Raw genomic sequence first — 111,768 nt, 5'->3', positions numbered from 1 at the left:
CCTGGCCCGGACGAATGCCCGCTTCATGTCGCGCTCCAGCATAGGTGACCAGACTTTAGAGGACGACGTTCTCTTGTTAAGGAAACGCCGTTCTGTTAGCGTCGGCATCCTACGGAGGGGAGAAACGTGTGACAGAGCTACGAATGCGGGTGAACGGCGTCACCCGGACCCTCGACATCGAGCCGTGGGTCAGCCTGCTCGACGCGCTGCGCGACCACCTCGGGCTGACCGGCCCGAAGAAGGGCTGCGACCAGGGTGCGTGCGGCGCGTGCACGGTGCTCGCGGACGGGGTGCGGATCAACGCCTGCCTGGCCCTGGCCGTGCAGTACGCGGACAAAGAGATCACCACGATCGAGGGGATCGCGAAGGGCGAGGACGGCACGCACCCGATGCAGGAGGCGTTCGTGCGCCATGACGGGTTCCAGTGCGGTTACTGCACCTCGGGCCAGATCTGCTCGGCCGTCGCCATGCTGACCGAGCACGCCGCCGGCATGCCCAGTGCCGTCACCCCCACGACAGAGCGCATCGAGCTGACCGAAGACGAGATCAGGGAGCGCATGAGCGGGAACCTGTGCCGGTGCGGCGCCTACAACGGCATCCTCGACGCCATCAAGGACGTCGCCGCGCAGGAGGCGCCATGAAGCCGTTCACCTACGTGAAGCCGCTCGACATCGACGAGGCACTGCAAGCGGCCGGCCCCGCCGTCAAGTTCCTGGGCGGAGGGACGAATCTGGTCGACCTCATGCGCGAGGGCATCGAACATCCCGAAACGCTGGTCGACCTCACCGGCCTGCCGCTCGACGAGGTGGACGAGCTGCCCGGCGGCGGCCTGCGGATCGGCGCGCTGGTACGCAACAGCGCGCTCGCCGCCGACCGCCGCGTCCGCGCCCGCTACCCGGTCCTGTCGCAGGCCGTGCTCGCCGGCGCCTCCCCCCAGCTGCGCAACATGGCCACCGTCGGCGGCAACCTGCTGCAACGTACCCGCTGCAACTACTTCTACGACCAGGCGCACGCCTGCAACAAGCGCGAGCCGGGCAGCGGCTGCGACGCGCTCGGCGGGTTCAACCGCGGGCACGCGGTCCTGGGCGTGAGCGAGAGCTGCATCGCCACGCATCCGTCCGACATGTGCGTGGCACTGGCCGCCCTGGACGCCACGGTCGAGGTGCGGAGCGTGCGCGGCACGCGGCGGATCCCCCTGGCCGACTTCCACCTGCTGCCGGGCGACACGCCGCAGGTCGAGAACGCGCTGGCCGAAGACGAGCTGATCACGGCGGTCGAGCTGCCGCCCGCGCCGGTCGCGGCCAACTCCCGTTACCGCAAGGTGCGGGATCGGGCGTCGTACGCGTTCGCCCTGGTCTCGGTGGCGGCGGCGCTGGAGGTGCGGGACGGGACCGTGACGGCGGCCCGCCTGGCGCTGGGCGGCGTCGCGACCAAGCCGTGGCGGGCCTTCGAGGCGGAACGGGTCCTGGTCGGCGGCCCGGCGACCGAGGAGGCGTTCGGCCGCGCGGCCGACGCCGAGCTGGCGCCCGCGACGGTCCAGCCGGGCAACGCGTTCAAGGTGGACCTGGCCAGGGCCACGATCGTGGCGACGCTGAGGGAGCTGGCATGAAGATCAAGACGCTGAGGGGCCCGGCATGAGCATCGAGACGTTGAGGGAGCCGGCATGAGCATCAAGTACGTCGGCCGCCCCGTCGACCGGCTCGACGGCCGGGACAAGACCACCGGCCGGGCCCGTTTCGCGGCGGAGCACGACTATCCGGACCTCGCCCACGCCGCCCTCGTGCACTCCACGATCGCCCGCGGCCGCATCACCGCCGTCGACGCGGACGCGGCCCGCGCGGCGAAGGGCGTGATCGAGGTCCTCACCCACGAGAACGCCCCCGCGATGAAGCCCCCGCCCTCCCGGAGCCTGCTGAACCTCAGCACGATGGTCATCGGGACGTCGGTCAACTACCTGGCCACGGACGAGGTGCACTGGAACGGCCAGCCCGTGGCGGTCGTGGTGGCCGAGTCGCCCGAGACCGCGCGGCACGCGGCGGGCCTGGTGCGGATCACGTACGAGGAGCTGCCCGCCGTGGTGGACTTCGCTGCCGAGGAGCCGAACGCCACCCCGCAGAAGGGCAACGCGCTGATGCCTGCGGCGGCGGACAAGGGGGACGCGGAGGCGGCGCTGACGGCCGCGGCGGTCTCGGTGGACCTGCGCTTCACCACGCCGCCGCACAACCACAACGCGATCGAGCCGCACGCGACGACCGCCGTGTGGGACGGCGACCGCCTGACCCTGCACGAGAGCACGCAGAGCATCACGTGGCTGCGCAGCCATCTCGCGCAGCGGTTCGGCGTTCCCGAGCGGAACATCCACGTGCTGTCCCCTTACGTGGGCGGCGGGTTCGGCGGCAAGGGCTCGGTGTGGGCGGGCACGCTGCTCGCCGTGCTGGCCGCCCGGGCCACCAAGCGCCCGGTACGGCTGGCGCTCACCCGGGCGGGCGTCTACCACACGGTCGGCGGCCGGACCCCGAGCACCCAGCGGGTCGCGCTGGGCGCGGACTCCGGCGGGAAGCTGACCGCGCTGATCCACACCAGCGTCGCCAGGACGGGCCGGGTCGGCGGCGGCGGCGAGCAGATCACCTCGGCCTCCCGGCACCTGTACGACTCCCCGAACATCCGCCTGCGCCAGAGCCTCGTCCAGCTCGACCTGATCTCCAACACGTTCATGCGGGCCCCGGGCGAGTCCATCGGCACCTATGCCCTGGAATCGGCCATGGACGAGCTGGCCTGCGAGCTGGGCATGGATCCGATCGAGCTGCGGATGCTCAACGAGCCGGCGCGTAACCCGATGGACGGCAAACGGTTCGCGCACCGGATGTTGCGCGAGGCGTACGAGGTCGGGGCGGAGCGGTTCGGGTGGCGTGAGCGCGATCCGCGGCCCGGCTCGATGCGCGACGGGCGGTGGCTGGTCGGCATGGGGGTGGCGTCGGCGTACCACCCGGCGTTCCAGCTCCCGGCGAGCGTCACCGTACGGCTGGGCGCGGACGGCGGGGTCGTGGTGCGGTGCGGCCTGCACGAGATCGGCGTGGGCGCGGCGACCGTGCAGGCGCAGATCGCGGCGGACGAGCTGGGGGTGCCGCTGGAGTCGGTACGCGTCGAGGTCGGCGACTCCGAGCTCCCCGCGGGCCCGATGGCGGGCGGTTCCGGGCAGACGGCGAGCGCGGCGGCCAGCGTGCTGGAGGCCTGCCGCAAGCTGCGGCGTTCCGCGCTCGACCTGGCGCGCAAGTCGCCGGACTCCCCGCTGCGCGGCGTGCGCGATCCGCAGGCCCGCGACGGCGGGCTCTACCAGGGGTCCAGGGGCGAGACGTACGCGGCGATCCTGACCCGGGCGGGCCGCGACCACCTGGAGGCCGCGGCCGGGGGCGGCATGCTGAGGTTCATGGCGAAGACCGTGCGCGACCGCAGCCGGTGGGTGAAGGCCGCGTCCGGGGCGCACTTCTGCGAGGTGCGGGTGGATCGCGACACGGGCGAGGTACGGGTCTCGCGCTGGACGGGCGTGTTCGACGTCGGCACCGTGATCAATGAGAAGACGGTGGCCAGCCAGCTGCGCGGGGGCATCGTGATGGGCATCGGCCTGGCGCTGTCGGAGGAGACGCTGGTCGATCCACGCAGCGGGCGGATCGTCAACGCGAGCCTGGCCGACTACCACGTGCCCGTGCACGCCGACGTCCCGCGCATCGACGTGCACTGCCTGGACGAGCCGGACCCGACGATGCCGCTCGGGCTGATCGGGGTGGGCGAGGTCGGCATCACGGGCGTGGGCGCGGCCGTGGCCAACGCCGTGCGCCACGCCACGGGCAAGCGGGTCACGGATCTGCCGATCACGCTCGATAAGCTGCTGCCTCTCTGAAGCAGTCCGAGGAGGCGACCATGTCACGTCCGCCCGTCCCGCCGTTCACCGAGGAGACCGCGCGCGTCAAAGTGCAGGCCGCCGAGGACGCCTGGAACACCTGCGACCCCGACCGCGTCGCGCTCGCGTACACGGAGGACTCGGTGTGGCGCAACCGCGACGAGTTCGTGACCGGCCGCGACGCGATCAGGGACTTCCTGCGCCGCAAATGGGAACGGGAGCTGGACTACTCCCTGCGCAAGGAGCTGTGGGGCGTGCTGGGCGACCGCATCGCGGTCCGGTTCCAGTACGAGTGCCGCGACGCCTCCGGGCAGTGGTGGCGCAGCTACGGCAACGAGCAGTGGGAGTTCGACGAGTCGGGGCTGATGCGGCGCAGGGAGGCGAGCATCAACGACGTGCGCATCGAGGAGAGCGAGCGCCGCATCTTCGGGCCGCGCGGCGACGACGAGCAAGGCGTGGACGTGCTGCCGCTCAGATGAGGTAGCGCAGCCACAGGTACGGCACCGACAGCGCGACGGTCACGAGCGTGACGACCAGCCCGTACTTGGTGAACTGCCAGAAGCTGATCGGGGTGCCGTTACGGGCGGCGATGCCGATGACGACGACGTTGGCCGCCGCCCCGACGGCCGTGGCGTTCCCGCCCAGGTCGGCCCCGATGGCCAGCGCCCACCACAGCACCTGGGCGGGGCCGTTGCCCCCGTTGGCCTGGACGAGGTCGGCCACGATGGGACTCATGGTGGCGACGTACGGGATGTTGTCCACGACGGCGGACAGCCCGGCCGAGACCCACAGCAGCAGCATCGTGGTCAGGCCGAGCCGGCCGCCGGTGGCCTCGGAGGCGGCCTTAGAGATCTGGCCGATCACCCCGGTCTCCACCAGAGCCCCCACCATGACGAACAGCCCCGCGAAGAACACCAGCGTCGGCCACTCGACCTCGCGGATGGCCTCCTCGGTCGTCACCCTGGTGGCCGCCACCAGCACCCCCGCGCCCAGCAGCGCCACGACCGACGGCGCGTAGTGCAGCACGGGATGCAGCACGAACGCGGCCAGCACCAGGGCCAGCACGGCGAGCGACTGCCACAGGAGCTTGCGGTCGGCGATGGCCTCCCGCTCGTTCAGCGACATGATCTCCGCGACCCGCTCGGGGTCGTAGCTGAACGACGCCCTGAACAACCACCGGCACAGCCCGACGAACACCACCACCAGCACGACGATCAGCGGCGCCATGTGCGCGAGGAAGTCGTTGAACGTCAGGCCGCCGCGGCTGCCGATGATGATGTTCGGCGGGTCGCCGACCAGCGTGGACGCGCCGCCGATGTTGGACGCCATGGCCTCGGCGATCAGGTACGGCGCCACCGGCAGCGCCAGCCGCTCGCACACCAGGAACGTCACGGGGGCGATCAGCAGCACGGTGGTGACGTTGTCCAGCAGCGCGGAGGCCGAGGCGGTGATCACGATCAGCAGCGCCATGAGCCGGAACGGCTGCCCACGGGCCCGCTTGGCCGACCAGATCGCCAAATATTCGAATATCCCGGTCTGTTTCAGGACACCGACGATGACCATCATGCCGAGCAGCAGGAAGATCACGTTCCAGTCGATCCCGGTGTGCTCGTCGAAGAACGCCGCGCTCCCGTCGGTGGCGTGGATCAGCAGCATGACCCCCGCCCCGCCGAGCGCCGCCGCGACCCGGTGCACCTTCTCGGTGGCGATCAGCGTGTACGCGAAGAGGAAGGCGGCCACCGCCACCCAGGCGGTGGCGGTCATGGCGACTCGATGAGCATGATGGGCGAACTCCGGGAACGACGGCACGATCGCCGACCAGACTTCCCGGCACACCACCAAGAACATATCAAAATGCGTCAAAGCCGCACTATGTTGCCGCGCTATGCGACTGCGCCGTAGGCGGGCTTGCCGGCCCACTCGTACGTGACGTACACGACGCCGGCGTCGGTGGCGGTCGATCCGGTGAGCTTCAGCCCGGCCGGAGCGGTCCCCTCGGCGAAGAGCCGCTTGCCCTCGCCGAGGATGACGGGGAAGACCAGCAGGCGGTACTCGTCGATCAGCTCGGCCCGCTGCAGCGTGCGGAGGAGATCGCTGCTGCCCTGGACGAGGATCTCGCCGTCGGTGCTCTTCTTGAGCTCGGCCACCGTCTCGGCCGCCTCACCCACCAGGACCCGCGTGTTACGCCATTCGGCGGTCATCGGCGTCCTCGTGGTGACGTACTTCGGCATGCCGTTGATCTTGGCGCCGCCCTCCTCGTCGGGCACGTCCGGCCAGTACGACGAAAGGATGTCGTACGACCGGCGGCCCAGGAGCATGCCGTCCGCCCGCTCGAGCTGCTCGCCCATGATGCGGCCGAACCCCTCGTCCACGTACGGCGGCAGCCAGCCGCCGTGGGGGAAGTCGTTGGAGTCGTCCTCGCCGGGTCCGCCGGGGCCCTGCATGATGCCGTCAAGGGACAGGAAGGTCGAAACCACCAGCTTGCTCGCCATTGTCGCCACTCCATCTCGCCGTGAGGGCCTTGCGGGCCCTGCCGTCCTTCTGTGGCTTCAGCCTGGCGGACAGCGTTTAAGGATTCCTTACGGCTTCCCTAAGGCCTACGCGGCGTCGCGGTGGTGGCCGTGGTACGGCGGGGCGAGATCGGCGCCGCGCGGCCCCGACAGCGTGGCGCGCAGGTCCGCCATCTGGATGGTCCGGCTGATGTCGGTGGGGGTGAGCAGGCCGATCAGCCGCCCGGCCGGGTCGAGCACGACCGCGCGCCCGTCGGCGCTCCCCTCCATCCTGGCCAGCAGGTCGGTCAGCGGCTCGTCGGGCCGGGCCCGCGGCACCTCCTCCGGCGGGCAGGCGATGTCGGCGAGCCGGGTCGTGCCCCGGTGCTCCGGCTCGACCCGGCGGATCCGGTTGAGCGTCACCAGGCCGGCGAAGGTCCCGTCCGCGGCGACCAGCGGATACGTGGACAGCCGGTGCCGCATCACGACCCGGTCGATGAGGCCGGACACGGTCTCGTCCGGCGAGGCGACCACGGGGTGCCCCGACATCGCCTCCTCGACGCGGACCCCGTGCAGCGCGGTGCCGAGCCGGGTCTGCTGCTCCTCGGCGCTGGCGGCGTTCACCAGGAAGAGGCCGATCAGCGCCAGCCACAGCCCGTCGAAGCTGCGCCCGGTGACCACCTGCAGGAAGCCGATCGCGATGAGCACATATCCGAACCAGCGCCCGGCCCGGGCCGCGGCGATCGCCGCCCGCGCCCGGTCGTGCCACCGCGCCCACAGGATCGCCCGCAGCACCCGCCCGCCGTCCAGCGGGGCGGCCGGGACCAGGTTGAAGATGGCGAGGAGCACGTTAACCCCGGCCAGGTAGGCGAACATGCCGCCCAGCAGCGCCGCCCCGGAGACCAGAAAGGCGATCGCCCCGAACACCACGCCGGCCAGCAGGCTCGTCGCGGGCCCCACCACGGCGATCTTCAGATCCGCGCCCGGCGACCGGGGCTCGCCGCGCAGCTCCGCGACCCCGCCCAGCAGCCAGAGCGTGATCCGCGACACCTCGACGCCCTCGTGCCGGGCCATGAGCGCGTGCGCCAGCTCGTGCGCGAGCAGCGAGGCCATGAACAGCACCGCCGCCGCCAGCCCGGCCAGCACGTACGCGGCGCGCGGGTAGCCGGGGAAGACCGCGGGGAACCGTCCGAAGCCCAGCCCGAACACCAGGATCGCGACGATCACCAGCACGCTGATGTTGAGCCCCACCCGCACGCCCCCGATGCGGCCCAGAGGGATGGATGAACGCATCTCGCCTCCCCTGCGGCTTGATTTGTTCGCTCAAGTGCAACCTGCCCGCAAAAGCGCAGCCCAAGCGCTGTTCAGGAAGTGCCGAGCAGCCCCGCCAGCTCGGCGAACGCGGTGGCCGCGGGGAGCGGGTCGGCCGGGAGGGCCAGCAGGATGGTTCGCTCGGAGGCCGGTTCGAGAGGGACCGCGTGGACGCCCGGGTGGTGGGCGGGCAGCGACAGCTCGGGGACGACGGTCACGCCGAGCCCTTCGGCGACCATGGCGAGGATGCTGCCGGTGTCGCGGACGCGGTAGTGGCAGCGCAGGCTCGTCCCCGCCGCCCGAGCCAGGGCCGTGATCAGCGGCTCGCACCCGCCCGTCGACATGATGAACGGGTGCCTGGCCAGCTCGGCGACCGGCACGGAAGCACGTTCGGCCAGCGCGTGACCGCTGGGCAGGACGGCCAGCATCCGGTCGGTGGCCAGCGGGCGTGTGACCAGCCCCGCCACATCGGTGGCCATGTCGGCGGGCACGGCGCCGGCCGTGAGGGTGCCGACGTCGGCGGCGCCGGTCCTGAGCCAGTCGAGCACCTCCCCGTCCGACCCCTCGATCACGGTGAGCCGCACGCGCGGGTGGGACTCACCGTAAAGCCGCAGGATCCGCGGCAGCAGGCGCGCGTTGGCGCTGGGGATGACGCCCACGCGCAGGCTGCCGGTGTCCGCCCCGCGCGCCGCGGCCACCTCCTGCTCCAGCGCTTCGAGCTGGGTGAGGATGAGCGTGGCGCGGCGGCGGACGGCCCGCCCGGCGCTGGTCAGGCGCACCCCGTGGCTCCCCCTGACGAGCAGGGAGAGGCCGAGCTCGCTCTCCAGGCCGCGCAGGGCGTGGCTGACCGCGGACTGCGTGGTGTTCAGCTCCTCGGCCGCGCGGGTCATGTTGCCGGTACGCGCGACCGCCAGCAGGATCCTGAGCTGCGTGAACGTCATAGCGCCGCGCGCAGCAACCCCACGACCAGCGGGTGCGGCCGTCCGGGCAGCGATCTCGTCTGCGGCACGAAGAGCGTGGCCAGATAGAACGGGTGGCCGGACAGCTCCAGCACCCGGGCCTCGCCGCTGTCGTCCACGCCCGTCACGCGCAGGCCGCCCTCGTGCAGGGCGCTCTGATGGGCCGGGTTGAGGCCGAAATTGCAGTAGTACTGCTCCTTCACCTCGCTCTCGCCGTACAGGGCCGCCACCGTGGAGCCCGGCGTGAGCGTGACCGGCATGGTCCGGCCCGCGAGGGAGCAGGTCAGCTCGGAAATGAACAGGTTGGACGCGTACGGGTCGTACTCGGCGTGCTGCGCGTCCTCGAACCCGAGCACGTGGCGGGCGTACTCGATCACCATGTGCTGGCTGCCGCCGCACGTCCCCAGGGTGGGCACGCCGTGCTCGCGACCGTGCCGGAGCGCGGCCAGCGCGCCGAGCAGGCTGCGGTACGGGCTCCCAGGGGCGCACCACAGCACGTCGGCGGCCCGCACGACGGACAGGTCGGATTCGAGCGGCTCGGTGGCCAGCCAGCGGACCTCGACCGTGATTCCCAGGTGATCGGCGGCGTGGCCCAGCGCGTCGTCGGTGGCCACGTGCGGGACGAACGTCTTGTCGCGGTCCCCGACGACCGCGACCTTCAGCGAGGACTTCATGCGCCCACTATGCGGGGGCCAAGGCATGAACACCAATACTGAGCTGCGCAAACGTCATGAGTGAACGCTCATGTCAGCCGGAGGCGCGGTCAGGAGCGGCAGCATGACCTCCACGCGCGTCCCGGCCCCGGGCTCGCCGCCGACCACGCAGATCCCGCCCAGCTCCGCCGCCCGCTCGCGCATCGACCCGAGCCCCACGCCCGCGCGATGCTCCTCGGGCAGCCCCTTGCCGTCGTCGGCGATCAGCACCCGCAGCACCGACCGCTCCCGCTGCAGGACGATCCGGCAGTTGGACGCCTGGGCGTGCCGCCGGACGTTGGTGAGCGCCTCCTGGATGATCCGGTAGACCGCCACCTCGACGGCCGCGGGCAGCTCCGACAGCTCGCCCTGCACCTCGACCTCCGTCGGCGGCGCCGACTGCCCGGCCAGGTCGCCGATCGCGCGGGCCAGGCCGAGGTCGTCGAGGGCGGGCGGGCGCAGGCCGTACACGAGCTCGCGGATGTCCCCCGTGACCGCGCCCATGCCCGTGTGCAGCTCGCGCAGCAGCTCGTCGGCGGCCTCCGGGGACTTCTTGAGGCTGAGCCTGGCCATGTTGATGGTCATCGCCATGGCCGAGAGCGTCTGGCCGAGCCCGTCGTGCAGGTCTCGGCGCAGGCGGCGGCGCTCCTCCTCCCTGGTCGTCAGGATGCGTTCCCTGGAACGTTGCAGGTCCGCCGCCATCCGCACCGCGTGGGCCACGTCCGCGGCGTACGGGGTGAGCGTGGCCAGCACCCGCTCGTTGTGCGCGGCGGGGAAGCGGCGCGGGCCCGGCGGTCCGACGAGCAGGCGACCGACCCGCTCCCCGTGCCAGATCAGCGGCACCTCGCGGGGAATCGGGCCCACCCGGCCGTTCTCCACGTAGCGGGGCTCGCCGTCGGCCACCTCCACGGCCACGCCCTCGACCGCCAGGCCGTCGCGCAGCACGCTCACCACCGAGGTCAGCGCCTTGGCCGGGTCGCCGCGCCGGACCGCCTGGGTCAGGCGCTCGGCCAGCACGCCGGGGTCGCCGACGGCGCCGTACAGGAGCCGGTCCACGGCCTGCTGCAGCGCCCGCCGCAGCGGCTGGAAGAAGGCGCCCGCGAACAGCGCGGCGGCGATCCCGGCCACCTGGCCGTACCCGGAGACGAGCAGGCCGGACAGCGCGCCCGCGCCGAAGTAGACGGCGCTGACCACGGCCACCACGCCGGCGGCCACGAACGCCCGGCTGATCACCGTGTCGATGCCGTAGAGCCGGTACCGCATCACCGAGAACGCCATCGCGACCGGGATGATCGCCGCCCAGCCGAACGCGATCCACGTGAGCGCGGGCACGAACGCGGCCACGACCAGGAACACGATGTAGCCGGCGAACGCCAGCAGCGGCCAGCCGATCTGCCGCCTGGTGACGGAGTCCGCGTGCCGCAACCGCACCGTCAGCGACAGCGCCGACAGCGCCATGGCGACGTAGATGCCCGTCCAGGCGATCGTCGAGACCGTCGGCGCGTACGGGGCCAGCGCGGGGATCTGCAGCGGGTTCGGGATGACCTGGGGGTACGGGTACGCCTCGACGGGCCCCGGCACGCGGAACACGGCGCGCAGGAAGTCGGCCGTGATGGAGGCCGCGCCCAGCGCCAGGGCCAGGCGCCAGCGCGGCGAGGGCAGCCGGCCGTCGGGCGAGTACAGCGGCAGCACCATCGTGAGCGTCACGCCGCACACCGCCCAGCCGAGGTGGCCCGGCAACCGCAGGTAGCCCGCGAGGACGAGGTCGCCGCCGGCGGCGGCGTGGAACATCATCGCCTGCGCGAAGTCGCTGACGGCGGCGGCCAGGCCGCCCGCGCACATCAGCCACGCCAAGTTGAGGCGGGGCCGGTGGAAGATGAGGAACGCGCCGACCGCGGGGAACGTCAGCGCTGCGGCCGTCTGCGGGGACACCGTCCGTTCGGGCGTCCACGCCTCGGGCAGTCCGGCCCAGATCAGCAGCGCGACCACGGTGAGCGCCGGCGACACCACCGCCATGGTCACGGAGGCGACTCTCACCCCCCGTCCCGGCTTCTCGTCATCGGCGACCTCGGCGAATCCCCCAGCCATCCCGCGCTCCGCCTCTCCGATCCCCGGCACGCCTCCCGTAGAAGAGGATTATGACCCCTTAATCGGGATGAATCCGTACGGCGTTTCCGGGACGTTATCCGCGGGGCCCTGCCCTGGCCCGCGATTGCCGCTGAGCCAGGGCAGGGAGCATCGGTGCTACCCGACGGTAACCGTGGCCTTGGCGGCGACCGTCGTGCCCGCCACCTGACCGTTCACCGTGAACGTGCCCGGCTGGGCGTACTTGTCAGGGCTGATCGCCTCCCAGGTGACCTCGACGGAGCCGTCCTTCGACCCGTCGTTGTACGTCGCCACGACGGTCCTGGGCAGCGAGGGAGCGACCCCGGCCCGGGTGGCGACGGCCTCCTCGGCGATCGAGGTGATCGTCACCGCCGAGGTCGTGCGGACGTACACGGTGGCCTGGGCGGGCTGGCGCACGCCCTCGGCCAGGCCGACGACCGTGAAGCTGGTGCCGCCGGTCTTGACCTGGTCGGGCGTCACCTGCTGCCAGGTCACGGCGGCCGAGCTGCGGGTGCCGTCCGCGTAGAGGGTCTCCACGGTGGCGGGCAGCTTCGGCAGCGTGCCGGCCAGGGTGGGGACGTGCACGGGGCGCACGGAGTCCGGCGGGACCTCGTACGCCTTGACCTCCAGCAGGCCGACCGACGCCCCGCCGGCCTCGAGCTGGACGCGCAGCTTCGAGGTCGTCACGGTGTCGAACGCGACCGTGTTGTAGGCGTCCGCCGCCTTCGGGTAGGAGGCGGCGCCGGTGACGTCCTCGAACGAGTCGCCGTCCCAGTACTGGATCTTCCACGAGGCGGGGACGCGCACGCCGCCGCCGTCGTCGAAGAAGTACACGTCGCTCTTGTCGACCCGCACCGCCGACGGCCATTCGAGCTGCACCCACTGCGTGCCCTGCTGCGGCCAGGTGCCCCAGCGCGGGTTGGCGCCGTCGTTGGAGCGCGGCGGGTCGATGCCGTCGTTGATCGCGGTGACCTTCTCCCACGGCGAGGTGTAGGAGGCCGTGGGCGTGGCCTTGGGCGCCACGTTCACCTGCGCGGCCTGGGGCGTCGCGGTCACGGTCACGGTCGTGGAGCTGCTCTTCTCGCCGTCCGTGGCCGTGAGCTTCAGCCGGTACGCGCCCGCCTCGGAGAACGAGACCACCGTGTCGGTGCCCGTCGGGTTGGTGAAGAACGCTTCGCCGGGCCCGTCGACCTTGGCCCACTGGGTCGTGAGCCTGCCCGACGGCAACGCGTCGTCCTTGACCACCGCGTCGAACCTGGCCTGGCCCGGGCGGCTGAACGTGGGATCGGGCACGACCACCACGGACGGCGCCTTGTTCGCGACCGGGCCGGCGCCGGCGCCCGTCAGGTACGCCTGCACCTCCTTCAGCCCCGTCGCGTAACCGGGCTGGTGCGTGACCAGCACCCGCAGCTTCTGCGTCGTGACCGCCGGGAAGCGGACCACGTTGAGGTTCGCCCGCGGGTGGGCCGGCTTCCTGGCCTGGCCCGGCACGTCCTTCCAGGTGTCGCCGTCCTGGTACTGCACCGTGTAGAAGGCGGGCTCGCGGTAGCCGCCCGCCTTGCGGTCGTTGGAGAAGTACAGCTTGACCTGGTCGACCTTCTGGGCCGAGCCGAGGTCCGCCGCCAGCCAGTCCTGAGCGTCGCCGGAGCCCTTGCTGCCCCAGTACGGCTCGTTGATCGTGAAGCCGTCCACCGCGCCGACCGGGTCGCCGTGGGAGGCGGTGGCGGACTTGACCAGGTTCGGGCGGGTGGAGCGCAGGTCCACGCCGGCCTTCTGGAACAGGTCCTCGACGCGGTCGCCCGTCAGCTCGACCTGGGCGGGGGCCTTCATGGAGGCGGCCTTCTCGGCGTACACGACCTGACCGCCCTCGACCTTGCCCGTGGCCGGGTCCCAGACGGCGTGCGCCAGCCCCGACAGGGTGACCTTGCGCTTGCCGTCGATCAGGATCGAGTACCCCTCGGGCACCCCGGCATAGTGCTTGGTGCCGTCGCCCGGCTTGTCCCAGACGATGGTCAGGTCACGACCCCGGTAGTTGATGCCGTTGACGCTGAAGTGGTCCCAGCCGATGTCCACCGGCCAGAGCTCGACCTTGCCGTCCGAACGCGGGCGCAGGCCCATGACGTCCTCGATGACGGTCCAGTTGCTGCTGCCCAGGATCGTGTGGTGGATCCAGGAGCGGTAGCCGATGGACTTGGTGCTCTGGTTCCAGTCGGCCCAGAACTCGTTGGCGTCGGGGTAGCGGGTGTCGCCGCCGACGTACTGCGACCAGGCGTTCCAGTACAGGAGCTGCTTGTACTGGTCGGCGGTGATGTACGGCGAGGCGTACTGCCGCAGCGCCTTGGAGAACAGCGCGAAGTTCCGGGTGGAGTTGATCTGCGAGAAGTTGTTGGAGCCGGGGTTACCGGCTGCCGCGGCCTCCGCCTTGTCCTTCTGGTTCGCGGTGTACGCCGGGAAGATCGGATATTCCGCCGGGTCCGTCCACAGGCGCAGCGCCTCCCGGTACTTCGGGTCGTCCGTCGGCACGAGCCCGGTGGCGTACGGGATGTAGTTGTTGGACTCCTTCCACGGGATCAGGTTGCCCGTCTGGAGGTCGCGGTGCTTGAACAGCTTGTTCTGCTCGTCCCAGAGCAGCGCGAGGATGCCGTTCTTGACCTTGTCGGCCACCCCGCGCATCTCGGCCGCCTTGGCCGCGTCGCCGGTCAGCTCGTACGCCTGCGCCGCCGCCATCGCGTTGGCGTACACGTACGCGCCTTCGAGCCGCTCGTTCGCCCGCCCGTAGTAGTGGAACGACACCGCGTCGGCGTCGTTGCCGGTCATGTACTCCCGGTCGTACTCGATGACCCCGTTCTTGTTGGAGTCATAGGCGTTGAGCTGCCCGTACACGTCCTTCTCGGCGTAGCGGGCCAGGTTGCGCAGGATCGACGGCTGGCCGCCGTGGATCTGGTAGCTCTCCAGGGCCGAGGCCGAGATGTACTGCGTGTAGCTGTTCGACCAGTTCTCGGGGTCGCCCGGGTTGTCGGTGTACTTGGAGTTGCGCGAGACCTCGCCCGCCGACACCCACGGCCCGTACGAGTAGATCGGGTCCCGCAGGTACTTCAGGTCCTGCACGAACATCGGCACGGTCAGCACGATCGCGTTGTTGTAGCCCAGCGCCCCCTCGACCGACGTGGGGAACTGGAAGTCGTTCCCGGGGATGTCGGCGTCGAGGAAGTTGAAGCGCATGAGCCACCAGCGGTAGTACACGAACTTCTTGATGTTCTCGTCGGGCACGTCGATGTAGGGCAGGTTCTCGGCCCACCAGGCGTTGTAGTCCTGGAGCTGGTGCCGCAGCGCCTTCTCGGGCGAGCGGCCCTTGTAGCCGTCGTACTCGGCCCGCGACCCGGGCAGTTCGTCGGTGACGAAGCCCATCTGCACCTTGGTCCGCACGGTCTTGCCCGGCTCGACCGTCAGCGAGCCCTTGAGCGTGCCGTCGGAGACCTTCAGCCCGTCACCGCTGAGCCGGGGGAAGATCGTGGTCAGCTTGTTCTTGGCCCAGACGGTCCCGGTCAGCTCGCGGTCGCCGTCGGGCGTCCTGGTGTACGGCGAGGTCACGGTGATCGGCACGGAGCGCGCCGCGGACCCGGTGTTGGTGATCTCCAGCGTCGTCACGGCCACGTTCTCGTGGGTGATGAACTTCTTCACCCCGACCGACAGGCCGTCACCCGTGTACTGCCCGGTCCAGTGGCTGGGCATCTGCAGGCGCTTGGAGACGTCCTCGGCGAGCTGGGTGCCCAGCGAGACCTCGTACGCGCCGCGGTTGTCGATGCTCTCCCAATACGCCACGAACCCACCGAAGCCGATGACCGAGGGATCGTGCTCCTTCATGAACAGCGCCCGCCCGCGCGTCATCAACCACGGGCCCGCCGGATCGTCGCCGGGGCGGGCCAGCACGCGGTCGATCCAGTACGAGTCGCCGCCCTTCTCCTTCTTGTAGATCTCCTCCATCATCTTGCGGGGGTGGTACGCCACGGGTTCGGCGGGCACCGGGTCTGCGCCCGTGAACACCGGCATCCCCAGGTCGTCCTGGGCGGCGTACGAAGGTGACGCGGCAAGCGAAGCTGTGAGCGTTAACACAGCTAAGCACACCAACGGTTTACGCACTTGCCTCTCCTAGATCGGTAGCCAGACACGCATGGTCGCGGGGCCGCGGTTGCCCCACCGGTGGTAGGGCACGAGCCGGAGCCTGACGTCGGCGCCACCCGCCTGCCCGTCGGAGGCGGGCGCGTACGGCCAGCCGTTACCGGCGCCGGCGCCCAGCGACGCCTCCACCTCCAGCTCCACCACGCCGTCCGCCTCGTGGTGCTCCACGGGCGGCTGGACCCGCGCGGTCAGGTCGCCCAGCGCCGGCTCGTCGGCCACCGACTCGGCGCAGTAGACCAGCGGCCCCCGCTCCACCGCCGCGCTCCCCCGCAGCGCGTCGATCCGCCGATCGGGCATCGTCCACCTGGGCGCCATCGGCAGCTCCAGCCGGATCTCGTCACCGGCCCGCCAGGGCCCCTCGACGTAGGCGTAACCGGGATCCACCGGGCGCACCGCCGGGCTCTCCGCCAGCGGCGCCTCCGGCGAGGAGGCCGGGACGTGGGCGAGCGTGGCGTCCGTGGCCCAGGCGGGGACGCGCAGCCCGATCCGGCCCTCGCCGCCCTCCAGCACCCGCACGCTCACCGAGCCGGTCCACGGGTAGCCGGTCTCCACGCGTACCGCCAGGCCGTCGTGCCGGATCTCCGACGGCGTGTGGTGGTGGATCTGGATCCCGTCCGCGGTGGTCGTGGCCACGTACGCGGCCAGCGAGGCCATCGTGCGGGCGATGTTGTTCGGGCAGCAGGACACGTCGAACCAGGGCGAGCGCAGCCCGCCCTCCGCGGCGTGGTTGACCCCCTCCAGCGGCACCGCCGGCACCCGCACCTGCAGCGGGTTGGCGTAGAAGAACGACTTGCCGTCCAGCGCCACCCCCGTGGCGAGCATGTTGTACAGGGTGCGCTCGGCGAGGTCGGCGTAGCGGGCGTCGCCCGTGGCCAGCAGCAGCCGGTGCGCCAGCATGACGGAGGCGATGCTCGCGCAGGTCTCGTTGTAGGCCCGGTCCGGCGGCAGCTCGTAGTCCTCGCCGTACGACTCGTCGGCATGCCTCGAGCCCATGCCGCCGGTCAGGTGGGTACGCCGGGCCACCGTGCGCTCCCACTGGGACTCGATCGCCTTCAGCAGCTCCTGGTCGCCGGTCTCGACCGCCACGTCCACCACGCCGGAGGCGAGGTAGAGCGCGCGCACCGCGTGCCCGCGGAACACCTGGGCCTGCCTGACCGGGATGTCGTCCTGGTAGTAGATGCGGCCGAAGGGGATGTCGGCGAGCGCGGGCAGGCCGCGGCGCTCGACGAAGCGGCGGGCCATCTCCAGATAGCGCTCGGTGCCGGTCACGCGGTAGAGCTCGACGAGGGCCATCTCGATCACCGGGTGGCCGCAGGTCTGGGTGCCCTCCATGAAGCGGCGGCACACGTGGTCCGCGGCCTTGATCACGACCTGGGTGAGCTGGTCCTCGCCGTGCATGCGCAGGCGGGCGACCCCGGCCTGGATCAGGTGCCCGTAGCAGTAGAGCTCGTGGCCCCACTCGAAGTCGGTGTAGCGGCTGCCGGACCAGCGGGTGTTGAGGTAGCCGTCGCCCTCCTGGGCCTGGGCCACGGTCTCGGCCAGCTCGGGCAGCGCCGGGTGGTCGGCCCAGGCCATGGCCTCCAGCAGCTTGTAGATCTCGGAGTCGCTGAACTCCCGCCCCCGGCGGGGCCGCTCGCCCCGGAAGTTGCCGATCCAGCCTTCTCGCTCTTCCCATTCCTGGCAGTGGGCGATCGTGACCTCGCGGTTGAGCGCGGCCCGGTCGCCCCAGAAGCCGGGGAGCAGCCGTACCGCGTCGAGGCCGAGGGGGGACAGGGCGCCCGATGAGGGCAGGACAGGGTTAGCCACGCAGAGCTCCTGACATGAATCCGCGCACGTAGTGGCGCTGCAGCACGATGAAGAGGATGAGACAGGGGAAGGCCATGACCATGACGCCGGACTGGAGCATGCCGTAGTCGATGGCGCCGAACGTCTGCTGCGTCATGCTGACCACGGCCACCGGCAGGGTGAACGACGCGCCGTCGTTGAGCAGGATGAGCGGGGCGAAGAAGTCGTTCCACGACGCCAGGAAGGCGAACAGGCCCACCGTGATCAGCGCGGGCCGCACGGCGTGCAGCAGGATCCTGGCGAACGCCCTGAACGTGCCGCAGCCGTCCACCAGCGCGGCCTCCTCCAGCTCGCGCGGCAGCGCCTCGAACGCGTTGCGCATCATGAACAGCGCGAACGGCAACTGGAACATGACGAACACCAGCGAGAGCCCGACCAGGGAGTTCTGCAGGCCGAGGTAGCCGAGCAGCACGTAGAGCGGGATCAGGATCGTCGCGTACGGCACCATGAGGATCGCCAGCGTGGCCAGGAACAGCAGGTTCTTGCCGGGGAAGTCGAAGCGGGCGAAGCCGTAGCCGCCGAGCGCGGAGACGACCAGCGTGCCCGCCACCGTCATCACCGAGACGAGCACGCTGTTGGTCGCGTACGTGCCGAGCCCCTCGCCGAAGCGGGCCATCTCCAGGTAGTTGCCCGGCTCCTCGAACGAGGCGTAGCCGCTCCACACCAGGGGGAACAGGAACAGCACCGCCAGGGCGGACAGCGTGAGGTAACGGCTCATCGCAGCCTCCGCATCATCAGCGTGTTGAGCCCGACGAGGGCGACCAGCAGGACGACCGAGAGCGCCGCCGCGCCGCCGAGGTCGAAGCGGAAGAACGCGTCGCGGTAGACGACCATGACCATCGAGACCGTGCTGTTGTCGGGGCCGCCGTTGGTGAAGACGAAGAACTGGTCGAAGGCCAGCAGCGAGCCGGTGACGCTGAGGATCAGCATCAGCGCCAGCGTCGGGCGCAGCAGCGGGAGCGTGATCTTGGTGAAGATCTGCCAGCGGTTCGCGCCGTCGCTCCTCGCGGCCTCGTACACCTCGGTCGGGATGGCCTGCAGGCCGGTCAGCAGGATGAGCATGTTGAACCCGGCGAAGCGCCACAGCACCAGGGTGATCGTGGAGAACAGCGCCATGTTCGGCGTGCCGATCCACTTGACCGGCTCGCTGGTGATGTGCAGCGTCTGGAGCAGGGGGTCGATGGGGCCGAAGTCGTTGTTCAGCATCCCGTAGAAGAGCAGACCGGCGGCGGCGAACCCCACGGCGCCGGGCAGGAAGAACGCGGTCCTGAAGAAGCCGATGCCCGGCTTGCGGTCCTGCACCAGCATGGCGAGACCGAGCGCCACGGCCGACAGCAGGACGGTCGTGATGGCCGTGTACTTGAGCGTGAAGAGGATCGCGTCGATGAAGAGCGGGTTGTCGCCGATCTTGAGGTAGTTGTCGGGGGCGTTGAACGTGGCCTGACCGAGCAGGGGCCAGCGGTTCAGTGACATCCAGACGACCAGCACGAGGGGCGCGATGAAGAGCACGCCCACGATGACGGCCGTCGGAGCCGTGTACAGCCAGCCCTGTACCTTCCTGCTCCGCCACCGGGCGGAAGGCGCGGAGTGCGCCGCCCGCCGCCCGGTTCGGTTCATCGTCAGAGTCATTGTTGAAGTGACTTCGTGATCTCGGCGTTGAGCTGCGGGAGCTTCGAGGCGTCACCGAACACGGCCTCGCGCGCGTAGCGCAGCCACGGACCCTGCGGGTCGTTGAAGGTCTGGCCGAAGCGCAGCGCGTACGGCGTCTGGCCCTTGGCCACCAGCGAGTTGATCAGCACCACGCGCGGGTCCTCCGCGGAGTACTTGTTGCTGGCCAGGTCGGTGCGCGCGAGCACGTCCTTGTTCTTGGCCATGACCTCGACCTGGGCGTCGTCGGAGACCGTCCAGGACAGGAAGTCCCAGGCCGCGTCCGGGTTCTTGGACGTGGCGGAGATGCCGACGGAGTCGCCGCCCACGAACGTGGACTCGCCGCCGTCGGGGCCGGCGATCGGGGTGACGCCGATCTTCATGTCCTTGGGCATGAGACCGAGCGTGGTGGAGGGCATCGGCATGACGCCGATCTCGCCCTTGGGGAAGAAACCGGTCCAGGTCGGGCCCTGCTCCTCCTTGGCGGTCGGCCCGGTGACCTTCTTGTCGTACAGGTCGCGCCAGATCTTGAACACGTCGGTCATCGCGGCCTGGTCGTTGAGCGACTGGGTGCCCTCGGCGTTCATGACCTGGCCGCCGCCGGCCCAGACGGAGGGCCAGAACGTGAAGACGTAGCAGCCGCCGCAGTTGCCGCCGAAGAAGGTGCCGTGGACCTTGCCGTCCTTGCCGAGCTTCTCCTGGATCGTGGTCGCCTGCTGGGCGAACTCCTTCAGCGACTTCGGCCCCTGCTCCGGGTCGAGCCCGGCCTTCTGGTAGAGGTCCTTGTTCCAGAACCAGACCGACAGGTCGAGCGTGTGCGGGAGCGTGTACATCTTCCCGTCGAGCGTTCCGAGCTTCATGTGAGAGGGGGCCAGGCCGTCCTTGAACGGCAGCTTCGCGACCCTGTCCGTGATGTCCATGAACAGACCCTGAGAGGTGTAGTTCGGGACGAAGATGACGTCGGCCGCGAACACGTCGGGGAGCTGCTTGGCACCGGCCGCCGCGGCGATGCGCGGCTGGTAGTTGTCGGTCGGGATGACGGTGAGCTTGACCTGAATGTTCTTGTGACTGCTGTTGTAGGCCTTGACCAGCCGCTCGCTCTGCGTCTGGGTGGCCGCACGGGTCCACATGGTGATCGTCACGGGACTCTCCGCCGACGGCGTGCTGCCCCCACCACCACCGCCGCCGCTGCCGCAGGCCGCCGCTGTGAGCGCTAACACACCGAGGAGGGAGATCCCGGCCAGCCTTCGTCTCATGTTGTGCTCCTGGACTTAAAGGTTTTCGGAAACGTAGAAGAAACAAGAGTCCATGTCAATGGGTGCTAGGGTTCTATGCAGTTCACAGGTGACGAAAAGGGTTTCGAAACATGGCGAGTAAGCGGGCGACCATCTCCGATGTGGCCTCGCTGGCGGGGGTCTCGATCGCCACGGCGTCCAAAGCACTCAACGGGCGCCAGGACGTGCGGGCCGCGACGCGCGAGCGGGTGCTCGCCGCCGCGGCGGAGCTCTCCTTCCAGCCGAACGCCCTGGCCAGGGGGCTGATCTCAGGACAGACGCGCACGGTCGGCCTGCTGACCTCCGACAGCGTCGGCCGGTTCGGCATTCCGGTGCTCCTCGGGGCGGAGGACGCGTTCGGGGCCGGCGAGATGGCCGTGCTGCTCTGCGACGCGCGCGGCGACGCGATCAGGGAGCAGCACCACGTGCGGGCGCTGCTGTCGCGCCGGGTGGACGGGCTGATCGTGGTGGGCGAGAGCACGAGCCCGCGGCCGTCGGTGAGCAAGGACCTGCCGGTGCCGGTCGTGTACGCCTACGGCCCTTCGGACGACCCGTCGGACGTGTCCTTCGTGCCGGACGACGTCGGCGCGGCCGCCATGGCCGTCAACCACCTGCTGGCGATGGGCCGGCGCAGGATCGCGCACATCACGGGGCCCACGCACTACAAGGCGTCACGCGACCGCGAGGAGGGCCTGCGCCAGGCGCTCGCGCAGGCGGGGCTGCCGCAGGCGGGGCAGACGCTGTCGGGCCCGTGGTCGCAGCGGTGGGGGCGGCACGCGGCCGAGATGCTGCTGATGGCCGAGCCGGAGGTCGACGCGGTGTTCTGCGGCAGCGACCAGATCGCGGCCGGCTTCGTGGAGACGGCCAGGGAGCGCGGGCGGCGGGTGCCGGAGGACATCGCGGTGGTCGGCTACGACAACTGGGAGGTGCTGTCCACGGAGACCCGGCCCGCCCTGACCACCGTGGACATGAACCTGGAGCAGCTGGGGCGCACCGCGGCCCAGCACCTGTTCGCCGCCATCGACGGGAAGGCGACGCCCGGGGTGCACAAGATGCCCTGCCAGCTCGTGATCCGCGACTCCACCTCCCCGCCGGGCGTCTCCTGAGGCGGGCCCGTCAGGGGCAGCGGACGATCATGCCCGCGTACGACAGGTTCCCTCCGAACCCGAACAGCAGCATCGGCGCCCCGCGCCGGACCTCACCCCGCTCCAGCAGCTTCGACAGCGCCAGCGGCACGCTCGCGGCCGAGGTGTTGCCCGACTCGACCACGTCGCGCGCCACGATCGCGTTGACCGCGCCGAGCTTGGCCGCGACGGGCTCGATGATGCGCAGGTTCGCCTGGTGGAAGACCACCGCCGCCAGGTCCTCCGGCCGTACGCCGCCGCGCTCGCACGCCTTCCTGGCGATGTCGGGGAGCTGGGTGGTGGCCCAGCGGTAGACGGTCTGGCCGTCCTGGGAGAAGCGGGTCGGGGTGCCCTCGATGCGTACGGCGGTGCCCAGCTCCGGCGCGGAGCCCCACACCACGGGACCGATCTCGGCCTCCGGGGCCGCGCTGATCACGGCCGCCCCCGCGCCGTCGCCGGTCAGCACGCACGTGGTCCGGTCGGTCCAGTCGGTGACCGCCGTCATCTTGTCCGCCCCGACGACCAGGGCGTTCGTGGCCGCGCCGGCGCGGATGGCGTGGTCGGCGACGGCAAGGGCGTGGGTGAAGCCGGAGCACGACACGCCGACGTCCATCAGCCCCGCGCTGGGCACGCCGAGCCGGGCGGCGACACGGGAGGCGATGTTCGGGGCGCGCTCGGTCTGGGTGCAGGTGGCGATCAGGAGGAGGTCGATGTCGGCGGCGTCCAGGCCGCTCGCCGTCAGGGCCTTCGCGGCGGCATGCTGGGCCAGGTCGGTCACGGTCTCGTCGGGTTCGGCCACGTGCCGTGTACGGATGCCGACGCGCTTGGTTATCCACTCGTCGTTGGTGTCCACCATGGCCGCCAGCTCATCATTTGTCAGGATTTTTGCTGGTTGATAGTGGCCTGTGGCGACAAGTCGTGATCCCGTCATGAGGCCGGACTATAGCAAGCGAACGTTCGGACGCTAAACTGCCCGCATGAGTCCCCGCAGATCCGTCGCCGAGGCCCTTGGCACGCGTGCGGCCATCCTGGAGCGTTCGGTCGCCATCGCATCCGCGGAGGGGCTCGAAGGGCTGACCATCGGCCGCCTCGCCGGCGAGCTGGGCATGAGCAAGTCAGGAGTGCTCGGGCACTTCGGTTCCAAGGAGGCGCTGCAGCTCGCCGTCCTCGACCGGGCCGGGGAGATCTTCCGCGCCGAGGTCTGGGAGCACGCCCGGCCCGCCACACCCGGGCTGACCCGCCTGCGGGTGCTGTGCGAGGCGTGGATCTCGTACTTGGAGCGCGGGGTCTTCCCCGGCGGGTGCTTCTTCGTGGCCGCGGCCCACGAGTTCGACGGCCGGCCGGGGCCGGTGCGGGACGCGGTGGAGGCCAGGTTCGACGCCTGGCGCGGGCGGCTGCGCAAGGAGGCCGGGCGCGCGGCGGACGCGGGCGAGCTGCCCGCGGGGACGGATCCGGATCAGCTCGCGTTCGAGCTGCTCGGCGCGGTCATGGCCCTGAACCACGCCCTCCAGCTCCACCACGACCCGGCCGCCCCCTCCCGAGCCCGCCACGCCATCCAGACCCGCCTCACCACCTGACCTCTGGCGCGCTCGGCTCCCACCGGTCCCAGGGCATGCGAAAGCTCGGGCGCGGCGGATGCGGCGCCCGAGCCCGGGTTCCAGGCGTCAGCCGCCGGTCGACAGTTGTTCGAAGAGGGCCAGGGCCGCCTCCCGGACCTCTTCCGGGGAGACCCCGTCCAGCGTCTTCCTGGCATCGGTGATGTCACGAGTGGTGGCGAGCGTGATGGCCACGGACGACGCTGCGGCGTGGTCGATCGATCCCGTCGGGGCGGCGTCTGCCAGTTCCTGGGCGCTCGCGGCGAGGTCGAGGTTGTCTCTCAACGGATCTCCTCGGATGAAGACGGCTCGGCCCATTGCATCATTTGGCATCATGCCGCATCCACCATTCGGTGAATTCACGACACCGGCCATCGGGCACAAACCTGATCACCCATAGATTACTGTACGTTTTGTCGGGATATGTCGTGACCCCCTGGATAACACTGACGTCGTCGGCAACGTTCACCGGATGCCACTCGAACTCGGTCTCACCAGGCTTGTCCTGCCGCCCGAGCCACTGCGAGACGATCTCGTCCCGCCCCTGCCACGGAGAGCTGTACGGCTCGGTGTAGTAGACGGCGTCCTCGGTGAACAACGCGGCGATGTCGTCGGGATCGTTGGAGTTCCAGGCACGTACGTACCCCCCGATCCATGGGCCCGGCTCGACCATTGTTACCCCCTCAGCGGGTCATATCGCCCGCCTACCCGCCTGACCAGACGTTAAGCCCCGATCATGGGCACTACGCCTGGTCACGGTCTCATCTCGTTTAGGTATAGGGGTACTCAGGCGCTCTTCCGCGTACTCCGTCAGGGTTGGAGCCGGGGGGAGTTCATGGCGGCTCCGGGCTGTGCCGCGGAGGAGGGGACGGCACGTGCCGCGGGTCGGGACACGGCGGTCTGCCAGCCGCCCGCCCCGCCCGCGGCACGCGCCGAGGCCGGCGCTACACGGAGTGAGCGGGACCGGTGCTGCCGCGCGGCGTGAGCACGGCCGCCTGGTCCTCGTACGGGGGCACGGTCTCACCTGCGATCAGCGCGAGCAGCCGCTGGGCGGCGTGCGCCCCGTACGCGGGGATGTCGCGGGTGAGCGCGGTCAGCGGCGGCCGGACGACCTGGGACAGCGGCGAGTCGTCCCAGGCCACGATGGACAGGTCGCGCGGCACCTCGACCCGCATCTCCTGGGCCACGGACATGCCCGCCACGGCCATGATGTCGTTGTCGTAGATGATCGCCGTGGGCCGGTTGGGCGAGCTGAGCAGCCGCCTGGTGGCCCTGGCGCCCTCCTCGCCGGTGTAGTCGGTGTGCACGGTCACGTGCTCGGCCACGCCCTCGCACGCCTGCTCGAACGCCTGGTCGCGGACGGTCGTGTGGACCAGCTCCGGCAGCCCCGCCACCCGCGCGACCCGGCGGTGGCCCAGCGCCACCAGGTAGCCGACGGTCTCGCGCACGGCCTCGCCGTCGTCCGACCAGACCGCCGACAGCGAGCCCGACTCGGTGGGATGTCCGATGACGACGACCGGCATCCCCAGCCGCTCCAGCTCGACCACTCTGGAGTCCGAGTAGTGCAGGTCGACCAGGAACACGCCGTCGATGCGGCTCTCGCCCCACCAGCGCCGGTAGACCTCGCTCTCCTGCTCATGGCTCGTGACGACCTGGAGCAGCAGCGCGTACGAGCGGTCTGCGAGCACGCCCTCGATGCCGCTGATCAGCTCCATGAAGAACGGCTCCACGCCCAGGATGCGGGCGGGACGGCAGAGCGCGAGGCCCACGCAGTTGGCCCTGGCGCCGTTGAGCGCTCGCGCCGCGCTGTTGGGCCGCCAGCCGATCTCCTCGGCGATGGCGACGATCCTGGCCCGCGTCGCGTCCGATACGCCCGGTTGCCCGTTGAGCGCGTAGGAGACCGCCACTTTGGACACTCCCGCCCGGCCGGCGATGTCGGCGATCGTGGGTCGCTTCACGGACTCCCTCTCTGAACCGGATAACCCTCATACTCTAGGCCACCCCATTCGGTAAGGGAATTAACCGCTTAAGCCACGTGCCAGGGTTTGGCGTCCTCGGTCTCCTTGGCGGCCCCGGCCACGCGCAGCGCGTACGTCGGCGGCTCCGCCCCCGGCACCGGCCCCAGGTACGTGTGCCCGGTCAGATGACACCAGGCAGGCAGGTCGACGGGCGCGGCGGGATCGGTGGCGATGAGGTGGATCACCGCTCCGGGACCGGCCTGGCGCACGTGACCGCGCAGTTCGATGAGCAGTTGCACGCAGAGCTTGCCGCTGCCGTCCACCACGAGATCAGGCATGAGTACAAGGAAACCACCGCCCGGACCCCGGACCGTCACGAACCCCGCAGGTGGCCCACGAGCTTCTCGACCTCCCGCGCATAGTGCTCGGCGAACTCCGGCGACTCCGGATCCCGCCCCCACACCGCCTGGACGAGTTGCGGGAACGCGATGCCGGCCGCCGCCATCGAGAACAGCGCCACCAGCACCGCCGCCGGGTCGAGGTCCGCGGGGAACTCCCCGTCCCGCTGGCGCTCGCGCAGGAGCTCCAGATCCCGGCGTACGTCCTCGACGAAGGAAGGGTCGGGCGCCCCGTCGTCGGTGAGACTCCGCCAGAGCATCAGCCGGCCGTAGTCGCGGCGGGCTGCGTTGGCCCGCACGTATTCGGCGGCGAGCGTGCCGAGCGAGGCCGACCGGTCGGCGAACCCGCTCTCCTCGGCCTGCCAGCGTGCGGTCAGGGCCTGGTAGAGGCCCTCCTTACCGCCGAAATAGTACGAGATCAGCTGCTTGTTCACCCCGGCCCTGGTGGCGATCTCGCTGACACGCGCCCCCGCGAACCCCTTCGCCGCGAACTCCTCCAGCGCCGCCTGCAGGATGCGGGCCTTCGTGCGCTCGGGGTCGCGCTGCTTCTCTTCGGGCGCTCGTCTCATGGTCCGCACTCTATCATCCATCCGGATGGTTGACAGAATCATCCGCATGGATGATAGTCGAGCCATGACACGGAACATCGCGATCATCGGTGGCGGCATCGGCGGGCTATGCCTGGCCCAGGGGCTGCGCAAGGCAGGGCTCGACGTGACCGTCTACGAGCGGGACAGGACCCCGGCCGACCGGCTGCAGGGCTACCGCGTGCACATCGACCCGAACGGCGCCCGCGCCCTGCACGACTGCCTGCCCGCGCATCTGTGGCAGGCGTTCCTCGACACGACCGGGCGGCACGGCGGGCAGGACTTCGGCTTCGTCACCGAGCGGCTGAGTCGGCTCGCGCTGATCGAGGCGCCCACGGCGGCAGACCCGGCCGACGACCACCACTCGGCCAGCCGCATCACGCTCAGGCAGGTGCTGCTGTCGGGGCTCGACGACGTCGTACGGTTCGGGAAGACGTACGAGAGGTACGAGCGGCTCCCCGACGGGCGGGTCGAGCTGTTCTTCGCGGACGGCACGAGCGCGACCGCGGAGATCGTGGTCGCCGCCGACGGCGGGAACTCGCGGGTGCGTAAGCAGTACCTGCCACACGCCGAGCGGGTGGACACGGGGATCACGACGGTGGCGGGCAAGTTCCCGATCACCGCCGAGACCAGGAAGCTCGTGGCGCCGCGGCTGCTCGACGGGCCGAACAGCGTCATCCCGCCCAGCGGCATGGGGTTCTTCACCGCGCCGCACGACCTGGGCGACGGGGTGGCGTACGGCGAGTTCGGGGTGACGGAGCAGGAGGGCGCGCTGATGGACAACTCCAGCAGCTACATCCTGTGGGCGTTCGGCGCGCCCGGCGCCGCCTTCCCCACCGACATTTCCGAAATGTCGGGCGGGCAGCTCCAGGCCACCGTGGCCCGGAAGATCGAATCCTGGCACCCCGACCTGCGCACAGTGGTCGGCCAGTCCGACCCCGACACGATCACGCTGCTGCCGATCCGTACCTCGATCCCCATCGACCCCTGGCCCGCCACGAACATCACCCTGCTCGGCGACGCCATCCACAGCATGACGCCGATGCGCGGCATCGGCGCGAACACCGCGCTGCGCGACGCGCGCCTGCTCTGCGCCGCCCTCACCAGCGGGGGCGACCCTGTTGACGCCATCGCGGGCTACGAGGCCCGGATGCGCGAGTACGGCTTCGCCGCCGTCCGCGACTCGATGCGCGCGGCCGAGCAGTTCGTCGGCGGCAGCAGGGTGAGCCGGGCGGGGTTCAAGGTCTTCCTCCGGGTGGTCCAGCGCTTCCCCGCGCTGAAGGCCAAGGTGTTCTCCTGACCCGGCCTGTTGCGCGGGAGGGGCCGGGCGAAGAGTGTGGAGGCATGCCAGGCGTCGACACGATGGACGGCCTCCTGCTGGCGGTCGCGGAGTTCGATCCGGACGCGTACGAGCTGCCCGTCGAGGCGGCGGCGCTCGACCGGGCCAGACGGTCGCTCGACGCGTGCGGGCTGCTGCTCCTCGGCGAGGTGCACGGGGTCAGGGAGAACCCGCTCGTCATCCTCGGCCTCATGCGGCTGCTCGGCCTGACCAGCCTCGCCCTGGAATGGCCCGAGGAGCTGAAGCCGCAGCTCGACCGCTACCTCACCGACGGGACCGGGCTGGACCACCCGCTCTGGTGGCTCGGCAGCGGCGCCATCACCGCCGGCCACCTCGCGGTGCTGCGAGCCGTGCCGGGGCTACGGGTCACGTTGTTCGACGGGTGGACGAACACGGGCGACTGGTCGCAGCGCGACGCCTTGATGGCGCAACGGGTGCTGGCGGCCCACGCCGAACCCGCGCTGGTCGTGGCCGGCAACCTCCACACCCTGACCTCCCCGACCGACCTGGGCCTGCCGATGGGGGCGTGCCTGGCCAGCGCGCGGCCGTCGCTGGAGAGCGTACGGATCGACTACGGGACGGGCAGCTTCTACAACTTCGAGCCCCGGCACATCCGCAAGCACCCGGCCAAGGCGGGGCTGGGGGTCGGGGAGGACGGGCTGGTGGTGGGACTCCCCGAGTTCACCGAAGCCACCGTCCCCCACCTCCCAGCCGACCTCCTCGACTCCCACCTCACCCCCTGACCCCCGTCCCGCCCCGAAGCCCAGACCACCGAGCGCGAGGCGCGGGGGCCCGAAGTGCGGGGGCGGGGCGCGGGCGCGGGGCGCGATAGCCGGGCCACCCGACCCCCTCCCCAAGGACCCCGGCCGAAGTGCGGAAGGGGATGGGGCTGCGGTGGGAGGGTGTGGGGTGCGTACGCTGGAGTCCGGGCGGGGAGGGTGGATGCGGGTCGGGATTCTGGGGCCGCTTCAGGTGGCGGGGTGCGCGGTCGGCGGTGCCCGGGTGCGGGCGCTGTTGGTGCGGCTGGCGCTCGACCCCGGACGCGTCGTGACCACGGACAGGCTGATCGACGACCTGTGGCCGGGTGAGGCGCCGGCGCATCCGATGGCGGCGCTGCAGTCGCTGGTGTCCAGGGCGCGCAGGGAGGCGCCGGGCGTGATCTCGTCCCATCCCGCCGGATATGCGTTGGATGTGCCGCCGGGTGAGGTGGACGCGTGGGCGTTTGAGCGGCTCGTACGGGCCGGTGACGTGCACCGGGCACTGGCGTTGTGGCGGGGTCCGGCGCTGGCCGACGCGGCCGATCTGCCCTTCGCCACGGCCCCGGCTGCCCGCCTGGAGGAGCTGCGCCTGACCGCCCTGGCCACGAGGATCGCCGCCGACCTGAGCACGACGACCACCACCGATCCGGCCGCTGCCCCGACCGCCGACCACCCCGAACGGGGGGCTGGGCTGGTGGCGGAGTTGGAGGGGTTGGTTGCCGCGCATCCCTTACGGGAGCCGTTCCACGCCCTGCTCATGCGCGCCCTCACCACCCAGGGCCGGCGGGCCGAAGCGCTCGCGCTCTTCGAGCGGATCAAGGCGGCCCTGGCCGAGGAGCTGGGCGTGGACCCGGGGCCCGAGCTGCGGGAAGCCCATCTGGAGGCGCTGCGGGACGCCGAGCCGAAGAGCAACCTGCCCGCCCGCCTCACGAGTTTCGTGGGCCGCTCCGAGGACATGTCCCGGCTGAAGGGCCGGCTCGGCAGGGCCAGGCTGGTCACGCTCGTGGGGCCGGGCGGCGCGGGGAAGACGCGGCTGGCCGTGGAGGTGGCCGCGGGCCTGCACGTGCCGGACGGCGTGTGGCTGGTCGAGCTCGCCACCGCCACCGGCGTACGGGCCGCCCTGGAGGGCGCGCTCAGGACGACCGACCCGGTCAGGGCCCTGCGCGGCACCGCGCCGCTGATCGTGCTGGACAACTGCGAGCACGTGATCGAGGAGGCCGCCACGACGGCCCGTACGCTGCTGTCCGAGGTGGCGGGCCTGCGGATCCTCGCCACCAGCAGGGAGCCGCTCGACATCCCCGGCGAGACCCTGCACCACGTGCTGCCGCTGCCCGAGGGGAAGGCGGCCGAGCTGTTCGCGGAACGGGCCGCCGCCGCCCGGCCCGACCTGCGGGTAGCACCAGAAGAGGCAGCGCGGATCTGCCGCGAGCTGGACGGCATCCCGCTGGCCATCGAGCTGGCCGCCGCGCGCCTGCGTACGATGCCGCTGTCCGTCCTGGTGCGGCAGCTCGGCGACCGGCTGGCCTTCCGCGGCGGCCGTACGTCGGAGCCGCGCCACCGCACCATGCGCGCGGTCATCGACTGGAGCTGGAACCTGCTCTCCGACCGCGAGCGCGAGCTGCTCAGGGGCCTGACGGTGTTCTCGGGCGGCGCCACGTACGAGGCGATCTCCCAGGTCTGCGGCGGCGACCTCGACCTGCTCTCCTCGCTGGTGGACAAGTCGCTCATCGCGGTCTCCGGCGACCGCTACACGATGCTGGAGACCATCAGGCAGTACGCCGCCGCCGACCTCCCCGAGCTGCGCCAGGCCCACGCCCGCTACTACACCGAGCTGGCCGAGACCGCCGACCCTCACTTGCGGACCGGCGAACAGCTCAAGTGGCTGGCCGTGCTGGACGCCGAGCAGGGCAACCTGGACGCGGCGCTGCGCCACTCCGACGACCCGCTCCGGGTGATCCTGCCGCGGCTCTGGTCGTGGATCATCCGCGGCCGGCATCGCGAGATCAACGAGCAGGCCGCGTCGGTGCTGCGAAGAGTGGGCGACACGCCGCCGCCGGGGCGGGAGCTGGCGCACGGGATCTGCCGGGTGCTGGCGGGGTTCGCGCCGACCGAGGCGGTGCTGGAGTCCGACCATCCCGCCGCCCTGAACTCGTGGGCGCTGGCCGGGGTCGGGACGCCCGCCGACGTGGTGAGCCTCACCGAGCGGCAGTCGGGGCGGCTGCGCGACCATCCCGACCTGTGGACGAGGTCGGCGGCGCTGCTGGCCACCGGCATCGTGCGGTTCGAGTACGGGGCGGTGGCCGGGGCCGAGGACCTGCTGGTGCCGGCGGTCGACGGGTTCAGGGCCGTCGGGGACCGGTGGGGGCAGTGGGCCGGGCTCTTCTGGTTGTCGCTGGTCGCGGAGAACCACGGGGACTTCGCCACGGCGGTAACCCTGGCCGAGGAGCCGGAGCGGCTGGCCGCCGAGCTGTCCGGGCTCGACACGCCGCTCGGGCCGATGACGTTCCTGATCCGGGTCGGCCAGCTCAAAGGGCGGGCGGGCGATCATGCCGGAGCGGCCCGCGCGCTCGGACAGGCGTGGGAGTCGGCCGTGCGGTCCGACGACCAGGCGATCGTGGCCAGGGTCATGCACGCCAGGGCCGAGCTGGCCAGGCGCACCGGCCGCCCGGAGGAGGCCGCCCGGCTGCTGGAGGCGGCGCTGGCGCTCGACGTCGAGGTGTCAGCCCAGCTCAGGGCGTACATGAACGTCGAGCTCGCCCGGGTCCGCGAGCCTCGCGAGCCGCTGCGCCGGGCCCTGGAGCTGATGGCCACGTGCTCCGACAGGACCGCGCGGGCGACCGTGCTGGAAGGGGTGGCCGAGCACCTGGAGCCGGAGGCGGCCGCCGAGCTGCTCGGCGCCGCGCGGGCATTGAGAGGGATCGGCGAGTCCGCCGATCCTCACGTCAACGAGCTGGCCGCCAAGTGCCGGGCCGCGCTGGGCGAGCACGGCTACCGCGAGGCGTCGGCGAGGGGCGCGTCGATCCCGAACCCGGAGAGGTACGCGCTGAGGCCGCTCTCGTCCCCGTGATAGCCGATGTAGCCGTCGGGGCGGACGAGGATGACGCCCTCCTGGCCGTCGAGCCGTGGGAGCACCGTGAACGGGTACGCCGTCTCCGTGTCGGCCAGCAGCAGGAAGCCGGTGCCGCGCTGCTCGGCGAAGAGCGCCCCGAGCCGTTCGCCGCCGCGCCCGCCCACGGACAGCGGGCTGCCGAGGTAGGCCAGGCCGAGCTGGTTGGTGTCGTCGCCGCGCTTGTTGTCCTGCTCCCGGTACAGGCGGGTGCTGAGGCCCAGCACGTGCGCGGCCACCGCCATCCGCTCGTCCTCGTACGTGTCCAGCAGCGCCTCGGCGCCGATGGCCAGCTTCCAGCCCAGGTTGTAGGCGTCCTGCACGCCGGTGTTGAGTCCCTGGCCGCCCGCCGGAGTGTGCACGTGGGCCGCGTCGCCTGCCAGGAACACCCGGCCGACCCGGAACCGGTCGGCCATGCGGATGTTGACGCGGTACTCGGACCGCCACAGGATCTCCTCGATCCGCACGTGCGGCGCGTGCTCGGCGACGAGCGCGATCAGGTCGTCGTCACCGGTGTACGGGGCGACGAGCTGGAAGACGTCGGTGTTCGGCAGCGGGCAGAGCGTGAAGTGGACCTTCTGCTCGGCCGGCGAGCCCCACACGTGCCAGTGCTCGCGGTCCAGGTCACTGGTCTTGACGTCGGCCAGCAGCATGCGCTCGCTCTCGAACGTGTCGCCGACGAAGCCGACGCCCAGCTGCTTGCGTACGACGCTGCGACCGCCGTCCGCGCCCACCAGGTACGCGCAGCGGACCTGCTCGCCGCTGCCCAGGGTGACGGTCACGCCGTCCTCGTCCTGCTCGAAGCCGGTCACCTCGACCCCGAACTCGACCTCGTGCCCCAGCTCGGCCAGCCGGTCGCGCAGGATCTGCTCGGTCCGCCACTGCGGCTGCATGATCAGGTTGGGGTACGGCACGTCGGCGGACGGCTCCCGGATCTCGTCCATCCGGCCCTCCCAGACCACCTGGTCGCCCTGGTAGCTGCGCAGGCTCGGGTACTCGCGGCCGGTGGCGAGGATCTCGTCGACCACGCCGAGGTCGTCGAAGACCTCCAGCGTGCGCGGCTGCAGGCCCTTGCCGCGCACGCCCGCGGGCGGCTGCGGCGACTTCTCGACGATGCGGAGGTCGACGCCTCTGCGGGCCAGCTCGATGGCCAGGGTCAGTCCGGTCGGCCCGGAGCCGACGATCAGCACGTGTGTCATGCCCAGGACGATGCCTGGGGGCACTGCCAGATCTCTGTCAGCCGCTGCCATGCCCTTTTCCGGGCCCTTTCACGGACGGAGCTTGTGGAACAGCGCCACGCGGTCGCGGTGGTATTCGAGGTCGTCCTCGTCGTGCCGCACCCCCGCGCGCACCGCTTTGCGGAAGTAGGCGTACTCCCTGCGGAGCTTGTGCCTGATGAGCTGGGCCAGCGCCTCCTCGTCCAGCTCTCCGGCGGTGCCCCCGGCCTCGTGGTACGCCGCCACGAACGCCCGGCTCGGCCCCAGCTCGTCGTCCCCCCATTCGAGCGCGGCGGCGGCCAGCTCCACCTCCGGGGCGCCGACGAAGGTCTCGTCCCAGTCGAGCACCGCCACGATCCCGCCGTCCCTGGCGAGGGTGTTGCCGGTGTAGTAGTCGCCGTGGAGGGGGTGGCGCAGCGGGTGGCGGGCGTGGAACTCCGCCAGCCAGCGGTCGAGGGCGGGGTCGTCCAGTTCGAGGGCGTCCTGGGGCGGGTCGCCGTACAGGCCGGACTCCTGGAAGGCGGGCACCGGACGCGGCGGCGGGCGGAACGTGGCCAGCGACTCGTGCAGCCTGGCCAGCAGGCGGGCGCCCGCCGCGCGCTGGGCGGGCACGTCGGAGTCCGGCCACTCGCCCTCGACGTACGGCCAGCAGGAGATCGGGCGGCCCGCCACCATGACGACCGTCGCTCCGTCGCGGGCCGGCACGGGTGCGACGGCCTCGGGGAGCGTGCCGGCGGCGTGGCGGGCGATCGCGTGACACCACTCGCACTCGGCGGCTGTGCGCCCCACCGGTCCGACGCGGATAACATGGCCGTCAAGCCGGTACGCGGCGGATTCCTCGCCACCGTGCAATCGTTCATCATTCCCCGTGACGTCCCACGTCAGGGCCACGATTGCACGGATTTCAGGAGTAAGCGGGGTATCGGCATAGATCACTCCGTAAAGCCTATGCTTCCGGATCCGTCCTCGATGCGCAAAGGTTAGGGTCACCTACCTCGCACTTGTAAGGAGACCCGTGGCCAGTCCCGGCAGGCTCGACACCAGAGGCAGCGACTTCGCCCGACTAGCCCGTCAGATCACGGACGCCGGTCTTCTTGACCGGCGTCCCTTTTATTACGCGATCCGGATGACCATCATGGCCGCCGTCTACCTCGGCGGCTGGGCGCTGTTCGTCTGGCTCGGCGACTCGTGGCTGCAGCTTCTCGTGGCCGTCGCGCTGGCGGTCGTCTTCGCGCAGCTCGGGTTCCTGGCCCACGATCTCGGGCACCGGCAGGTCTTCAGGACGCGACGGCCCAGCGACGTCGCGGGCCTGATCATCGGCAACCTCGCCATCGGGCTCGGCTGGGGCTGGTGGACCACCAAGCACAACCGCCACCACGCCAACCCCAACCACGAGGACCACGACCCCGACGTCTCCCCCGCCGTGATCGTCTGGTCGGAGGAGCAGGTCGCCAGGAGCATCGGCCTACCGCGATTTGTCGCGAAATATCAGGCTTACTGGTTCTTCCCGCTGCTGACGCTCGAGGCCTGGCACCTTCACATCGCCAGCGTCAAGGCCCTGTTCCAGCCCGAGGCCAAGCGGCGCGGGTCGGAGCTGACGATGCTCCTCACGCACTTCGTGCTCTACTTCGGCCTGGTCTTCACCATCCTGCCGGTCGGCAAGGCACTGCTGTTCCTGATCGTGCACCAGGGAGTGTTCGGGATCTACCTGGGGTGCACGTTCGCGCCCAACCACAAGGGCATGCCAATCCTGACCGCGGAGGACAAGCTGGACTTCCTCCGCAAGCAGGTGCTGACCTCGCGGAACGTACGGGGCGGCCTGTTCGCGGACGTGGCGCTCGGCCAGCTCAACTACCAGATCGAGCATCATCTCTTCCCCAACATGCCGGCCCCCAACCTGCGCAGGGCGCAGCCGATCGTCGAGCGGTACTGCGCGGAGATCGGCGTCGACTACCTCCAGACCGGCCTGATCGAGTCGTACGGGCAGGCACTACGCCACCTGCACGAGGTCGGCGCCGCGCTCAGGCGCCCCCTTCCGACTCCAGGCGCCTGAGCAGCGAGTCGCGGCGGCCCTCGAGCTGAGCGATCAGCTCCTCCTGCTCGTCCGCCTGGCTGATCAACGCCGAGATCTCCACCTGGTCGGTCGCGCCCATGTCGCGACTCTGGTTGCGGAGGTCCTGGTTCTCGGCCCTCAGCCGGGCCAGGTCCTCTTCGACCTGCCGCAGGTCGTCCTTTGTGCTCATTTACGTGCTCTACCCAGATGCGCCCCGGCGATTACCCCCCAGAATGGGAGCATGCGCAAGCCGTCGACCAGCATGATCGTGTCACTCGTGGTGATCGCGGGTCTGCTGGTCGGCATGGCCATCACCTACGTGACCAGGGGCCAGACGCAGACCAACGTCCTCGACGTGGTGCTGCCGATCATCGCCTGCTGCGGCCTGCTGCTGCGGGAGCGCTATCCCGTCGGGGCGCTGCTCCTGGTGATGGTCTGCGTCGCCGCCTACTACCGGTACGCGGGGCTCGACGGGCCCGTCGTCATCCTGCCGTTCGTCAACCTCTACACGGCGGCCGAGAAGGGCCACCTCACCGCGGCCATCGCCATCGGGGCGGCGTCGCTGCTGGGCATGGGGCTCGGCGAGACCAGCGGCGTCCGGCACGTCGAGAACAGCCTGTTCCTCATGATCGCCGGCTGGGAGGTGGCGGCGGTCGCGTTCGGCAGCGTCACCCGCAGCCGCCGCCTCTACCTGCAGGCTGTCGAGCAGCGCGCGCTCGAAGCCGAGCACAGCAAGGAGGAGGAGGCCAGGCGGCGGGCGAGCGAGGAGCGGCTGCGGATCGCGCGCGAGCTGCACGACGTGCTCGGGCACAACGTCTCCATGATCAACGTGCAGGCCGCGGCGGCGCTGCACGGGCTCAGGAAGCGGCCGGAAGACGCCGAGACGGCACTGCGGACGATCAAGGACACCAGCAAGGAGACGCTGCGCGAGCTGCGGACCACGCTGGGCGTGCTGCGCCAGGTGGACGAGGACGCGCCGACCGCCCCCGCCGACAGCCTGTCCCGGGTGGACGCGCTGGTCGCGGCGTCGGGGCTGGAGGTGCGCACGGATCTGTCGGGGCCGCTCGACGCCGTGCCGACCGAGGTGGACCTGGCCGCCGCCCGCATCGTGAGGGAGGCGCTGACTAACGTCTCCCGCCATTCCGGTGCGAAGCAGGCCACCCTCACTATCAACAACACGTCCGGAAATATCATGATCCGTGTGGAGGATGACGGGCCGGGCGCCACGTACGACGGGGGCAGCGGCTTCGGCCTGCAGGGCATGCGCGAGCGCGCCACCGCGCTCGGCGGCACCCTGGAGGCGGGCCCGCGTCCCGAGGGCGGCTTCAGCGTCGTCGCCCGGCTGCCGCTCGGGAATGGGGCTCGATGATCCGCGTACTGCTCGCCGACGACCAGACCCTGGTACGGGCCGGGTTCCGGTCCATACTCAGCGACGAGGACGACTTCGAGGTCGTCGCCGAGGCCGCCAACGGCGCGGCGGCCGTGGCCGGAGCCCGCGAGCACCACCCCGACGTGGTGCTCATGGACATCCGCATGCCGGAGCTCGACGGCCTGGAGGCCACCCGGCAGATCTCCGGCGACCCCCGGCTCGAGAACGTCAAGGTGATCATCCTGACCACGTTCGACCTGGACGACTACGTGTACGGCGCGCTGCGCGCCGGCGCGAGCGGCTTCCTGGTCAAGGACACCGAGCCGGCCGAGCTGATCCACGCCGTCAGGGTCGTGGCCAGGGGCGACGCGTTGATCGCGCCGTCGATCACGCGGCGGCTGATCGCCGAGTTCGCCGGCCGGGTCAAGCGCCCCGAGCCCGGCCCCGAGCTGAACGCGCTCACCGAACGCGAGCGCGAGGTCATGGCGCTGGTCGCCTGCGGCCTGTCGAACGACGAGATCGCGGCTCGGCTCGTGCTCAGCCCCGCCACGGCGAAGACGCACGTCAGCCGCATCATGACCAAGCTGTCGGTCCGCGACCGGGCCCAGCTCGTGATCATCGCGTACGAGGCCGGCGTGATCATCCCGGGCTGGGCTACTCCCTGAGTCGTAGCCCGGGAGCCCTCGTGCGACCCGGGATGTACGCCGGGTTGCCGCCCGGGCATGACGCGGCGGGCGAAGCCGTACCGGGACGCTCTGGGGCATGGACACCGTGGACCTGGCCCGCCTGCAGTTCGCGCTCACGGCGGGCGCGCACTTCCTGTTCGTGGCGCTGACGCTCGGCCTGGCGACGCTGGTCGCCGTCATCCAGACCCGGGCCACCTTCAGCGGCGATCCCGTGCATCTGCGGATGACGCGGTTCTGGGGCCAGCTCTACATCATCAACTACGCGATGGGCATCGTCACGGGGCTGGTCATGGAGTTCCAGCTCGGGCTGTCGTGGAGCGGGCTCACGGAGTACGCGGGCAACGTCTTCGGGTCGGCGCTGGCCATCGAGACGCTGGTGGCGTTCTTCGTCGAGTCCACGTTCCTGGGCCTGTGGATCTTCGGCTGGGACAAGCTGAACCGGTGGGCCCACCTGGCGGTGATCTGGGTCGTGACGCTGACCGCGTACGCGTCGGCGTTCTGGATCATGGTCGCGAACGGCTTCCTGCAGCACCCGGTCGGCCACGTGCTGGACGGCGGCGTGCTGCGACTGGCGGACCTCGGGGCCATGGTGGGCAATCCGGCCGCGCTGATCGCGTTCGGGCACGTGATGGGCGGGGCGATGATCACCGGCGGGTTCTTCATGGCCGGGGTGAGCGCGTACCACCTGCGTAAGCGCACCGCCGAGCAGGACTTCTTCCGCAAGTCGCTGCGCATCGGGATCGGTGTGGCGCTGCCCGCGCTGTTCTTCACCGTGACCTTCGGCGGGATCTCGTTCCAGACCCTGCAGCCGACCAAATCGGCGGCGTGGACGGGCGATCCGGACCGGCTGGCCGAGGCGCAGGCCCAGATGGTGGCGGCGCACGGCCCCGGCGACTACCTGCCGCCCGTCGGTCCCGTGCAGGCGGCGGGCATCACGATGATGCTGCTCTGGCTGGTGATGACCGTGGTCGCGGCGCTGAGCTTCGTGCTGATGCTCATCCGGCCCGTCGTACGCGGATTCAGGCCGTGGCACTGGCTGCTGACCCTGATGATCCCGGTCCCGTTCGTGACCATGCTGGCCGGCTGGATCTTCCGGGAGCTGGGACGCCAGCCGTGGGCCGTGTTCGGGCTGCTGAGGACGGCCGACGCGATGTCACCGGTGACCGCGGCCCAGATGCGCTTCTCGATCATCGCCTTCGCCACGGTGTTCGCGGTGCTGATCGCGATCAACTACTGGCTGCTGGCCAGGCACGCCCGCCGCGGGCCCGGCTCGGAGTCGCTGGGCGCCCCCGCCACCCCCGCACTGAGCTTCTGAGGAGCCGTCATGGAGATCTTCGTCTTGGCCTTCTTCGCGCTCGGCTACCTCGTGCTGGCCGGGGCCGACATCGGGGTCGGCATGGTGCTGCCGTATCTGGGCCGGACGGCGGCCGAGCGCCGCGAGGTGATCGCCGCCATCGCGCCGTTCTTCCTGGGTAACGAGGTGTGGCTGGTCGCCACGGCGGGCGTGCTGGCCGGGCTGTTCCCCGAGCTGGAGGGCGAGCTGCTGAGCGGCAACTACACGGTCGTCGTGGCACTGGTCCTGTCGTGGGTCGTGCGTGACATGGGGCTGTGGTTGCGGGGGCGGATGCCGGGGCCGCGGTGGCAGACGTTCTGGGACGGCGCGATCGTGGCCGGGAGCTGGGGGCTGGCGCTGAGCTGGGGGGCGCTGCTGAGCCACGTACTGGTCGGCATGGCGTCCGCCCTCATGGTGGCCGTGCTGTTCGCCACGCACGGGCTGGCGTTCGCGGCCCTGCGGCTGCGCGGGACGCTGCGGGAGCGGGCGGCCTTGCTGTCGGGCGGGGCGGGCGAGGCCCGCACCTACCTGCTGACGGCCGCCGCGCTGACGGCGGTGGGGATTTTGGCCGGGCTCCGGCTGCCGCTGGAGCCCGGCACCTCCGGCCCCGTGCTGGTGCCGGTGATCCTGACACTCATCCCGCTGCTGGTGGCCGCCCAGGGCTGGGTGTGGTGGACGTTCAGGCATCGGGTCACGGGGCCGTCCTATCTGTGACGGCGGGTCAGAAGACGGGAACCCCGTCCCTGGTCAGTTTCCAGTTCTGGACGGCGAACCCGCTCGGGTCGATGGTGCCCTTCGCGGTGGCGTACTCGATCAGCGCCTGCCGGATCTCCACCTGCGCGTTGTAGAGCACCGGCGCGCCGGTGACGTGCGGGAAGCCGCCGCCGCCCGACTGCCGGTAGTTGTTGATCGCGACCACGAACTCCTTGCCGGCCGGGACCGGCGCGCCGTCGTAGGACAGGTTGGCGATCCGCTGGCCCACCGGCTTCGAGATGTCGATGTCGTACGACACCCCGGAGAGCTGGTCGTAGTTGTAGTCGGGGGTGTTGCCGGCGTTCGTCAGCTTGGTCACGTCCACCGGGTCGCCGGGAGCGAGCTGGTTGAAGTACTTGGCGGAGTACTCCAGGTAGTCCTTGATCTGCGCGCCGGTCAGCTTCACCGCCAGCAGCGTGTTGTCGTAGACGTACAGGCCGGCCACGTCCCTGACGCGGATGTCGCCGGCGGGGAAGACGGCGCTGCGGCTGAACGGCGCCGCGATCGACAGCACCGGCAGCGTGTTGTCCGGCAGCGCCTGCTTGACCGTCTCCACCTGCACCTGCTGGATGTAGTCCAGGATCGGCGTGTCCTTGTACGGCGACTCCGCGGCCGACAGCGCCTGCGACGACTTGGCCACGACCTTGTTCACGTAACCCACGGTCGTGTCGTGCTGCGGCTTGAGCAGCTGGACGATCTTCGGGTCCTCCTGGACCGTGTTGGTATTGATCGTGGCGGCGGACTTGCCGGTGACCACCCACCTGCCGTGCTGCTTGGTGAGCTGGAAGTCCAGCCTCGACAGGCGCTGGCCCCACCTGCCCGGCTCGGTCAGCAGCACCTGCTGCCCGGTGACCTTGTTCGTGACGAACCGCTGCGGCACGTCGTTGTGGGCGTGCCCGAACAGCACCGCGTCGATGCCCGGCACCTGCTCGGCCACCATCGCGGAGGCGTTCTCGACCGGCAGGTCGCCGCCGTAGGACGACAGGCCGCTGTCGCCCGCGTGCGCGGTCACCACGACCACGTCCGCGCCCAGCCCGCGGATGACCGGCACCCACTTCTTCGCCGACTCGACCAGGTCGGTGAAGCGGAGCTTGCCCTCGACGTTCGCCTTGTCCCAGATGGCCACACCGGGGTTGGTCAGCCCGAGCACGCCGACCTTGACCGGCTTGTCGCCGTTGACCTTCATGGTCTTGATCACGAACGGCTTGTACGCGGGCAGCCCCGTCCGGGCGTAGACCGCGTTCGCGCCGAGCACCGGTGCCCGCATCTGCTTGATCCAGGTGGCCAGCAGCGGCAGACCGTAGTTGAACTCGTGGTTGCCCAGCGTCACGGCGTCGTACCCGATGGCGTTCATGGCCTTGGCCATCGGGTGGATCTGGCCGGTCTGGGTGATCGGCTCGACCTTGGCGTAGTAGTACGCCAGCGGGGTGCCCTGGATGGTGTCACCCGAGTCGAACAGCAGCGTGCGGCCCGCCCCGCGCTCGGCCCTGATCTGGTTGACCAGCGAGGAGACCTTGGCCAGGCCGACGCTGTTGCCCGCGCTGTCGGCGTACGCGGCGTCCTTGAAGTAGTCCCAGTTGAGGACGTTGCTGTGGAGGTCGGACGTGCCCATGACGGTGACGGTGACCGAGGCGGCGCCGGCTTGCGCGGGGGGTGCCACCAGGACCAGCGCGCACAACGCGGCGGCCCCGGTGAGGGCGAGATTCTTGGTCTGCATGAGGCTGGAGCGTAACCAGGACGGTCAATCGGCGGATACGCGGGTGATGAACTCTCGGACAAGGGTCGTCACTTCGGCCGGTTTCTCGTGCAGGACGACGTGGCCGCTGTCCAGCTCGGCGTACTCGCTGCCGGGCAGGGCGGCGTGCAGCGCGCGGGCGTGCTCGACCGGGATCAGGTAGTCCCGGGTGTTGCCGACGACCAGCGTGGGCGCGGTGACCTTCGGCAGCAGGTCCCTGATGTCGAGGCGCAGGTCCAGCTCGATCTGGCGGCGGACGCCGTGCGGCGGCTCTCCGGCCATGAGGGCCTCCGCGCCGACCGCGCTCACGTACTCCGGGCCGAACCCCACCAGCGGCCCGAACGCGGCGAAGCTCTCCGGGTCCGTCTCCGCCAGCCTGGCCCACGTGCGCAGGCCCAGGCTCAGCCGGGAGTCCTCCGCGTGCGTCCAGCCGGCGATCAGCACCAGCCGCCTGACCAGCTCCGGGTGCTCGGCGGCGACCGCCACGGCCACGGCCGCGCCCAGCGAGAAGCCGACGAGGTCGGACGGACCCTCGAACGTCGCCGCGACCTGCCCGGCGAGCAGGTCGAGCGTGAGGTCGCCGCCCGGGTCGGCGGTCTGGCCGCTGCCCGCGTAGTCAGGGGTGATGACCGTGCGCAGGCCGGTGAACTCCGGCACGAGGTGGGCGTAGTTGCTGACGGCGTCGCCGCCGGTGCCGTGCACCATGACGAGGCCGGGCCCGGTGCCCGCCCTCCGGTAGTGGACGGGGCCCGAGCTGTGGGTGACCGTGGGCATGCGAGGCTCCTAGAGGTTTCCGCCGCCGGTGGCGTCGATGGTGCTGCCGGTGATGAAGCTCGCCTCCGGCGAGGCGACGAAGGCCACCGCGTTCGCGATCTCGTCCACGTGGCCGATCCGGTTGAGGGCGTGCCTGCTCGCCGCGTACGCCTGCGCCTGCGGGTCGCCGCGCAACCAGCCCGCGTTGGTGTCGGTGTCGATGATGCCGGGGGCGACGTTGTTGACCGTGATGCCGCGCGGGCCCAGCTCCTTGGCCAGGGCCAGCGTGAACACCTGCACCGCGCCCTTCGTCATCGCGTACGCGATCCCCTCCGGGAAGGCGATGCGGGCCACGCCCGAGGTGATGTTGACGATCCGCCCGCCGTCGGGGATCAACGGCAGCAGCTGCTGGGTGAGGAAGAACAGCCCCTTGACGTTGACGTCGAACAACCGGTCGTACGCCTCGGGGGTCTCCTCGCCGATGGGCCGGGACATCCCGATTCCGGCGTTGTTGACCAGCACGTCGAGGACGTCCGTCTCGTCCTTCAGCCGCTCCGTCAGCGCCTGGCTCCCCTCGCCCAGATCGGCCTTCACGGCGAACGCGCTGCCGCCGTCCTTCTCGATCAGGCCGACGACCTCCTCGGCCGCCGCCTCGTCCCTGGCGTAGTTGACGGCCACGCGGAAGCCGTCCCCGGCCAGGCGCAGCGCGATGGCGCGGCCGATGCCCCTGCCGGCTCCCGTCACGAGCGCGGTCTTCATCTCGGCACCCCACCTTTCTTTAGCGATCGATACAGAAACCATAACATAGCGATCGCTATAGAATGGGGGCATGGCCAGACAGCGGGCGTTCGACAGGGAGGCAGCGCTGGAGACCGCGCTGCTCGCGTTCTGGCGGCACGGCTACGAGGCGACCTCGATCGCCGAGCTGACCGCCGCCATGGGGATCCGCCCACCCAGCCTGTACGCGGCCTTCGGCGACAAGCGACGGCTGTTCGAGGAGGCGGTGCGGCGCTACCAGGAGACGTACGGCGCCTTCACGACCCGGGCCCTCGCCGAGGAACCGACCGGCCGCCAGGCCATCGAGCGCGTGCTGCGCGAGGCCGCCGACGAATATTCGAGCCGCTCGCATCCGACGGGGTGCCTGATCATCACGGCGGCGGTGAACTGCGGTCCGGAGTCCGCCGAGGTGGAGGAGCTGCTACGCGGCTTCAGGGAAGGCAGCAAGGCGGCGCTCAAGGCACGCATCGACGACGACCTGGCGGCCGGTCGCCTTCCCGCCGGTACGGACACGGCGGGACTGGCGACCTTCTACGCCGCCGTCATCCAGGGCATGTCCACCCAGTCCCGCGACGGCGCCACCCGGGCCGACCTCCTCCACATCGCCACCCTCGCCATGTCCGCCTGGCCCATTGCATTCGAGTGACTACAGAACGTAGGGGACGTTGCTAGGTTGAGGGGTCATGATTACTTGGAATTTCCACGTCGCCCTGAATCGGGCGCCTGCCGGTGGAGAGCTGGATGCTCTGTTCGAGGCTGGTCTGGATGATTGCACGGTATCCGGAGACAAGGACGGCAGCGTCTACATGATGTGCGACCGCGAGTCGAACAGCATGCTGGACGCGATCGCCTCCGTGATCGCCCAGATCAAGACGGTCCCCGGTCTCTGGCCTATCGCCGTCGGGGAGGACGACGGTGTGACGCTGGGAGACGCCGCCCGTCGGCACGGCGGGCGCACGCAGGCCAGCCTGCGCCAGCTTGCCGCGGGGCAGCGGGGCCCCGGCGGTTTCCCCGCTCCCCTCATCGAGGCCGACAACATCCGCCTCTACTCGTGGGCCGAGATCTCCGAGTGGCTGCGCACGCGGATGGGGGATGACATCCCGCCGGAAAACCCGGATGTCGCTCTGGCGGATGCGCTCGTGAGGCTCAACTGCCGGGCCCGAGCCGCGCATCGGGAAGACGGGCTTCGCCACCTGTTCGAAGCCATCGCCTGACCCCGCGCCGCACCCGTCGGCCTCAAACCTCGCCCCTCAGACCTCGCCCCTCGACCTCACAGCCTCACAGCCTCACCGGCGAGCGCGAAGCCTCACTCCTCGACCTTCAATCGCAGGCGCCCGCCGCCTCCGCGGCGGGCGCCTGGCCGGAGGTGTCAGCGCTCGGCCTCGGTGTGCTTGCGGTCCAGGTCGGGGAACGGGGACGGCTCCTCGACGCCCTGGGTGAGCTGGCGCGGGCCGTCGGGGCTCTCGGCATCCTGGGCGTTCGCGACCGCCTCGGCCGCCGCCTCCGCGGCCTTGGCCACCTCCTCGTCGAACTCCGCCGTCTGCGGCGCCTCCTCCCGCGTCGCCGCCGACCGGGGCAGGGCCTCCGTGAACGCCTTCGAGACCCCCTGCAGCGCCGAGGTGACCTCGCTCGGGATCACCCAGAACGTGTTGTTGTCGCCCTGTGCGAGCTGCGGCAGCACCTGGAGGTACTGGTAGGCCAGCAGCTTCGGGTCGGGGTCGTTGCGGTGCACGGCCTGGAAGACCTGGTCGATGGCGCGCGACTGACCTTCGGCCTCCAGGATGGCGGCGGTGCGCTGGCCCTCGGCACGCAGGATGCGGCTCTGCTTGTCACCCTCCGCCGTGAGGATCTGGGACTGCCGCTGGCCCTCGGCGTTGAGGATCGCGGCGCGCTTGTCGCGTTCGGCCCGCATCTGCTTCTCCATCGCGTCCTTGATGGTCTTGGGCGGGTCGATGGCCTTGATCTCGACGCGGTTGACGCGGATGCCCCACTTGCCGGTGGCCTCGTCGAGCACGCCACGGAGCTGGCTGTTGATGGTGTCGCGCGAGGTGAGGGTCTTCTCCAGGTCCATGGAGCCGACGACGTTACGCAGCGTGGTGACGGTGAGCTGCTCGACGGCCTGGATGTAGTTGGCGATCTCGTACGCCGCCGCCCGCGGGTCGGTGACCTGGAAGTAGAGGACGGTGTCGATCTCGACGACCAGGTTGTCCTCGGTGATGACGGGCTGCGGCCGGAAGGAGACGACCTGTTCGCGCAGGTCGATCATGGTGTAGACGCGGTCGACGTAAGGGATGACGAAGTTGAGACCCGGCTTGAGCGTGCGGTGGTAGCGGCCGAGGCGCTCGACGTTGCGGGCCCGCGCCTGCGGGACGATCCGCACCGCCTTGAGCACGGTGAACACCGCGAAGAGTATGACGAGCAGTCCGACCAGCAACAGCGGATCCATGAGTCACTCCCGGGGATATACGAGGGCTGTCGCCCCTTCGATCTCGATGATGTCGACGGTCGCCCCCGTGGGGATCACCAGCGTCTCGTCGTAGGCGCGCGCCGACCACTCCTCGCCCCCGATGCGCACACGACCGTCGCGGCCCGTCACCTCCGAGACCACGTAGGCGGGCTTGCCGACGAGTGCTTCCACGCCGAACCGCTGCAGCGGAGGCTGCTTGATGTGGCGCATCGCGATCGGTCTGAGCACCATCAGACCGGCCGCCGATGACAGGGCGAAGCAGAGCAACTGCAGGGGGACGGGCAGCCCGATGGCGGCGGTGACGGCGGTGAGCAGAGCCGCCGCACCCAGCAGCCCGAGCGAGGCCGTGAGGGTGAATATTTCGGCCACGCCGAGGACTACCGCGAGGATTACCCAGATGATCCATTCATCCATGTCCGGCCCTCCTGATGGGACAACGGGCCTGAGTTCGCGACTGGTTCCCCCCTCTCTACCGTAATCCCGGAATCATCCCGGTGGCACCCGTGCGCCCGCGGGAGCGGCTTCGACCAGGGCGCTTCCCTCGCGCCACTTCTCCCACGGGAGTTGCCAGAAACCCCATCCGTTGTCCCAGCCGAGCTCCCGGTCGGTGCCGACGATCGTGACCGGGTCGCCGCGCAGGGAGGTTTCGTAGAACCAGGCCGCCTGGTCGGGCCTGGCGTTGATGCAGCCGTGGCTGACGTTGGCCCGGCCCTGCGCCCACACGTTGTCCTTCGCGTGCACGTATTCGCCGCTGTTGGAGATGCGCACGGCGTGGTCGATCAGCATGTCGTAGAAGCCGGGGTCGCCCTTGACACGCCCCGGGGAGACCATGCGGACCGGGTTGCCCTTGTCCATGGTCAGGTGGATGCCGCTGGTCGTGGTGTATTCGGGGGTGGTGGCCATGCCCGCGCTGATGGCCATCCGCTGCGCGATCGCACCGTCGCGGCGGACGACCATCTGGTGGGTCCGGGTGTCGATCGTGCTGGTCTGCCTGCGCCCGACGGTGAAGGCGAAGGTGGAGTCGGTGGTGCCGTAGAGGCCGCTGCCCGCGCGTACGCCGGCCAGATGCGCGGTGACCGTGACCTGCTGGTGGGGCGGCCAGAACCGGCGGGTGCGGTAGACCACCTGGGTGTCGCTGATCCACCGCCACGCGCCCTCGACCGGCGTCTCCGCCTGGACCTCCAGCGCCCGCTCGACGGCCGCCTTGTCCTCCACCGGAGTGTCGAAGTCGATGACGACCGGCATGCCGGCGCCGACCGTCTCGCCCGGCAGCGGCGCCGTCGCGGCCACCTGGAACGACCTGACCGCGGCCCGGGTGTGGAAGCGGCCGACGGCGACCGTGGCCGGACCGCCGGCGCCGGTCGCCGTGACCGTCACCGAGTATTCGGCCGCGGGCTTGAGCGTCCAGGCGGAGCGCCACATCGTGTGGGAGCCGTCGAGCCGGCCGGGCACCTGCTCCCCGCCCTCCGAGACCAGCACCCGGCTGAGCGTGCCGCCGCGGGCCCTGACCACCAGGCCGCGGTCGGTGCGGGCCCGCGTGGAGTCGAACGCGGGCGAGACCCGCACGACCGGGGGCGCGGACGGGGCCGTGGCCGGCGCCGAGGAGCAGCCGCAGACCAGGAGGAGGAAGGCGACACAAGTCAGCACGGCCCGCCGCATGTCACTCCTGCTGTCCGAGGGAAGGGGGTGACATCAGGGTAGCGGCGAGTCAGCGGTCAAGCACGTTGAGTCACCTATCCGATAATTCCGGAAACCTCCCCCAATGTCACGGCGCCGGCGGTGGCCCGGATCGTCACCGTGTCCCCGTCCTCCAGGAACGAGCGCGTCTCGCCGTTCGCGAGCTTGAGCGGGTCGCTCCCGTTCCAGGTCAGCTCGATGAACGAGCCGCGCTCGCCGCGCGAGGGCCCCGAGATTGTGCCGCTGGCGAACAGGTCTCCGGTCCGCAGGGAGGCCCCGTTCACCGTCATGTGCGCGAGCATCTGGTCGGGCGTCCAGTACATGCTCGCGTACGGGGGCCGCGACACGACCTCCCCGTTGAGCAGGACCTCAAGGGAGATGTCCAGCCCCCAGTCCGCCCGCCTGCGCAGGTAGTCGGCCGGCTCCGGGTCCTGGGCACGGCCGGGGACGCGGGGCAGCGCCTCCAGCGGCGTGATCCACGGCGAGATCGACGTGGCGAACGACTTGGCCAGGAACGGCCCGAGCGGCACGTACTCCCACGACTGGATGTCACGCGCGCTCCAGTCGTTGACCAGCGTCACCCCGAACACGTGGTCCTCGAAGGCCCCGGCGGGCGAGCCGAGCTCGGTGGGCACGCCCACCACGAACCCCAGCTCCGCCTCGATGTCCAGCTTCGCGCACGGCCCGAACGCCCCGCGTCCGAGCTGCCCGTGCGGGCGCCTGACCGGCGTGCCCGAAACCACGACCGTCCCGGCCCTGCCGTGGTAGCCGACGGGCAGGTGCCGCCAGTTGGGCTGCAGCGGCTCGGTGCCGGGCCGGAAGATCTGGCCGATGTTGCTCGCGTGGTCGATCGAGCAGTAGAAGTCGACGTAGTCGGCCACCTCGAACGGCATGTGCAGCCGCACCTGCTCCAGCGGGACCAGGTGCCGCTCGGTCACGGCGAGGTCGCCGGTGAGCTTGTTGCGGATCAGCGTCCTGGTGTCGTGCCAGGCCGTCCGCCCGCGGGCCATGAACGGGTTGAGCGAGGGCGCGTCGAAGACCTCGTCGTGCAGGGCGGGCGCCAGGTCGAGCACCTTGTCGCCGTACCGGACGCCCACGCGGGGCGCCTGGCCCGGACGCGAGAACACGCCGTAGGGCAGGTTGTCCACTCCCCAGCTCACGAAATTTCCCTCCGTCACGCGATCAGTCCCAGGGTGCGCAGATCCTCGACGGGGATGCTCGTGCTGCACGAGCCGTAGCTCACCAGCAGCTGCCGCGCCCGTTTCGCGGTCTCACTCGGTACGGACTGCGCGAGCCGTACGAGATGCCCGACGTCGGTGGCCCGCAGCACGGGCACCGGGTCGCGCCCGTCCACGGCCTCGCAGACCGCGAGCACCAGGTTCAGGAAGCCGTGCCGGTCGACGCCCAGCGTGGGGTCGAAGTGGCGTACGGCGTGGTGCAGCCCAGCCGTGGCCTTGAACGGGATGTCGTGCTCGACGCAGAACCCGATGAACGCCGCGAGATGCTCAGCCGGCGGGAACGTGTCGGCCGTCAGCCCGCCGCAGCGCACCTTCAGCCCGACCCCGTCGGGCACCTCGACGCTCACCTTCCCCGCCGCCACCTCCACGAAGAGCCGCACGCCCGCCGGCAGCCGGAGCCGGCCGGCCAGCGCCTCGATCGTCAGGCCCGGCGGCAGCCGGGTCTCGACGAAGTCCACGGGCAGGTCGTCGAAGGGGGGCACCTCCTCCTGGTCGAGGATCAGCCCGATCCGCCGCGGCCGGTACTCCATGTCGCGCAGCCGGTGCAGCCGGCTGGCCGGGCACAGGAACCGGTGCGTGAGCACGGAGCTGCCGTGCTCCTGGTCGCGCCGGTTGCGGGCCAGCGCCTCGTCCATGTGCAGGGACGTCGGCGGGAACAGGCCCGCGTCGTCCACGAGTTCGGTGTAGACGCTCATCGTGACCAGGTCCACGCGTAGCCGGTGTCCTCGCAGGACAGCGCGCCCTGCCCGAGGTCGAGCGGGCGGAACGTGTCCACCATGACGGCCTTCTCGCTCGTCGTCGTGATGCCGCGGGAGACCGCGTCGATCACCGCCTCGACCGCACCGGGCTGCGGCCCGTGCGTGAACCCGGCGGGATGCAGCGAGATCGAGCCGATGTCGATGCCCGAGCCCTTGCGCGCGGAGTAGTCGCCGCCCACGTAGAACATGAACTCGTCGGAGTCCACATTGTGGTGGTTGTACGGGATCGGCACGGACTCCGGGTGGAAGTCGAGCGGCCGCGGGCAGAACGAGCACACCACGAACCCCGGCCCCTCGAACGTCTGGTGGACGGGCGGCGGCGCGTGCGTCTTCTTCACGATCGGCTCGAAGTCATTGATGTTGAACGCGTACGGGTAGAGGTAGCCGTCCCAGCCCACCACGTCGAACGGGTGGTTGCGGTAGACCAGCCGGCTCAGCCCGCCCCGCGTGCGCACCAGCACCGGCACCTCCTCCCCCTCGACCGTGAACGGCTCGGCGGGGCTGCGCAGGTCGCGCTCACAGTAGGGGGCGTGCTCCAGGAACTGGCCGTACTGCGACAGGTAGCGCTTGGGCGGCCTGATGTGCCCGGCCGCCTCGATGGCCAGCACGCTGACCTGGCCGTCCGGCACCCAGCGGTGGATCGTTCCGGTCGGGATGACGATGTAGTCGCCCTCACCGGCCTCGATCACGCCGTACGTGGACTCGAAGCGGACCCGGCCGCCCTGCACGTAGACGCACTCGTCACCCATCGAGTCGCGGTAGAGCTCGCTCGGCCGGTCGCTGACGGCGTACGACAATCGGACGTCGCCGTTGCCCGCCAGCAGCATGCGTCCCGTGACCAGGTCGCCCGCGCTGGACAGCTCCTGCGTGCGGAAATGGCGCGGTGAGAGCGGCAGGTTGGGCTCCAGCCGGGTCTCCACCGTCGGCGTGACCGCCTCCGCCTTGACGATCGCGGTCGGCAGGTAGCGGTGGTAGAGCAGCGAGGAGTCGGACGAGAAGCCTTCCTCACCCATCAGCTCCTCGGCGTAGAGACCACCGTCCGGCCGTCTGAACTGCACGTGCCGCTTGCGCGGCACCTCCCCAACGACGCGGTAGTACGGCATCCGCTGCCTCCATGGTGTCCGTTTATCGGACGGATATGTCCTTTATATGTAACAACCGTCCGCCATCGGCCTGGAGATGTCAACCCAGCGCGGCGGCCAGCTCGGCGGCGGCGGCGGCCACCCGAGGGCCCGTGGACTCCTCGAGCGGCCCGAACGTCACCACCCCCACCGACGCCTCCAACCAGGGCAGCCCGGTGACAGGCGCGGCGACGCCCCGCGCACCTTCCTGCAACTGCCCCTCCGTCGCGAAGTAGTCGTCACGCCCCTCGCGCAGCGCCAGGATCGCCTGCCCCGCCGCGCCTTTCGTCAGCGGATGGCGCGAGCCCTCGCGGTAGGCCACGTGCATGTCGGTCCAGGACGGCTCCACCACCGCCACGGCCAGCCCGTCGTCGCCCTCGGCCACGGTCAGGTGCGCGGTCGCGCCCACGGCCTCGGCCAGCCGCCGCAGCGTCGGCACCGCCGCGGCCCGCAGCAGCGGCTGCACGGCCTGCGCCAGCACCAGCACCCCGAACCCGAGGTGCACCCGCCCCTCGGCGTCCCGCCGCACGAACCCCTCGTTCATCAGCGTCGTCAGCAGCCGGTACACCACGGGACGGCTCAGCGACAGCTCGGCGCTCAGCTCGGTCGGCGTCCGGCCGCCCCTCCCGTCGGCGAGCAGTCTCAGCAGGCGAAGCCCGCGTTCCAGGGTCTGAGCGGATTCAGCGGCCATGCGACCGATTATCCAGTGACTGTTCGCGCTGGTGAGGGTACTTACCCGGGGGAAGAGGTCGGGGGGGTGGTTATGCGGCAGTGGTGGGTGTTCCTGCTCGCGGGCTTCGCCGTGTGCGCGTTGTCCGCCGCCGTGCCCACGCTCACCATGACGCCGATGTCCCGGCAGCTCCCCCTCGACCCCGTGCACGGGAGCCTGGTCGAGGACACCTTCTACGTCACCGAGGGCATCGAGGTGCACCAGCAGCTCCTGCCCGCCGCGAAGGGCGTCACGTTCCGCCCCGGCTACCTCGCGGTCGGGATCAGGGTCGACCAGAGCGGCCGGCTGTACGGCAAGCCGCAGCGCCCCGGCACGTACCTCGCCGCCGTCCGGATGTGCGAGGGGCAGTCGTGCCAGGACCAGCGGCTCACCTTCGTCGTGCTCGGCAACGTGCCGTGGGAGCCGCGCGAGCTGACCTTCCCCGGCCGGGCCGGCACCCCGCTGAACGGGGAGATCGGCATCAACGGCGGCCCGTCCGGCGTGCTGCCGACGTTCACCGTGACCGACCGCGCCACGCTGCCCCGCGACGTGATCATCGGGCCCGACGGCCACGTGAGCGGCGTGCCCGCGGCCGCGGGCATCTCCGAGGTGCCGGTGCGGATCTGCGTGGCGGGAAACTGCGCGGGCGTCGTGGTACGGCTGATCATCGCCTGAGCCTGCCCTCCGGCGCACGCGTGGTAGGGCTCGCCTCACCGGAACTCGGCGGCCAGCGGGCATGCCCCCACCCCGCCCGAAAGCGGACACTTCAGGCGTAGTCATTCACCTTTGGAGGCCACGCCATGACCACCGTCCTCGACAACCCCCGCAGAACCGACCCGCCGCCCGTCGTCCACACCGCCGCCATGCTCTGGCTGGTCGCCGTCGCTTTCGGGGCGCTGGAGACCGTGCTGGTGGTCTCCGAGCAGCTGTACACGGGCGCCTCCACGGTCGCCGAACTGCTGCCGCAGGTCGGGATCCGGCTGGCGGTGTTCGCGGGGGCCGCCTTCCTGGCACTGCGGCTCAAGGCCGGGGCGAACTGGGCGCGCTGGACCCTCGGCGTGACACTCGGCGTCTTCGGCACGCTCTCTCTCGTGATCGGCCCCGTCCAGTGGCTGCTGGCCGGCGGCTCGATCGCCGAGGCCGTCGCCGGGACGGACGCGATGGGGCTGATCTTCGCGGGCAGCCGGATCCTGCACGTGGTGGCCGTGCTGGGGGCGGTGACGCTGATGTTCCAGCCCAGGGCCAACGCCTACTTCAGGTCAGCTTGAGATCGGCTCCCGCTCCGGGGCGCGTAGGTTGCGCACCCCGGGAGCCAGCAGGGCGGCAAGGGTGGACAGCACGATGATGACGGCACAGGCGAGCAGCGTCTCCTCCGTGCCGAACAGGTCGGCCGCCTGCCCCGCCACCAGCAGCCCGATCGGCCCGAACATCATCGACCCGAGCATGTCGTACGAGCTCACCCGCGACAGCGACTCGGACGGGACCTCGCGCTGCATCGTGGTCTGCCACAGGACGCCGAACACGTCGAAGCACACGCCCAGCACGAACGCCCCGGCCACGATCGCCCAGAGCGGCGCGTCCAACCCCAGCAGCACGTACGGCAGCGCGGGCGGCAGGCAGAGCAGCACGGCCACCAGGATCGGCCGGCGTGGCCGCAGCCGCATCGCGACCAGCACGCCGACGATCGTCCCGACCGCCTCGCCCGCCAGGAACGCCGACCAGGCCGCGGGCCCGCCCAGCGTCTCCTTCGCGATCAGCGGGCCGAGCACCCCGTGACCGGCCTGGATGGCCATGACCATCAGTGAGAACTGCGCGACCACCACCCAGATCCACTGCCGCGAGCTGAACTCCCGCCAGCCGTCCCGCAGGTCGGCCAGCACCGAGTGCCGCTCCCGCCGGTTCGCGACCGGCTCCATCCGCAGCAGCGCCAGCAGCGCGCCCGCCACCGCGAACATCGCGCCGCTCACCACCAGCGCCCAGCCGCCACCGAACAGCACCACCGTGCCGCCGCCCAGCACCGCGCCCGCCACCCGCGAGGCGTTCTGGCCCAGGCCGAGCAGGGCGTTGCCGGCCTGCAGCCGGTCGGGCGGCACGACCTCGGGGATGATCCCGGTCAGCGCCGGGAACATGATCGCAATGCCCACCCCGGTCACCGCCGCCGCCGCGGACAGCGCGGGCAGCGGGGTCCAGCCGGCGAGCAGCATCGCGCCCAGCGCGAAGAACCCCATCGCCATCAGGGACTCACCGGCCATCATCACCCACTTGCGCGGCAGCCGGTCCGCGAGCACCCCGCCGAACAGGATGAACACGATCATGGGCACCGACTCGGCGGTGAGCACGACGGACAGGGTCGCGGCGGTGGCGCCGGGCAGGCCGAGCACGCCGAACGCCAGGGCCACCGGGGCGAACGCGCTGCCCAGGACCGACAGGGTCCGCGCCGACAGCAGCAGCGCGAAACGGCGATCCCGGAGCAACCCGAGATCGCTGAGATAACTGTGCACCGGCACGCCCCCCTGAAAACAGTCAAACCCCACCATTCTGCCGAGTTCTCTCGCCGATGTCGCCTGAATATTGGGTCCCGCTGACAAGACCGGAAGCGGAATATGTGCGTGTTTGGCAAGAATCCAGCCTCGATCTCCCGTAATTTGCTAGGACCCTGCTGTCGGCGAGGGGACTCCATTGGGGCGGCTGGTCTATCGCGGTAGATGGACGCTGCTGGCGCTCAGCCTGGTGGCGGCCCTGCTCGTCGCGCCGCTGGCGCTGTCCGGGCAGGCGGTGGGCGGCGGCTTCGAGGACCCGCGCGCCGACTCGGCGACCGCCGCGCGCTGGAGCGCGGAGTGGTACGCCGGCCAGAGCCCCGACGTGGTCGTCCTCTACCGGCACCCGGCGGTCAAGGTGCGCGACCCGCGCTACAAGAAGGCGGTGCACGACTCGCTGCGCGGGCTGCCGGCCGAGTACGTGCGCGGGATGGCCACGTACTGGACGACCGGGTCGAAGGCGATGGTGTCCGGGGACGGGCACTCGACGTACGCGATCGTCACGCTGAAGGGCGCCAAGCGGGCGAGCTACGCGGCGGTCGCGGCGCGGCTCAGGGCCGTCAAGAACCTGCGCGTCGCGGTCGGCGGGCCGGTGCCGGTGCAGGCCGAGCTCGACGGCGAGGCCGCCGCCGACCTGGCCCGCGCGGCGGCGGTCGCGGCGCCGGTGCTGCTGGTGCTGCTCGTGGTGGTGTTCGGGAGCCTGGTGGCGGCCCTGTTGCCGCTGGTCGTGGGGCTGCTCGCGGTGCTCGGCGCGCTGGCGCTGCTGCCCGGGGTGTCCGTCTACTCCTTCTATGCCGTCGTGCTCCTCGGGCTCGGGCTGGCGGCGGCGTACTCGCTGCTCCTGCTCAGGGCGTTCAGGGAGGAGATCGGGGGCGGGGCGTCGAACGAGCAGGCCGTGGCGGGCACGGTGGCCACGGCCGGGCGGACCGTGGGCGTGGCCGGGGTGAGCGTGGCCGCGTCGCTGCTGGGGCTGACGCTGTTCCCGCAGCCGTTCCTGGGCTCGCTCGGGCTGGCGGCGGCGGCCGTGGCGCTGGTCGCCTCGGTGGTCGCGGTGCTCGTGGCGCCCGCCCTGCTGGGGGTGCTCGGGCGGCGCGTGGACGCGCTGCGCGTCAGGCCCGTGTCCGTACGGCGGGACGGCGGGCTGTGGGACGGCGTGGCGCGCCGGCCGGTCGTGTACCTGATGGCGGTGACGATCGTGCTGGTCGCGCTGGCGGGACCGCTGCTGCGCGTCGAGTTCGGGAACGCGGACCACCGGGCGCTGCCCGCCGCCTCCGAGGGCCGCCGGGTGACAGAGACGATCGACCGCGACTTCGCCAGGAACGCCCTGTCGCCGATCGACGTGCACGTCGTGGTGGAGCCGCTGGACGGCACCGCCGTCACCGCGCTCGACGTCCGCCCCATCACGGAGCGGCTGGAACGGCTGCCGCACGTCACCGGGGTCGAGACGGCGGGCCTCTCGCGGCCGAACCGCGCCGTGCGGCTGGCCGTCCGCCACGACCTCGATCCCCTGTCGGCGCAGGCCGGGGACCTGGTCGCCGCGATCAGATCCGCGGCCGCGGGGCCGGACGTCCGGCAGGTCGTGGTCGGCGGGCCCGTCGCGGCGCGGCTGGACCTCCTGGCCGGGCTCTCCGGCACGATGCCGTGGCTGGCGGTGGTGGTGTGCTCGGTGATGGCGGCGGTGCTGTCGCTCGCCTTCGGGTCGCTGGTGCTGCCCGTTCCGGCGGTGATCGCGAGCCTGCTGTCGGCCGCTGCGTCGTTCGGGGTGATCGGGTGGGTGTTCCGGAGCGGCTTCCTGGGTTTCGCCGGCCCCCTGGACGTCTCCGTCGCGCTGCTGATCGGGGTCGTGGCGTTCGGGCTGTCGGTCGTCCACCAGGTGTTCCTGGTCTCGGAGGCGCGTACGGGGGACTCCGGGGTGGCGGAGCCACGGGAGGTGATCATCGGTGCGGCGCTGCTGACGGTGGCGGCCGGCGGGGCGTTCGCGACGGCCGGGATCGCGGTGGTGCGGCTGCTCGGGGTGGGTCTGTGCGTGGCGGTGGCGGTGGACGCCGTGCTGGTGCGGCTGCTGCTGGTGCCCGCCGCCCTGCGGCTGCTGGGCCCGGCGAACTGGTGGCCGCTGCGCGCCCGATCCCCCGCCGCGTCCCCGAGCGTTCACGAGGTCGAGCCGCCCCGCGAGAGGCCCTCACTCCCGCCCGCTCCCCAGGGCGATCGGCGCCCGTTGACGGGCGGGCGGCCCGCGATCACCGTCAAGGGACGGCCGGCCGTCTTCGGCGCGGACACCGATCCGGTGCCGGTGCCCGCCGAGCCTCCGCAGCCGGGATGGGTGAAGGTGGCGGCGGGGCGCACCCGGGCGGTACGCGCCGACCCCGGCGGCGCGGGCTGGACGTGGGTCGAGGTGGACGACTGAGTTCTCGTAACAAGCGCGGCTACTTCGCGTCGAATAGTGCGTGAAGAAGCCATAGATCTCATTGAACGTTATTGATCGTCCGGATAGTGTGCGATATGCCCACGATCATCCCCTGGAAGTAAAGGTGCCATGCGAAAGCGGCTGCGGCAGATCTTCGTCATCGGATTAGCCCTCTCGCTCCTGGGTGTCGGCGTCCCGGCGTGGTCGGAGGACGACCCCCGAGGCTGCAACGACCTGATGTCGGCCGACACCCCGGCGTACGTCGTCTGCCGATGGCTGGCCACCCCCGAGGAGGCCGCGGACATCGCGAAGTTCTGGCTGGACAACGACGGCGAGCACATGCAGGAAGCCGGTCCCTCGAACTCGATCCTGGTGGACTGCACCGAGGAGGGCAACTCCTGCCCGACCGACTCCGAGGGCGACGGCGAGATGCACGACGTCGACTCCCCGGACGTCTCCGGCGCCGAGGACGGCGGCACGCCTGAGTGCCAGAACGGCGACCAGTGCGGCTACGTCGACCCCACCGGCATCAGCGCCGCCGAGAAGGAGTCCGCGCAGGAGACCCCGGCCGGCAAGGCCGCGCAGGCCGCCGTCCAGACGACCATGCGCCTGTGGATCGAGACCGAGCTGGCCGACGACTACAAGGCCGGCAAGCTGGCCGAGGGCGTCAAGAAGATCGCCGCGCTGGTCGCCACGCAACCCGGGGTGATCGGCATCCGGTTCACCTCGCAGCTCGGCTACAACAAGACGTTCGCGACGGCGGACGAGCTGGACAAGTTCGTGAATGAGGCCACGGTCGCGCTGCGTACCGCGGTGCCGGGCAAGAAGCTGTCGGCGCACACGGTGGTGCCGCTGTTCGGCTGCGGCGCGAACGACGCCTGCAAGACCGAGATGACCAAGAAGTACCCGCTGCTCGACCCCGACCGCATCGGCGCCTGGCTCTCCAAGGGCCTGATCGACCAGCTCTCCCTGGACGACGGCCACCTGGGCACCGAGTACGCCACCTGGAAGATCGACGCCACCGAGGCCCAGCGCAACCAGTGGATCCAGGTCCGCGCCCGCGCCTGGGACGCCTACGCGCAGATCGCCAGCGAGGACGCCTCCTTCGCCACCGCCGGCACCTCCAACCTCAACGAGGAGCAGGCCACCAAGGCGATCACCGAGCGCATCGCCTCCCCGCTCCAGGACGACGCCGCCGAGACGGTCACCCTGTGGACCCGCTGGCAGAACGACCAGGGCCAGGTCAGCCGGGTGTACGGCGAGAAGTGGGCCGCCAACGTCACCTGGGACCAGCTCAAGAAGCTCGACGCGGTCCGCCCCCGCCTGGCGACCATCTACGACCCGGCCAACCCCGAGGTCGACGTGGCCACCGACCTGAAGAACCTGTCGGAGGTCTTCGGCCAGGTCTACCTGCACGCCGCCTGAGACATACCGAAGACGTACGAGACCGGCCAGGAGCGCGATGCGCGCCCTGGCCGGCCGCGTTCACAGGAGCGTCCCGCCCGTCACCTCGAACTTGGCGAGGGCCTCGTCGACCCTGGCCAGCGTGTCGGCGTGGAGGGTGAGGTCGGCCGCCGCCAGGTTCTCCTCGATGTGGGCGGGAGTGCGGCTGCCGGGGATGGTCACCACGTGCTCGTCCTGGTGCAGCAGCCAGGCCAGGGCGAGCTGGGCGGGCGTGATGCCGAGCTGCGCCGCCAGGGCCCTGATCGGGGCGTAGCGGTCGTTGTTGCCCGCCAGGTTCTCCGCCGAGAAGCGGGGCGCGTTGTGCCGGAAGTCGCCCTCGGCGAGCGCCTCCACGGTGCCCGTCAGGAAGCCGGTGCCGAGCGGGCTCCACGCCACGATCCCCACGCCGAGCTCCCGCGCGGCGGCCGGCAGGCCGGGATCGAGGGGGCGCCACATCGACCACTCGTTCTGCACGGCCGTCACGGGGTGGACCGCGTGCGCGGCCCTGAGCTGGGCGGCCGTCACGTTGGACAGGCCGATGTGCTTGACCAGCCCGTCCCGCACCAGCTCGGCCAGCGCGCCGGTCATGTCCTCGATCGGCACGCCGGGGTCGGGATAGTGCGAGTAGTAGAGGTCGATCACGTCCGTGTCGAGGTTGCGCAGGCTGCGCTCCGCGTAGCGCCGGATCAGGCGGGGGTCGGCGTTCACCCGTAGCTCGTTGAACGCGTAACCGACCGGGTGCGACCTGCCCGGCTCACCCTCGGGGATCGCGAGCCCGAACTTGGTCGCGACCACCACCTCGTCCCTGCGGCCCTTGATCGCCCGGCCCACGAGGCGCTCGTTGTGGCCGTCCACGCCGTACGCGTCGCTGGTGTCCACGTGGGTCGCGCCCCCGTCGAGCGCGGCCTTGAGCGCCACCTCGGCGCGGGCGTCGTCGACGTCCCCGTAGACGCCCGGCGACAGGACCATGGCGCCGAAGCCGATGGCGGGAACCCGCAAGCTGCCAAGAGTACGTGTCTTCATGGCCTCGATCCTGCTGCGCGCGCCTCTGCCGCGTCCAAGACCCCTTGGTATAACCATTGGTTATGGACGTGCACCTGCGTGAGCTGCGCTACTTCATGGCCGTGGCCGAGGAGCTGAACGTGACGCGGGCCTCGGAGCGGCTCTTCGTGTCCCAACCGGCGCTGTCCAAGCAGCTCAGGGTGCTGGAGCGGCAGCTCGGCTTCCGCCTGTTCGACCGGGTGCACAGCGGCGTGGTGCTCACCAGGCAGGGCGAGGCGCTCCTGCCGATCGTCCGCGACCTGCTCGAACGGTGGACGAGCGGGGTCGAGTCCGCGCGGGCCGCGGCGCCCGCCGGGACGCTGGTGATCGGGATGCAGACGGCCGTGGGCAGAGGGCTGCAGCAGGAGGCGCTGCGGGGGTTCCGTACGGCGATGCCGGGATGGGAGGTGTCGCTCAGGCTGGTGGGCTGGGACGACCCCAGCGGCGGGCTGGCCGACGGGTCCTCCGACGTGGCGTTCATCTGGCTGCCGGTGCCGCCGGGGCTGCGGACGTACGTGCTGGCCACCGAGGGCAGAGGGGTGGCCATGCCGGACGGCCATCCGCTCGCGGAGCTGGCGGAGATCCCGTTCGAGGCGCTGCGCGACGAGCCGTTCATCGCCCTGCCGCCGGAGGCCGGGCCGCTGCGGGACTTCTGGCTCGCGCGGGACGCCCGCGACGACGAGCCGGTCGTCGGGTTCACCGCGAACACGCCGGAGGAGGTGTTCGAGGCCGTGACCAGCGGGTTCGGGGTGGTGCTGGTCGCCGAGGGGAACGCCGCGCTCTACAACCGGCCCGGGATGGCTTACCGCCCGGTGACCGGGCTGGCTCCCGGGCAGCTCGCCATCGCCTGGCGAGAAGGGGATGTGAGCCCACAAGTCATGGCATTCGTCGACGCGCTACGACGGGTCGCCACTAAGGTCTGACGCGACATCCATTCACGTGGAAGGGTGACCCCCATGAGCGATTACGCCATCACCTTCGACCTCATCGACGCCGACAAGGACGGCCGCATCTCCGCCGTCGAGCTCGTGAAGCTGATGGAGGTGCTCGGCCAGCCGGTGACCCTGGAGGCCGCCCAGGAAGGCGTGCTGAAGCTCGACAAGGACGGCGACGGCCTGATCGACCTGGAGGAGTTCGCCGCTTTCCTCCAGAAGTGACAAAAACAAGCTCTTGCTACACATTCTCCTGTTGCCTGGGTCACAATGGCGACGGGAGGGACGATGGTCATCACGAGTGAAATCCCCGTGCAGGCGCTCAGGGCGGGCATCGGCAGGGTCTCGGCAGAGGTGATCGAGGAGATCCAGACCCGGATCCCCGAGTACGCCAGGCCATCGGACGAGCTCTACATCAAGGTCGTCAGGATGGCGGCCGAGCAGGCCATAGAGGGCTTCCTCGACCGCGTCGAGAACCCCGGCGCCCCCTGGGACCCCGAGCCGTTCCGCATGATCGGCAGGGGCGAGGCGGCCGAGGGCCGCAACCTCGAGCCGCTGCAGACCGCGATGCGGCTCGGCGCCCGGGTCTGCTGGCGGCGGCTGACCGAGCTCGCCGAGCCGCTGCGGCTGTCCCCGCAGACCCTGTACGACCTGGGCGAGGCCATCTTCGTCTACCTCGACCAGCTCGCCGACGCGGCGGCCGAGGGCTTCGAGAAGGCCAGGGCGCACGCCGCGGGCGAGACAGAACGCCGCCGCGGCCGCCTGCTCGACCTGCTGCTCAGCCGCCCGCCCGCCAGCGCGGAGGCCATCGCCGAGCTGGCCAAGGCCGCCGGGTGGCGGCAGCCCAGGACGGTCGCCTGCGTGGCGTTCGACGACCGGCACGGCGCCTACCGCGCCCCCGCGCTGCCGCCCGACGTGCTCACCGGGCTGGACAGGCCCGTGCCCTGCCTGCTCGCGCCCGACCCCACCGGTCCCGGCCAGGCTCAGCTGCTCGACCAGGCGTTGCGCGGACGCCAGGCCGCGATCGGCCCCGCCGTGCCCCTCTCGGCCGCCGCGACCTCGCTGCGCTGGGCCGGAGAGGCCCTGGAGCTGTCGCGGCGCGGCATCCTGCCCCGGGGGCCGCTGCGGTGCGCGGACCACATGGCGACGCTGGTGGTGTTCAAGGACGAGGAGCTGGTCGGCACGCTGGCGGAAGCGCGGCTGGCACCCCTGGCCGACCTGCGGCCCGCCCAGCAGGACCGGCTCGCGGAGACGCTGCTGGCCTGGCTGCGGCACGGCCGGGGCGCGGGCGAGGTGGCCGCCACGCTGCACGTGCACCCGCAGACCGTGCGCTACCGGCTGCGGCAGCTCGAGGAGCTGTTCGGCGACCAGCTCGCCGATCCGGACATCCGCTTCGAGCTGGAGATCGCGCTGCGGGCCAGGCAGGCCGTCCAGGCGAGCACCCGTACCTGAACCTCCTGCGGATACGGCGGTCTGAGCGCGCGCGTGGCGGGTAGCGGCCAGCCATGCGACTGACGTACACCTCCGACGTCTGGTGGAAGAACGCCGTCGTCTACTGCCTCGACGTGGAGACGTTCAAGGACGGGAACGACGACGGCGTGGGCGACTTCCGCGGGCTGACGCAGCAGGTCGACTACCTCGCAGGGCTCGGCGTGACGTGTCTCTGGCTCATGCCGTTCTTCCCCACCCCCAACCGGGACGACGGATACGACATCACCGACTTCTACCGGATCGACCCGCGGCTGGGCACGCTGGGCGACTTCGTGGAGTTCATGCGCACCGCCACCGACAGGGGGCTGCGGGTGATCGCGGACCTCGTCGTCAACCACACCTCCGACCGGCACCCCTGGTTCGTGGAGGCCCGGTCGAGCCGGGACTCCCCCATGCGCGACTGGTACGTCTGGTCCGACTCCCCGGAGCCCGACGACCCCTCGCAGATCGTCTTCCCCGACAAGGAGAACAGCGTCTGGCAGTACGACGAGGGGTCCGGACAGTACTACCTGCACAGCTTCTACCGGCACCAGCCGGATCTGAACGTCGGCAACCCCGAGGTCAGGGACGAGATCGCGCGCATCCTCGGCTTCTGGATGGAGCTCGGGCTGTCCGGGTTCAGGGTCGACGCGGTGCCGTTCCTCATCGAGAACGTCGATCCGAAGCTGGCGAACCCCCACGAGTTCCTGGCGGACCTGCGGGCGTTCATGACGCGGCGCAAGGGCGGGTCGATCCTGCTGGGCGAGGTCAACGTCCCGTACAAGGACCTGACCCGGTTCTTCGGAGAGGGCCTGGGCGACCAGCTCACCATGTGCTTCGACTTCATCGGCATGCAGAACGCCTGGCTGTCGCTGGCGCGCAACGACGCCACGCCCCTCGCCGACGCCCTGCGCGAGCGCCCCGAGCCGCCGAAGGACTGCCAGTGGGCCGTGTTCCTGCGCAACCACGACGAGCTCACTTTGGACAAGCTCACGGACGAGGAGCGGCAGGACGTCTTCGAGGCGTTCGGCCCGCGCGAGGACATGCAGATCTTCGGCCGCGGCCTGCGCCGCCGGCTGCCGACGATGCTCGGCGGGGACCTGCGGCGCATGAAGATGGCCTACAGCCTGCTGTTCTCGCTGCCGGGCACGCCGGTGATCTTCTACGGCGAGGAGATCGGCATGGGCGAGAACCTCGACGCGGAGGGCCGCATGGCGGTCCGCGTCCCGATGCAGTGGTCCGCGGACGGCGGCTTCACCCAGGCCGAGCCGGTACGCGAGATCCCGGAGGGCTCCTTCGCCCCCGACCGCGTCAACGTGGCCGACCAGAAGCGGGACGTGGACTCGCTGCTGCGCTGGTTCCAGCTGCTCATCGAGCGCTACCGGGAGTGCCCCGAGCTGGCGTGGGGCGACTGCACCGTGCTGGAGACCGGCGACCGGGCGGTCCTCGCCCACCGCTGCGACGCCGACGGGGCCACGGTGGTGGTCGCGCACAACCTCTGCGACACGGTCAGGGACGCGGAGCTGATCCTGGAGGGACTTGAGGGCCACCAGCTCACGGACCTCCTGGTGGACGGCACGCTGGAGGTCTCGGCCGAGGGCTCCGTACGGCTCCCGATGGACCCGTACGGCTCCCGCTGGCTCCGCGCCTCCCCTCGGGAGCTCCCGCCGGAGGACGCCTCGGTCAAGGCCCGCTGACCCGGGGACGGGTCAGTGCGAGAGGGGGGCGTCCGTGGTGTCCACCAGCTCGCAGTCCGCGATGGGGCCCTCACCGACGCGGGCCCAGACGCCCGCCACCACGCCGCCCCCGACCTCCCCGACGCTGAACTCCAGCACCCCCGTCTGCCCGGGCCCGATGACCTTCGGGTCGATGAAGAAACCCGGCTCCATGTCCTCGGTCGGCTCCCAGCCCTTCGGCGCCGGGAACACCGACAGCGGCGCCTCGTCGTTGCTGAGGAAGTGGCTGCTGCGCGGCTGCGGGCTGCACTTCTTGCCATGGGGGATGTAGTCCACCACCACGTTCGCCCCCATGGCCCGCAGGTCCTCCTGGAGCCTCTTCGGATCCTTGGCCTCGTTGATGGTGATGCGGATGAGGCCGTCGGGCCCCTTGGTCACGGCGTACGCCGGAGCGCCGCCGAGCAGCAGCGGAACCGCCACCGCGGCGGCGGCCGCCAGCCCCGCGACGGGGGCCAGGAGGGCGGGGCGCGGGAGTCGCCTGCGGGCGGGCCTGCGGTCGATCTCGGTCATCACGAACTCCTTGAGCAGTCGGTGACGGCCCTCGGGAAGATCGCGTTCGGTCGGCCGGCTCATCGGATCTCCTCCTTGTCGGGGCCGGGTTCACCTACTACCTGTCGGGTCGCCGGCGGCGGTTCCCCGGCGGCCGCGAGTTTCTTCCTGGCCCGCGACAGCCGGGAGCGCACGGTGCCGACGGGGATGCCGAGTGCCTCGGCCGCCTGGGCGTAGTCGAGCCCGGCCCAGACGCACAGCGCGAACACGTCCTGCTCCTGGCGGCGCAGCCGCCCGTACGCCTGCCGCACCGCCGCCAGCCGCCCGGCGTCGTCGATGCGGCCCACGACCTCGTCGGCGAAGTCGGGCACCTGCTCGCCCCTGGGCAGCCTGGCCAGCGCGTCGTCGTGCCTGCGGGCGGCCCGGCGCACGTTGCGGGCCACGTTGGTGGCGATGCCGAGCAGCCAGGGGCGCAGCGAGCCGCCCTCGGGGTCGATCCGGCCCCGTAACCGCCAGGCTTCGAGGAACGTCAGCGCCATCACGTCCTCGGCCGTGGACCAGTTGGCGGTCAGGCGGAAGGCGTGGTTGTAGACGGATTTCGCGCAGTCGTCGAAGAGCTCGCCGAACGCCGCCTGGTCCCCGTCGCGTATGCGGGCACGCATCGACATATCCACATCTGTCTACTGTCCGCGCGACGCGCCGGGTTCCCGCGGGATCAGCTCTGGCCGTTGTCGAAGTACGCGGCCAGCTCCGCGTCAAGCGGCGGCACGTCGTACGGCATGCCGCCGTTGCGCAGCGACATCGTGGCCATGTAGCCCGCCGCCACGCTCATCCTGGCCGCCACCGGCGAGGTGTCCGTCGCGCCGCCGTCCCGGATAAACCGGCAGAACTCCGCCACGATCTGCGCGTCCGCTCCCCCGTGCGATCCCTCCGCCGGAGGCACCTTGTACGCGATGTCGCAGTCGTCCCGGTAGGCCGTGGGGCCTCGGTTCCAGACCTTGACCGTGTCCCCGGGCTCGTCGCCGAAGTTCTCCAGGCGGCCCTCCGTGCCGATGACCGTGTAGTTGCGCACGTAGTCGGGCGTGAAGTGGCACTGCTGGTAGGCGGCGATGACGCCGTTGTCGAGCCTCATGTTCATCACCGAGACGTCCTCGACGTCCACGACGTGGTGCAGGCCGGTGCGCGAGGTCGGCGGCCACTCGTACTCCTCCAGCCACCCGTCGGGTCGCGGCGTGCCGGGCTCGCGGCGCGGCAGGTCGCCGTAGACCATGAGGTCGCCGAACGCGTTCACCCTGGTCGTGTAGCCGCCGGCGAGCCAGTGGATGACGTCCAGGTCGTGGGCCGCCTTCTGCAGCAGCAGGCCCGTGGTGCGGGTGCGGTCGGCGTGCCAGTCCTTGAAGTAGTAGTCGCCGCCGTAGGAGACGAAGTGGCGCACCCAGACGGTCTTCGGCTCGCCGATGTCGCCCTTGCGGATGATGTCGCGCATGAGCCGGACCACGCCCATGTGCCGCATGTTGTGGCCCACGTACAGGCGGGTGCCGGTGTCTCGGGCGGCGCGCAGGACGTTGTCGCAGCCCTCGACGGTGATCGCCATCGGCTTCTCCAGGTAGACGGCCTTGCCGGCCTGGAGGCAGTCGATGGCGATGCGCTCGTGGGTGTCGTCGGGGGTGTTGACGATGATCGCGTCGAGGTCGGGCCGGTCGAGCAGCTCGCGGTAGTCCCCGGTCAGGAACTCCGCCTCGAACCGCCCCGCCTGGGTCTTGAGCACCGCCGGGTCGGAGTCGCACAGCGCGGTCACGACAGCACCCTTGCCCGGCCGGTGCGCGTGCAGGGAGAGGCTCGTCCGCAGCCCGAGGCCGATGACTCCGATACGCAGGTCTTCCACTGATGTCCCTTCCCGAATCAGCCGCAGCAGACGCCAGGCTAGTACTCATTTGTGCAGATAAACAGCTTGAATCATGCAGCTCTGAGCAATACGTAGGGTCGGCGAGTCCGCGCGCCACGCCTTTGCTGGGGCGTGAAGCGGAGCTGTGGGGGCACTTAAGAAAGCCTCGATGGACATCCCGGGAGGGGAGAGGGCACAGTGCGTTAGGTTCGGACTGGGGGGAATGGAGCCATGAAAGCGCTGGTCAAAGAGAAGGCCGAGGCCGGCCTCTGGCTTGTGGACGTGCCCGAGCCCGAGGTGGGTCCCGGCGAGGTGAAGATCCGGGTCCTGCGGACCGGCATCTGCGGCACCGACCTGCATATCCGGAAATTTGATGACTGGGCGCGGCATACTCTGAAGCTCCCGCTGATCGTCGGGCACGAGTTCTCCGGCCACGTGGTCGAGGTGGCGCCGGGCGTCGAGGACGTCGCCGTCGGCGACCTCGTCAGCGGCGAGGGCCACCTCGTGTGCGGCAAGTGCCGCAACTGCATGGCGGGCCGCAGGCACCTGTGCCGCAACACGGTGGGCCTCGGCGTCAACAGGGACGGCGCCTTCGCCGAATACGTCACGCTGCCCGCCTCCAACGTCTGGGTGCACCGGGTCCCCGTCCACCCCGACGTGGCGGCCATCTTCGACCCGTTCGGGAACGCCGTACACACCGCACTGTCCTTCCCCCTGGTCGGCGAGGACGTGCTGATCACCGGGGCGGGCCCCATCGGGCTGATGGCCGCGGCCGTGGCCACGCACGTCGGCGCGCGCAACGTGATGATCACCGACGTCAGCGACGAGCGGCTCGCCCTGGCCGGCAAGCTCGGCGTCTCCCTCGCCCTGAACGTCTCCAGGACCTCGATCACCGAGGGCATGCGCCAGCTCCACATGCGCGAGGGCTTCGACGTGGGGCTGGAGATGTCCGGCAACCCGCAGGCCATGCGCGACATGATCGCGAACATGACCCACGGGGGGAAGATCGCCATGCTCGGGCTGCCCGCCGAGGAGTTCGCCGTCGACTGGGCGACCGTCGTGACCTCCATGATCACGATCAAGGGGGTGTACGGGCGGGAGATGTTCGAGACCTGGTACAACATGTCGGTCCTGCTGGAGAAGGGCCTCGACCTCACCCCCGTCATCACCGACCGGTTCCCGTACCAAGACTTCGACGCCGCCTTCGACACGGCCGCCAGTGGCCGGACGGGCAAGGTCATTCTCGATTGGAGCGCCTGAATGTTCACGAACGTGCGCGAGCAGCTGCGTACGACGCTCGACGAGATCACCGAGGCCGGGCTGCTCAAGCCCGAGCGCGTGATCGGCTCCCCGCAGAGCTCGTCGGTGAGCGTCGCCGGGCGCGAGGTCCTGAACTTCTGCGCCAACAACTACCTCGGCCTGGCCGACAACCCCACCGTGATCGAGGCGGCCAAGGAGGCGCTGGACCGGTGGGGGTTCGGCATGGCGTCCGTACGGTTCATCTGCGGCACCCAGGAGGTGCACAAGGAGCTCGAAGCTCGCCTGTCGGACTTCCTCGGCATGGAGGACACCGTCCTCTACAGCTCGTGCTTCGACGCGAACGGCGGCGTGTTCGAGACCCTGCTGGACGCCCAGGACGCGGTGATCTCCGACGCGCTCAACCACGCCAGCATCATCGACGGCATCAGGCTCTCCAAGGCCCAGCGCTTCCGCTACGCCAACCGCGACATGGCCGAGCTGGAGGCCCGGCTCAAGGAGGCGTCGGAGGCGCGGCGGCGGCTGATCGTGACCGACGGCGTGTTCTCCATGGACGGATATCTCGCGCCGTTGCGGGAGATCTGCGACCTGGCCGAGCGGTACGACGCCATGGTGATGGTCGACGACTCCCACGCCGTCGGCTTCGTCGGGCCGACCGGCCGCGGCACGCCGGAGCTGCACGGCGTCACCGACCGGATCGACATCATCACCGGCACCCTGGGCAAGGCGCTCGGCGGCGCCAGCGGCGGCTACGTCTCGGCCCGCAAGGAGATCTGCGAGCTGCTGCGCCAGCGCTCGCGCCCGTACCTGTTCTCCAACTCGCTCGCCCCCGTCATCGCCTCGGCGTCGCTGCGCATCCTCGACCTGCTGGAGACCTCGAACGAGGCCCGCGAGCAGCTCCGCTCCAACACGGCGCGCTTCCGGGGGGAGATGGCCGAGGCCGGGTTCGACATCCTGCCCGGCGACCACCCGATCGTGCCCGTGATGATCGGCGATGCCTCCGAGGCCGCGGCGATGGCCGAACGCCTGCTCGACCTCGGCATCTACGTCATCGGCTTCTCGTACCCGGTCGTGCCGCACGGCCAGGCCAGGATCCGCGTCCAGCTCTCCGCCGCCCACTCCGCTGAGGACGTCGACCGCGCGGTCCAGGCGTTCATCCAGGCCCGCGGCTGACACCCCGCCCGCCGATCACAGCCGACCGCCGGGGCCCTGAGCGCCGCAGAGCCCCGGCCATCCCGCCCTGGCCCGGCCGTCCTGACCCGGTCGTGCGTGGTCATGACCGGCGGGTGAGTATTCTCGCTGCGACGGATCCCAGCGATCGGGCGCGCCTCACGGAGTGAGGCCAAGGAGCACGGGTGATAGACACGCGGCGGTTGCGCACGCTGCGGGCGGTGGCCGACCACGGCACGGTGACCGCCGCGGCGGCCGCGCTGCACCTCACCCCCTCCGCGGTGTCCCAGCAACTCGTCGCGCTGGAGCACGAGGTGGGCCACCGGCTGTTCACCCGTGACGGCCGCGGCGTCCACCTCACCGCCGTCGGCAAGATCATGCTGGGCCACGCCAACGAGGTGCTCGCCCAGCTCGAACGCGCCAAGGCCGAGGTGGCCGCGTACGCCACGGGCGAGGCCGGCGAGGTCACCGTGGCCTGCTTCGCCACCGCGATCGGCGCCGTGCTCTCCCCCGCCATCGCCGCCCTGCGCGCCACCTCCCCCGGGCTGCACGTACGCGTGCTGGACGCCGAGGGCGACCACAGCCTGGCCATGCTGCTGGACGGCGAGGCCGACCTGGCCGTCACGGTCGAGTACCGGGGCGCCCCCGACGCGGCCGACCGGCGCCTGTCCCGGCTGCCCCTCTACGCCGAGCCGTTCGACCTGGTGCTCCCCCACGACCACCCCTTGGCCTCGGAGGCGACCTTGACCTCGCTCGCCTCCGAGACCTGGATCGGCCCCTACCCGGGCAATCCGGTGCACGACGTGATCACGTTCGCCTGCCAGCAGGCGGGTTTCACGCCGAACCTCGCCCACTGCTCCGACGACTTCCGCGCCGTCGTCGCCCTGGTCGGGGCGGGGGCGGGGGTGGCCCTGGTGCCGCGGCTGGCCCTGCGCGACATGGCGCTGACGGGGGTGGCGGTCCGGCGGACGCCGGGGCCCGAACGCCGCGTCTTCGCCGCCGTACGCCGCGGCTCCGACGCCCATCCCCTCCTGCGCCCGCTCCTGTCGGCGCTGCGCACGATCGGCCGCTCTCTCGACGCGGGGGGAAACAACCCCGATTTATCCCGATCTTCGGGATAGCGTGCGGCCCATGGAAGGCCCGCGTCATCGAACCCTGCTCGGCCTGCCCGGTGTGCCCGCACAGGCCGTGCTGGGGTTCCTGGCGCAGCTCACGCAGCAGGTGGCGCCCATCGGGACGGTGCTGGTGGTGCAGGGCGCGAGCGGCTCGCTGACGCTGGCGGGGGTGACCGCGGCGGCGTTCGCCATGGGGGTGGGCATGGGGCGGCCGGTGCAGGGGCGGCTCATGGACCGGCGTGGGTCCAGGCCGGTGCTGGCCGTCACCGCACTGGTGCACGTGGCCGCGCTCGTCGCGCTGGTCGTGGCCGCCGGGGACCGGCTCTGGTGGGCCGTGGTGGCGCTGGCCTGGGTGGCCGGGGCCGGGCTGCCGCCGGTCTCCGTGAGCATGCGGCTCGAATGGGGGCGACGCGTGCCGGGCGAGGGGCGTACCGCCGCCTACAGCCTGGTCTACCTGGTGCAGGAGCTGGCCATGCTGGTGGGGCCGCTGGCGTTCGGGGTGGTGATCGCGCTGACCACGACCTCGCTGGGGCTGGCTCTGGTGGCCGTCGCCGCGGGGGCCGCGACGCTGGGCTTCACCCGGGCACTGCGGTCGGGGGCTCGCGGGCCCGAGCGGGAGCGCGGGCGGGTGTTCGCGGACCGGCGGATGGCGGTGCTGCTGGCCGTGGTGCTGCTGCTCGGCGGGACGCTGGGGGCGCTGCAGGTAGGCGTGCCCGCGCTGGCCACCGCCCGCCAGGCGCCCGCGGCCACCGGGGTGCTGGTGGCGGCGCTGTCCGTGGGCGGCATCGCGGGGGCCGCCGCCTACGGCGCCCGATCCTGGCGGTCCCGGGTCGGGGTGCGGCTGGTGGCGCTGATGCTGGCGCTCGGGGCGGTGCTGGCGCCGCTGGCGCTGGTGGAGTCGTGGCCGGTGTTCTGGATGGTGCTGTTCGGCGGGGGGCTGGCGCTCAATCCGGCGCTGACGACGTCGTCGCTGCTGGTGGACGAGTTCGCGCCGGGGGCGCAGGCGGAGGCGTTCGGGTGGGTCTCCACGGCCATCGGCGTGGGGGGTGCGCTGGGGTCGGGGGTGGCCGGGGTGGCCGGGGAACGATTAGGGGCCTCGGCACCCTTCCTGGCGGCCTCCGGCCTCGCACTGGCGGGCGCGACCCTGGCGACCGTCCTCCTCCGACGCGACGGCACGCGCTGAGCCGCGCTGCTCCCGGCGCGACGGCACGGGGTGAGCCGTACTGCTCCCGGCGCGACGGCATCGCGCGTTCCGGGTGAGCCGGGTGGGTCAGGCGCGGGCTCGGGTGAGTGCCTCGGTGAAGCGGGCGTACCGGTCGAGCTCCCCCCGCACGGGGGCCAGCACGAGATCGTCGCCGACCCGGCCCACGGCCGTGCGCAGGGCTCTGGCCGTACGCCGGGCCCGCCGCCTGCCGCCCGCCCAGGCGGCCAGCCGGGACAGCAGCGCGATCAGCACACCCGCCAGCGCCCCGCCCACCAGCAGCACCGTCGGCCACGGCACCACGCCCACGGTCGGGAGCGGCGGCTGGGGCAGGCGCAGGTAGTCCATCCCGAACAGCCCGCCCAGCCACAGGGCACCGGCCACCATGGCCGCGAACACCAGCCACTGCAGGACGTTCACGGCCCGCCACCATCTGGGCCGCCGCGTCGCGCCGGCGGACGTCGTGGCCACCACCCGGTCCACCGCGTCGGTCAACTCCTGGGAGCGGGACCGCGCCGCCTGCCGCACCGCCGCCGCCCACGGGCCGGGCAGGTCCGCCGCGGCCGCCTCGCCGACGTCCCTGATCGCCGTCTCGACCCTGGCCCTCTGTACGGCCGAGGCCGCCGGGACGGACGTACGGCCGACTACCTCCGCCCCAGGCCCCTGCCCCGAAGACCCGGCCGACTTCCCCGAGGACCCGCCCGCGGGCAGCTCGCCCACCGGCCCGCCCACCGGGGCCATGGTGCCGATGCGGAGCCTGCGGAGCGGGTCGGGCCTGAGCTTGCGGATCCAGCGGGTGACGGGCCAGCCCGTGGCCACGACGGCGCGGTGCCGGTGCCCCTTGGCCACCGCCTCCACGACCAGCGGCACCCCGGCCGCCTCGCAGAGCGCGGCCGTGAGCGCCCGGTCCATCGCCTGACCCGCCGGGGCCTCCTCCGGCGCGCCGAGGCGGGCGGCGGCGGTGGTGATGTCGGCCGCCAGGCGGGTGGACCAGGACTTGCGTTCCGCGACGCGGTCGTTCAGGAGCGCGCGGAGCTCCGCGAGCCCGGCACCGGTGCGGGCGGAGACGGCCAGGACCGGCACGCCCGCCAGGCCGTCCTCGGCCAGGAGGCGGCGCAGGTCTCGGAGACAGCGGTCGACGGCGCTGTCCGGCAGGCGGTCGACCTGGTTGAGCACCACCAGCATGACGCCCCGGTGGGCGGCCAGCCGGCGCAGGTAGCGGTCGTGGAGGGCGGCGTCGGCGTACTTCTGCGGATCCACCACCCAGACCAGGAGGTCCACCAGCTCCACCAGCCGGTCCACCTCCAGGCGGTGGGACACCTGGATGGAGTCGTGGTCGGGCAGGTCGAGGAGGACGAGTCCGGACAGGTCGGAGGCGGAGGCGGCGGGGTGGCGCTGGGGGATGTCCAGCCAGTCCAGCAGCGGGCCCGAGCCCTCCCCGTCCCACAGCGCCGCCTGGGCGGCCGAGGTGGTGGGCCGTACGACGCCCACCGCCGCCAGGTCCGTGCCGGCGAGTGCGTTGTAGAGCGACGACTTGCCGCTGCCCGTCGCGCCCGCCAGCGCGGCCACGGTGTGGTCGATCGAGAGGGTACGGCGCACGCCGGCCCGTTCGGCGACCGTCCGCGCGCCGGACACCGCCTCCTCCGGCAGCCGCCCCTCGGCCAGCTCGGCGGCCTCCAGCAGGGCGGCCAGGCGGGAGTCGAGGGACGGGCCCTCCTTGCGGCGCAGCAGCTTCACGGCGTGTCCCCCGCGTCCTGTCCACCCGTGGTCGCGCCTTCTCCACCCGCGGTCGCGCCCTGTCCGCCCACGGTCGCGTCCTGTCCGCCCGCCGCCGTCGCCGGGAGCTCCGCGCGGTGGGCATGGATGCGCTCGGCCGCGCCGCGCAGCGCGTTCGCCGTCCCCCGGGGCGGCTCCATCGCCTCCAGCTGGGCCGTGAACCGGTACGACTCCTCCTCCAGCAGCAGCCGCACCCGATCTCGCAGGTCGTCCCGCGCCCGCACGGTCAGCGTCCGCACGGCCTGGTCGCCGAAGACGGCCTCCAGCAGCTTCTGCGACAGCAGGCTCGTGCCGCCCGCGATCCCCACCTCGATCCCGGTCAGCCCGCCCGTGGAGGCGAACACGCCCAGCATGAGCAGCAGCCCCGCCCCGTTCACCCCGAACGAGGCCACGCGGGCGGCCGTCCGCCGTTCGCGCCCTTCCTCTCGTACGAGGTCCAGGACGAACTCCTGCCACCCCCGGACCGTCGCCTCCGCGCGCTTGCCCACGTCGGGAGCGGCGCGGCCGAGACGGGCGGACTCCATCGGCCCGAGCCGCTCCAGCAGGCCGGGCCCGCCGGGCGCGGCCGACCAGCCTTCCAGGGCGCGTTCGGCGGACCCGTCGGCGGCGCCCCTGATGAGCGCCCCCACCCCGCTCTCCAAGGCGTCCCTGAGCTGGCCCTCCGGCATCTGCCCGGTGAAGAAGCCGACGATCCTGTCGCGCAGCCACCCGACCCGGCTCTCCAGGGAGCGCATGAGGTCGCCGGTGCCGATGAAGTCCTGCCAGCGGGCCAGCACCTCGCCCCGCAGCAGCGACCCGTCACGCATGCCCGCGTCGAAGTCGGCGATGCCGCCCGCGTAGGCGCCCGCCACGACGGAGCGCAGGGTGTCGAAGGCGGCCTGCTGGCGTTCGACGGCCACGGCCAGCGCGGGCACCCGGGTGGCCAGGCTGTCGAGCGCCCCGGACAGCGTCTGGCGTACGACGCGGGATCTCTCCGCCGCGTCGGTGGCCAGCCCCGTGAGCCAGGAGGAGATGGGCCGCACGGTCTCCTCCGGCAGCCTGGCCTTCTCCGAGGGCAGCGCCGCCTCGGGGACGGTGAACAGCAGCGTGCCGTCGAGGCCGTTCTCGGCCAGGAGGCGGGTCAGGTCGCGCGAGATGGGCTCGACCGCGTCCGGGGGCACCCGGTCGAGTACGAGGGCCAGGGCGGTGCTGCGTTCGCGGGCGGAGCGCAGGAAGCTCCACGGCACCTCGTCCGCGTAACGGGCGGCCGTCGTGACGAACAGCCACAGATCGGCGGCGGCCAGCAGCTGGGCGGCGAGCTCCCGGTTCGCGACCACCACGGAGTCGATGTCGGGCGCGTCGAGCAGCGCGAGGCCGGCGCCCAGCGCGTCGGAGGTGACCACCCGCAGCGCTCCCGGACCGGTGCCGGTGGCGCGGGACAGGCCGGGCAGCACGTTCTGGCCCATGAACCAGGTCTGGTCGGCCGGGCTGACCACGAGCGTGGGAACGAGCGTGGTGGGCCGCAGCACGCCCGGCTCGCTGACGTCGGCCCCGACCAGCGAGTTGACCAGCGTGGACTTGCCCGCCCCCGTGGACCCGCCGACGACGGCCAGCAGCGGCGCGTCGAGCGCGCGCAGCCGGGGCAGCAGGTAGTCGTCGAGCTGCCCGGCCAGCTCGCGCAGCGCACGCCGGTCTCGCGCCGCCTCACCGACCGCCAGCGGGAACAGCTCGCGATCCAGCGGCCGGCGCAGCGCCTCCAACGCGGCCAGCAGATCCATACGGCCCACGCTAGTCTCCGGCGCGGCCAGCGGCTCCATACGACCCACGCTACGGTGAGCCGCGTCCGGCGGTCCACCGCAGATGGCGAGGTGTCGCGCCTAGCCGGGCGGCTCCCGCAGCACGTAGCCGACGCTGCGGAGGGTGTGGATGAGGCGCGGCTCGACGTCGTCCACCTTGCGCCTGAGGTAGGACACGTACGACTCGACGACGCCGGCGTCGCCGCCGAAGTCGTAGTTCCAGACGTGGTCGAGGATCTGGGCCTTCGACAGGACCCGCCCCGCGTTGACCATGAAGTAGTGCAGCAGCTTGAACTCCGTCGGCGACAGCCGCACCTGCCGGCCGGCCCGCCACACCTCGCGGGCGTCCTCGTCCAGCTCCAGGTCGGCCACCTTGAGCTTGCTCGCCGGCGCGCCCTCCCCGCGCGTGCGCCGCAGCACCGCCCGGATCCTGGCCTGCACCTCTTCCAGGCTGAACGGCTTGGTCACGTAGTCGTCGCCCACCCGCAGGCCCGCGATCTTGTCCTCGGTGTCGCCGCGCGCGGTCAGGAACAGCACAGGGGCGTCGATCCGCTTGGCCACCTCGAACCCGTCGAGGTCCGGCAGCATCACGTCGAGCACCACGAGGTCGGGCGAGGCCCGGTCGGCCACCTCCACGGCTTCCTGCCCGTCGGCGGCGGTCAGCACCTCGAACCCGGAGAAGCGCAGGCTGGCGGACAGGAGGTCCCTGATGCTGGGCTCGTCGTCCACCACCATGATCAGCGCCTCGGGTTTCGTCACCTACTTAGAGTGACCCAGCGACCTGAGGGTTAGCTGAAGGCTCACTCCAAGGCGAGTGGGAGTTCGACCCGGAAGGTGGAGCCGGCCTCCGGCGAGCTGTCCAGCGTGACCGTGCCGCCGTGGGCCTGGACGAGCGCCCGCACGATGGCCAGGCCGAGCCCGCTGCCCCGGTCCTCGCCGGAACGGCGGCGCGATCTTGCGGAGTCGGCGCGGTAGAAGCGTTCGAAGACGTGCTCGACCTGCTCGGGCGTGAGTCCGGGGCCGTTGTCGACGACCTCGAGGAACAGCGTCTCCGAGCCCGCCCCGATGCGCACGATGATCGGCGAGCCGGGCTCGGTGTGGATGATCGCGTTGGTGACGAGGTTGCTGATGACCTGGCGCAGGCGTACCTCGTCGCCCGAGACGATCAGGGCCGCGCCGCCGACCACGTCCAGCTTGATGATCCGGTCGGGCGCGAGGATCCTGGCGTCCTGCACGGCGTCCGCGGCCAGCGCCAGCATGTCCACCGGCCGCATCTTCAGCGGCCGCTGCTGGTCCACCCTGGCCAGTAAAAGCAGGTCGTCCACCAGCAGGCTCATCCGGCCCGCGGCCTTCTCCACGCGCTGCATCAGCTCGGCGGGGTCGGCGCCGGGGTTCTGCCTGGCGTACTCGGCGAAGCCGCGGATGGAGGTCAGCGGGGTGCGCAGCTCGTGGGAGGCGTCGCCGACGAACTGGCGCATGCGGTCCTCGGAGCGGCGGGCCGCCGCCTCCGACGCCGACCGCGCCGCGAAGGCGGCCTCGATCTGGGCGAGCATCCCGTTCAGCGAGTTGGCCAGGCTCCCGACCTCGGTACGCGGGTCGGCGTCCGGCACCCGGCGGCCCAGCTCACCGCCAGCGATGGCCTCGGCCGTGCGCTCGATCTGGCCGAGCGGGCGCATGCTCCGCCGCACGATCGTGATGCCCGCGACGGTCAGGAGGAGCAGTATGCCGCCGCCGCCCAGCAACTCGATGAGCACGAGCCGCCTGGTGATCGCGTCGACCTCCTCCAGGTCCACCGCGACCACGAGCGTCTGCCGCTGGACCACGCGCTCCAGCACCCGCCACTCGCCGTCCCCCTTGATCGCCGGCGCCGTGTACGCCTCCGTGCCCGGCGAGGGCGACAGCACCGGCTTGGGCTTCAGGTCCACGTCGCGGTCGGTGAGCATCGGCAGGAAATCGCCGCCCGGCTCCTTGACCAGGACGATCGCGTCGGACTCGATGATGATCGGCCGCTCGGAGGTCTCCCTGTCCTTGCGCCAGTCGCTCACGACCTTCTTGTGCATGCGGGCGTTGAGCAGGCCGAGCTGGCTGTCCACCCGGTCGATGAGGTAGCCGTGCAGCACCGAGACGCTCACCAGGCCGATGAAGGTCATGCCGAACCCCAGCAGGGCCAGCATCGACGCGATGAGCTTGATCCGGAGCGGCAGGCCGCGCATCAGGGACTCGGTGGCAGGCGTAGGACGTATCCGACACCGCGCAGGGTGTGGATGAGCCGGGGGCTGCGGTTGTCGATCTTCCGGCGGAGCACGGACACGTACGACTCGACGATGCCCACCTCGCCCCGGAAGTCGTAGTCCCACACGTGGTCGAGGATCTGCGGCTTGGACAGGACGCGGCCGGCGTTCGTCATGAAGTAGCGCAGCAGCTTGAACTCGGTCGGCGACAGCGCCACCGCGTTGCCCCCGCGCCACACCTCGTGGCTCTCCTCGTCCAGCTCGATGTCGGCGAACGTCAGCCGCGGCGGGGCGGCCGGGAGGTCGCCGTTCGTACGGCGCAGGACCGCGTGGATCCTGGCGACCACCTCCTCCAGGCTGAACGGCTTGGTCACATAGTCGTCGCCGCCGATCGTGAGCCCGCGGATCTTGTCCTCGGTCTCGTCACGGGCGGTCAGGAACACCACGGGCGTGTGCAGCCCGCCGCCGCGCAGCCGCCGGACGATCTCGAATCCGTCCAGGTCGGGCAGCATGACGTCGAGCACGACGAGGTCGGGCCGGTGCCGTTGCACGGCGGCGACGGCGTCGTGGCCGCTCTTCGCGGTGGTCACGTCGAAACCCGCGAACCTCAGACTCGCGGCCAGGAGCTCGAGGATGTTGGGATCGTCCTCGACGATCAGCAGGCGTGATTCCATCACATCCAAGGATGCCCTCATCGGACGAGTGCTGGGACAATTCCGGCAATGTGCCGGGCAATCGCCAGGCTGGAGGTGGCGGCGGGCGAGGGCGCGTTGCGCACCAGGACGATGTTGCCGTGCACGTCCACCACGAAGTCGTCGACCAGGCGGCCGTCCCTGGCGACGGCCTGGGCGCGTACGCCGCCGGGGGCCCGTACGAGGTCGGCGGCGGTGAGCTCGGGGACGTAGCGGCGGGCTCCCCGGACGAACGCGCCTTTGACGAGGGACCCGTAGACCTCCTTGATCCCCGTACGCCAGTGGCTCCTGGCCATGCGCAGCGTCCCCGGCCAGCCAAGAATTTGACCGAAATTTCGAATATTTCGCCAGGTGTAGCCTTCGTAGGCCAGGGCGAGCACCGCGTTCGGCCCCACCAGCACCCCGCCGTCGATCTGGCGCGTCAGATGCACCCCCAGGAACGGGTAGCGCGGATCCGGCACCGGATAGATCAGCCCGCGGACGAGGTCCTTGGCCGCGCCCTGGAGCGCGTAGAACTCCCCTCGGAACGGGACGATCCGCACATCCCCCGGATGTCCCGCCATCCCGGCCACCGTGTCGGTGCCCAGGCCGCCGCAGACCACCAGCCGGTCGAAGGTGAACTTCCGCTTGGCCGCGAGCACGTCCACGCCCCCGGACCGCTCCCTGATCGCCCTGACCGGATGCGAGAGGCGTACGGACCCGCCCATCTCCTCCACGTCGAGCGCGAGCCGCCGCGCGACCGCGGGGAAGTCGCAGATCGCGGTGTGCGGCGAGTGGATCGCGCCGACGCCGACCGCGTGCGGCTCGATCTCGCGCAGCGCCAGCCCGTCGAGCTCGGCGATGCCCGGCACGCCGTTGGCGCGCGCCCGCTCGGCCAGCGCGCTCAGCAGCGGCCGCTCGGCACGGGTGCTCGCGACGACCAGCTTGCCGACCTCGTCGTACGGCAGCGCGTTGGCGGCGCAGTACTCCTTGAGCAGCGCCACGCCCTCGCGGCACAGCCGGGCCTTGAGCGAGCCCGGCGGGTAGTAGATGCCCGCGTGGACGACGCCGCTGTTGTGGCCGGTCTGGTGGGCGCCGACGTGCGGCTCCTTGTCCAGCACGGTCACCTCGGCGCCCCTGGCCTTGGCCAGCTCGCGCGCCACGGCCAGGCCGACTATGCCCGCCCCCACGACTCCGATCTTCTCCGTCACACGACGATTTTCCGGCTAACCGGCCGTCCCCGCTATATCCGGGCGATCCAGCACTTGAGCCGGTGAGAACAGCGGGCCTTTCCAGGACATTCAGTCGAACATGAGTACGATGGCGGCATGTATCTTCCGCCGGAGTGGCCACCCGAGGTCCGGCCACCCAGCGTCCCCGACTGGGAGTTGTCCGCCACGACCTGGCTCCTGGACGCGCTCCCGCCGGACTACCGGCAGCACGAGGTCCTCCGGCGCCATCCGATCGCGCTGGTCAGCATGGCGCGCTATCACGTCGACGCCGCCGTAGAGGCGGCCAGGACCGGCTACCGGAAGGCCGCCGTCGACCTGAAGGGGCACCTCCCGCCGCACGCGATCGAGGCCGTGCTCGACGTCTACCGGCACGAGGGCCCGCGCCTGGTCCGGCTGGCCCGCTCGATCGAGGTGGTCGGGCAGGCCCTGCGCGGACAGTTCTTCACCGCGACCATGCGCGGGCAGGGGCGGCGGGCGGGTCCCTCGCCGTCCTGACACAGGTCAGGGCCGGGGGATGGCGACGGCGTCGTACGGCGTGTCCGGGGTCGGCGTCGTGTCGAAGCGGGCGTTGGGGAGGTACAACCGGGCCCCGAAGGCGGCCACGGTCGCCGGCACGTCGAACCTGGGATCGCTCACCCGCCGCACGACGCGGCCCTCGGTCCCCGTCGCGTTCAACCGCAGGACAGCCACGGCGTTGAGCCGGTTCTGCACCGCGTACAACGTCCGGCCGCGCAGCAACAGGCCGTCGCCCTCCCGCAGCGACTCGCCGTGCAGGTCCACCCGGCGGGTCGCGCCGGACGGGTCGACGCGGAACAGCCCGCCGGTGTTCGACTGCACGACGATCAGGCCCCGGCCGTCCGGAGTGGGCGTGATGCCGTTGGCGTTGAAGCCGTCGCCGTACTCCAGGTCCCCGGTGAGCGGGATCCGCACCGCGGTGGCGGGCAGCCGTCCGCCGCGCAGCGGCAGCTTGTAGAGCACCGGGTTGGTGGAGTCGGTGAACCACGCGGCGTTCCGGGTGAGGATGACGTCGTTGACGAACGCCGGGCCGGTGACCAGCCGGTAGGAGGCCAGCACCCGGCCGGTGCGGGAGTCGACGACCCGCGCGTCACCTCCCGTGCCGCCCGCCACGAACAGCCGGCCCCGCGAGTCGAGCTTCATGCCAAGCGACGGCGTACCGGGTCCGCGGCTGATGATCGCGCCGCGCCCGGTGCGCAGGTCGGCGCGGTAGATGGAGCCGTCGGCCATGGAGCCGATGAAGGCGAAGGGTCCGGCGCCGGTGGCGATGCCCTCGGGCTGGAAGCCGTCGGGCAGCGAGATCGAGGCCGGAAGATCCCCGGCCCGCCGGTCCGCGGCCGCTCCGGCGGGGCCGCCCATGGTGACGGCCGGCGCGAGCGCGGCGAGGATCGCGCCGAGGGCCCTGATCGATCGCGTCACTTGCCGCCTCCGGTCGAGGTGAACGCCGCGGCGTGGTCGCGGGCGAAGTCGGCGATGTCGCGCGGAGGGCAGCCGAGAAGGGCGGCGACCGTGTCGGTGGTGAAGTCGCCCCAGCCGGAGGCGTACGCCTGCGCGTACTCCTCCAGCATGTCGACGATCCAGGTCGGGACGCCGTAGCCGAGCAGCGTCTTGCGCTTGGCGTCGTCGCCGACCGGCAGGTACGTGACCGACCTGCCGAGAGCGAGCCTCAATTGCTCGGCGACCTCGTCGAACGTCAGCGAGCGCGGGCCGGTGAGCGTGTACGTCTCGCCGTGGTGACGGTCGGGGTCGTCGAGGAGCACGCGGGCGGCGCACCCGGCGATGTCCCGCACGTCGATCATGCCGATCCGCGCCGAGGCCAGGTTCAGCGAGAACGTGCCGGTGGCGGCGATGTCGCCCGCCTCGTTCAGCAGGTTCTGCATGAACCAGTGCGGGCGCAGGATCGTCCAGCGCATGCCCTGCCGTTCGAGCTCCTGGTCGGACAGCGCGTGCAGCCTGCCGCTGCGGTTCGGCGCGTCGTGCGCCGCGCCGACGACGGACAGGCGGACGACGCGCTCCACCCCCGCCCGGCGGGCAGCCCACCCGGCGTTCATGCTGTGCTCCGGGGCGCGCGGGCCGTTCGGGGTGAGCAGCCACACGTCCTGCACGCCCTCGAAGGCGGGCGGCAGCGACCGGGCGTCGTCGAGGTCACCGACGAAGACCTCGACCCCCTGCTCGGACAGGCCGCCCGCGCCGGACTCGTCGCGGACGAGCGCGCGGAGGCCGACCTCGGCTCCTTTCAACGCGTCGATCAGCGCGGTGGACACGGTTCCGGTGGCTCCGGTGATCAGTACGGTGCGTGACACGCTCATTCTCCTTCGGCAGTGGCGGGGGTACGGAGCACGGTCTTCGGGGATTCGCCCGCCGACCGCTTGACGGTGATGCGTTCCAGGGCCCAGAGCACGACGGTCCCGGCCGAAAGGGCGGCGCCCAGGACGAACACGCCGGTCCAGCCCCCGTGCACCCAGACAACGGACGCCAGCGCGGACCCCACCGCTCCCCCGGCGAAGAAGACGGTGAGGAAGGCCGAGTTGATCCGGTTGCGGGCCTCGGGCCGCAGCGCGAACAGGACGTTCTGGCTGCTGTTGAGCACCGCCTGATGCGCCAGGTCCAGGACGACCACGCCGGCGACCAGCCAGATCAGGGACCGCGCCCCCGCCGCGAGCGCCAGCCAGGACGCCACCAGCAGCACCGTCCCTGCGCCGGTCACGACCTGTACGTATCCGCGGTCGGCCAGCCGCCCCGCCACCGTGGCGGTCAGCGCGCCCACGACGCCGACCAGCCCGAACAGGCCGATGGCCGACTCAGGCCAGTCGTACGGCGACCCCGACAGCAGGAAGGTCAGCGCCGTCCACAGCACGCTGAACGAGGCGAGGCTCAACGCGCCGATCCCCGCCCGCCACCGCAGCAGCGGCTCGTGCCGGAACATCGCCACCGTCGAGCGCAGCAGGCCGAGGTAGGTCAGGCGACCGCCGTCCCCGCCGAGCCGGGGCAGGAACGTACGCAGCAGCACGGCCATCAGCGCCATCAGGGCCGCGTTCACCCAGTAGACCGTCCGCCACCCGCCCACCTCCGACAGGGCGCCGGACGCGGTGCGCGCCAGCAACAGCCCGAGCATCAGCCCGGTCATCACGGTGCCGACCACCCGGCCGCGCTCGGCCGGGTCCGCCAGCGTCGCCGCGAACGGCACCACGACCTGCGCTCCCACCGAGGTCAGCGCGGTCAGGGCGGTACCGGCCAGGAGCACCGTGCCGTTGGGAGCGGTGGCCGACACCAGCAGGAACACCGCGGTCGCCGCGTAGAGCGCCACCGCCAGCCGCCGCCGCTCCACCAGATCGCCGAGCGGCACCAGCAGGATCAGCCCCAGCGCGTACCCGCCCTGCGCGGCCGTCACCACCAGCGCCGCCTGCGACGGCCCGACGCCCAGCTCCCGGCCGATCAGGTCGAGCAGCGGCTGCGCGAAGTAGTTGCCGGCGACCGCCAATCCGGTCGCCACTGACATGAGCAGGAGCATTCCGCGCGACAGGCGGCCGTCCGTTTGAGGTCTCATCGCCGTCATGCGGACAGCCTGGGCGATGGAGCATCTATGAGTCCAACGCATGTTTTTCATCGGAACGATCGCGTTTCACGATCGATCATTCCGAGCGGCGGACGGGGGCCGGATGGGGTGGGGTCAGCGGGTGCGGCGGGCGATGAAGGTGATGGTGCCCAGGGCGGTCGCGGCGGCGGCGATCCAGATCAGGATGTCCTTGGCCGTTAAGCCGGTCGCGCCCGCGTCGACGGCCGCCTGGGAGGTCGTGCCCGCGTCCTTCGCGGGGGCCTGCCGCGCGGCCGCGGTCGGGCTGGGGGTGGCGGCGGTGGTGGCGGGTTGGGCGGCGCCGGGGATCGTGACGCGGTAGACCGGGCTTCGGGGCCCCTCCGTGCCCGTGAGCAGGGACTTGCCGTCCGCCGTGTACGTGATCGACTCCGCCTGCTTCAGCTCCGGCATCGACACCCTGGTGATCATCTCGCCCGACGGGCGGTAGAGGGTGGCGGAGAAGTACGTGCGGATGACGTACGAGGAGCCGTCGGGGGCGTAGGCGGCGTCCGTGGCCATGAGAGGCGCGGTGGCCACCTTGCGCAGGACGTTCGTCCTGTCGGTACGGAGCTTCTTCGGCGCGGCGTAGACGGACCCCGAGAACTCCTTGGACACCACGTAGAGCCGCCCCGTCTTGGGGTTGATCATGATGCCTTCCGCGTTGCGGCCGCCGTCGGCGTAGCGGAAGCGGTAGCGGGTCGCGGGCAGGGTGGCGTCCTTGATGGTCTGGGGCTCCACCACGCGGTAGATGGAGACGTCCGGCCAGGCCCCGTTGAGGTTGTCGCCGATGTCCGCGAACCACAGCGTGGCCTGCCCCGTGGCCGGGTCCTTGGTCGCGGCCATGGCCTCCCAGTCTCTCGCCTGGGCGCCCTTCACCTGGAAGGTGGCCCGCGTCCGCCCCTTGCCGTCCACGGCGTAGAAGGTGGGACTGGCGGAGCTGTCGTTGTGCGTGTAGTACGTGTCCGCGTGCGTCGGCGAGACGGCCAGGCCGCTGGACTCCGTGATCTTGGGGTCCTTGAAGGTGAAAAGCTTCTCCATCCCCTCGTCCGCCACCGCCGCACGGGCGGGAACGGTGAACAGCACACAGGTGGCCATCGCCACAGCCCCCGCGGCGGCCAGCGCCCGCATCACTCCATCCCCCACTCCGACATCATGCCCCACGAGTCGCCGCCCAAGACCGACCTCCAACGCCGCCGCTCGTGTCCGCGTTGATAGCGGGTGGAAGGAGACGCATGGACCCATATGAGGGCTTCAGGGAGTTCGTCCGCGGACGCCAGCACGCGCTGATGCGTACCGCGTACCTGCTCACCGGCGACGCCCAGCAGGCCGAGGACCTGCTGCAGACCGTTCTGATGCGGACGGCCAGGCACTGGCGGAAGCTGATGAAAGACGGCAATCCGGAGGCGTACGTCCGCAGGGCGCTCGTCAACGAGCACATCTCCTGGCGGCGGCGCAGGCGTGCCAAGGAGACGCTCACCGCGCACCCGCCGGAGATCGGGCACGGGGCCGGGCGCGAGGACGAGAGCCTGCACCGCATGGCGCTGCAGCGGGCACTCCTGCGCCTGACGCCACGGCAGCGGGCCGTGCTGGTGCTGCGGTACTACGAGGACCGCAGCGTCGACGAGACCGCCGACCTGCTCGGCTGCTCGCCCGGCACGGTCAAGAGCCAGACCAGCCACGCGCTCGGCCGCTTACGCGCCCTCGCCCCCGAGCTGGCCGAACTGCTTCACGACGTCGATCCCGAGGAGGTCTACCGATGACCCGGTTCCGTGACGAGCTCCAGCTGATCGCCGCCCAGGCGCCCGAGGTCGACCTGGCCGAGCGGGCGGTGCGGGGGGCGCGCAGGTGGAAGGCGGCGACGTTCGGCTCGGCGCTGGCGTCGCTGGTCGCGGCCGCGCTCACGGCCACCGTCCTGATCACCACCCCGGGCGGCGCCACGTTCAGCGGCGAGATCGCGAACGTGCTCCCCGCCTCCGGCGTGGACCCGGCCGCGTACGCGTACTACGACTTCTGCGGCAAGGAGTGGACCCCGAAGAACACCCCGGCCTTCGGCACGGAATGCGCCCAGTGGCGGCTGGTGACCAGCACCGGCGGGAGCTTCCGGATGCCCGAGGCGCTCAGCGTGTACACCGAGCAGGTCCCCGACAACTACATGAACACCGCCGCCCCCCTGACGATCTCCTCGGACGGCAAACGGGTCGCGTACTACAGCGAGAAGGACCAGAAGTTCGCGGTCCGGGACCTGGCCGACGGCCGGATCCGGCTCTCCCCGCAGACCGTCACGCGGGAGACGATGGTGAAGAACGGGATGGTGCTGGTGCTCTCCCCCGACGGGCGTTTCCTCGGCCTGCTGGCCCGGAAGAGCTCCATGGTGGACATGGAGACGGGCCAGGTGACCGAGATCCCCGAGGGGTGGCGCGTGCGCCGGATCGGCAACGGCGGGAGCCCGGTCGTGGTCACTGACGGCAAGGACCGGCTGGGGCTGTTCGACGACGGGAAGGTGACGCCGTTGAACCAGACTTCGTCGCAGGTCAGCGAGCTGTCCGCGGACGGGCGCACGGTGGCCTACCTCGACGGCCAGGAGGTCAAGGACCACACCGTGACCCGCGACTTCGACGCGATCGTCACCCTCGACGTCACCACCGGCAAGGTTCTGTCCAGGGCCGAGTTCACCGACATCCCGGAGGGCTTCCGTTTCCCGCGGATCGGCGGCTGGCGCAGCCCCACGGAAGTGGTGCTCAGCGACGTGCTGCGCGACATGTCCTGGGGAGGCAAGAAGGACGGCATGCCCACGCTCGGCGACGTCACGTACGCGATCGACGTCGGCACCGGCCGGATCCGCAAGCTCGACGAGTACACGTACAAGGCCTGGTCCGGCGACCTCATCCTGCCGGGTTTCTAGCCGACGAGGACCCGACCCACCCTGGCGCTGTGGCGGTGGAAACCGGTGCCCTGGAGCACCACCAGGAGCCCGTTGGCCACCGCCATGGCCGCCCAGAGGCCGGTGATCCCCCAGGTCCTGGCCACGGGTACGGCGGCCATGACCAGCAGCCCGTACCCGATCGCGAAGTAGGACAGGCTGGCGGCGGAGCGTTTGAGCGCGGTGAGGCCGAAGCCCTGCACCGCCTGGGCCGCGTCCAGCAGCGACGCCAGCAGCATCAGCGGTAACAGCCCCAGCACGCGCTCCCGCACCGCCGCGTCGTCGCTGAACAGCGTCAGCAGCGGCTCCCCGAGCCCGAGCAGCAGGCCCGCCCCGGTGAGCGTCCCCATGACGGCGAGCAGGGCCGCGGTGCGGTTGGCCCGGCGCGCACCCGCCGGGTCGGGGGCGCGGGCCACGTCCGGCATCGCGGCCTGGGCGACGGAGAGCGAGGCCATCATGATGAAGCCGGTGAGGGTGGTCAGCACCGCGTGGGCGGCGGTGTCGCGCGTGCTGGTGGTGCCGGCCGCGAAGGTGACGACCCCGAGCACCCCGAACTTGATGAGCACGGTCCCGGCCAGCGGGATGCTGACCTTCGCCAGGGCGACGATCTCGCCGGTCCTCGGCCGGGCCTGCCCGACGGGCCGCCCGAGCGCGCGCCGCACGCCGTAGGTCGCCACGAGCGCCGCCGCCGTGCCCGAGATCAGCCAGGCCAGGCCCACGCCGGTGAGCCCGAGCGGCGGCACCAGCACGACGGTGAGCCCGCCCAGCACCACGCCGGAGACCAGGGTCGGCCAGAGCACGCTGCGGGTGTGCCCGAGCGCGATCAGGATGGTGCTCGAACCTCCGGTGGAGGCGAAGACCAGCAGGGACACCGCGAGGAAGTACGGCAGCAGGCCCATCTCGCGCACCACCTCGCCGGGCACCCCGGTGGCGCTCGCGATCAGCGGCACGCAGATCACGGCGAGCGCGCCGACCAGGCCGGTGGCCAGGCTGAGCCAGCGCGCGTCCCGCACGATCGGCACGGCCGCCGCCGGGTCGTCCCGGTACGGGGCCACGAACGGCCCGAGCCCGCGCAGCGCGCCCTGCACCGCGGCGCCGGCGGGGTTGAGCACGGCGGTCACGACCGCGAACGCGGCCAGCGTCACTGTGTCATGCTTGCCGAGCACCGAGGTGACCACCAGGGAGCCGACCATGCCCGCGACCATCGCCAGGAACAGCGGCACGGCGGCGCGGAGTAAAGCGATCATGAAGCGCGGATGTCCGTCAGCGCTCCATTGGAGATCATGGACCTAGTGTATGGCCTGGAGTGCACTCCAGGTCTTTAGGGTTGAAGTCATGGATTACGTCAACCTCGGACGCAGTGGCCTCCAGGTGAGTCCGCTCTGCCTCGGCACCATGAACTTCGGCCCCCTGACCACGGAGGAAGACTCCTTCGCGATCATGGACCGGGCGTTGGAGCTGGGGATCAACTTCTTCGACACGGCCAACGTGTACGGCTGGAAGCTGGGCGAGGGCATCACCGAGCAGATCGTCGGCCGGTGGTTCGCCCAGGGCGGCGGGCGCCGGGAGAAGACCGTCATCGCGACCAAGCTCAACGGCAAGATGAGCGACTGGCCCAACGACCAGAAGCTGTCCGCCCTCAACATCCGCAGGGCCTGCGACGCCTCGCTGAAGCGGCTGCAGACCGACTACATCGACATCTACCAGGCGCACCACGTCGACAGGGACACCCCGTACGAGGAGTTCTGGGAGGCGATGGACGTCCTGCGCCAGCAGGGCAAGATCATCTACGTGGGGTCGTCCAACTTCGCCGGCTGGCACATCGCCAAGGCCCAGGAGGCGGCCGCCCGGCGTAACGTCAACGGCCTCATCAGCGAGCAGTCCCACTACAACCTGCTCACCCGCGCGGTCGAGCTGGAGGTGCTGCCCGCGTGCGAGGACTACGGCCTCGGTGTGATCCCGTGGAGCCCGCTGGCCGGTGGCCTGCTCGGCGGCGTGCTGCGCAAGATCGACAAGGGCCGCTCGGCCTCCGAGCACATGGTCAAGCAGCTCGAGAAGCACCGCGACAAGATCGAGCAGTACGAGAAGCTCTGCGACGAGCTGGGCGAGGACCCGGCGTACGTGGCCCTGGCCTGGCTGCTCAAGCAGCGGGCGGTGGTCGCGCCGATCATCGGCCCGCGCACCCTGGAGCAGCTCGAGGGCAGCCTGCGCACCCTGGAGATCGACCTTGACGAGGCCACGCTGGCCCGTCTCGACGAGATCTTCCCCGGGCACAAGACGGCCCCCGAGGACTACGCCTGGTAAGTCAGCTCACCAGAGCGCCGACGACGACGATGAGCAGGAGCAGGCCGAGCACAATCGGCAGCAGCCACATGCGAGGACGATCCACGGTCTGGAGCCTAGCTCTGCCCGGAGGGTGCGAGCGCCCATTCGGCGAGTGACTCGTACCTCACCTGGGGCCCTGTGTGACTGCGGACGAGACGGACCTGCTCCGCCCGCCACGGCGAGCCGCTGAACCCGGACAGCGACTCGACCAGCGGGCGCAGGTCCGTCTCCGTCTTGGCGCGGGCCAGCGTGAGGTGCGGGTGGAACCGTTTCTCATCGGTCTGTACGGCCCCGGCCCGCCGGGCGCCCGCCTTGACCGAGTCCGCCAGCCTCGTCATGGAGTCGCCCGTGACGCCCACCCAGAAGACCCTGGCCCGGCGGGCGGAGGAGAAGGCGCCGAAGCCGGTGAAGGCCAGGTCGAGGACGCTGTAGCGGTGTACGGCGCGGGCCAGGCGCTCCTCCAGCTCGGGCAGCACCTGCTCGGGCACCTCGCCGAAGAAGCCCAGCGTGATGTGCCAGGTGGCACGGTCGGGCCAGCGCAGCCCCGGCACCTGCCCGACGTGCGGCGCGATGGCGCGCGAGATCTCGTCCAGGATCTCGTCGGGCGGCACCAGCGCCGCGAACAGCCTCATACCACCTGATTGTCTCTTGCCCACCTGCCGCCTGGGCCCCAGGGGTGGGGGCTCAGGCGACGGCGAGCGCCGGCTTCGCGACGCGGGCGGTGATCAGGCGCGTCACCAGCATCGCCAGCCCGGTGCCGACCAGCACCAGCACGCCGGACAGGATCACGCCCGCCCGCGGCCCGCCCAGCTCCGACAGCCAGCCGATGAGCGGCGCGCCCACGGGAGCCCCGCCGGTGAACACCAGCATGTAGATCCCCATGACCCGGCCCCGCATGTCCGGGGACGTGGCGATCTGGACGCTGGCGTTGGCGGCCGTGTTGATGGTGATCAGCGCGATCCCGGTCGGGATCAGCAGCAGTAGGTAGACGGGGTAGAACGGGGCCAGCCCGGTGGCGATCTGGAAGAGCCCGAACCCGAGCGCCCCGGCCACCAGCACCTTGCGTGACAGTCGCGCCCGGCGCGCCGCGAGCAGCGCGCCCCCGAGCGCTCCCACCGCGAACATGCTGGAGGCCAGCCCGAACGAGGACGCCCCGGCCTTGAACACCTCGCGCGCCATGAGCGCGATCGACATCGAGAACGACTGCGAGAACATCGACACGAACCCGATCAGCAGCACCGGCATGAGCAGCTCTTCGCGCTCGATCACGTACCGGAGCCCTTCGCGGAGCTGGCCCTTGGCCCTGGGCACGGGCGCGGCGAGGTTCAGCTCGGATCTGCGCATGAAGACCAGGCTGGAGATCACCGCGCCGAAGGTCGTCGCGTTGATCAGGAAGATGGGCCCCGTGCCGCCGAGCACGTAGATCAGCACACCGGCGAGCGCCGGGCCGACCACGCGGGCGAGGTTGAAGATGGAGCTGTTCAGCGCGATGGCGTTGGACAGGTCCCGCCGGCCGACCATCTCGACCACGAACGCCTGCCGCGTGGGCACCTCGACGCAGGAGATCAGGCCGAGCAGGAACGCCATCACGTACACGTGCCAGACCTGGGCCGAGCCCGTCATGGTGAGCACACCGATGGTCAGCGCCAGGGTGGCCATGAGCGACTGGGCGGCGATGAGGATGGGCCGCTTGGGGTAGCGGTCGGCGAGCACGCCGCCGAACATCCCGAAGATCAGCATCGGCAGGAACTGCAGCGCGGTCGCCGTTCCGAGCGCCGCCGCGCTGCCGTGGGTGAGGTCGAGCACCAGCCAGTCCTGGGCGGTGCGCTGCAGCCAGGTGCCGACGTTGGAGACGATGCCACCTGCCGCGAACATGCGGTAGTTAGGAATCCTGAGCGACCGGAACATCCCGGTCTTGGGTTCTTCAGGCTCTATATCCTGCTGAGCTTCTCCAGAATCGGCGCCGCCTGCCGCAGCACCGCCCGCTCCTCCGGCGAGAGCTCCTTCAGCCGCTGCGTCAGCCACGCCTCCTTGCGGCGCCGCTCCTCCTTCAGCAGCTTCTCGGCGGCCTCGGTGATCGTCACGGTCACCTGTCGCCGGTCGGTCGGATGCGGGCTGCGGGAGACCAGGCCGCGCTCCTCGAGGGCGGCGATCACGCGCGTCATCGAGGGTGGCTGAACCTTCTCGAGCTCGGCCAATTCGCCGGGGGTTATCCCGGAATGCCGTTCCACCGCGGCGAGCGTCGCGAACTGCGTGGGAGTCAGCGAGTGGGCTGCCGCCTGTCGTCGTAGGCGCCTGGTCAGCCTTGCCATTGAGACGCGCAGGGCTGAAGCCAGGCCTGCGTCGCTGCGCAGGTCCGTCTTGGGCTGGGGTTTGGTTAGCATGTGTCATTACCTTTGCTAACTATACGGCATGTCGAGAAATTTCCGAAAGCAAATATCTGGTACCTCCTTGGTACCTCGAAGCCGCCCCGCACGCGCAGGGCGGCTTCAGGGGCGGGCTCAGACGCCGAAGAGCACGCGGATCGGGCCGATCGCGAAGTACAGGACGAACAGCGCCGTGACCCCCCACAGCAGCGGGTGGATCTCGCGCGCCTTGCCCCGCACGGCCTTGATCAGCACGTAGCTGATGAAGCCGGCGCCGATGCCGTTGGAGATCGAGTACGTGAACGGCATGATCACGACGGTGAGGAACGCCGGGATCGCGATCTCGAAGTCATCCCAGTCGATGTCGCGGATCGAGGTCATCATCAGGAAGCCGACCACGATCAGCGCGGGCGCGGCGGCCTCGTACGGGACGACCGTGACGAGCGGCGCGAAGAAGATCGCCACGAGGAACAGCAACCCGGTGACCACGCTGGCCAGACCGGTGCGGGCGCCCTCGCCGACTCCTGCGGCCGACTCGATGTAGGTGGTGTTGGAGGAGACGGACCCGGCGCCGCCGGCCGCCGCGCCGATCGAGTCGACGAGCAGGATCTCCCTGGTACGCGGCAGCGTCCCGTCCTCCTGCACCAGGCCCGCCTGGCGGCCGACGCCCACGATGGTGCCCATGGTGTCGAAGAAGTCCGTGATGAGCAGGGTGAAGACGAACAGCACGGCCAGCAGCACGGAGATCCTGCTGAACGCGCCGAACGGGTCGAACTCCGTGAACAGCGTGAGCGGGTTGTGGAAGCCGAAGATCTGGTCGGGGACCGTCGGGACGTTCAGCTGCCAGCCGCCGGGGTTCTTGGCCGAGAACTGGCCGGACTTGGTGATCAGCTCCACGACGATGGCCAGCACGGTGGTGCCGACGATGCCGATCAGGATGGCGCCCTTGACCTTGCGCGCCACCATCACGGCCGTGACGAGCAGGCCGACCACGAACACGAAGATCGGCCACGAGGTCAGGCTGCCCCCGATGCCCATCTCCAGAGGCGGCCCGGCGGGCACGCGCCGCACGAAGCCGGCGTCCACGAAGCCGATCAACGCGATGAACAGGCCGATGCCCACGCTGATGGCGGTCTTGAGCTGGGCCGGGATGGCGTGGAAGACCGCCGTCCGAAGCCCGGTCAGCACCAGGATGGCGATGATGACGCCTTCGAGGAAGACCAGGCCCATGGCCTCTTCCCAGGTCATCACCGAGGCGATGTTGAAGGTGACGAAGGCGTTCAGGCCCAGGCCCGCCGCCATCGCGAAGGGCACCCGGCCGACGACGCCCATGAGGATCGTCAGCACGCCCGCCACGAAAGCCGTCCCGGCGGCGACGAGCGCCACGTTGGGCGTCGTGCCGTCGCCGATGACCTGCTTCTGCACGTCCGTGCCGTTGGCAATGATGATGGGGTTCAGCACCACGATGTAGGCCATGGTGAAGAACGTGGCCAGGCCGCCCCGCACCTCACGGGAGACGGTCGAGCCTCGTTGGGAGATTTGGAAGAAACGGTCGATAGCGTTACGAGTGTCGCTCACGACGCGAACAGTGACAGGCAGGATGAGCTGCGGAAAGAGTCGGTAATGAGATCGAGACCCTATTGCAAGCTAGGCTGGACAACGTGAAGCAGTGGCATCCCGATCCGGAGCCGATCAAGACCAACGACACGGCCGCCGTCGCCATCGGCACCGCGGTCTGGGCCGTCGTGCTGGTCGCCCTGTTGATCTTCCGTCCCGCTCCCGAGAACACCTGGTGGATCTGGACCTGCGTGACCGGGATCGGCTTCGGGCTCTTCGGCATGTGGTTCGTACGCCGCCGGCAGCGAAACTGACATTCGTCATCTCCAGCGCTTCGCTGAAGTCATCCGGATGTGGTGTTTTCACCCACTACCTCGGCTTATCCCGGCTTCAGCATGCTTGTCAGCATGAAGAAGGCCATAGGGATAGTCCTCCTGAGCGCGGTGGTGCTCGCCGGTTGCGGCACGGCCGACCGGCCCGCCCAGGAGCCGGGTACGGTCGCGTGGAGCACCTGCACCGACCTCATGGGCCCGGACGGCAATCCGGCGCCCCCCGCCCCCGGGGTCGAGTGCGGCAAGCTCCAGGTCCCGCTCGACCACGCCAGACCGGACGGTGAGAAGATCGGCCTCGCGCTCATCCGCGTCAAGGCCACCGGCGACCGCCTCGGCTCGCTGGTCTTCAACTTCGGCGGCCCCGGCGCCTCCGGCGTGGACACGATGGCGCAGGCCGCCAGGGCGTTCGGGAGCCTGGGCACCCGCTACGACCTGGTCAGCTTCGACCCGCGCGGCGTCGACCGCAGCTCCGGCGTCAGGTGCGGCGGCCAGATCGCCAAGCTGCTCGCGTCGACGACCGAGGCCGACGGCGACCGGCTGGCCGGGGAGTTCGCGGCGGCGTGCCGGCAGGACTCGGGCAAGCTCCTGCCGTACGTCGGCACCGTGAACGCCGCCAAGGACCTCGACCTGCTCAGGATCGCGCTCGGCGACAAGCAGCTCAACTATTTCGGCCTCTCGTACGGCACGCACCTCGGCGCCGTGTACGCCACCCAGTTCCCCAAGAACGTCGGCCGGTTCGTCCTGGACAGCGCCTTCGACCCCACGGTCACGTGGGAGCAGCGGGCGGTGACGCAGGCGGAGGGCTTCGACCACGCGTTCCAGGCGTTCGCCGAGGACTGCGTGGCGCAGAGCTGCGAGCTGGGCGCCGACCCCGCCGCCGTCGAGAAGGCGGTCGTGGGCCTGCTCGACGGGCTCAAGGACAAGCCGCTCAAAGTGGGGGACCGGGAGCTCACGTACGGGCTGGGCCAGCTCGGCGTCATCACCCCGCTCTACGCCAAGGCGACCTGGCAGGTGCTGGAGCAGGCCGCCGCGGCGGCGATCAAGGGCAACGGCACGGCGCTGCTCATGCTGGCGGACGCGTACACGGGGCGCAGGGCCGACGGGACGTACACGACGATGATGGCGAGCCTGCAGGCGATCAGCTGCGCCGACACCGCCGAGCGGCCCACCGCCGCCGACGTCGCCAAGGTCAACGACCGGGTGGAGAAGATCTTCCCGGTCCTGTCGGTGGAGGGCTCGGGCGCTCCCTGCGCCCACTGGCCGGTGCCGGGCGACGACGCGGCCAAGCGCATCGACGCGACCGGCTCCGGGCCCATCGTGGTCATCGGCGGCAAGGGCGACCCGGCCACGCCCTACCAGTGGGCCACCCGGCTCACGGACCAGCTCAAGACGGGCGTCCTGGTCACGTACGAGGGCGAGGGCCACGGGGCCTACCTGACGGGCAACGCGTGCGTCATGCGGACGGTGGACGCGTACGTGCTGGAGGGCAAGGTGCCCGCCAGGTCCACCGCCTGCGCGGCCTGACGCTCAGGGGAGGCACCACGGGGGCGCCTCCCCACCGAGCCGGTCAGGACAGGTCGGACTCGGCGAGCAGGAGGGGCACCGACTCCGGGTCACGCAGCAGCGCGGCCACCGCCAGCCGGTCGTTCCACTGGCCCGTCGCCCAGGCCAGGCCGCGGGCGAGCCCGTCGAGGCCCGTGCAGTGGACCATGCCCTCGAAGAAGCGCCACGTGCACTCCATCCCGTCCACCAGCAGCTTCTCGTGCTCCATGTAGCTGGTGGGCGCCGTCGGCAGCAGCGCCTGCACCTCCTGGGGCACCGGGCGCACCTGGCCCTGCGAGGTGACCTCCCCGGAGGTCAGCTCCCCGGCCAGCGGCAGGTCGAGCAGCTCGGACAGCGACTCCGCCAGGTCGTACGGGGCCAGCACGAGCGGCCGGTCCACCACGAGCTGCAGCAGGTCGGGCGCCTCCACCACCACCGCGTCCTCCGCGGCGGCCACCACGATGGAGCCCGCCAGGACCGCGCGGACGCGGGACGGCGGGGCCACCCGGGACGGATCCACGCCCGCCAGCGCGATCCACAGGGCCCGCAGCTGCGCCCGGTCCACCTCGACGGCCGGGTCGGCCATCAGGTCAAGAAGCTCCTCCGGGCCTCCGTGGGAGGCGAGCAGCTCGGACAGCGTCGTGCGCACCCCGAGCATCGACAGCGCGGCCTCGTCGAGCCCCGCGGGCGCGTCCGCGTAGAGGCCCTGGAGCAGCGGGTCGGCCCCGGGCAGCCGCAGCTCCAGCGGCTTGCGCCCGTCGAGCACCGGGTGGTTGGCCAGCCACCACGCCGTGTAGGACGGAACCTCCACGCCGGCCACCCGCAGCGGGTGGAGGGCGGCCCGCAGCGGCGGGCGGCTCAGCAGCGCGAGGGCGGCCGGCCAGTCGGCCACCAGCTCCAGGTCGCGCACCGCCAGGAACTCCGGCACCATCGGCGGCACGCCCAGCTCGGGCAGCAGGTCGAGCACGTGGTCGAGCCAGTCGTCCTCGCCGTCGAGATCGTGGTCGCAGTCGTCCTGGTCGAGCAGCACGTCCGCCTCGTGGACGGTCGCGAACCCGTCGAGCACCCCGGCCGCGGCGAGCACCCGCGCGCCGTACTCCTCCTCCAGCTCGGAGGCGGCCACTCCGAGGTGCGTACCGGGCTCCAGGAGCCCCGCCAGCGCCCCGTCGGCCAGCATCAGCTCACCGGCGGGGTAGAGCTCGCCGTCGGTGCCGCGCAGGGCCAGCTCGGCCAGCCACGGCGCCTCGCCGGGCGCCAGCGCCGAGGCCTCCACCAGCGACAGCACGGCCCGCGCCACCGGCTCCGGGTCGGGGCTGTCGAGCGACTGCGCCACGGCGGCCTTGGTCAGCGGGTCTTCGAGGATCGTGCGCGGCGTGGCCTCGGCCGCGCCCAGCCTGAGCAGCGCGGGGTGGGCCGCCTCGGGGTGCACGATGCGCAGCCCCAGCGGGCTGAGGTCCAGCTCGGCCCCGCCGTCGGTGAGGATCAGCGTGCCGCGCGGCCCGCGCACCAGCCGGCCGTCGGTCAGCGGCACCGGCAGGGCGCCCAGCGACTCGGGATCGTCGGCGGGCAGCACCTCGTAGAGCGAGCGCCACCACGACGGCTCGCGCGCCTCCACGGCCTCGCCCGACAGCAGATCGATCACGTCGGCCAGCTCGACCCTGCGCACGCCCAGCGCGGCCATCGCCGGATGCCTGGCGGGCCATCCGGCGGGCAGCAGCCCCGGCACGAAGTCGGCGACCGCCGCGAGCAGCTCGGCGGAGCCGGCGGCCACCACGGCGGCCTCCTGGCCCGCGATCACCCATCCGTCGTCCCCGGGCTCACGGGCGGGGTGCTCGACCTGCCACTGCGCGTCGGGCTCGTAGACCTCCGCGTCGGCGAAGGACGGGGTCTGCACGGCGGGCGCGGGCGCGGACAGCGCCGGCAGCAGCGGCGTCGAGGGCAGCCTGGCCAGCACGGCCCGGCGGATCCTGGCGTCCAGCTCGCCCTTGCCCATCAGCGACGGCACCAGGTCGAGCAGCTTGGGCGTGCGCGGCAGCTCCTGGAGCAGGCGGACGTAGGCGTCGGCCACCCGCTCGACCAGGAAGTCGGTCAGCGGCCCCTTGGCGAAGTGGCGCCGGTCGGTGGCCATCGGGAACGACGCGATCAGCAGCGCGGGCAGGTCGAGCGGCTCGTCGCTGGGCGTCGGCGCGTGCACCACCGGCGGCACCGCGGCGGGCAGCGGCCCCGGCTCGCCGGTGCCGGTGAGCGGCACCGCCCAGCGCAGCGACCAGTAGGGGCGGGCGCGCTCCTCGGTGGGCCGGTCGGCGAAGAGCCGGCTCACCTCCTCCGCCGTGAACTCCCCCGACTCCGAGACCACGTGCCAGCCGTCGGCGGCCACGGTGCGGACCGACCCGTCGAGGTCGATCTCGATGGCCTCCAGCGCGGGCATTCCGAGCAGCAGCGCCGGGCTGGTCTCGGCGAGCATGACCCGGACCGCGTCCACGCAGACCGGGTCGCGCAGCGGCAGGTGTACGACGGTGTCGAAACCCTCGGGCACGTCGAGCGGCGGCGCGTCGAACGGCAGCCTGAGCAGCGGAACGTGCCCCGAACGGTCGGCCAGCTCGCCCGCGAGCGCGGGGATCTCCGCCACCGCGGCCGTGGTCTCCGAACGCGACCAGCGGACCGCGCCGCTGCCGCGCGAGCAGATGGCGGGCTCGTCGCAGACCGAGACCACCGCGGCGAACCCGACGCCGAACCGCCCGGCCGCGCCCACCTCGTCGCGTTTGCCGGAGACGCGCAGCGTCGACAGACCCTCGACACCGGTCGCGTCGAGCGGGGCGCCGGTGTTGGCGGCCGTCAGCACGTCGCCCCTGAGCGTCAGCCGCAGCACCCCCGGCACACCCGCGCGCAAGGCCGCGTCGGCGGCGTTCTGGGCGAGCTCGACGATCAGCCGGTCCCGGTAGCCGCCGAGCGCGAAGTCCTCTTCGGCGTTGGCGTCTTCGCGGAACCTCGCGGGCGAGGCCGTCCACGCGGAGAGGACGGCGGCTCGCATCCGGTCAGTGCCATAGGTGTCGGTCATCGATCACGATCCTGGTAGAGGGGTAACGGCCACGCGTAGGTTAGCGGCCTGCTCTGTCAGGAATGGCCGAGTTCTTCGGAGGCCGACTCGTCGACCGAGCCCGCCTCCTCCTCCATCAGGTCATAACCCAGGTCGTCGAGGATCGGCGTGGCCTGCTCGACGGTCGGCGGCAGGACGGCGGCCTCGGAGTGGGCGCCGCAGCCGTGGTCGGCGGCGACGACCTTGCCGTCGTCAGGAGCGTACTCATTGGCGCAGACCCCGAACGTCTGCCGCAAGCCACCCGCCAGCGGCCAGTAGAAGCCGCAGGTGGAGCATTGCGCGGGAGCGGCGTGTGCGATCGGCGTGTGCGGCCCGTGCTCGCCCGAATGCCAGCGTCTGGCCGCCAGGTCCTTGCCGATGGCCGAGAGCACACGTGCCCGGCCCAGGCCGTACTCGAAAACCGCCTGATGGTCGCCGCTGTCGTCGTCGGTCTCGGTGAAGCCCGGCGCGAGCCTGTCGTCGTCCTCAGAGGTCGGCAGCAGGTCGCCCACGCCGAGGTCGCCGGGGCGCAGGCGCTCGCTCCACGGCAGCCACTCGGGCGCGAGCAGCGCGCCCGAGCCGGGCAGCAGGACGGCCTCGCTGACCGTGACCTTCTTGGCCCGCGAGGCACGCGTGACGGTGACGGCCCAGCGCCAGCCGCGGTATGCCCGGTCGAGACAGGCGAAGTAATGGGTGACGATCCGGTCGCCCTCGCCCTCGAACCCGAGGTGCTCACCGGGCTCGCCCGGCCACGCGAGCTCCTCGGCCGCGCTGCGCGCCAGATCGACCGCGGCGACACAGGCCTGGTCGGGAGCGGAGACGCGGGCCCTGGTGCGGCTCATCGGGGGCCCTCCGCCGAAAGGTGCTGTTCGCTCACACTTCATTCTCACCCATGGGCGGACCTGAGAGTCCCACAACGGGGGATCCCGCACCGAGATCGCGGACGAATCAGGTAAGACTGGTATGCGTGGAGGGAGGCTGGGGCCGGGCACGCGACATCTCGCGGCGGGTGGCACACGGGGCCGCCGACGCGGGACGCGCCACCGTGCGCGCGGGCAGGGCCACGGCCGGCGGCACGGCCAGGGCGGGCAAGGCCACGGCAAAGGGCGCGCGAAAAGTCGGCAAGGCCACCCGGCGCCTCACGTACGCCAACGGCGCCGGCCGCACCGGGCTCGGCCGCCTGATCGAGCTGTCGGCAGGCAACAGCGCGAGTGACGCGCTGGTCACGGTGGCACTGGCGAGCACGGTGTTCTTCGGCGTGCCCGTGGGCGAGGCCCGCGGCTCGGTGGCCCTCTACCTGGTCATCACGATGCTGCCGTTCGGGCTGCTGGCGCCGTTCGTGGGGCCGATCCTCGACCGGTTCAGGTCGGGGCGGCGCTATGTGATGGCGGGCACGCTGTTCGGGCGGGGGCTGCTCTGCTTCGCGATGGCGGCCGCGGTGGGCCCCGGCGACCTGCCCACGCTGTTCATCGGGGCGCTGGGCGTGCTGGTGCTGTCGAAGGCGTACAACGTGTCGCGGGCCGCGATCATGCCGAGCGTGCTGCCCGCGGACATCACGCTGGTGTCGGCGAACGCGCGGGTGGCGCTGTTCACGTTAGTCTCCGCGGGGGTCGCGGTGCCGCTCGGCGCCGGGCTGACCGCCTGGCTGGGCAGCGCGCTGGTGCTGCGCGTCGCGATGGTGGCCTTCCTGCTGCTGGGAGTCGCCGCCGTACGCCTGCCGCGCCACATCGACTCGCCCGACCTGGAGGAGGAGGGAGCCGCGCCGCGCTGGCGCACCCTGCTCAAGGTGGGCCCCGCGGTGGCCGAGGCCGTCTGGGCCAACGTGGCGCTGCGCGTCTTCTCCGGGTTCCTACTGTTCTTCCTGCTGTTCCTGGTGCAGGACAAGGCGGTGCCCTGGCTCGCGGCCGGGCAGCTGCAGGATCCGTTCTTCGACATCCCCAAGACGATCGCGCTGCTGGCGGCCGCGGCCGGGCTGGGGGGCCTGGCCGGCGCCGCCGTGGCCAACTGGACGCGTAATCACTCGCCGCAGCTGATCGTGCTGGTCACGCTGGCCGTGACCGTCGTGACCAGCATCGCGACCGCGATCTTCTTCGGCCTGTGGACCGCGCTGGCCATCTCGCTGGTCACGGCCTTCGCACAGGAGCTGGGCAAGCTCGCGCTCGACGCGATCGTGCAGCGGGAGATCGGCGAGGAGGTGCGCTCGTCCACGTTCGGCGTGGTCGAGGCGATGCTCCAGCTCGCCTGGGTGTTCGGCGGCCTGGTCGGGCTGGTGCTGTCACTGTCGGAGAGCAGCGTGGCCGGGCTGGTCACGCTGGCCGTCGCGCTGACGGCCACGCTCGGCTGGCTGCTGATCGCCAGGCGGCGGCGCGTGCGGGCGACCGACGACAAGCTGCGCAGGCAGCGGGCTGAGGCGGGCGGTCAGGAGCTCCAGCTGACCGACACGCTCGACCCGACCAAACCGCTCACCAATCCGAACACCTGACGCCGGGGGTCTCAGGCATCGAGGTCGTCGGCGACGGCCCTGAGCACCTGTGCGATCTTCTTGGCGTGGGCCGCCTCCGGGTGCTTGCCCCGCTGGTAGGACGTCGAGACGTCGTCGAGCAGCTTGATCAGGTCCTCGACGATGACGACCATCTCATCCGGCTTCTTCCGCTTGGCCTTGGGCTTGGGCTTGGCCAGTGTCGGCGGCTGCTCGAGAATCCGCACCGAGAGCGCCTGCTGGCCGCGGCGCCCTTCGGCCACGCCGAACTCGACCTTCTGGCCGGGCTTGAGCGGGGCCGCACCTGTGGGAAGCGCGGAGGAATGCACGAAGACCTCACCGCCGTCGTCGCGGGTGAGGAAGCCGAAACCCTTGTCGGCGTCGTACCACTTGACCTTGCCACTCGGCACAGGAGGACCTCGTTCAAACAGTCGAAAAGATGGATGGATGTAGGTTATGCCCCGGAGCGCGCCAGGGCGACCGGGTAAATCCCGGGCAATTACCGGAGTTCATCATGCTTGCGCCAACCTGCGAACCAGGTGGCGAATTCGGTCAGGTTGGCCAGCGCCACATCGGCTCCGTGTTCACGCAGCTCTCCTGCCGTGTATGGACCGGTCGCGACCGCCACGCTCACGGCGCCGCCCGCGCGCGCCGCCTCGATGTCCGCGACATGGTCACCAACATAAGCCGCCGCGCCGAACCGCGCGAGTGCCGATCCCTTCGCGGCTCCGAAAACGGAACCGACCACTTCGTCCACGGCGAGACCGAGCACCTTGACCGTGCCGATGGCGTCACGCAGGTTCTTGCCGGTCACCACGATCACCCGGCCGCCGCCTGCGCGTACGGCCTCGATGGCGTCGTACGCGCCTGCCATGGCCGTGTGCACCGGCACCCCTATTTGCGGATATATCTCCCTATAAAGGTCGGCGGCCGCGGCGACCTCCGTGGCGGGCAGCCAGTTGGCCAGCTCCACCTCCAGCGGCGGCCCCAGCCGGGTCACCACCGCGGCCGAGTCAATGGGCACGCCCAAACGCACGGACAGCTCGTCGTAAACGGCCGCGATGCCCTCTCGCGTGTCCGCCAATGTCATGTCAAGGTCGAATCCAACGGAAGTCGTCACATGTGCAGGATGCCAAACGCCGTCCAACGACCCGTAACGGCCTCTTGTTGTGGGACTGTGGGAATGGGAAGAAAGGAATTACTTATCGGAGAGGACCGGCCGTGACCAACGCCCCCCAACCGCCGCACGCCGGAGACCGGCTCGTCGCCTCCTCCGCCCCGCCGCGCCCGCACAGACCCGCCCGGCCCGGCGGCCCGACCGTGACGGTCTGGACCCGGACCGTGTCGGCGCTGGCCTATCTGGTCAAGGTCGCCTCGCGGATGGCGGCGCTGGTCGTGATCCTGTACGCGGTCTTCACGGTGTTCAAGGCCAACCCGGCCAACGTCTGGTACCAGTTCGTCGAGTCGCTCGCAGGCTGGCTGTCGCTGGGCCTGGCCAACCTGTTCCAGCTCGCCGACCCGCGCTGGACCGCGCTGGTCAACTACGGCCTGGCCGCGATCGTCTGGCTGATCATCGGCTCGGCGCTGGCGGGCCTGATCCGGCGCGCCGCTCCGTAAGTGCGGTCCCCGCCACACACTGCGACTACTCTCAAGGCGGAGGTAACAGGATAGATATGACCAGATCGACCCGTGCGCGGATCATCGATGAGGCCCTGCGGCTGTTCGCGGAGCGGGGCTACTCGGCCACCTCCGTGGCGGAGATCGAGGCCGCCTCAGGGCTCTCGCCCGGAGCCGGCGGGCTCTACCGGCACTTCAAGTCCAAGTACGAAGTGCTCGCCGCGGCGATCAACGAGCACGCCACCCGCACCAGGAGCCAGGTGGCGGAGAGCCTGGCCGAGCTGAGCAGCATGGAGGCGTCGGCGGCGCTCGAAGATCGCCTGTCCCACCTGTGCCGCGCCGGGCTGGCCAAGGTCCGCGAGGAGTCCGAGCTGACGCGGGTGTTCTTCCGCGACCTGAGCCAGTTCCCCGAGCTGGTCGCCGTGGTCAGGGAAGGGCTGCTGCAGCCCATGTTCGACGCGATCGTCACCTGGTTCAGGGCGCAGCCCGAGTACAAGGACGTCGAGGTCGACTGGGCCGGCATCTCCGTGGTGCTGGGCGGCTCCGTGGTGCACTACCGGCTGTTCCAGGAGACGGTGGGCGAGCTGCCGGGCTACGCGGACAAGGACCAGTTCGTCGCCGGGTGGGTGCGCCTGGCGGTCGGCCTGCTGCCCAGCCCCGCGCCGGTCAGCTGACGTCGAGCAGCCGGTAGGTCAGCCACACCACGCCCAGCCCCGTACCGATCATGAACATGGTGCCGCTGACGCTGTAGAACTGCGCGAAGAACGCCTGTAACCCCGGCTCGCTCCCCACCCGCAGGCCACCGACGAGCACGCCGCCCGCCGAGTAGCCGAGCAGCGGCGCCCCGATCCCGAGCAGCTTGTCGCGCAGGCTCCAGCTCTCGCTGAACAGCACGAGCACCGCCCCGACCGCCCACACCAGCACGGGGATCTCGAAGATCGCCACCGGCGGCAGGTCGAACGGCAGCAGCAGCGCGGCCACCACGAGGACGACCATCGCGGCGGCGTCGCGCGGATGCTCCTTGACCAGGGTCCTGGCGTCCCTGCCGCCGGTCGCCATGGGGTTCGCGCTGGACATGGCCATCCTGCGCAGCCCGGCGAACGGCAGGCCCCGGCCCCTACCGAGGCTCTCCCTGGCGATCCTCCGGTACGTCTGGACGCCAGGGGGCGCGTCGGCGTCGTCCACGATCGTGGGGAAGCGCCGCGTGGAGCTCTCGTCCCCGGACGGCTGACCCTCCTCGGCGGAGCCCATGGGGGTGCGCATGGTGGGGGCGCCCGCCTCGGCGAGCCGGCGGGCCTCGCGCTCCACCAGCGCCACCGGGTCACCGAACCTGGCCAGCACCTTCGACACCTCGCGCGCGTTCTGGCTGCCGTGCCGCTCCTCCTCGATCCTGGCGCGCAATCGCTTGGCGAAGTCGAGCCGCTGGTCGGCCCTGAGCACGCCGTGGGCGGCATCGGCCGCCTTGGAGACGTAGTTCAGGACGAGCTGGTCCGCGCGCTCTATCACGTCAAGCAATGCTGCCCCAATCAGGTGGGACATACCATGGCAACGATGGAGTTCACGGAGTGGATCAGGGGGCGCACCGACGAACAGCTGCGGGCGCTCGTCTCCGCGCGGCCCGAGCTGATCACTCCGGTGCCCGCGCATCTGGAAGGCCTGGCGTCGCGGGCGGGCAGCCCGTCGGCGATCGCCAGGGTGCTCGACCGGCTCGACCGTTTCACGCTGGCCGTCGTCGAGACGCTGGCCGTACGGGACGGGCCGATGCCCAAGGAGCGGCTGCGCGAGCTCGTGGCCGCGGCCCTGGCGGACGATGACGCGGAGAGCGGCGCGCGCGACGCCGAGCCCGCGCTGTCGGCCGCGCTGGACCGGCTGTTCGAGCTGGCGCTGGTCTTCGGGCCCGACGACGCGCTCGACCTGGGGCCCGGCGTGCGCAAGGTGCTCGAGGACCCGGCCGGGCTCGGGCCGAAGGCGGTTGACGCGTTCCGGCATCACGCGCCCGAGCAGCTCGACGAGATGGCCGACGAGGTCGCGCCGGGCACCGAGGGCTCGGGCAAGGAACGGCTGGCGGCTGTGCTGGCGGAGCCCGCCGCCCTGGTCGGGTCCGTCTCGCCCGAGGCCAGGGGCGCGCTCGACCAGCTCGCCTGGGGGCCGCCGACCGGGCGCGTGCCCAACGCCAGGCGCGAGGTGAGCGTGGCCTCCGCCCGTTCGCCCATCGAGGAGTTGCTGGCCAGAGGGCTGCTGGCGGCCACCGGCGAGGAGAGCGTGACCCTCCCCCGCGAGGTCGGCCTCTACCTGCGTGGCGGCCGGGTGCACCGCGGCCTGCTGGCCCTCCCGCCGCCGCTCGAAGGGACGGCGCGCGACCGGAAGCTGGCCGATCGTACGGCGGCCGGGCAGGCGTTCGCGTTCGTCAGGTCGGTCGAGGAGCTGTGCGAGCGCTGGAGCGTCGAGCCACCCGGCGTGCTGCGTACCGGCGGCCTGGGCGTGCGCGACCTCAAGCGCGCGACGAGCGAGCTGGACCTGCCCGAATGGGCGGCGGCGCTGGTCATCGAGGTGGCGCACGCGGCCGGGCTGATCGCTGCGGGCGGCGGCGTGGACGGCGAGTGGCTGCCGACCTCCGGCTACGACCTCTGGCGGGTCAGGGCGACCGCCGACCGGTGGGTCACCCTCGCGCTCACCTGGCTGCACATGGACCGCGTACCCGGCCTGGTCGGCGACCGGGACGATCGGGACAGGCCGCTCAACGCCCTGCACACCGATCTGCGCCGCTCCTCCGCGCCCGGGGTCAGGGCGGCCACGCTGGGCGTGCTCGCCGCCGCGCCCGGCCTCGCGCCTTCGCGCGACTCGGTCCTCGAACGCCTGGCTTGGGAGCAGCCGCGCCGCCGGGGGCCGCTGCGCGAGCAGCTCACCGAGTTCGCGCTGCGGGAGGCCGAGCAGGTCGGCGTGACGGGGCTGGGCGCGCTGTCGGCGCACGGGCGGGCGCTGCTCGAAGGCGGCGAGCCCGCGGAGGTGCTCGCGCCACTGCTGCCCGAGCCCGTCGATCACGTGCTGCTCCAGGCCGACCTCACCGCCGTCGCGCCGGGGCCGCTGACGAGCGAGCTCAACCGCTGGATGACGCTCACCGCCGACGTGGAGTCGAAGGGCGGGGCCACCGTCTACCGGTTCAGCGAGAGCTCGATCCGGCGGGCGCTCGACGCGGGGCACGGGGGCGAGGAGCTGGTGTCGATGTTGACCCGCCACTCGGCCACGCCGGTGCCGCAGGCGCTGTCGTACCTGGTGACCGACGTGGCCAGGCGCCACGGGCGGATCCGGGTGGGCACGGCCAGCGCGTACATCCGCTGCGACGACCCGGCGCTGCTCGACCAGATCACCGCCGACCGGCGCTCCACCGCGCTGCGGCTGCGCAGGCTGGCCCCCACCGTGATCGCCTCCCGCTCGTCCAGGGCGGCGCTGGTCGACTCGCTGCGCGCGATGGGGTACGCGCCCGTCGCCGAGTCGCTCGACGGCGACGTGATCATCTCGCAGCTCGACAGCCGCCGTACCGAGGGGCTGGCCCCGGTCCGCGCCGTGGCGTCGCCCAACGGCCTGGACCCGGAGGTGGCGACGGCGGCCGTGCGCGCGCTGCGGGCCGGTGACGCGGCGCACCTGGCGCGGCGCGAGCCCGTGGACGCGCCGGGCGGGCAGGTGCCGCGCGGGCCCGCGACGGCCACGATCTCGGCCCTGCAGGAGGCGATCAAGCAGGGGGTACGCGTGTGGATCGGGTACCTCGACTCGCAGGGGAACGCGACCTCGCGCATCCTGGAGCCGGCTCGGATGGAGGGCGGCTACCTGACCGCCTACGACGAGACCCGGGCCGCCGTCCACCGCTTCGCCCTCCACCGCATCACCGGCGTCGCCGGCCTCTGACCCCGGCCTCCGCCGCACCGAGGTCCTGGCGCGCGGGGGTCCCGGCGCGGGGGTCCCGGCGCGTTGAGGTCTCGATGCGCGGGGTTCCGGCGCGCGGGGGCTCGCCGGGGTCCCGCGGCCCCGGCGAGCGTCATCGGGGTGGGGTCAGGCGTCCGTGGCGAGGGGCGCGGACAGCGCGGTGACCGTCCGGGCCCGGGCGTCGTGGCACCGGCCCGCGTGCTCGGCCAGCAGCGCCGACGCCCGCCCCGCCACACCCGCCGAAGGCCCGCCGCCGGATTCCAGCCGTCGCAACCGCCGCACCGCGTCGGCCGGATACCGCACGGACAGCCCGCCGCCCAGCGCCACGGCCGCCGCCGCGGCGCGCGGGTCCAGGGGATCGGCCGTCCAGGCGAGCGCGATCCTGAGCGCCTCGGTGGCGAGCGTGTCGTCGGCGCACATGTACGACAGCGCGTCCCCCGCCGCCAGCCGCTCCGCGTTCCCGCCCCGCGCCCACACGTCCAGGAACTCCAGCTGGGCGTCCTTCAGCGAGTACGCCGCCAGCAACGCCACCCCCTCGGCGGCCCGCGTCCGGACGTCGGCCCCTTCCCAGGCCAGCGACCGCACCCATTCGCGCAGCGGCTGCCACAGCCAGAACCCGTACCGTCCGACCAGCTCCGCGAGCACCTGCCCGCGGTGGTGCGGCACCCGGAAGACGACGCGGCCCTCCTCATGGGCGACCAGCGGATGGGACACGCGCGGCACCCGCCGTTCCTGCGCCTGGCAGATCCTCTCAAGCCTGGCGAACTGCCGCTCGAACACCGGCCCGCCCACCCCATGCAGGAACGCGAGCGCGGCCACCTCCCGCACCTCGTGCAGCAGCGGCTTGGTGTCGAACCAGGCCGCCACGTCCTCCCCCGAGGGCTCGTCGTCCCCCACCAGCCGTCCGGCCAGGCGCACGACCTCGGCCGGCGTCGGCAGTGTCAGCGCCAGGTCCCGGGCCCGGGTGAGCTCCTCGGGGCTGTGGCCCGCGCGCAGTCCGTACGCCCTGAGGCACAGGTCGAACAGCTCCCCCGGCTCCGGCACGCCCCACGGCTGCTCCACCTCGGCCGCCTGGGAGGGGACGCCGTTCCTGGTGATGACCAGGTACGAGCCCAGCTCGGCCAGCTTGCGCGCCAGGTTGAGCAGCTCGATCCTGTCGGTGCTCTCGGCGATCCAGTCGTGCAGCAGGTACGCCCGCCCCGGCTCGTACTCGGTCCTGGACAGCAGGTCGGCGGCGCTGCCGGCGGGCGACAGCACGGTGATCGTGCTCTCGGCCAGGGACATCCGGGAGAGCAGGGCGATGGCGCCCAGTCGTTTGCCCGTCTCCTCCTCGCCCACGAGGACGAGCAGGTGGCGGACGCTGAGCCGGCGTACGGCCTCGGGGAAGCAGCCGGGCTCCAGGTAGGAGCGCAGGAGCGCGTCGGCGTCCCGTCGCTTCAGGTCCCTGGTGACCGGCGCGGCGAGCGGCCGCAGGTGCTCGTACACCGTTAAGAAGCTCTGGCCGAGCGTTATGTCATCGAGGTCGATCTCGCCCGATTCAGGCGTTTCGGTCACGAATTCACCTCAGGGTTGACTGGAAAGTTTTCTACAGAAAATAACTACGCCTAACAAGTTTCTTCTTTTACTACGAAGAGCTCGCAGAGCGTCACCAAAGCCACCCTGACCTGGCCTTTCGCGTGACGTTCGCGTTCGGGGCCGCTTGACACGGACATGTCGATCATGACTTCCCTTGCCTCGGCAGGCCCCATGGCCCCTAGATCTTCCACCATTACACGATCTAGGCCAACAAGAAAACACGAACAACCATAGAGGGAGATATATTGTCATTTACCGGTCAACTGGGCCCCGCCCACCATGACTAGTCAAGGGTTGACGGCGTGACCACGATCGCATCAGGTTGGGCATGTGACCGAGCAAACGCTGGGCCAGTTGGCCGAGGAGTCCTGGGGCCGCTTCGACGATCACGACGCGACGTTCTACGAGGGCGTCTGGCACCGCAGCCACGCGCTCGCCGAGCGGGCGCGGCGGATGTGCGGCGGGTTCGCCGAGGGCGGGATCAGGCCCGGCGACCGGGTGGTCGTGATGATGGCGAACTCCCCCGAGGTGCCGCTGATCTACCAGGCGCTGTGGGCGGCGGGCGCGGTGGTCACTCCGGCGGTGTTCCTGGTGGGCGCCGACGAGCTACGGCACATCCTGCTCGACAGCGGCGCGTCCGCGATCGTCACCTCGCCCGAACTGGTGGAGACCGTACGGGCCACCGCCGTCGATATCCCGATTTTTGTGGACACGGCCGAGCTGGAACGGGCACCCGAACGCGGCCCGGTGACCAGGGACCCCGGCGATCTGGCCGCTCTGATGTACACCGGCGGCACCACCGGCCGGGCCAAGGGCGTCATGCTGAGCCACGGTGGCCTCTGGCGGGTGGCCAAGGACGTCTGGGACATGTCCCACCAAGAAGGGAAAAATCGTGCTTTGGTGCCCGTGCCGCTCTCGCACGCGTACGGGCTGATCATCTCGGTCGCCTCGATGCACGCGACAGAGCCGCAGCAGGCGGTGCTGATGCGCTGGTTCGAGCCGAAGACGTTCCTCGCGCTGGCCGCCGAGCAGCACGTCCAGTACGGCACCGTCGTACCCTCCATGATCCAGCTGCTCCTCGCCGAGCCGCTGGAGTCGCACCCGCTGCCCGACCTGTCCTTCCTCACCTGCGGCGCGGCACCGCTCGGCAGGGACGTGCTGGAGGAGTTCGAGCGCAGGGTGCCGGGCGTGCAGATCCTCGAGGGGTACGGCCTGACCGAGACCAGCGCGGTCACCACGTTCAACCCGCCGGGCAGGCGCAGGGCCGGCAGCGTCGGCCTCCCGCTGCCCGGCTACACGATCGCCATCCGCGATGGCGAGGGCGAGGAGCTGGAGACCGGGGACGTCGGCGAGATCTGCGTCTCGGGCGAGGCGCTGATGCTCGGCTACTGGGGCGAGCACGAGCCCGACCCCGAGGGCACCGCGCTGATCGGAAGGGAGCTGCGCACCGGCGACATCGGCTGCGTGGACGACGACGGCTACCTCTATGTCGTGGACAGGAAGAAGGACCTGATCATCCGGGGCGGCTTCAACGTGTTCCCCCGCGACGTCGAGGACGCCCTCAACCGCCACCCCGACGTGGTGGTCTCGGGCGTCGTGGGCCGCCCGGAGCCGCGGATCGGCGAGGAGGTCGTGGCGTTCGTCCAGCTCAGGCAGGACGCGACGGTGACGGCCGAGGAGCTGATCGAGTGGGCCCGCGAGCGCGTGGGGCGGGTGAAGTATCCGCGCGAGGTGAGGTTCGTGGATTCGGTGCCGGTGACGAGCGTGCTCAAGCTCGATCGCAAGGCGCTTCGGGCCCGCCTCGACTGACCGCCTTCGGCCCGGCGATCCATGGTGGGATCTCACAGCGCGGTCAAGCGCGCCTCCTTTCCGTGATAAGTGTTGACGTGTCTGGAGGTGAAGATGAGCCAGGAAGATCCGTCGGGCTACCCGTACCAGCCTTATGGCGCCCCCTACGGCGAGCAGCCGCCGCCGTACGGCTACGGTTATCCCCCGCCGCGGCGCGACGACGGGCCCAGCGCCAACGCGATCGTCTCCCTCGTGCTCAACCTCCTCGCGCTCGTCGGTTGCTGCAACTTCCTCGGCCTGCCCGGCGCGATCCTGGCCGGCCTGGCACTCAGCAAGGGCCGCACGGAGCCGCAGGCCGCCCGCACGATGGTGATCTGGAGCTGGATCATGTTCGGGCTCGGCTTCGTGCTCAGCGCCGGCATCCTCCTTTTCCTGGGCCTGTCCGGCTATCTCGACGACTGACGGCCGCGGCTCTTGGCCCGTCCGAGGACTAATCCGGGCGCGCGGGTTGTTGGAGTCTCGGAGCGGGAGAGCCAGGATCGGGAGACGATGGTCCTGTTGCGCGAGGCCCCGTACGGAACCCCACGGAGAAAAGCCAGTGAGCGATGGACCGCTGATCGTCCAGTCGGACAAGACACTGCTGCTCGAGGTCGACCACGAACGAGCGAACGACTGCCGTAAGGCGATCGCGCCGTTCGCCGAGCTCGAGCGAGCTCCCGAACACGTGCACACCTACCGCGTCACCCCCCTGGCCCTGTGGAACGCCCGCGCCGCCGGACACGACGCCGAGCAGGTCATCGACGGGCTGATCGGTTTCAGCCGCTACCCCGTGCCGCACGCCCTGCTCGTGGACATCGCCGAGACCATGGCCAGGTACGGCCGGCTGCGGCTGGAGAAGGACCCGGTCAACGGCCTGATCCTGACCTCCACCGACCGGGCGGTGCTGGAGGAGGTGCTGCGCTCCAAGAAGATCCAGCCGATGCTGGGCGAGCGGCTCGGCGCCGACTCGGTCATCGTCCACCCGAGCGACCGCGGCAACGTCAAGCAGGCCCTGCTCAAGCTGGGCTGGCCGGCGGAAGACCTGGCCGGCTACGTGGACGGCGAGCACCACCCGATCGAGCTGCTGCAGGAGGGCTGGGCGCTGCGGCCGTACCAGCAGGAGGCGGCGGACGCGTTCTGGCACGGCGGCTCCGGCGTGGTCGTGCTGCCGTGTGGCGCGGGCAAGACCATCGTCGGCGCGGCCGCCATGGCCCACGCGCAGGCCACCACGCTCATCCTCGTCACGAACACGGTCTCGGCCCACCAGTGGAAGACCGAGCTGATCAAGCGCACGTCGCTGACCGAGGACGAGATCGGCGAATACTCCGGCTCGAAGAAGGAGATCCGCCCCGTCACCATCGCCACGTACCAGGTGATGACCACCAGGCGGAAGGGCGTCTACTCGCACCTGGAGCTGTTCGACGCCCGCGACTGGGGCCTGGTCGTCTACGACGAGGTGCACCTGCTGCCCGCGCCGATCTTCCGGATGACCGCCGACCTGCAGGCCCGCCGGCGTGTGGGGCTGACCGCGACGCTGGTGCGCGAGGACGGGCGCGAGGGCGACGTGTTCTCGCTGATCGGTCCCAAGCGGTACGACGCGCCCTGGAAGGAGATGGAGAACCAGGGCTGGATCGCGCCCGCCGACTGCGTGGAGGTGCGCGTCACGTTGACGGACGAGGAGCGGCTGGCGTACGCGATGGCCGAGTCCGAGGAGCGCTACCGCTTCTGCGCCACCACGCCGTCCAAGACCCACGTCACCGAGGCGCTGGTCCGCCGCCACCTGGGCGAGCAGGTGCTGGTCATCGGCCAGTACATCGACCAGCTCGACGAGCTCGGCGAGCACCTCAACGCGCCGGTCATCAAGGGCGAGACCAGGGTCAAGGAGCGGGAGCGGCTCTACCAGGCCTTCCGCGACAAGGAGATCCAGGTGCTGGTGGTGTCGAAGGTGGCGAACTTCTCCATCGACCTGCCGGAGGCCGCGATCGCGATCCAGGTGTCGGGCACGTTCGGCTCACGCCAGGAGGAGGCCCAGCGGCTCGGCCGGGTGCTGCGGCCCAAGGCCGACGGCGGGGGCGCCCGGTTCTACACGGTGGTCAGCAGGGACACGGTGGACCAGGAGTTCGCCGCGCACCGGCAGCGGTTCCTGGCCGAGCAGGGGTACGCGTACCAGATCATCGACGCCGACGACGTGCACGGCGAGGTGTGACGCCCGGCCGCTCGTCACGAGCGGCCAGGCATGTTCAGCGTGCTGTCACGTCCACGAAACTCCGCGGGCCGAAGACAATCGAACCACCCCCCTCACCTGCGTACTATCACGCCGCCTCCGACATACCCCCATGATCCGACAAACGCACCTGATATGCCCGAATTTTTCGGTATTTCCCGATTGTTACCGATGAGAAGCTTCGAGCCGGCGGGGGCGCGCTACCGCGCCATCAGGCCGCCGAGGAACAGCACGCCCTCCGCGACGACCCAGGCGCCCACTCCCGCGCCCATGACCCGCCCGAACGTGCGCGGGTCCTGCCTGGACCACGGGATGAGCCAGGCGGCCGCCGTGCAGCAGGCGGCGAGCGCGGCGAACAGCCCCGATACCGTGGAGACCGTACCAAGACGTTGGGAGCAGGTCGAAGCGGACTCGCCGCCTTGGCAGAACGCCTCCGACCCCCAGCCCGCGAAGACGGACAACGCCCAGAGGGCGGCGAGCAGGAAGCTGGCGATCGTGGGAATGATCGGCGAAAAACGCAGCTGAATCCGCGCCATCACCTGTCCCTACCCCTCCCCGCAGACCGCTACTCGCCCCCGCCGGTTGCCGACCTGGGCCGGGCGAGCGGACGCGACGCCCATCGGCCCCGCCCCTCACCCTCATGACCGCTCGCCCGACCCGCCACCGTGCCTGCCCTCCGAGGAGCCCTGCCGACGACGCCGGTTGGGCGCCGAGGCTGAGAGCAGCGGCGGGCGAACGGCGAGGACGGCGGGTGGCGCGGCGCGTGGGTGGCCGGAGGGGTAAATGCTTTGGAGGCCGCCCCGCGTCGCCATTAGACTGGCCGATTCGCTGCCTTACCACCTTCGTTTCCGACCCAGGGAGGCGCTTTCGCATGCCCGGACACCAATTGGCCCCCGACATACCCTCCGACGTACTGGCCTCCGAGCAGGCTCACCTGGCCGAGTCCAGGGCCGCGCTCAAGGCGATGCGCGCCCACGCCCAGTCGCTGTCCGCGGACGCGGCGGGTGACTGGGTGTCGCAGCAGATCCTCCAGTCCCTCCTCGACCAGCGCGTCGCCGCGCTGGCCGACCACCCCGACACCCCGCTGTTCTTCGGCCGCCTCGACCGGCAGCCGGGTGACGACCTCCCCGGCACGATCTACGTCGGCCGCCGCCACGTGCACGACGGCGGCAGCAAGCCCCTGGTCATCGACTGGCGCGCGCCGGTGTCCCAGGCGTTCTACCAGGCCAGCCCCGCCGACCCCATGGGAGTCGTACGGAGGCGCCGCTTCGGGTACCACGGCGGCGCGCTGACCGCGTTCGAGGACGAGCCGCTGGGCGAGGGCGGCGAGATCGGCCCGTCGCAGATCCTCACCGACGAGATCGAGCGCCCGCGCACCGGCCCGATGCGTGACATCGTCGCCACCATCCAGCCGGACCAGGACGAGATCGTCCGATCCACCCTGGCCCAGACGGTGTGCGTCCAGGGTGCCCCCGGCACCGGGAAGACCGCCGTGGGCCTGCACCGGGCCGCGTATCTCCTGTACACCCACCGCGAGCGGCTCGCCAGGGCCGGCGTGATGATCGTCGGCCCGAACCGCGCCTTCCTGTCGTACATCTCCTCGGTGCTCCCCGCGCTCGGCGAGGTCAAGGTCGACCAGACCACGGTGGGCGGGCTGCTCGGCGAGTACACAGCCGAAGAGGACCCGATGGTGGCGGCGCTGAAGGGCGACGCCAGGATGGCGGCGGTGCTCGAACGCGCGCTCTGGCTGCACATCGTCAAGCCCGAGGACGGCGTGGTCTTCTCCAAGGGCGCCTACCGCTACCGGGTGGCGGACTACGAGGTACGCGAGATCGTGGCCTCCTTGCGCGGCACCACGCGATACAACCCCGGCCGGGCGGCACTCGCGCAGCGGCTGGCCCACATGGTGCTCGTACGAATGGAGCAGCGCGGCGAATCGCCCGACGACCGGGTGCAGGACGCCGTGGCCAGATCGAAACCGGTGAAACAGCTCGTCGATACGGTCTGGCCCAAACTAACGCCGGAGCAAGTCCTTTATCGCCTCCTCTCCGATCCAGAATTCCTGACAAAGGCCGCTAAATCCGATTTGTCGCCGGATGAGCAGGAAATGCTTAGATGGCGGAAACCGTACCGGAGCTGGAAGTCCGCGAAATGGTCCGCCGCGGACGCCGCGCTCCTGGACGAGCTGCGCGACTTCATGGAGCGCACCCCGTCCCTGGGCCACCTCGTGGTGGACGAGGCCCAGGACCTCTCCGAGATGCAGCTGAGAGCGCTCGGCCGCCGCTGCCGCAACGGCTCGGCCACCGTCCTCGGCGACCTGGCCCAGGGCACGACCCCGTGGTCGACCAGCTCATGGGAGTCGGTGCTCCAGCACCTGGGCCAGCGCGAAGGCGAGGTGACGGAGCTGACGCTCGGCTTCCGCGTGCCGCGGGAGGTCCTCGACTACGCCGCCCGGCTGCTGCCCTCCATCGCCCCCGACCTGGCCGCGCCGCGGTCGCTGCGCCCCGGCCTCGGCTCGCTCGCGGTACGCCCCGGAGGCTCGATCGCGGAGGCAGCCGCGGAGGTCCTCACCAGGGAGGGCTCCATCGGCGTCATCACCCCGGACACCCTGGTCGCCGACGTCTCCCGCGCGCTGACCGGCCTCTCCCACGCCGTGCTCGGCCCCGACTCGGACGAGGAGCACCGCCTCCTGATCGTGCCCGCGACCCTGGCCAAGGGTCTGGAGTACGACCACGTCATCGTCGTGGAGCCCGCGGACATCGTCGCGGCCGAACCCAGGGGCCTGGCCAGGCTGTACGTGGTGCTGACCCGTGCGGTGACCTCCCTGACGGTCCTGCACGACAAGCCGCTGCCGGCCGAGCTGACGGGCTGATCGTCGGCGGGCACGGCCGCTTCTAGGATGGCTGAGCAAGGAGCTCTCAACCTAGGAGGATGCCGTGCCAGCACCGCTTCCACATGAACACCTGCCGTCGGTTCCCGCGCTCGTGGTCGAGAGCGACGACATCCAGGACGGCGAGCGGCTGAACGACCTCCACGTCTTCAACGACTGGGGCATGAAGGGCGGTAACCAGTCGCCTCACCTCCGCTGGTCCGGCGCGCCCGCCGAGACCCGCGGCTACGCCGTCACCTGCTATGACCCCGACGCCCCCACGGGCAGCGGCTTCTGGCACTGGGTGCTGTTCGACCTCCCGGCCTCGGTGACGGAGCTTCCGGCGGGCGCGGGCACCGGCCCGGAGTTCAAGGGCCTGCCCGCGGAAGCGGTCCACGCCCGCAACGACTACGGCACCAAGGAGTACGGCGGCGCGGCCCCGCCCCCCGGCACCCCGCACCGCTACGTCTTCACGGTGCACGCCCTCGGGGTCGACAAGCTGGGCGTGGACAGCGACGCCAGCCCGGCGGTGGTGGGCTTCAACATCACCGCCAACACCCTGGCCCGCGGCCACGTCGTCCCGACCTACAGCACCTGACCGCGCCCACGGCCGCACCGCCCTCCCGAGGGCGGTGCGGCAGGCGCGAAAAGGGGAGCCGCTCCACCCGTAACGGGCGGGCCGGAAAAAGGAAGACGCCCCACCACGAAGGGCGGGGCGTCCGAGAGACCGAGAGCGCGGCAGGCGTCAGGCGAACACTGCGCAAGAGGCCCCGAGCTGCGGCAGCAGCTCCTCGACGAGCGGGACTCCCAGCTTGGACTCGCCGGCCAGCGTCCCCGTGGTCAGGCAGAGCGGCGCCTGCACCACTTTCATGAGCTGACCGGTGATGACCGGGGTGCTGGACGCATGGGCAGGGATGGCGACGGCGGCCGCGGCGGCCGCGCTCAGAATGGCGATGCCGAAAATACGCTTGCTGCGGGAAAGCATCCTCTACTCCTTCGTTGAGGTGTGTGATCACCACCTTTCCTCACTCGGAGTAGCGGATCAATTATGAAACGTAATGGCTGATAAACGAAAACAAGAGCGACCCGGAAAACCGGGCCGCTCTTGTTGTGAACAGCGAAGAAAAGACCTAGAAGTCCATGTCGCCGCCGCCCGGCATGGCCGGAGCAGCAGCGTTCTTCTCGGGCTTCTCGGCGATGACGGCCTCGGTGGTGAGGAAGAGCGCCGCGATGGAAGCGGCGTTCTGCAGCGCCGAGCGCGTCACCTTGGCCG

102 protein-coding genes (1 of these 102 only partly in view) are annotated in these 111,768 nt (G+C 71.2%); 43 read left to right on the top strand and 59 right to left on the bottom strand.

From position 1 onward, the window contains the following. On the bottom strand, window positions 1-27 hold the 5' end (the start) of the coding sequence (locus ACWDRB_RS11300) for a TetR family transcriptional regulator (protein ID WP_449892939.1). The gene continues 651 nt to the left of window position 1, outside the view; 27 of the gene's 678 nt are visible here — the first part of the coding sequence; the start codon lies at window positions 25-27; its stop codon lies off the left edge, out of view. A gap of 116 nt (window positions 28-143) precedes the next feature. On the opposite strand from ACWDRB_RS11300, the gene ACWDRB_RS11295 reads away from it, so the two are divergent. The 4 genes from ACWDRB_RS11295 to ACWDRB_RS11280 are packed head-to-tail and all read left to right on the top strand — an operon-like array spanning window position 144 to window position 4,377. Then, window positions 144-641 (top strand): (2Fe-2S)-binding protein, encoded by a 498-nt coding sequence (locus ACWDRB_RS11295; RefSeq protein ID WP_449893716.1) that lies wholly within the window; start codon window positions 144-146, stop codon window positions 639-641. After that, window positions 638-1,609, top strand: coding sequence for an FAD binding domain-containing protein (locus tag ACWDRB_RS11290; RefSeq protein ID WP_449892938.1), 972 nt, complete (start codon window positions 638-640; stop codon window positions 1,607-1,609). The genes ACWDRB_RS11295 and ACWDRB_RS11290 overlap by 4 nt, the downstream gene beginning before the upstream one ends. A gap of 54 nt (window positions 1,610-1,663) precedes the next feature. Continuing rightward, entirely contained in the window at window positions 1,664-3,898 is a 2,235-nt protein-coding gene (locus ACWDRB_RS11285) for a xanthine dehydrogenase family protein molybdopterin-binding subunit (protein ID WP_449892937.1), read from the top strand. Window positions 3,899-3,918: 20 nt separating this feature from the next. Beyond that, window positions 3,919-4,377, top strand: a complete 459-nt coding sequence (locus ACWDRB_RS11280) for a nuclear transport factor 2 family protein (protein WP_363970295.1) — start codon at window positions 3,919-3,921, stop codon at window positions 4,375-4,377. Here ACWDRB_RS11280 and ACWDRB_RS11275 read toward each other — a convergent pair. The 11 genes from ACWDRB_RS11275 to ACWDRB_RS11225 form a co-directional block, all read right to left on the bottom strand. Beyond that, a complete protein-coding gene (locus ACWDRB_RS11275) occupies window positions 4,370-5,761 on the bottom strand; it encodes an ArsB/NhaD family transporter (protein ID WP_449892936.1) in 1,392 nt (463 codons plus the stop codon). The two genes, ACWDRB_RS11280 and ACWDRB_RS11275, sit on opposite strands and share 8 nt — an antisense overlap. A gap of 20 nt (window positions 5,762-5,781) precedes the next feature. Next, window positions 5,782-6,390, bottom strand: a complete 609-nt coding sequence (locus ACWDRB_RS11270) for a dihydrofolate reductase family protein (protein WP_449892935.1) — start codon at window positions 6,388-6,390, stop codon at window positions 5,782-5,784. A gap of 105 nt (window positions 6,391-6,495) precedes the next feature. After that, window positions 6,496-7,680, bottom strand: coding sequence for a site-2 protease family protein (locus tag ACWDRB_RS11265; protein WP_449892934.1), 1,185 nt, complete (start codon window positions 7,678-7,680; stop codon window positions 6,496-6,498). 71 nt (window positions 7,681-7,751) lie between these two features. Beyond that, complete coding sequence (locus ACWDRB_RS11260; RefSeq protein WP_449892933.1) at window positions 7,752-8,639, bottom strand: LysR family transcriptional regulator; 888 nt, start codon at window positions 8,637-8,639, stop codon at window positions 7,752-7,754. Beyond that, window positions 8,636-9,331 (bottom strand): CTP synthase C-terminal region-related (seleno)protein, encoded by a 696-nt coding sequence (locus ACWDRB_RS11255; RefSeq protein WP_449892932.1) that lies wholly within the window; start codon window positions 9,329-9,331, stop codon window positions 8,636-8,638. The genes ACWDRB_RS11260 and ACWDRB_RS11255 overlap by 4 nt, the downstream gene beginning before the upstream one ends. Window positions 9,332-9,385: 54 nt before the next feature. Further along, window positions 9,386-11,437 carry a sensor histidine kinase gene (locus ACWDRB_RS11250; RefSeq protein WP_449892930.1) on the bottom strand — a complete coding sequence of 684 codons (2,052 nt, stop codon included), beginning with the start codon at window positions 11,435-11,437 and terminating at the stop codon, window positions 9,386-9,388. Window positions 11,438-11,593: 156 nt separating this feature from the next. Further along, a complete protein-coding gene (locus tag ACWDRB_RS11245) occupies window positions 11,594-15,505 on the bottom strand; it encodes an Ig-like domain-containing protein (protein WP_449892929.1) in 3,912 nt (1,303 codons plus the stop codon). 99 nt (window positions 15,506-15,604) lie between these two features. Continuing rightward, complete coding sequence (locus ACWDRB_RS11240; protein ID WP_364263853.1) at window positions 15,605-17,440, bottom strand: glycoside hydrolase family 127 protein; 1,836 nt, start codon at window positions 17,438-17,440, stop codon at window positions 15,605-15,607. Further along, on the bottom strand, window positions 17,433-18,197 hold the full coding sequence (locus ACWDRB_RS11235; protein WP_397373260.1) for a carbohydrate ABC transporter permease: 765 nt from the start codon (window positions 18,195-18,197) through the stop codon (window positions 17,433-17,435). The genes ACWDRB_RS11240 and ACWDRB_RS11235 overlap by 8 nt, the downstream gene beginning before the upstream one ends. Beyond that, the gene (locus ACWDRB_RS11230) at window positions 18,194-19,096 is read right to left on the bottom strand and encodes a carbohydrate ABC transporter permease (RefSeq protein ID WP_357732290.1); all 903 of its coding nucleotides are present in this window, start codon (window positions 19,094-19,096) and stop codon (window positions 18,194-18,196) included. The genes ACWDRB_RS11235 and ACWDRB_RS11230 overlap by 4 nt, the downstream gene beginning before the upstream one ends. Window positions 19,097-19,104: 8 nt before the next feature. Next, window positions 19,105-20,382 (bottom strand): ABC transporter substrate-binding protein, encoded by a 1,278-nt coding sequence (locus ACWDRB_RS11225; protein ID WP_449892928.1) that lies wholly within the window; start codon window positions 20,380-20,382, stop codon window positions 19,105-19,107. 110 nt (window positions 20,383-20,492) lie between these two features. Here ACWDRB_RS11225 and ACWDRB_RS11220 point away from each other — a divergent pair, with 110 nt between their 5' ends. After that, window positions 20,493-21,506: a LacI family DNA-binding transcriptional regulator gene (locus tag ACWDRB_RS11220; RefSeq protein WP_350738322.1), complete on the top strand. Its 1,014-nt coding sequence runs from the start codon at window positions 20,493-20,495 to the stop codon at window positions 21,504-21,506. A gap of 10 nt (window positions 21,507-21,516) precedes the next feature. Here ACWDRB_RS11220 and ACWDRB_RS11215 read toward each other — a convergent pair whose 3' ends face one another. After that, window positions 21,517-22,455: a beta-ketoacyl-ACP synthase III gene (locus ACWDRB_RS11215; RefSeq protein WP_397373262.1), complete on the bottom strand. Its 939-nt coding sequence runs from the start codon at window positions 22,453-22,455 to the stop codon at window positions 21,517-21,519. 46 nt (window positions 22,456-22,501) lie between these two features. On the opposite strand from ACWDRB_RS11215, the gene ACWDRB_RS11210 reads away from it, so the two are divergent. Continuing rightward, window positions 22,502-23,101, top strand: coding sequence for a TetR/AcrR family transcriptional regulator (locus ACWDRB_RS11210; protein ID WP_449892926.1), 600 nt, complete (start codon window positions 22,502-22,504; stop codon window positions 23,099-23,101). A gap of 87 nt (window positions 23,102-23,188) precedes the next feature. On the opposite strand, the gene ACWDRB_RS11205 is transcribed toward ACWDRB_RS11210, so the two are convergent. The 5 genes from ACWDRB_RS11205 to ACWDRB_RS11185 form a co-directional block, all read right to left on the bottom strand. Further along, window positions 23,189-23,404, bottom strand: a complete 216-nt coding sequence (locus ACWDRB_RS11205; RefSeq protein WP_364263835.1) for a hypothetical protein — start codon at window positions 23,402-23,404, stop codon at window positions 23,189-23,191. Between the two features lie 37 nt (window positions 23,405-23,441). Beyond that, window positions 23,442-23,792 (bottom strand): nuclear transport factor 2 family protein, encoded by a 351-nt coding sequence (locus ACWDRB_RS11200; protein WP_449892925.1) that lies wholly within the window; start codon window positions 23,790-23,792, stop codon window positions 23,442-23,444. A gap of 271 nt (window positions 23,793-24,063) precedes the next feature. After that, window positions 24,064-25,077 (bottom strand): LacI family DNA-binding transcriptional regulator, encoded by a 1,014-nt coding sequence (locus ACWDRB_RS11195; protein WP_355209653.1) that lies wholly within the window; start codon window positions 25,075-25,077, stop codon window positions 24,064-24,066. 68 nt (window positions 25,078-25,145) lie between these two features. Then, window positions 25,146-25,415, bottom strand: a complete 270-nt coding sequence (locus tag ACWDRB_RS11190) for a sulfurtransferase TusA family protein (protein WP_319707263.1) — start codon at window positions 25,413-25,415, stop codon at window positions 25,146-25,148. A 35-nt stretch (window positions 25,416-25,450) separates the two neighbouring features. Then, window positions 25,451-26,044: a TetR family transcriptional regulator gene (locus tag ACWDRB_RS11185; protein ID WP_449892924.1), complete on the bottom strand. Its 594-nt coding sequence runs from the start codon at window positions 26,042-26,044 to the stop codon at window positions 25,451-25,453. Window positions 26,045-26,108: 64 nt separating this feature from the next. On the opposite strand from ACWDRB_RS11185, the gene ACWDRB_RS11180 reads away from it, so the two are divergent. The 3 genes from ACWDRB_RS11180 (at window position 26,109) to ACWDRB_RS11170 (ending at window position 31,226) form a co-directional block, all read left to right on the top strand. Continuing rightward, window positions 26,109-27,362 carry an FAD-dependent oxidoreductase gene (locus ACWDRB_RS11180; RefSeq protein WP_449892923.1) on the top strand — a complete coding sequence of 418 codons (1,254 nt, stop codon included), beginning with the start codon at window positions 26,109-26,111 and terminating at the stop codon, window positions 27,360-27,362. Window positions 27,363-27,406: 44 nt separating this feature from the next. Further along, window positions 27,407-28,144 carry a hypothetical protein gene (locus tag ACWDRB_RS11175; protein WP_449892922.1) on the top strand — a complete coding sequence of 246 codons (738 nt, stop codon included), beginning with the start codon at window positions 27,407-27,409 and terminating at the stop codon, window positions 28,142-28,144. A gap of 199 nt (window positions 28,145-28,343) precedes the next feature. Next, window positions 28,344-31,226, top strand: coding sequence for a BTAD domain-containing putative transcriptional regulator (locus ACWDRB_RS11170; RefSeq protein WP_449892921.1), 2,883 nt, complete (start codon window positions 28,344-28,346; stop codon window positions 31,224-31,226). Here ACWDRB_RS11170 and ACWDRB_RS11165 read toward each other — a convergent pair. Next, entirely contained in the window at window positions 31,148-32,464 is a 1,317-nt protein-coding gene (locus ACWDRB_RS11165; protein WP_449892919.1) for an FAD-dependent monooxygenase, read from the bottom strand. The two genes, ACWDRB_RS11170 and ACWDRB_RS11165, sit on opposite strands and share 79 nt — an antisense overlap. 69 nt (window positions 32,465-32,533) lie before the next feature. Continuing rightward, complete coding sequence (locus ACWDRB_RS11160) at window positions 32,534-33,373, bottom strand: phosphotransferase enzyme family protein (protein ID WP_449892918.1); 840 nt, start codon at window positions 33,371-33,373, stop codon at window positions 32,534-32,536. Between the two features lie 235 nt (window positions 33,374-33,608). Here ACWDRB_RS11160 and ACWDRB_RS11155 point away from each other — a divergent pair, with 235 nt between their 5' ends. After that, window positions 33,609-34,535, top strand: a complete 927-nt coding sequence (locus ACWDRB_RS11155) for a fatty acid desaturase family protein (RefSeq protein WP_449893714.1) — start codon at window positions 33,609-33,611, stop codon at window positions 34,533-34,535. On the opposite strand, the gene ACWDRB_RS11150 is transcribed toward ACWDRB_RS11155, so the two are convergent. Beyond that, window positions 34,504-34,725, bottom strand: a complete 222-nt coding sequence (locus tag ACWDRB_RS11150; RefSeq protein WP_350738358.1) for a hypothetical protein — start codon at window positions 34,723-34,725, stop codon at window positions 34,504-34,506. The two genes, ACWDRB_RS11155 and ACWDRB_RS11150, sit on opposite strands and share 32 nt — an antisense overlap. Window positions 34,726-34,776: 51 nt before the next feature. On the opposite strand from ACWDRB_RS11150, the gene ACWDRB_RS11145 reads away from it, so the two are divergent. The 4 genes from ACWDRB_RS11145 to ACWDRB_RS11130 all read left to right on the top strand — a co-directional run bounded on the left by ACWDRB_RS11145 (window position 34,777) and on the right by ACWDRB_RS11130 (window position 38,637). Beyond that, a complete protein-coding gene (locus tag ACWDRB_RS11145) occupies window positions 34,777-35,904 on the top strand; it encodes a sensor histidine kinase (protein WP_449892917.1) in 1,128 nt (375 codons plus the stop codon). Next, a complete protein-coding gene (locus ACWDRB_RS11140) occupies window positions 35,901-36,569 on the top strand; it encodes a response regulator (RefSeq protein ID WP_449892915.1) in 669 nt (222 codons plus the stop codon). The genes ACWDRB_RS11145 and ACWDRB_RS11140 overlap by 4 nt, the downstream gene beginning before the upstream one ends. Window positions 36,570-36,666: 97 nt before the next feature. After that, window positions 36,667-37,905 carry a cytochrome ubiquinol oxidase subunit I gene (locus ACWDRB_RS11135; protein WP_449892914.1) on the top strand — a complete coding sequence of 413 codons (1,239 nt, stop codon included), beginning with the start codon at window positions 36,667-36,669 and terminating at the stop codon, window positions 37,903-37,905. 9 nt (window positions 37,906-37,914) lie between these two features. Continuing rightward, window positions 37,915-38,637: a cytochrome d ubiquinol oxidase subunit II gene (locus tag ACWDRB_RS11130; RefSeq protein ID WP_449892913.1), complete on the top strand. Its 723-nt coding sequence runs from the start codon at window positions 37,915-37,917 to the stop codon at window positions 38,635-38,637. Between the two features lie 7 nt (window positions 38,638-38,644). On the opposite strand, the gene ACWDRB_RS11125 is transcribed toward ACWDRB_RS11130, so the two are convergent. From ACWDRB_RS11125 to ACWDRB_RS11115, 3 genes are read right to left on the bottom strand one after another with little or no spacing between them, the layout of a single operon-like run. Then, window positions 38,645-40,393 (bottom strand): bifunctional metallophosphatase/5'-nucleotidase, encoded by a 1,749-nt coding sequence (locus ACWDRB_RS11125; RefSeq protein ID WP_449892911.1) that lies wholly within the window; start codon window positions 40,391-40,393, stop codon window positions 38,645-38,647. A 24-nt stretch (window positions 40,394-40,417) separates the two neighbouring features. Continuing rightward, complete coding sequence (locus tag ACWDRB_RS11120) at window positions 40,418-41,185, bottom strand: alpha/beta fold hydrolase (RefSeq protein ID WP_449892909.1); 768 nt, start codon at window positions 41,183-41,185, stop codon at window positions 40,418-40,420. 9 nt (window positions 41,186-41,194) lie between these two features. Further along, window positions 41,195-41,923 carry an SDR family NAD(P)-dependent oxidoreductase gene (locus ACWDRB_RS11115; protein WP_449892908.1) on the bottom strand — a complete coding sequence of 243 codons (729 nt, stop codon included), beginning with the start codon at window positions 41,921-41,923 and terminating at the stop codon, window positions 41,195-41,197. Window positions 41,924-41,993: 70 nt separating this feature from the next. Between ACWDRB_RS11115 and ACWDRB_RS11110 the strand changes: the two genes are divergently transcribed. Further along, window positions 41,994-42,587 carry a TetR/AcrR family transcriptional regulator gene (locus ACWDRB_RS11110; RefSeq protein WP_449892907.1) on the top strand — a complete coding sequence of 198 codons (594 nt, stop codon included), beginning with the start codon at window positions 41,994-41,996 and terminating at the stop codon, window positions 42,585-42,587. A gap of 37 nt (window positions 42,588-42,624) precedes the next feature. After that, window positions 42,625-43,155 (top strand): hypothetical protein, encoded by a 531-nt coding sequence (locus ACWDRB_RS11105; protein WP_449892906.1) that lies wholly within the window; start codon window positions 42,625-42,627, stop codon window positions 43,153-43,155. A gap of 155 nt (window positions 43,156-43,310) precedes the next feature. Here the strand turns inward: ACWDRB_RS11105 and ACWDRB_RS11100 are convergent, their stop codons facing one another. The 7 genes from ACWDRB_RS11100 to ACWDRB_RS11070 form a co-directional block, all read right to left on the bottom strand. Continuing rightward, window positions 43,311-44,387 carry an SPFH domain-containing protein gene (locus tag ACWDRB_RS11100; RefSeq protein WP_449892904.1) on the bottom strand — a complete coding sequence of 359 codons (1,077 nt, stop codon included), beginning with the start codon at window positions 44,385-44,387 and terminating at the stop codon, window positions 43,311-43,313. A 3-nt stretch (window positions 44,388-44,390) separates the two neighbouring features. Further along, the gene (locus ACWDRB_RS11095; RefSeq protein WP_350738386.1) at window positions 44,391-44,822 is read right to left on the bottom strand and encodes an NfeD family protein; all 432 of its coding nucleotides are present in this window, start codon (window positions 44,820-44,822) and stop codon (window positions 44,391-44,393) included. A 72-nt stretch (window positions 44,823-44,894) separates the two neighbouring features. Further along, window positions 44,895-46,067 (bottom strand): Ig-like domain-containing protein, encoded by a 1,173-nt coding sequence (locus tag ACWDRB_RS11090; RefSeq protein ID WP_449892903.1) that lies wholly within the window; start codon window positions 46,065-46,067, stop codon window positions 44,895-44,897. A 74-nt stretch (window positions 46,068-46,141) separates the two neighbouring features. Further along, complete coding sequence (gene fahA, locus ACWDRB_RS11085) at window positions 46,142-47,245, bottom strand: fumarylacetoacetase (protein WP_449892902.1); 1,104 nt, start codon at window positions 47,243-47,245, stop codon at window positions 46,142-46,144. Window positions 47,246-47,259: 14 nt separating this feature from the next. Continuing rightward, the gene (locus ACWDRB_RS11080; RefSeq protein ID WP_449892901.1) at window positions 47,260-48,033 is read right to left on the bottom strand and encodes a hypothetical protein; all 774 of its coding nucleotides are present in this window, start codon (window positions 48,031-48,033) and stop codon (window positions 47,260-47,262) included. Next, window positions 48,015-49,184: a homogentisate 1,2-dioxygenase gene (locus tag ACWDRB_RS11075; RefSeq protein ID WP_350738398.1), complete on the bottom strand. Its 1,170-nt coding sequence runs from the start codon at window positions 49,182-49,184 to the stop codon at window positions 48,015-48,017. The genes ACWDRB_RS11080 and ACWDRB_RS11075 overlap by 19 nt, the downstream gene beginning before the upstream one ends. Window positions 49,185-49,263: 79 nt before the next feature. Continuing rightward, entirely contained in the window at window positions 49,264-49,893 is a 630-nt protein-coding gene (locus ACWDRB_RS11070; RefSeq protein WP_350738401.1) for a helix-turn-helix domain-containing protein, read from the bottom strand. A gap of 72 nt (window positions 49,894-49,965) precedes the next feature. Between ACWDRB_RS11070 and ACWDRB_RS11065 the strand changes: the two genes are divergently transcribed. Together ACWDRB_RS11065 and ACWDRB_RS11060 are read left to right on the top strand one after the other, a co-directional pair. Continuing rightward, window positions 49,966-50,586 carry a hypothetical protein gene (locus ACWDRB_RS11065; RefSeq protein ID WP_449892900.1) on the top strand — a complete coding sequence of 207 codons (621 nt, stop codon included), beginning with the start codon at window positions 49,966-49,968 and terminating at the stop codon, window positions 50,584-50,586. Between the two features lie 125 nt (window positions 50,587-50,711). Further along, complete coding sequence (locus ACWDRB_RS11060) at window positions 50,712-51,179, top strand: hypothetical protein (protein WP_350738407.1); 468 nt, start codon at window positions 50,712-50,714, stop codon at window positions 51,177-51,179. On the opposite strand, the gene ACWDRB_RS11055 is transcribed toward ACWDRB_RS11060, so the two are convergent. Next, window positions 51,171-52,412, bottom strand: coding sequence for an MFS transporter (locus ACWDRB_RS11055; RefSeq protein ID WP_350738410.1), 1,242 nt, complete (start codon window positions 52,410-52,412; stop codon window positions 51,171-51,173). The two genes, ACWDRB_RS11060 and ACWDRB_RS11055, sit on opposite strands and share 9 nt — an antisense overlap. Window positions 52,413-52,590: 178 nt before the next feature. Here ACWDRB_RS11055 and ACWDRB_RS11050 point away from each other — a divergent pair, with 178 nt between their 5' ends. Both ACWDRB_RS11050 and ACWDRB_RS11045 read left to right on the top strand, forming a co-directional pair. Further along, on the top strand, window positions 52,591-54,852 hold the full coding sequence (locus ACWDRB_RS11050; RefSeq protein ID WP_449892899.1) for an MMPL family transporter: 2,262 nt from the start codon (window positions 52,591-52,593) through the stop codon (window positions 54,850-54,852). A gap of 129 nt (window positions 54,853-54,981) precedes the next feature. After that, window positions 54,982-56,277 carry a hypothetical protein gene (locus ACWDRB_RS11045; RefSeq protein WP_449892898.1) on the top strand — a complete coding sequence of 432 codons (1,296 nt, stop codon included), beginning with the start codon at window positions 54,982-54,984 and terminating at the stop codon, window positions 56,275-56,277. A gap of 60 nt (window positions 56,278-56,337) precedes the next feature. On the opposite strand, the gene ACWDRB_RS11040 is transcribed toward ACWDRB_RS11045, so the two are convergent. Beyond that, window positions 56,338-57,318, bottom strand: coding sequence for an aldo/keto reductase (locus tag ACWDRB_RS11040; protein WP_449892897.1), 981 nt, complete (start codon window positions 57,316-57,318; stop codon window positions 56,338-56,340). A gap of 62 nt (window positions 57,319-57,380) precedes the next feature. On the opposite strand from ACWDRB_RS11040, the gene ACWDRB_RS11035 reads away from it, so the two are divergent. The 4 genes from ACWDRB_RS11035 to ACWDRB_RS11020 all read left to right on the top strand — a co-directional run bounded on the left by ACWDRB_RS11035 (window position 57,381) and on the right by ACWDRB_RS11020 (window position 61,435). Then, entirely contained in the window at window positions 57,381-58,259 is an 879-nt protein-coding gene (locus tag ACWDRB_RS11035) for a LysR family transcriptional regulator (protein WP_449892896.1), read from the top strand. A 33-nt stretch (window positions 58,260-58,292) separates the two neighbouring features. After that, window positions 58,293-58,493 carry an EF-hand domain-containing protein gene (locus tag ACWDRB_RS11030; RefSeq protein ID WP_192788314.1) on the top strand — a complete coding sequence of 67 codons (201 nt, stop codon included), beginning with the start codon at window positions 58,293-58,295 and terminating at the stop codon, window positions 58,491-58,493. Between the two features lie 63 nt (window positions 58,494-58,556). Continuing rightward, window positions 58,557-59,720, top strand: a complete 1,164-nt coding sequence (locus ACWDRB_RS11025; RefSeq protein WP_449892895.1) for a PucR family transcriptional regulator — start codon at window positions 58,557-58,559, stop codon at window positions 59,718-59,720. 53 nt (window positions 59,721-59,773) lie between these two features. Beyond that, a complete protein-coding gene (locus ACWDRB_RS11020) occupies window positions 59,774-61,435 on the top strand; it encodes an alpha-amylase family protein (RefSeq protein WP_449892894.1) in 1,662 nt (553 codons plus the stop codon). A gap of 12 nt (window positions 61,436-61,447) precedes the next feature. On the opposite strand, the gene ACWDRB_RS11015 is transcribed toward ACWDRB_RS11020, so the two are convergent. The 3 genes from ACWDRB_RS11015 to ACWDRB_RS11005 are packed head-to-tail and all read right to left on the bottom strand — an operon-like array spanning window position 61,448 to window position 63,848. Further along, window positions 61,448-62,047 carry a hypothetical protein gene (locus ACWDRB_RS11015; protein ID WP_449892893.1) on the bottom strand — a complete coding sequence of 200 codons (600 nt, stop codon included), beginning with the start codon at window positions 62,045-62,047 and terminating at the stop codon, window positions 61,448-61,450. Then, the gene (locus ACWDRB_RS11010) at window positions 62,044-62,625 is read right to left on the bottom strand and encodes an RNA polymerase sigma factor (protein ID WP_363970210.1); all 582 of its coding nucleotides are present in this window, start codon (window positions 62,623-62,625) and stop codon (window positions 62,044-62,046) included. Before ACWDRB_RS11010 ends, ACWDRB_RS11015 begins: the two co-directional genes overlap by 4 nt. A 53-nt stretch (window positions 62,626-62,678) precedes the next feature. Further along, window positions 62,679-63,848, bottom strand: a complete 1,170-nt coding sequence (locus ACWDRB_RS11005; protein ID WP_449892892.1) for a Gfo/Idh/MocA family protein — start codon at window positions 63,846-63,848, stop codon at window positions 62,679-62,681. A gap of 231 nt (window positions 63,849-64,079) precedes the next feature. Here ACWDRB_RS11005 and tdh point away from each other — a divergent pair, with 231 nt between their 5' ends. From tdh to ACWDRB_RS10985, 4 genes are all read left to right on the top strand, one after another. Continuing rightward, window positions 64,080-65,108, top strand: a complete 1,029-nt coding sequence (tdh, locus tag ACWDRB_RS11000; RefSeq protein WP_449892891.1) for an L-threonine 3-dehydrogenase — start codon at window positions 64,080-64,082, stop codon at window positions 65,106-65,108. Then, on the top strand, window positions 65,109-66,278 hold the full coding sequence (locus tag ACWDRB_RS10995; RefSeq protein ID WP_350738437.1) for a glycine C-acetyltransferase: 1,170 nt from the start codon (window positions 65,109-65,111) through the stop codon (window positions 66,276-66,278). 182 nt (window positions 66,279-66,460) lie between these two features. Continuing rightward, a complete protein-coding gene (locus ACWDRB_RS10990) occupies window positions 66,461-67,396 on the top strand; it encodes a LysR family transcriptional regulator (protein ID WP_449892890.1) in 936 nt (311 codons plus the stop codon). Between the two features lie 10 nt (window positions 67,397-67,406). Further along, window positions 67,407-68,573: an MFS transporter gene (locus tag ACWDRB_RS10985; RefSeq protein ID WP_449892889.1), complete on the top strand. Its 1,167-nt coding sequence runs from the start codon at window positions 67,407-67,409 to the stop codon at window positions 68,571-68,573. 87 nt (window positions 68,574-68,660) lie between these two features. Here ACWDRB_RS10985 and ACWDRB_RS10980 read toward each other — a convergent pair whose 3' ends face one another. The 6 genes from ACWDRB_RS10980 to lhgO form a co-directional block, all read right to left on the bottom strand. Next, on the bottom strand, window positions 68,661-70,328 hold the full coding sequence (locus ACWDRB_RS10980) for a YfjP family GTPase (protein WP_449892888.1): 1,668 nt from the start codon (window positions 70,326-70,328) through the stop codon (window positions 68,661-68,663). Continuing rightward, window positions 70,325-72,124, bottom strand: a complete 1,800-nt coding sequence (locus tag ACWDRB_RS10975) for an ABC transporter (protein WP_449892887.1) — start codon at window positions 72,122-72,124, stop codon at window positions 70,325-70,327. The genes ACWDRB_RS10980 and ACWDRB_RS10975 overlap by 4 nt, the downstream gene beginning before the upstream one ends. A 99-nt stretch (window positions 72,125-72,223) precedes the next feature. After that, window positions 72,224-72,877: a response regulator transcription factor gene (locus ACWDRB_RS10970; protein ID WP_350738546.1), complete on the bottom strand. Its 654-nt coding sequence runs from the start codon at window positions 72,875-72,877 to the stop codon at window positions 72,224-72,226. Window positions 72,878-72,942: 65 nt separating this feature from the next. Continuing rightward, window positions 72,943-74,355: a sensor histidine kinase gene (locus ACWDRB_RS10965; RefSeq protein ID WP_364263705.1), complete on the bottom strand. Its 1,413-nt coding sequence runs from the start codon at window positions 74,353-74,355 to the stop codon at window positions 72,943-72,945. Then, window positions 74,355-75,047: a response regulator transcription factor gene (locus tag ACWDRB_RS10960; protein ID WP_225963761.1), complete on the bottom strand. Its 693-nt coding sequence runs from the start codon at window positions 75,045-75,047 to the stop codon at window positions 74,355-74,357. The genes ACWDRB_RS10965 and ACWDRB_RS10960 overlap by 1 nt, the downstream gene beginning before the upstream one ends. Window positions 75,048-75,064: 17 nt before the next feature. Beyond that, entirely contained in the window at window positions 75,065-76,255 is a 1,191-nt protein-coding gene (gene lhgO / locus ACWDRB_RS10955) for an L-2-hydroxyglutarate oxidase (RefSeq protein WP_364263702.1), read from the bottom strand. A gap of 117 nt (window positions 76,256-76,372) precedes the next feature. On the opposite strand from lhgO, the gene ACWDRB_RS10950 reads away from it, so the two are divergent. Continuing rightward, window positions 76,373-76,771 carry a hypothetical protein gene (locus ACWDRB_RS10950; RefSeq protein WP_449892886.1) on the top strand — a complete coding sequence of 133 codons (399 nt, stop codon included), beginning with the start codon at window positions 76,373-76,375 and terminating at the stop codon, window positions 76,769-76,771. Window positions 76,772-76,777: 6 nt separating this feature from the next. On the opposite strand, the gene ACWDRB_RS10945 is transcribed toward ACWDRB_RS10950, so the two are convergent. The 4 genes from ACWDRB_RS10945 to ACWDRB_RS10930 all read right to left on the bottom strand — a co-directional run bounded on the left by ACWDRB_RS10945 (window position 76,778) and on the right by ACWDRB_RS10930 (window position 81,008). Then, window positions 76,778-77,710, bottom strand: coding sequence for a superoxide dismutase (locus ACWDRB_RS10945; RefSeq protein ID WP_449892885.1), 933 nt, complete (start codon window positions 77,708-77,710; stop codon window positions 76,778-76,780). Continuing rightward, on the bottom strand, window positions 77,707-78,594 hold the full coding sequence (locus ACWDRB_RS10940; RefSeq protein WP_449892884.1) for an NmrA family NAD(P)-binding protein: 888 nt from the start codon (window positions 78,592-78,594) through the stop codon (window positions 77,707-77,709). The genes ACWDRB_RS10945 and ACWDRB_RS10940 overlap by 4 nt, the downstream gene beginning before the upstream one ends. A gap of 2 nt (window positions 78,595-78,596) precedes the next feature. Then, a complete protein-coding gene (locus ACWDRB_RS10935; protein ID WP_449892883.1) occupies window positions 78,597-79,790 on the bottom strand; it encodes an MFS transporter in 1,194 nt (397 codons plus the stop codon). A gap of 171 nt (window positions 79,791-79,961) precedes the next feature. After that, entirely contained in the window at window positions 79,962-81,008 is a 1,047-nt protein-coding gene (locus ACWDRB_RS10930; protein ID WP_449892882.1) for a hypothetical protein, read from the bottom strand. An 89-nt stretch (window positions 81,009-81,097) separates the two neighbouring features. On the opposite strand from ACWDRB_RS10930, the gene ACWDRB_RS10925 reads away from it, so the two are divergent. Further along, the gene (locus tag ACWDRB_RS10925) at window positions 81,098-81,625 is read left to right on the top strand and encodes a SigE family RNA polymerase sigma factor (protein ID WP_449892881.1); all 528 of its coding nucleotides are present in this window, start codon (window positions 81,098-81,100) and stop codon (window positions 81,623-81,625) included. Continuing rightward, window positions 81,622-82,767 carry a hypothetical protein gene (locus ACWDRB_RS10920; protein WP_449892880.1) on the top strand — a complete coding sequence of 382 codons (1,146 nt, stop codon included), beginning with the start codon at window positions 81,622-81,624 and terminating at the stop codon, window positions 82,765-82,767. The genes ACWDRB_RS10925 and ACWDRB_RS10920 overlap by 4 nt, the downstream gene beginning before the upstream one ends. On the opposite strand, the gene ACWDRB_RS10915 is transcribed toward ACWDRB_RS10920, so the two are convergent. Then, window positions 82,764-84,032, bottom strand: a complete 1,269-nt coding sequence (locus tag ACWDRB_RS10915; RefSeq protein WP_449892879.1) for an MATE family efflux transporter — start codon at window positions 84,030-84,032, stop codon at window positions 82,764-82,766. The two genes, ACWDRB_RS10920 and ACWDRB_RS10915, sit on opposite strands and share 4 nt — an antisense overlap. 88 nt (window positions 84,033-84,120) lie before the next feature. On the opposite strand from ACWDRB_RS10915, the gene ACWDRB_RS10910 reads away from it, so the two are divergent. Next, window positions 84,121-85,089, top strand: a complete 969-nt coding sequence (locus ACWDRB_RS10910) for an aldo/keto reductase (protein WP_350738478.1) — start codon at window positions 84,121-84,123, stop codon at window positions 85,087-85,089. A gap of 95 nt (window positions 85,090-85,184) precedes the next feature. Here ACWDRB_RS10910 and thpR read toward each other — a convergent pair whose 3' ends face one another. The 4 genes from thpR to ACWDRB_RS10890 form a co-directional block, all read right to left on the bottom strand. Continuing rightward, window positions 85,185-85,742, bottom strand: coding sequence for an RNA 2',3'-cyclic phosphodiesterase (gene thpR, locus ACWDRB_RS10905; protein ID WP_350738481.1), 558 nt, complete (start codon window positions 85,740-85,742; stop codon window positions 85,185-85,187). A 52-nt stretch (window positions 85,743-85,794) separates the two neighbouring features. Continuing rightward, window positions 85,795-87,018, bottom strand: coding sequence for an MFS transporter (locus tag ACWDRB_RS10900; RefSeq protein ID WP_449892878.1), 1,224 nt, complete (start codon window positions 87,016-87,018; stop codon window positions 85,795-85,797). Between the two features lie 23 nt (window positions 87,019-87,041). Continuing rightward, window positions 87,042-87,494: a MarR family winged helix-turn-helix transcriptional regulator gene (locus ACWDRB_RS10895; protein ID WP_355376980.1), complete on the bottom strand. Its 453-nt coding sequence runs from the start codon at window positions 87,492-87,494 to the stop codon at window positions 87,042-87,044. A 117-nt stretch (window positions 87,495-87,611) separates the two neighbouring features. Next, complete coding sequence (locus ACWDRB_RS10890; RefSeq protein WP_449892876.1) at window positions 87,612-89,054, bottom strand: NCS2 family permease; 1,443 nt, start codon at window positions 89,052-89,054, stop codon at window positions 87,612-87,614. Between the two features lie 83 nt (window positions 89,055-89,137). Here ACWDRB_RS10890 and ACWDRB_RS10885 point away from each other — a divergent pair, with 83 nt between their 5' ends. Both ACWDRB_RS10885 and ACWDRB_RS10880 read left to right on the top strand, forming a co-directional pair. Beyond that, complete coding sequence (locus tag ACWDRB_RS10885; protein WP_350738492.1) at window positions 89,138-89,347, top strand: DUF2530 domain-containing protein; 210 nt, start codon at window positions 89,138-89,140, stop codon at window positions 89,345-89,347. A gap of 93 nt (window positions 89,348-89,440) precedes the next feature. Then, a complete protein-coding gene (locus tag ACWDRB_RS10880; protein ID WP_449892875.1) occupies window positions 89,441-90,889 on the top strand; it encodes an alpha/beta hydrolase in 1,449 nt (482 codons plus the stop codon). A gap of 43 nt (window positions 90,890-90,932) precedes the next feature. Here ACWDRB_RS10880 and ACWDRB_RS10875 read toward each other — a convergent pair whose 3' ends face one another. Together ACWDRB_RS10875 and ACWDRB_RS10870 are read right to left on the bottom strand one after the other, a co-directional pair. Next, complete coding sequence (locus tag ACWDRB_RS10875) at window positions 90,933-93,965, bottom strand: sacsin N-terminal ATP-binding-like domain-containing protein (RefSeq protein WP_449892874.1); 3,033 nt, start codon at window positions 93,963-93,965, stop codon at window positions 90,933-90,935. Between the two features lie 56 nt (window positions 93,966-94,021). Further along, complete coding sequence (locus ACWDRB_RS10870) at window positions 94,022-94,825, bottom strand: DUF3027 domain-containing protein (protein ID WP_350738500.1); 804 nt, start codon at window positions 94,823-94,825, stop codon at window positions 94,022-94,024. 125 nt (window positions 94,826-94,950) lie between these two features. On the opposite strand from ACWDRB_RS10870, the gene ACWDRB_RS10865 reads away from it, so the two are divergent. Then, on the top strand, window positions 94,951-96,465 hold the full coding sequence (locus ACWDRB_RS10865) for an MFS transporter (RefSeq protein WP_449892873.1): 1,515 nt from the start codon (window positions 94,951-94,953) through the stop codon (window positions 96,463-96,465). Between the two features lie 11 nt (window positions 96,466-96,476). Here the strand turns inward: ACWDRB_RS10865 and ACWDRB_RS10860 are convergent, their stop codons facing one another. Together ACWDRB_RS10860 and ACWDRB_RS10855 are read right to left on the bottom strand one after the other, a co-directional pair. Continuing rightward, window positions 96,477-96,872, bottom strand: coding sequence for a cold-shock protein (locus tag ACWDRB_RS10860; RefSeq protein WP_185068960.1), 396 nt, complete (start codon window positions 96,870-96,872; stop codon window positions 96,477-96,479). An 89-nt stretch (window positions 96,873-96,961) separates the two neighbouring features. Continuing rightward, the gene (locus ACWDRB_RS10855) at window positions 96,962-97,582 is read right to left on the bottom strand and encodes an HAD family hydrolase (protein ID WP_350738505.1); all 621 of its coding nucleotides are present in this window, start codon (window positions 97,580-97,582) and stop codon (window positions 96,962-96,964) included. Window positions 97,583-97,683: 101 nt separating this feature from the next. On the opposite strand from ACWDRB_RS10855, the gene ACWDRB_RS10850 reads away from it, so the two are divergent. Both ACWDRB_RS10850 and ACWDRB_RS10845 read left to right on the top strand, forming a co-directional pair. Beyond that, entirely contained in the window at window positions 97,684-98,079 is a 396-nt protein-coding gene (locus ACWDRB_RS10850; RefSeq protein WP_350738507.1) for a hypothetical protein, read from the top strand. 56 nt (window positions 98,080-98,135) lie between these two features. Then, window positions 98,136-98,753, top strand: a complete 618-nt coding sequence (locus ACWDRB_RS10845) for a TetR/AcrR family transcriptional regulator (protein WP_350738510.1) — start codon at window positions 98,136-98,138, stop codon at window positions 98,751-98,753. Here ACWDRB_RS10845 and ACWDRB_RS10840 read toward each other — a convergent pair. Further along, window positions 98,746-99,585: a hypothetical protein gene (locus tag ACWDRB_RS10840; RefSeq protein ID WP_449892872.1), complete on the bottom strand. Its 840-nt coding sequence runs from the start codon at window positions 99,583-99,585 to the stop codon at window positions 98,746-98,748. The two genes, ACWDRB_RS10845 and ACWDRB_RS10840, sit on opposite strands and share 8 nt — an antisense overlap. A gap of 45 nt (window positions 99,586-99,630) precedes the next feature. Here ACWDRB_RS10840 and ACWDRB_RS10835 point away from each other — a divergent pair, with 45 nt between their 5' ends. Beyond that, window positions 99,631-101,982: a helicase-associated domain-containing protein gene (locus ACWDRB_RS10835; protein ID WP_449892871.1), complete on the top strand. Its 2,352-nt coding sequence runs from the start codon at window positions 99,631-99,633 to the stop codon at window positions 101,980-101,982. A gap of 144 nt (window positions 101,983-102,126) precedes the next feature. On the opposite strand, the gene ACWDRB_RS10830 is transcribed toward ACWDRB_RS10835, so the two are convergent. Continuing rightward, window positions 102,127-103,554 (bottom strand): hypothetical protein, encoded by a 1,428-nt coding sequence (locus ACWDRB_RS10830; protein WP_449892870.1) that lies wholly within the window; start codon window positions 103,552-103,554, stop codon window positions 102,127-102,129. Window positions 103,555-103,905: 351 nt separating this feature from the next. Here ACWDRB_RS10830 and ACWDRB_RS10825 point away from each other — a divergent pair, with 351 nt between their 5' ends. The 3 genes from ACWDRB_RS10825 to ACWDRB_RS10815 all read left to right on the top strand — a co-directional run bounded on the left by ACWDRB_RS10825 (window position 103,906) and on the right by ACWDRB_RS10815 (window position 107,608). Next, on the top strand, window positions 103,906-105,384 hold the full coding sequence (locus tag ACWDRB_RS10825) for an AMP-binding protein (RefSeq protein ID WP_449892869.1): 1,479 nt from the start codon (window positions 103,906-103,908) through the stop codon (window positions 105,382-105,384). Between the two features lie 93 nt (window positions 105,385-105,477). Further along, window positions 105,478-105,825: a hypothetical protein gene (locus ACWDRB_RS10820; RefSeq protein WP_449892868.1), complete on the top strand. Its 348-nt coding sequence runs from the start codon at window positions 105,478-105,480 to the stop codon at window positions 105,823-105,825. A gap of 136 nt (window positions 105,826-105,961) precedes the next feature. Beyond that, window positions 105,962-107,608, top strand: coding sequence for a DNA repair helicase XPB (locus tag ACWDRB_RS10815; protein WP_449892867.1), 1,647 nt, complete (start codon window positions 105,962-105,964; stop codon window positions 107,606-107,608). A 218-nt stretch (window positions 107,609-107,826) separates the two neighbouring features. Here ACWDRB_RS10815 and ACWDRB_RS10810 read toward each other — a convergent pair whose 3' ends face one another. Next, on the bottom strand, window positions 107,827-108,162 hold the full coding sequence (locus ACWDRB_RS10810; RefSeq protein WP_350738530.1) for a hypothetical protein: 336 nt from the start codon (window positions 108,160-108,162) through the stop codon (window positions 107,827-107,829). A gap of 335 nt (window positions 108,163-108,497) precedes the next feature. Here ACWDRB_RS10810 and ACWDRB_RS10805 point away from each other — a divergent pair, with 335 nt between their 5' ends. Together ACWDRB_RS10805 and ACWDRB_RS10800 are read left to right on the top strand one after the other, a co-directional pair. Next, complete coding sequence (locus ACWDRB_RS10805) at window positions 108,498-110,498, top strand: HelD family protein (protein ID WP_449892866.1); 2,001 nt, start codon at window positions 108,498-108,500, stop codon at window positions 110,496-110,498. 64 nt (window positions 110,499-110,562) lie between these two features. Further along, window positions 110,563-111,093 carry a YbhB/YbcL family Raf kinase inhibitor-like protein gene (locus tag ACWDRB_RS10800; protein WP_449892865.1) on the top strand — a complete coding sequence of 177 codons (531 nt, stop codon included), beginning with the start codon at window positions 110,563-110,565 and terminating at the stop codon, window positions 111,091-111,093. 147 nt (window positions 111,094-111,240) lie between these two features. Here the strand turns inward: ACWDRB_RS10800 and ACWDRB_RS10795 are convergent, their stop codons facing one another. Further along, complete coding sequence (locus ACWDRB_RS10795; RefSeq protein ID WP_350738540.1) at window positions 111,241-111,480, bottom strand: hypothetical protein; 240 nt, start codon at window positions 111,478-111,480, stop codon at window positions 111,241-111,243. Between the last annotated feature and the right edge of the window lie 288 nt (window positions 111,481-111,768).

This window comes from Nonomuraea sp. NPDC003707 (assembly GCF_053587055.1).
This window is presented reverse-complemented; position numbering and strand designations above follow the sequence as displayed.

Excerpts from the sequence above, each read along its gene's own strand:
- ACWDRB_RS11145 (WP_449892917.1), top strand. The coding sequence starts at position 34,777 with ATGCGCAAGCCGTCGACCAGCATGATCGTGTCACTCGTGGTGATCGCG.
- ACWDRB_RS10925 (WP_449892881.1), top strand. The coding sequence starts at position 81,098 with ATGGACCCATATGAGGGCTTCAGGGAGTTCGTCCGCGGACGCCAGCAC.
- ACWDRB_RS11200 (WP_449892925.1), bottom strand. The coding sequence starts at position 23,792 with ATGGTCGAGCCGGGCCCATGGATCGGGGGGTACGTACGTGCCTGGAAC.
- ACWDRB_RS11165 (WP_449892919.1), bottom strand. The coding sequence starts at position 32,464 with ATGACACACGTGCTGATCGTCGGCTCCGGGCCGACCGGACTGACCCTG.
- ACWDRB_RS11235 (WP_397373260.1), bottom strand. The coding sequence starts at position 18,197 with ATGAGCCGTTACCTCACGCTGTCCGCCCTGGCGGTGCTGTTCCTGTTC.
- ACWDRB_RS11130 (WP_449892913.1), top strand. The coding sequence starts at position 37,915 with ATGGAGATCTTCGTCTTGGCCTTCTTCGCGCTCGGCTACCTCGTGCTG.
- ACWDRB_RS10835 (WP_449892871.1), top strand. The coding sequence starts at position 99,631 with ATGGAGTTCACGGAGTGGATCAGGGGGCGCACCGACGAACAGCTGCGG.
- ACWDRB_RS11040 (WP_449892897.1), bottom strand. The coding sequence starts at position 57,318 with ATGAAGACACGTACTCTTGGCAGCTTGCGGGTTCCCGCCATCGGCTTC.
- ACWDRB_RS11070 (WP_350738401.1), bottom strand. The coding sequence starts at position 49,893 with ATGGCCGCTGAATCCGCTCAGACCCTGGAACGCGGGCTTCGCCTGCTG.
- ACWDRB_RS11155 (WP_449893714.1), top strand. The coding sequence starts at position 33,609 with ATGACCATCATGGCCGCCGTCTACCTCGGCGGCTGGGCGCTGTTCGTC.
- thpR (WP_350738481.1), bottom strand. The coding sequence starts at position 85,742 with ATGAGGCTGTTCGCGGCGCTGGTGCCGCCCGACGAGATCCTGGACGAG.
- ACWDRB_RS11245 (WP_449892929.1), bottom strand. The coding sequence starts at position 15,505 with ATGCCGGTGTTCACGGGCGCAGACCCGGTGCCCGCCGAACCCGTGGCG.
- ACWDRB_RS10970 (WP_350738546.1), bottom strand. The coding sequence starts at position 72,877 with ATGGTGGTGGACGACGAGCCCAGCATCAGGGACCTCCTGTCCGCCAGC.
- ACWDRB_RS11210 (WP_449892926.1), top strand. The coding sequence starts at position 22,502 with ATGAGTCCCCGCAGATCCGTCGCCGAGGCCCTTGGCACGCGTGCGGCC.
- ACWDRB_RS11270 (WP_449892935.1), bottom strand. The coding sequence starts at position 6,390 with ATGGCGAGCAAGCTGGTGGTTTCGACCTTCCTGTCCCTTGACGGCATC.
- ACWDRB_RS10895 (WP_355376980.1), bottom strand. The coding sequence starts at position 87,494 with ATGCTAACCAAACCCCAGCCCAAGACGGACCTGCGCAGCGACGCAGGC.
- ACWDRB_RS11295 (WP_449893716.1), top strand. The coding sequence starts at position 144 with ATGCGGGTGAACGGCGTCACCCGGACCCTCGACATCGAGCCGTGGGTC.
- ACWDRB_RS11215 (WP_397373262.1), bottom strand. The coding sequence starts at position 22,455 with ATGACGGGATCACGACTTGTCGCCACAGGCCACTATCAACCAGCAAAA.
- ACWDRB_RS10795 (WP_350738540.1), bottom strand. The coding sequence starts at position 111,480 with ATGCTTTCCCGCAGCAAGCGTATTTTCGGCATCGCCATTCTGAGCGCG.
- ACWDRB_RS10920 (WP_449892880.1), top strand. The coding sequence starts at position 81,622 with ATGACCCGGTTCCGTGACGAGCTCCAGCTGATCGCCGCCCAGGCGCCC.
- ACWDRB_RS11230 (WP_357732290.1), bottom strand. The coding sequence starts at position 19,096 with ATGAACCGAACCGGGCGGCGGGCGGCGCACTCCGCGCCTTCCGCCCGG.
- ACWDRB_RS11035 (WP_449892896.1), top strand. The coding sequence starts at position 57,381 with ATGGACGTGCACCTGCGTGAGCTGCGCTACTTCATGGCCGTGGCCGAG.
- ACWDRB_RS11030 (WP_192788314.1), top strand. The coding sequence starts at position 58,293 with ATGAGCGATTACGCCATCACCTTCGACCTCATCGACGCCGACAAGGAC.
- ACWDRB_RS11190 (WP_319707263.1), bottom strand. The coding sequence starts at position 25,415 with ATGCCTGATCTCGTGGTGGACGGCAGCGGCAAGCTCTGCGTGCAACTG.
- ACWDRB_RS10950 (WP_449892886.1), top strand. The coding sequence starts at position 76,373 with ATGTATCTTCCGCCGGAGTGGCCACCCGAGGTCCGGCCACCCAGCGTC.
- ACWDRB_RS10820 (WP_449892868.1), top strand. The coding sequence starts at position 105,478 with ATGAGCCAGGAAGATCCGTCGGGCTACCCGTACCAGCCTTATGGCGCC.
- ACWDRB_RS10870 (WP_350738500.1), bottom strand. The coding sequence starts at position 94,825 with ATGAGCCGCACCAGGGCCCGCGTCTCCGCTCCCGACCAGGCCTGTGTC.
- ACWDRB_RS11150 (WP_350738358.1), bottom strand. The coding sequence starts at position 34,725 with ATGAGCACAAAGGACGACCTGCGGCAGGTCGAAGAGGACCTGGCCCGG.
- ACWDRB_RS11060 (WP_350738407.1), top strand. The coding sequence starts at position 50,712 with ATGACCACCGTCCTCGACAACCCCCGCAGAACCGACCCGCCGCCCGTC.
- ACWDRB_RS11250 (WP_449892930.1), bottom strand. The coding sequence starts at position 11,437 with ATGGCTGGGGGATTCGCCGAGGTCGCCGATGACGAGAAGCCGGGACGG.
- ACWDRB_RS10875 (WP_449892874.1), bottom strand. The coding sequence starts at position 93,965 with ATGACCGACACCTATGGCACTGACCGGATGCGAGCCGCCGTCCTCTCC.
- ACWDRB_RS11125 (WP_449892911.1), bottom strand. The coding sequence starts at position 40,393 with ATGCAGACCAAGAATCTCGCCCTCACCGGGGCCGCCGCGTTGTGCGCG.
- ACWDRB_RS11220 (WP_350738322.1), top strand. The coding sequence starts at position 20,493 with ATGGCGAGTAAGCGGGCGACCATCTCCGATGTGGCCTCGCTGGCGGGG.
- ACWDRB_RS11280 (WP_363970295.1), top strand. The coding sequence starts at position 3,919 with ATGTCACGTCCGCCCGTCCCGCCGTTCACCGAGGAGACCGCGCGCGTC.
- ACWDRB_RS11045 (WP_449892898.1), top strand. The coding sequence starts at position 54,982 with ATGCGAAAGCGGCTGCGGCAGATCTTCGTCATCGGATTAGCCCTCTCG.
- tdh (WP_449892891.1), top strand. The coding sequence starts at position 64,080 with ATGAAAGCGCTGGTCAAAGAGAAGGCCGAGGCCGGCCTCTGGCTTGTG.
- ACWDRB_RS11120 (WP_449892909.1), bottom strand. The coding sequence starts at position 41,185 with ATGCCCACGGTCACCCACAGCTCGGGCCCCGTCCACTACCGGAGGGCG.
- ACWDRB_RS11140 (WP_449892915.1), top strand. The coding sequence starts at position 35,901 with ATGATCCGCGTACTGCTCGCCGACGACCAGACCCTGGTACGGGCCGGG.
- ACWDRB_RS10975 (WP_449892887.1), bottom strand. The coding sequence starts at position 72,124 with ATGGATCTGCTGGCCGCGTTGGAGGCGCTGCGCCGGCCGCTGGATCGC.
- ACWDRB_RS10915 (WP_449892879.1), bottom strand. The coding sequence starts at position 84,032 with ATGATCGCTTTACTCCGCGCCGCCGTGCCGCTGTTCCTGGCGATGGTC.
- ACWDRB_RS10900 (WP_449892878.1), bottom strand. The coding sequence starts at position 87,018 with ATGTTCCGGTCGCTCAGGATTCCTAACTACCGCATGTTCGCGGCAGGT.
- ACWDRB_RS11110 (WP_449892907.1), top strand. The coding sequence starts at position 41,994 with ATGGCCAGACAGCGGGCGTTCGACAGGGAGGCAGCGCTGGAGACCGCG.
- ACWDRB_RS10810 (WP_350738530.1), bottom strand. The coding sequence starts at position 108,162 with ATGGCGCGGATTCAGCTGCGTTTTTCGCCGATCATTCCCACGATCGCC.
- ACWDRB_RS11135 (WP_449892914.1), top strand. The coding sequence starts at position 36,667 with ATGGACACCGTGGACCTGGCCCGCCTGCAGTTCGCGCTCACGGCGGGC.
- ACWDRB_RS10960 (WP_225963761.1), bottom strand. The coding sequence starts at position 75,047 with ATGGAATCACGCCTGCTGATCGTCGAGGACGATCCCAACATCCTCGAG.
- ACWDRB_RS11285 (WP_449892937.1), top strand. The coding sequence starts at position 1,664 with ATGAGCATCAAGTACGTCGGCCGCCCCGTCGACCGGCTCGACGGCCGG.
- ACWDRB_RS11175 (WP_449892922.1), top strand. The coding sequence starts at position 27,407 with ATGCCAGGCGTCGACACGATGGACGGCCTCCTGCTGGCGGTCGCGGAG.
- ACWDRB_RS11265 (WP_449892934.1), bottom strand. The coding sequence starts at position 7,680 with ATGCGTTCATCCATCCCTCTGGGCCGCATCGGGGGCGTGCGGGTGGGG.
- ACWDRB_RS11075 (WP_350738398.1), bottom strand. The coding sequence starts at position 49,184 with ATGCCGTACTACCGCGTCGTTGGGGAGGTGCCGCGCAAGCGGCACGTG.
- ACWDRB_RS11010 (WP_363970210.1), bottom strand. The coding sequence starts at position 62,625 with ATGCGTGCCCGCATACGCGACGGGGACCAGGCGGCGTTCGGCGAGCTC.
- ACWDRB_RS11290 (WP_449892938.1), top strand. The coding sequence starts at position 638 with ATGAAGCCGTTCACCTACGTGAAGCCGCTCGACATCGACGAGGCACTG.
- ACWDRB_RS11170 (WP_449892921.1), top strand. The coding sequence starts at position 28,344 with ATGCGGGTCGGGATTCTGGGGCCGCTTCAGGTGGCGGGGTGCGCGGTC.
- ACWDRB_RS11090 (WP_449892903.1), bottom strand. The coding sequence starts at position 46,067 with ATGCGGCGGGCCGTGCTGACTTGTGTCGCCTTCCTCCTCCTGGTCTGC.
- ACWDRB_RS10910 (WP_350738478.1), top strand. The coding sequence starts at position 84,121 with ATGGATTACGTCAACCTCGGACGCAGTGGCCTCCAGGTGAGTCCGCTC.
- ACWDRB_RS11020 (WP_449892894.1), top strand. The coding sequence starts at position 59,774 with ATGCGACTGACGTACACCTCCGACGTCTGGTGGAAGAACGCCGTCGTC.
- ACWDRB_RS10935 (WP_449892883.1), bottom strand. The coding sequence starts at position 79,790 with ATGTCAGTGGCGACCGGATTGGCGGTCGCCGGCAACTACTTCGCGCAG.
- ACWDRB_RS10805 (WP_449892866.1), top strand. The coding sequence starts at position 108,498 with ATGCCCGGACACCAATTGGCCCCCGACATACCCTCCGACGTACTGGCC.
- ACWDRB_RS11225 (WP_449892928.1), bottom strand. The coding sequence starts at position 20,382 with ATGAGACGAAGGCTGGCCGGGATCTCCCTCCTCGGTGTGTTAGCGCTC.
- ACWDRB_RS11115 (WP_449892908.1), bottom strand. The coding sequence starts at position 41,923 with ATGAAGACCGCGCTCGTGACGGGAGCCGGCAGGGGCATCGGCCGCGCC.
- ACWDRB_RS11015 (WP_449892893.1), bottom strand. The coding sequence starts at position 62,047 with ATGAGCCGGCCGACCGAACGCGATCTTCCCGAGGGCCGTCACCGACTG.
- ACWDRB_RS10995 (WP_350738437.1), top strand. The coding sequence starts at position 65,109 with ATGTTCACGAACGTGCGCGAGCAGCTGCGTACGACGCTCGACGAGATC.
- ACWDRB_RS11095 (WP_350738386.1), bottom strand. The coding sequence starts at position 44,822 with ATGGATGAATGGATCATCTGGGTAATCCTCGCGGTAGTCCTCGGCGTG.
- ACWDRB_RS10985 (WP_449892889.1), top strand. The coding sequence starts at position 67,407 with ATGGAAGGCCCGCGTCATCGAACCCTGCTCGGCCTGCCCGGTGTGCCC.
- ACWDRB_RS11180 (WP_449892923.1), top strand. The coding sequence starts at position 26,109 with ATGACACGGAACATCGCGATCATCGGTGGCGGCATCGGCGGGCTATGC.
- ACWDRB_RS11185 (WP_449892924.1), bottom strand. The coding sequence starts at position 26,044 with ATGAGACGAGCGCCCGAAGAGAAGCAGCGCGACCCCGAGCGCACGAAG.
- ACWDRB_RS10845 (WP_350738510.1), top strand. The coding sequence starts at position 98,136 with ATGACCAGATCGACCCGTGCGCGGATCATCGATGAGGCCCTGCGGCTG.
- ACWDRB_RS11025 (WP_449892895.1), top strand. The coding sequence starts at position 58,557 with ATGGTCATCACGAGTGAAATCCCCGTGCAGGCGCTCAGGGCGGGCATC.
- ACWDRB_RS10880 (WP_449892875.1), top strand. The coding sequence starts at position 89,441 with ATGAAGAAGGCCATAGGGATAGTCCTCCTGAGCGCGGTGGTGCTCGCC.
- ACWDRB_RS11255 (WP_449892932.1), bottom strand. The coding sequence starts at position 9,331 with ATGAAGTCCTCGCTGAAGGTCGCGGTCGTCGGGGACCGCGACAAGACG.
- ACWDRB_RS11260 (WP_449892933.1), bottom strand. The coding sequence starts at position 8,639 with ATGACGTTCACGCAGCTCAGGATCCTGCTGGCGGTCGCGCGTACCGGC.
- ACWDRB_RS11105 (WP_449892906.1), top strand. The coding sequence starts at position 42,625 with ATGATTACTTGGAATTTCCACGTCGCCCTGAATCGGGCGCCTGCCGGT.
- ACWDRB_RS10965 (WP_364263705.1), bottom strand. The coding sequence starts at position 74,355 with ATGCGCGGCCTGCCGCTCCGGATCAAGCTCATCGCGTCGATGCTGGCC.
- ACWDRB_RS11065 (WP_449892900.1), top strand. The coding sequence starts at position 49,966 with ATGCGGCAGTGGTGGGTGTTCCTGCTCGCGGGCTTCGCCGTGTGCGCG.
- ACWDRB_RS11100 (WP_449892904.1), bottom strand. The coding sequence starts at position 44,387 with ATGGATCCGCTGTTGCTGGTCGGACTGCTCGTCATACTCTTCGCGGTG.